This window comes from Azospirillum brasilense, from assembly GCF_001315015.1.
GTDB classification, from domain to species: Bacteria; Pseudomonadota; Alphaproteobacteria; order Azospirillales; family Azospirillaceae; genus Azospirillum; species Azospirillum brasilense.
Genome location: NZ_CP012914.1, coordinates 2,825,001 through 2,938,754, shown reverse-complemented (window position 1 = coordinate 2,938,754; position 113,754 = coordinate 2,825,001). Strand labels below are relative to the sequence as shown.

The following is a 113,754-nucleotide window of genomic DNA, read 5'->3' as shown; positions in this document are numbered from 1 at the left end:
GCAACCGCAGCTCATTGAACTGGATCTCTGGTTCCGTAACGACGCCGCCGCACGCCAGCGAGCGTGGGCGCAACTCCGACAGCGCTTGGACGCTGTTGAAGCCGAGGTTGTCGACGATGCCGAAATCCCGGAAATCCGTTATCAGGCGGCGCTGGTGCGGGTTGCACCAGCCGTTCTGGAGGAAATCCTGACTGGGCAGGGCAACATCATTGTTGCCAATGAGGTCATGGCCATCCGTCCGCAGTCGGTTTCTTCGCATCCAGCAACCGATGGCGACGGGCAGCCTGGCCCCGCTTCGGCAGCACCATCACCGGGTTCTCTCCGGCCTCCGATTGCCGCACTCATCGACGGCATGCCGTTGGAAAACCACAACCGTTTGGCCGGTCGCATCGACGTCTTTGACACCGGAGACCTGCCTCCGACGCCGGTGAACCGGCGCTACCACGGAACCAGCATGGCTTCGCTGATTCTCCATGGCGATCTGGAGGCCAACGAACCGCCACTTGATCGTCTTCTGCACATCGTGCCCGTGCTGACCTACGATCCGGCGGAAGGGCGTGAAGCGACGCCGAGCGATAAGCTGCCGCTCAAGCTCATTTACGAAGCTGTCACGCGGATGAAGGAAGGCATCGGCGATGCCGTGCCGACGGCTCCGGATGTATTCCTCATCAATCACTCGATCGGGGATGTTAACGAGCGCCCTTTGTCCTCCGCTAGCGCATGGGCCAGAGCGCTCGACTACCTCAGCTATAAGTACCGCGTGCTGTTCATTGTCAGCGCCGGGAACTGTGAAGCGAACCTTGAGATTGAGGGGTATACCTCCATTCAAGAGTTCCACACAGCCGATCCCATTGCTCGGGAACAGGCGATGATGCGGGCGCTCGATGCCAATAAGGCGACACGCGCCCTGCTGGCCCCTGCCGAGGCTGTGAACGCTCTCACAGTCGGCGCGCTTCACCGCGATTTGGCCGGCGCTTTGCCCGGCAACGTGGTTGACCCCTTTCCCACCCTGAGGATGTCCAGTCTTTTATCCCGCCTGGGCCTGGGGTTGCGCAACTCTGTAAAGCCTGACGTCATGAGCGACGGAGGCCGCGCCATCGCCCAGCCCACCGCCGGCGCACCGCTCTTGGTCCGCGCCTATACACCTCAGGCCGTTGGGCAGCGTGTTGCCGCTCCGCACCATGCTGGTGGGTTGACCCATACCATGCGCTCTTGTGGGACCAGCAATGCCGCAGCCCTCATTACCCGAACAGCTATCCGACTGTCCGATGCGCTCGACGACGCGGTTGAACTCACCGGCGCTCCGTCCATACCTGCCGGGAATCGTGCTGTTCTGGTGAAAGCTCTGCTCACCCACACGGCCGCCTGGGGGAACGCTGGCGATTACATGGAAACCCACTTCCCCCCTCAAGGGACCAAAGCCTGGCTGCGCCGCCGCGAGAACATCAGTCGCTTTTTGGGCTACGGCATTCCGGATGTCGACCGGTTGCTGGAGGGAGCCGCCAACCGCGCCACGCTGGTCGGCGAGGGCGAAATCCGCCCCGAGAAGTCGCACGAGTTCCGCTTCCCGTTGCCGCCGTCGCTCGCCAGCAAGATTGACCTGCGTCGGCTGATCATCACACTCGCGTGGTTCTCGCCGGTTAGGTCCAGCAACCAGAACTACCGAACTTTCGGGCTGGAGATCGCTCCCGGCAGCGGCGACAACGCGTTCGGTCTGGGGCTGAGGGCCGTCGGTTGCCAGCCTCCCGCAGCCCTCGCTGGCCGCGGCACGCTGATCCACCGTATTCTGGAAGGAGATGCTGCCGTTCCATTTCTGGAAAGCGATGCAATTGTCCTTCGGGTTCAATGCCGTAAACCCCCCTTCTCCGGCATGACCAAAGTGGTCGCCCCATACGGCTTGGCCGTCACGCTGGAGGTCGCCACCTCGATTGGTGCGGACATTTACGCCGAAGTGGCCCAGAAGGTCCGAATTCAACAGAGGCAATAGTTGGCATGCACGACCCGTTTATCGAACATCCGGTGCTCGGAGCGAAGAGCGAAGAGCAGATTGCGAACTACCTTCGCCTTATCGGTGCCGAGGACGAGATTCCGGTGCGCAGTCGCACCAGCGCCACCGGACAGGCATTCGGTTTCTTTGATTTTGGGAGCGCTGTCTGGCGTTGCACTAATCATCATTTTGGGTTTATCGAGCCTAAAAACGGCCCTGACAGGAACCGGCCGATCACTCCGGCCGGCACTGTCGAACCCGACCATAGCCTCAAAGGCTCCCGGATCAAGGTGACTTTGGATAAGCTGCGGGTGGCTAAATATCCTGGAAAAGGTGATCATTCAATATTGTTTGACTTCTTTGGTCGAAACCAATTGAATGGAACTACTGAAGATCTCCACTTTAACGCAACATACCGTGTCCCGGATGGTGACAGCGCCGGCATCAATGGCTATCCGATCTTTGTCGGTTTGACGGTCGCCGGGGATGGGGTAGCCTTCCGTTGCTCGACCGTGAATGTCGCATCGGCAATCGATAAGGGCTTGGCTGCAATCTTCGACAACGATGTTTTCAAGCAGGGTCTGAAGCTCACGACCGAGGTTCAGCCAGCTCTCGCTCCCTTTGTGTCAATGGCTCAGGGCGTCACGAAGTCCATTCTATCCCGAAGCGAGAATGTGCGGGTCCAGGAGTTTTCGTTGGGACTCGACTTCGCCCCGTCTGCGACATCCGCCAAGCTGAGGGAAGGAAGCTACGTTGTCGTGCAAGCGCCCGAAGAGGCTTGGTCTTGGAGCGACTGGAGCTACGACATCCAATCGAACCGGGTTTTTGGAGGCGCGGACATGTCTGCTCCACCCTACAACTACATTATCTTCAGTATTTCGCGGGCGGCCTAACAGTAGAGGCAGTCTCTGTTCCCCGGATCGTCAGAGCGAACTTGGTTCGCCCTTGGGGAACCCATTCAGCACGCCGTGTTGTTATGCGGGAGGCTCCTTGCTGCCGACCGTTCACTACTGGCAGGTTGGCTTACAAACGGACGCCTCGAAAAACGGTAGCGTTGCCGGCGTTCTGGTGATTCCCTTGGCTTGAGGGCGACGGAGGGCGGGACATGGCCGGGCAAGCTGGGCTGTTCGATCTTCAGGACCGCTACGCGGAGTTGAGCAAGAGCGGCGATCCGCTCGAGCGACTGTCGTCGGTGGTGGACTTCGAGGTTTTCCGTCTGACGCTGGACGCGGCCCTGGGCCGCAAGGACCGCTCCCGGGGCGGCCGGCCGCCACTGGACGCGGTGATGATGTTCCAGATCCTGGTGCTGCAGGCGCTGTACGGGCTGTCGGACGAGCAGGCCGAGTATCAGGTGCGTGACCGGCTGTCGTTCATGCGGTTCCTCGGGCTGGGGCTGGGCGACCGGGTTGCGGACCGCACGACGATCTGGCTGTTCCGCTAGGCGCTGGTGACGGCGGGAGCGATGGAGGGGCTGTTCGCCCGCTTCGACATGGCATTGAAGGAGCGCGGCTACTTCGCGCTGGGCGGCCAGATCATCGACGCCTCCATCGTGGAGGCGCCCCGGCAGCGGCTGACCCGGGAGGAAAAGCGCCAGATCCGTGACGGTGAAGACCCACCCTGGCCGCCGGCCAAGGCACGCCAGAAGGACAGGCAGGCGCGCTGGACGGTGAAGCGGGGACGAGTCAAGGCGAAGCCGGGGCCGCCGCTCGACGGGTCCGAGGCGCACACCGTGGAGGGCCTGCTGATCCCGGCGTTCGGCTACAAGTCGCACATCACCATTGACCGCCGGTTCCGTCTGATCCGGCGCTTCATCGTCACCGACGCGGCGCGGCACGACGGCGCGCAGTTGCCGGGTCTGCTCAACCCCGACGCTTTCGACAGCCGGGTGTGGGAGGACAGCGCCTACCGCTCGAAGGCCAATGAGGCGGCCATCGCGGCGGCGGGTCGCCGCAGCATGGTGCATTTCCGCAAGCCGAAGGGCCGGCCAATGCCGGAGCCCCACCAGCGTGCCAACCGTGCCCGCTCGGCGGTGCGCTCGGCCGTCGAGCATGTGTTCGCCGACCAGAAGGCGCGTATGGGGCTGTTCATCCGCACCATCGGCCTTGGGCGCGCAACGGTGAAGATCGGCATCGCCAACCTCGCCTACAATTTCCGACGTCTGATCTGGCTTGAGGGGCAAATTACGCCCGTATAGCGCGCGAAAGCGCCACATATTCCCGCATTTTTCGCCAAAAATCGCGCCTCGCCCCTCAAAAGGCAAGGATTTCACGCCTGAACGCCCTCAATCTCACCGTCAACCGAGGCTAAAGGGCGGTTTATCGAGGTGTTCAGGTGAAGATAGCCGTGGACCGTGCTGCGCGGCGGCAGGTCCTTGGGCAGGTGACGCCATTGGCAGCCCGTCTCCAGCACGTACAGCACGCCATTCAGCACCGCTCGAAGATCGACCCTGCGATGGCGGCCACCACGCCGCCCCGGGGGGATCAGCGGCGCGATGATCCGCCATTCCTCATCGCTCAGAGCGCTCGGGTAACGCAGCCCGCTGCGATCGTGGCGGTCTCGCTTCTCCGCTGTCCACATCTTCGCCTCCGTCTTGGAGGCTACCTTGAATCACAACCGATTCATCCGATTCAAGTTCTTCCCGGACAGGCTCTGAGAGCCGGTCCACCCCCTCAACTTCATTTATGGGGTAAAGGCATAATTAGTTCCCGAGCTGAGCACAGAAACGCCAATTATCTTGATTGTTTCCGACGTATATCCATCTGATATTGTCCAGTAATCTCCATTGCTTGTGAGAGATGCGGAATAGCCATACCCGCGAAATTCTATAAAGTCCTGACCATTTGAGCCTGATTTCGAGAAATCAGAGATGATATCGCCATTTGCCTCGCCCTGCACAAAGACGAATGTATCATTTCCTATGCCTCCGGCTAATGTGTCAGTACCCTCGCCACCGTTAAGGCGGTCATTGCCTCCACGCCCATAAAGTACATCGTTGCCGGTGCTTGCCAGGAAGGTGTTGGCCGTCTCGTCGCCGTAGAGCGTGTCGTTGCCGACGGAGCCGGTGAGGGCCTGGGCCAGCAGCTCGGCGTGGCTGAGGGCGGTGCCGTCGGCGAAGCGGAACTGCTCGATGCGGTGCATGGACGCGACGAGATCGTCGTCCAGGGTCAGGGTGTCGGTGCTGCCGGCGATGCCGATCACCAGATCGGCGCCGCTGTTGGCGAACGAGAAGGTCAGGTCCGCAGCCGTGATGCCGGTGCCGAACACCACCGTGTCGAGGTTGCCGTTGATGTTGTCGAAGTCCCGGATGGTGTCCTGGCCGGAGCCGCGGCCGAAATGGTAGGTGTCGTTGCCCGCCTTGCCGATCAGGGTGTCGTTGCCGGTGCTTGCCAGGAAGGTGTTGGCCGTCTCGTCGCCGTAGAGCGTGTCGTTGCCGACGGAGCCGGTGAGGGCCTGGGCCAGCAGCTCGGCGTGGCTGAGGGCGGTGCCGTCGGCGAAGCGGAACTGCTCGATGCGGTGCATGGACGCGACGAGATCGTCGTCCAGGGTCAGGGTGTCGGTGCTGCCGGCGATGCCGATCACCAGATCGGCGCCGCTGTTGGCGAACGAGAAGGTCAGGTCCGCAGCCGTGATGCCGGTGCCGAACACCACCGTGTCGAGGTTGCCGTTGATGTTGTCGAAGTCCCGGATGGTGTCCTGGCCGGAGCCGCGGCCGAAATGGTAGGTGTCGTTGCCCGCCTTGCCGATCAGGGTGTCGTTGCCGGTGCTCGCCAGGAAGGTGTTGGCCGTCTCGTCGCCGTAGAGCGTGTCGTTGCCGACGGAGCCGGTGAGGGCCTGGGCCAGCAGCTCGGCGTGGCTGAGGGCGGTGCCGTCGGCGAAGCGGAACTGCTCGATGCGGTGCATGGACGCGACGAGATCGTCGTCCAGGGTCAGGGTGTCGGTGCTGCCGGCGATGCCGATCACCAGATCGGCGCCGCTGTTGGCGAACGAGAAGGTCAGGTCCGCAGCCGTGATGCCGGTGCCGAACACCACCGTGTCGAGGTTGCCGTTGATGTTGTCGAAGTCCCGGATGGTGTTCTGGCCGGAGCCGCGGCCGAAATGGTAGGTGTCGTTGCCCGCCTTGCCGATCAGGGTGTCGTTGCCGGTGCTTGCCAGGAAGGTGTTGGCCGTCTCGTCGCCGTAGAGCGTGTCGTTGCCGACGGAGCCGGTGAGGGCCTGGGCCAGCAGCTCGGCGTGGCTGAGGGCGGTGCCGTCGGCGAAGCGGAACTGCTCGATGCGGTGCATGGACGCGACGAGATCGTCGTCCAGGGTCAGGGTGTCGGTGCTGCCGGCGATGCCGATCACCAGATCGGCGCCGCTGTTGGCGAACGAGAAGGTCAGGTCCGCAGCCGTGATGCCGGTGCCGAACACCACCGTGTCGAGGTTGCCGTTGATGTTGTCGAAGTCCCGGATGGTGTCCTGGCCGGAGCCGCGGCCGAAATGGTAGGTGTCGTTGCCCGCCTTGCCGATCAGGGTGTCGTTGCCTGGCGTTCCGTGGTGGGCGAGGTCCAGCAACTCGGCGTGGCTGAGGGCGGTGCCGTCGGCGAAGCGGAACTGCTCGATGCGGTGCATGGACGCGACGAGATCGTCGTCCAGGGTCAGGGTGTCGGTGCTGCCGGCGATGCCGATCACCAGATCGGCGCCGCTGTTGGCGAACGAGAAGGTCAGGTCCGCAGCCGTGATGCCGGTGCCGAACACCACCGTGTCGAGGTTGCCGTTGATGTTGTCGAAGTCCCGGATGGTGTCCTGGCCGGAGCCGCGGCCGAAATGGTAGGTGTCGTTGCCCGCCTTGCCGATCAGGGTGTCGTTGCCGGTGCTTGCCAGGAAGGTGTTGGCCGTCTCGTCGCCGTAGAGCGTGTCGTTGCCGACGGAGCCGGTGAGGGCCTGGGCCAGCAGCTCGGCGTGGCTGAGGGCGGTGCCGTCGGCGAAGCGGAACTGCTCGATGCGGTGCATGGACGCGACGAGATCGTCGTCCAGGGTCAGGGTGTCGGTGCTGCCGGCGATGCCGATCACCAGATCGGCGCCGCTGTTGGCGAACGAGAAGGTCAGGTCCGCAGCCGTGATGCCGGTGCCGAACACCACCGTGTCGAGGTTGCCGTTGATGTTGTCGAAGTCCCGGATGGTGTCCTGACCGGAGCCGCGGCCGAAATGGTAGGTGTCGTTGCCCGCCTTGCCGATCAGGGTGTCGTTGCCGGTGCTTGCCAGGAAGGTGTTGGCCGTCTCGTCGCCGTAGAGCGTGTCGTTGCCGACGGAGCCGGTGAGGGCCTGGGCCAGCAGCTCGGCGTGGCTGAGGGCGGTGCCGTCGGCGAAGCGGAACTGCTCGATGCGGTGCATGGACGCGACGAGATCGTCGTCCAGGGTCAGGGTGTCGGTGCTGCCGGCGATGCCGATCACCAGATCGGCGCCGCTGTTGGCGAACGAGAAGGTCAGGTCCGCAGCCGTGATGCCGGTGCCGAACACCACCGTGTCGAGGTTGCCGTTGATGTTGTCGAAGTCCCGGATGGTGTCCTGACCGGAGCCGCGGCCGAAATGGTAGGTGTCGTTGCCGAGGTCACCCGAAAGCAAGTCATCGCCTATTCCACCGATGATGACATCGTTTCCGCTGGCACCATTAATGGTGTCGTTGCCAGCCCCGCCATCGAGGGTATCGCTATGAGCAAAACCAATCATAATATCGTCGCCACTGGTCGTAGATACAAAGTGGGAGACAATTGCGCTGTAGTCCCACACTGTACCGTCGGTGAAGACAATCTCGCTGATCTGGGACCGGTTGGTGAAGTTGATGACTGTTAGTGAGGCGCCACTGTCGGCGATAGTCACGACCAGATCGTTGCCAGAGAGGGTCAAGGTGGTGTCAGCGGAGGTTGCGTCTGCCACATAGATGCGATCGGCTACACCGTCTGTATCGTCAGACACCAAATCCGCGCCGCCCGCGCGGGTGAGAACATAAGTATCGGTGTCCGAACCGCCGAGAAGTAGGTCATTGCCGGCGCCACCGTCCAGTATGTCTTTGCCCCCCTCGCCACTCAGCGTATCAGCTCCGTTGCCCCCAAAGAGCAGGTCGTTGCCGATGCCCCCTAGGAGCAGGTCATTGCCAGCAGCACCGTCAAGGGTATCATTTCCAATATAGCCGTACAGCGTGTCATTGCCGGCGGCACCGTTGAGTGAGTCGTTCAGCCATTGACCACTTAGCTGGTTGGCACCATCATCGCCGATGAGGTTTTGGCCATCGTCAAGTGCCATAATCGTACCGTCGGCAAAGCGGACTCGCTCTATACCGTTGATAGGCGAGGCGTAAAAGTTAATAATCCTTAGGGCGTCGCCATCAGTGCCGACGGTAATGAGAAGATCGACTCCATCGACCGAGAGCGTTACATCGGACGGCTTGATGCCTGCATTCATCAGGATCTCGTCGTCACCACCGCTCTCCATGATGGTGTCCTGACCGTAGCCGTGACCGAAGCGATAGGTATCATTGCCCTCTCCCCCGGCCAGCGTATCGTTGCCTGTCCAACCATCGATCAGGTCATTACCAAAGGTGCCCACAATGCCATCATTGCCTCGACTGGGCAGCGCCACTGCCAATAACGGCGCATAGGTAGAAATTATGTCACGAAACACAACGAAAGCCGGTGAGGCGTGCGTCCCATTCTGCTGACTAATCCGGACGAACTCTGCCAGCCCAATCGCCATCGCGGGGTTGTCTGCGCCTTGTATGCAGTCGTAGGCTAAGGCGATCAGCCCGTTGTCATAACCGCGCGCCTGCAGCAGTTCGTATTCTGCAGCGAAGTGGCTTTGAGCCATCAGGCTAGCGTAGACCTGTTCCCGAACAGCCGCGTAGGTCCGCTCCAGCTCCGCTCCAGCCTGCCACCGCGGGTTGGATGAGGTGCCCAACTGGAGGAAAGGCTTTCCAGATAACGCCTCGAGCGCTGACAGATGCCGTGCGTCCACGTATAGGCCGCGGCTATCCGGGATTACGCCGTCGCTTCCAGTCCAGCGCAGCATAATTTGTTCTATCAGCATGTTACGGCCCGAAACACTGGTTTCGGTGGTGAACTGCCACACCAAATCTGTCAGGCTGGAGTCCAGCGCCATTGCTTGGTGCAGGCTACGAACATTGCCCATTCCTTTCATGTCCGGCAGCGCTGCGATGGTGCTGCTGATTGGAACGGAGTGTGGCGGCATGGTGTTGCTCAGATCGGCTTTGAACCAGACGTCCGTTGCGGTGCCGGAACTTCCGTCGGAACGGGTGAAGGTGCCAACTTGGCGGTGTTCGTTGCCATAGCCATCGGTAAAAGCGGAATCAGCATAGCTGAGCGAGAGTGCCTGAATGCCGGAGTCGGCTAAGGTTGCCAACTCGCCCGTGTCGGCAACACCGTCTTGGTTCAGATCACGCCAAATTCGTAGTGTCTGCCAAGCCGCATCAGTGGCATCAATACGTCCGTCACCGTTGTCGTCCTGTTCCGCCAAAGCCAAAAACCCATTGCTGGCGTTAGTTCCGTTTGCCAGCAAAGTGTTGTTGCCGAATAGCTCTCGTCCGCTGTCGATCTGCCCGTTACCGTCGCGATCAAGAACCAGCAGGCCATCGTCCTGGCCCACCCAGGCGGAGCGTTCAGCAAAGCCGTTGGCGTCATGATCAAACTGCACGGCGAAGGTTGTTGTTTCTACCCCATCGCCGTCGAGATCAAGAATGATAGGTGAAGCCATCTGACCGGCCCCGTCCATACCTGGATGGGCAGGATTGTCAGACGGCCAATCCGATGGATCTCCAGGCCCGTCAGGAGTAGGCGGGGTTTCTGAGTCGTCCTCATCATCGGACTCCTCGGTGTTGATCTGTTCGTCAGATCCGGGGGACGGGTACAGAGTGTCATCCAACTGGGGGCGGGGAATATCCGTGCCATCCAGTGCACTATCAACCGCCGAATTACTGTTTGGTCCTGCTGGATTGTAAGGTGTATTGGAGCGTTCTATGTCGTCCATGTTCTGCTTGATGCGGTCCCAATCACCCGATAGGTCGTTGCCTTCTTTCAAAACCTCGCGCGGATGGGTGCCGTCCTGGTCGAAGTCGATAGTGCCTGGCGCGTATTCTCCGTATTCAGTTTCGATTCGCCCAAAGGGTACGTTATCACCTGAACCACTGCCTCCAGAACTGCCGCTGCTGTCGCTGCCCCCACCACTTCCCAAATCGCTATCCGTTCGGCTTGCCGGACCGCCGCGGGCGTAATATTGATCGCCAGAAGAATTAGTATAGACCAAATATTTATGGTAGAAGCCCGTATCAACGCCCAAAGTAGTGACTGGCTTGTACCGGACTTCTATTGTTTCCATTTTGGTCTCCTATTAGAGGATTGGGTTTAGTTGCAGCGGTCAAGGTCCTGTCGCCCCTCTATTCACTTCTATTTTTGAAACATATCTTTTGCCATCGCTGTACCATATGAGAATCTTCCACTCTATTGTCACAAATATAGATCTTATTCCACCAGCTGAATGGTTGTATGTGCAGTAGTAAAACCCTGGGTATTTCGCAAGCTCCTGGCATTTAGCTCCGGCATTCTCTAAATATTTCTTTGGATTATCCGCCAAAGACCCACTTGGAAACATCTTCTCAAGATGCTCTGATACAGCCTTCTTCGCCTCTTCGTTTGAAAGCCCACTATAATCTTCAAAACGGAACACTGGACTATTGCCCATGGCAGCACCTTCCCAAGCTTGAAGCGCAAGCATCAGCATGCCAGCAGATATGCCGGCAAAAATTGGCCTCACACAGCGCATCAATGTGCTGCCCATCTCGGGACAGTGGATCATAATTTTCTCCAATTTCTTTTCTTAGAACAGTCCTGGCAAGAAGCCGCCCACTGATGCTCCTGAAGTTGGATGAGGAAAGCCGCCGTCCCCTGGAGACCCTTATCGTGAGGCCATGAAACCTAATAAGCGCTGTCCAGGGTTGGTTTTCCTAGAGTTCGTTTCGCGTCGCAACACGCTAAAGGGACGCAAAAAGCTAAAAGTGAAATTAAAATATATACGCTTCATGCGCTTTTGCAATTTGAGCGAAAGTTATGAGCATCACCCATCACCTAAAGTCAGCGTGTCTTAGGTCTTATTGGTAACTGGTGCGAGACCTGAGACCGGAAAATTTCTCCAGGTAAAGTTAGCCCGGATAATTCACCAGGGCTGAAGCTGGGGCGGCGGGTGCGAGGATAAGCCGCTGAATTCGTGTATGATTCTGGTGCTGAAGCAGTCTCACCACGGATCAACGGAGTTCACGCCCGCCATGGCCGAGAGTACTGGGGTTTTGCCCGGCTTGTCACCGGTTGCCGGCAAGCCGGTTCACGCCGCCTTCGATGGCGACCGTCTCACCTCCGACGCCGGCGTTCTGCTGCTGGCCGCGATCGATCGGCGGCTTGGGATCTGCGAGCGCCTGGCGCGCTGCATAGAGGACCCGCGCGCTCCCGAGCGCATCCAGCACACGCTGGCGGAGATGATCCGTCATGGAGCGCAGCGAGATCTGGCAGCAGTACTACGTCGATCACAGCGAGTGACACCGGCATGCCGTGTCGGGCCATCGCGGAGAGACCGGACCTCGGAACCGATCAGCGGTTCTGCCGGACCGTCCATCGTCCGCTACCCTACACCGTCTCAAAGGCGCATTCGTCGGCCCAGAACGAGTCCAGGTTTTTACCATTCTGGTCCAGCTTATCAGTGACGAGGCCAAATTTTGGCTGGATTTCCAGGGCGCCCTGACGCCGCGCGGCGCTCAGGGGGTGGCCAATTGCCGTCAAACACGCCGATGATGTCGGAGGCGGCGGGCGTCGAAGGGGTGACCGGCACGGCGGTGTGCCTCGCCGAGGGCGGCGAGGCGCAGGCGGATTGCGGCGAGCGTCAGACGGTCGCGCAGTGCTCCAAGTTCATCTCGAGCACGTACGGGGCGCCGCCGAAGGGACCGACGCTCAGCCAGCCGCACCAGCGGGTGTAGCCGGCCCGGGCCTGACGTTAAGCGCGCGCCTTTGGGGGACCAATGCCGCGGCGCCGGGGAGGTCGTCGCCAGTGAGTGGCCCGATTACGCGAAAGCGAATTCCTTAGGTTGCTAAGGATGCGCCGCATGACTCGCTTTGGGAGACGATAATGTGGAATAAACAGCGCGGAGAGGGTAAACTATGAAGGACGTGCGTCGTCCTTATGAATACGAACGATGCCTGTTCAACTTTAGGGGCCGGGCAATGCCGAAAGGGTGTCTGGCTTTATCGCTTTGACGTTCCGAGGAGTCTTTTGCATGCTCGACAGCGTTTCCATGACCGAACCGAACAGCGGCGTTGCGACGGACGTGCGCGGCACGATCCTCCGGTCTGACACGTCCAACCCTGCGATCCAGCGTCTCCAGGCGCGCATCCGCGCGGGCAGTGACAACGGTGCGCTCATCACGAGCTACGACCGCATGCACCATCGCCACAGCCGCTCCTGATAGGGTTTGGGAGCAAGTCATGGAGGCGGCGCGCATATCGAGTTTTCTCGTGAAAATCGCATCCAGATGTAATCTGGATTGCGATTATTGCTACATGTACCACCACGCCGATCAAGCCTGGCGCGATATGCCCCGCTTCCTGTCGCCGTCGCATCAGACGGCCTTTGCCAATCGCTTGGTCGAATACCTTGGTGAGCGCGCCATCAATCGGGTCGCCGTGATTTTTCATGGAGGCGAGCCGCTGCTGGCGGGGGCCGAAGAACTCGCCGCCTTTGCACGGCTGCTGCGACAAACGGTCGGGGAGCGCGCGCAGATCGATGTCGGGCTCCAGACCAACGGTCTGTTGCTCACCGACGAGGCGTTGGATTTGCTGGAAGAGGAGACAATTTCGGTTTCGCTTAGCCTCGACGGTCCTCGTGACGTCAACGACCGTCACCGGCTAACCCGGCGGGGCGGATCGAGCTTTGACGGTGCCTACGCCGCGTTGGAACGTCTTTGCGCAAGACCAAGCCTCTTCGCTGGGGTCATTGCCGTCGTCGATCCGGAGGTCCCGCCCTCCAAAATCTTGGAATTTTTCGACCGTCATTCGCCACCGAAGCTCGACTTCCTATTGCCCGACGCCAACCATGTACGGCCTCCGCCTGGGCGCGACGCGGATGCCGACCTTTACCTGCGGTGGCTCGTCGAGGCGTTTGATCTGTGGTTCGATCGGTACGCCCACCTACCATTGCGCCTCTTTGAAGCGCTTCTCGACGCTGTAGCTGGGCTGCCCTCGGGGACCGACGCGTTTGGCTTTGGCGACGTCAGCCTCATCACCATTGAAACGGACGGTACGTACCACGATCTCGATGTGCTGAAGGTGACCGCCGAAGGCGCCACCAAGCTTGTCGGGTCGTTGGACGACACACCCATCGGGTTGGCCGCCGGCTCACCCCAGATGCAGCGGCATCGCCGGCTCCTGTGCCCCGATGGTCTGGCGCCGAAATGCCGCTCCTGTCCTGAGGTCGACGTGTGTGGTGGCGGGTCTGTGCCACACCGATACGCCGCCGATGGCTTTGCCCAGCCGACTGTCTACTGCCGTGAGATGCTGGGACTGATCCGCCACGTCCGCCGGCGCCTTGCCCAGACCGTTGTGCCGGCTGCCCCCCCGCTCGTGCGAACAGCCGGCACGGAGATTGATCTTGCCGCGTTTGAAAGAGCCGAGACGGGGCGGGCTGTCATGGAACACCTGTGGAACCTAGCCCGATCGGAGTGGACCGGTGGCCTCACCGAAGCGTTCACGTCAATGGGGGTGGAGGCAAGCGGGCTCAGCACGCATCGCTTGGCGGACCTCGCCTGCTGCCCAGGCACTGTGGCGTGGCAAGGAGCCGTGCGGAGGTTCGAGCGCTACGGTGCCGCCCAGGCGGTGGACGGCAGCCCCGTGCAACTGGACCCCGACTACGGCCGCTATCTTCTGGACCGGGGCGGTTCCGGCGAGGCGCTTCCCGGCTCTTTGCGGTTCGGGGCCAACGACCCTTGGCTGCGCCTGCCGTTTGGAGGCAGCGTCGAGTTTGAGGGTGCCGACGTCGTGGAGAGCGCCCGGGCCACGTTCTCGGAGGCGATGGCGATCGTCGAGGCTTGGCGACCGGCACTCGCCGCCGAAATGCGGGCCGTTTGTCCGGACGTGCAGGTGATCCGGGACCCCAGCGCGCATCCGGATAAGATTGTTTCGTTCAGTGACAACGCCGTGCCTGGGGCGCTCTTCGTGTCGGTGCGGACCAGCTCCGGGTTGATCTCCGCGCACGACTTGGCCGATTCCCTCGTCCATGAACACCGGCACCAGAAACTCTATCTGCTGGAACGGCTGCAGCCGATCGTCGAGCCGACCAAGCGGCTCATCGTGTCGCCCTGGCGCGAGGACCTCCGCCCACCGAGCGGGCTATTTCACGCCGTGTTCGTGTTCGTCGAGTTGCGCCGGTTGTGGATGCATGTGCGCGAGACGTCCACCGGTGATCTAGCGTCCCGCGCTGCGGGCACCATTTCCGAAACGGATCGGAGGCTTGGCGAAGGCATAGCAACGCTTCGCGACTGCCCGCTCACCGGTTTCGGTCGGACTCTGCTGGATATCCTTGAGGGCGAGGCCGCCCTGGCGGCGTGCTGACGTCATGGCGATCACGGTCGCCCGGCACATGCTCCCCGAAGACGCCGAACAACGGCGGCAAGCGCTTCGGTCGTATTTTGGCGACAAGGAGGCCGCCGCAGCCTTAGGCGCGCAAGGCTGGAACCTCACGCTCGACTGGTCCAGCGAGGCCGACTGGTATGTCGACCCACAGCTTGAGCATGGCCTGCGGTGGTGGGGGCGAGGGGCCGTGCCGGATATCCAGGCCATACCGCTGGAGCACCGGTGCGAGTCGGGCATTGCTCTATCACTCTTTGACACGTGGACGCTGCACGCCTGGAGTGACTGGCTCCAACGGCACGGGGGCTGCCGCGAGGCCTTGATCCTTCATGTGGACGATCACTTGGATTTGGGCAGCCCAAGGCTTGTCGTCGGCAGCGATGGTTGGACCGATGCCATCACGGGCGCACGCTTCGACCTGCGGGAGCCCAGCACCGTGACCGCGGCGATCGAAAGCGGTGCGGTTTCCATGGGCACCTTCTTAACCCCCATGGTTCACGCGGTGGAGCGGATCGAGATCAGGCACCTGCGCCCTCCCCACCGTGGGCGGGACACCGTGACCAGACGGCTGCTTCCAACGACCGAGGTGGACGCACTTCTGTCGCCCGGCGGTTTGCGCCCCGCGGTCGCGATGGCCTCCTTGGGCGCGATGGAGGCGGGGCAAGGAGAAAAAGTCTATCGGGCCACATGCGCGGTTGATGAATGGCTGCGCGACGCGCCGCAATGGCCGGTGCTTCTTCATATCGACATGGACTTCTTCTGCAACCGCTTCGACGGCGACAGCGACTGGACGGAGGCTCCGGACCGGCACGACACGCCGTTGTCCGGTGTTCTCGCGGGCATTGATGAGCTCTTCGCCACGCTGCATGCGTCCGACGTTGTGGACCGGCTGGAAGGCGTGGCGGTCGGCGTCTCACCAGGGTTCTTTCCGGCGGAGTTCTGGGAGACAGCGTGGAACCGAATTGTCGGCAATGTGGCTGCGCGGGGCTCATTCCATGGCCAGTAAAACCCAAGGGGCACCCCGCCGAACGGCGGCTGGCCGGAAGTCCCCTCATCCAAAGTCAAGCCCTCCGTCGCACGCACAAGATCCCGTGCCAGCGGACACGGTTGCGCTGGTTGCCGGAAAAGGGTCCAAAAGCAGTGGCGGTGGACCCGGCGGATCCTACTGGCACATCCACGTCGGCGAACAGCGCGCGGGCAAAATCTTCATCAACGTCATCGACGAGTCGCCCTTGGGGCAGCACGCTTCCATTCAGATCTTCCTGAATCAGCGCAGCCAAGGGCGCCGCATCGGGCGCGTTGCTTACCGCTTGGCGTGCGAAGCGTGTGGTTATGACACGGTCTACGCCCATATGCGCAAATCGAATGTGGCCTCACGGCGAGCCGCCGAAGAGGCCGGGTTCGTGGCTGATGAGACGCCCGGGCACACGCAACTGGTCATGGTCTGGCGGCGTGGATGAGAGTGGCGGCGGTACGCCCCTTGCCATGGGCACACCGGCGCGCGGCGCTGCCCCGCTGGTTGCCGCCGTCATTTGTCGTCGATTGGCGCTTGCTGGATACCAGGGTGAAGCGGGTCGCCCGAACCGTGCTTCGTAGCCCATTGGATGTGACCAAGTTCGTGGCTTGGGCGCGCCGCCAAGGGTTTTACGCCGTACCCGACAGCGGAGGCTTCTGTGTGATTTCCCGCACCGCGGCGTTGGCGCGCATGGCCGCCGACGTGGACCGCCAAACTACCCCTCATGCTGCCCATTTTGGCAGGATCCTAGGCTATCCTCCCTGTTGCTGCCGGGCCGCCGCTCAAGTCGGCGAAAGCCGGATCGATGAATGGGCTGCTCGGGCGTCCTCACGATCCCGGATCGGGGATTACGCACTCACAGACCCATCTGGTTACACGAGCGGTCGCGCCGCCATCAGCCACGTCCCATGCTCGCCAACGTGTAGGCCTTCGTTGCGGCTTGCAAAGCTCGTGACCCGGCGTTCCCGCGTCATAACCAATCATGACCGAACCTTTTTCCCTGTTCCCGAAACCTGATTCGGAACCGCTCCTCGCTCATCTAAGCTCGTTTCAAAGGAAAGCCGGCCGGTGCCACGAGCTTTTGACAACCCGAGATAGCGACACAGAGCTTCCAGCCAGCGGCCATCAGTCTCCCGCCAAACGTAGCTAAGCGCCTCCGCAAGATGGGTTCGCGCCACACAGGGTGCCGCGGCCATCATCGCCAGGGTGCCGGCGACGGACAGGATGGCCGCCTTCCATCTGGCATCCAGTTTCATCCGCCGCTCCGCCTTCCGAGCGGCCACCTGAAGGATTTCCACGGGGCGTTGCAGGCCGACGGCTACGCCGGGTTCAAAGGCCTGTACGAACCGGGCCCCGACGGGCGGGCCCGCATCACCGAGGTGGCCTGCATGGCCCATGGCCGTCGCAAGTTCCACGACGTGGCGGTCTCGGCCAAGGGCAAGGCGCCGATCGCGGCCGAGGCGCTGCGGCGGATCGGCGAGCTGTATGCGGTGGAAGCCAAGATCGCCGGCCAGGCTGCCGACGAGCGCCGACGCGTGCGTCAGGCCGAGGCCGCCCCGAAAATGGCCGTGTTGAAGGCATAGCTGGAGGACACGCTGGGGCGGGTCGACGGCAAGTCGGACACCGCCAAGGCAGTGCGCTACCTGCTCAACCGCTGGACGGCGCTGACCCGTTATCTGGAGGATGGCCGCCTGGAGATCGACAACAACGCCGTCGAACGGGCGCTGCGGGCTGTCGCCAATCACAAGATCAACCGCATCGACGAGCTGCTGCCCTGGAACTGGACCAAGGCCGCCGATGTCACCGGAAACGCCGACGCCGCGTAGCTCGGCGGACGTTTACGCTCGTCCAGGCGGCGGCGCATGGTGGAGCCCGAGACGCGCCCGTCCGGGGTCTTCAACTCCCGCCATTGGACACCCTACGAGGTTATCAAAAGAAAACGCACCGTACTGTCACACGGACGAGCTGTCGTGTGCTTGCACTTTTCGTGGAAACACACAATGGTATGTCGATGTTGTCCGGTGAATACTTATGTATGCGCACCGCGATCACCACGTCCTCGTTGGATTAATCCAAGAATACACATTTACTCATTTTCCCACTACTGATGATAAGCCAATGAATATTACAATGAACCACGCAGCATTTCTTGCGCTTCCAGAATTTCCTAGGCAATCCACGTGTTGGAGACGGCACAGCCATGCCTAACGACTCGTCCGACGGCCTCATTTTCGACGATCGCCCGCACAACAGCAGGCCAGGGCTGCACGCCCTCTTGATTGGCGTCAGCGGTTATCCTTATCTATCCGGTGGTCCACGGAACCGCGGTCCGGCGTACGGGCTCGGCCAACTGTCCGCGCCGGCGCGCACCGTGAAGGACATCGCCGGCTGGCTGATTGCGCGGAAGGACAAGCTGACCGCCCCGCTCAAGACATGCCGTCTTCTCGCCTCGCCATCCAGCCTGGAAAGACACGCCGACCAGCCGATTACCGGCGTGCCTCCCCTGGCCGAGGTGGCCCCTGCAACCCTCGACACCGTGCTGAGCGCGGCAGCTGCTTGGCGAACCGATGCGTCGGTTCACCCGCAGGATGTGACCCTGTTCTATTTCGCCGGCCACGGCATTCAGCGCAGCCGTGGCGACTCCGTGCTGTTGCTCGAAGATTTTCTCGGCGGCCGGACCCTGCTCGACCGCGCCATAAACGTGAACAACATCTACAATGGCATGGCCAATTTTCTGGCTTACCCGAACACCGCACGGACTCAATTCTTCTTTGTTGATGCGTGTCGCGCCGATATCCGGCAGTTGCGCGAGTTTGTCACTCCGGAAACCACCGCCGTGTTCGACGTCGAACTCGGCGGCGTGGATGATCGGGTGGCACCGATTTTCTTCGCCGCGGCCGCGGGCCATGAAACGTACGGCATCCGGGGAGAGCAAACTCTGTTCGGTCGGGATTTTCTGAACTGCCTGAACGGCAAAGCAGGCGACCGTGTGCTCATCGGCGATCAAAAGCAATGGGTGGTGAACATTGGCACGCTCGCCCGCTCGCTCAATTATTTAACCGAACACGACAACCAAAAACACGGCATCCCCTACCGCTCGTTCAATATCGACAAATACACGACGCTCAATACTGCTATTCACTATCTAGACCAGGCGCCGCTTGTTGAGTGTGAATTTTTTATCGAGCCGGACGTAGCGTCACGGATTGCGCGCATCCGCTGCCTGGATGCACGGCAAAAATCGGCCCACCGCTTCCGCTTTCCCGTTAAACCCAATCCCTACACCTTCGAAATTCCGGCGGGGGGCTACACCATCGAAGCAGGCGTGGCCAAAAGACGGCCGAAGGGCTTGCCCAGCTACAGCGAGCCCGACCCCGACATCATCACGGTAACACCGCCGACCTTTCACTACGCACTCCGGTATCGAGAACGGTCATGACCCACAACGCCACACAAGCCCCGGCTGGGTGGGAGCAGATACGGTCCTTGCCCATCGAAATCCGGGAGAATGACCTCACTCTTGTGCAACGATGCACGGTCGGAACAGTGGCCGACGCGGTCGCGCAGCTCGGCACAGGCGACTACCTGCTGACCGTGCTCCTCCCCTTTGGGACGCAGATCACCCAGAGGATCTCGGTAACCAACGGCGGTGGCATCGACTTTGCTGCCCTGTGTCGGCGCGTCGCCCTGCATCCGAGCGTTGCGGACCTGCTGAACAACATCATGGGCAATCGCCTCGTCAACCGGATGGCGGACTGGGCATCCTGGGCCTTTGGCGCTCCGTCCGCCACTGTGGCCACTGCGTCCAAGCCGCTAAACCTTGAACAGATGGGAGCCGTGGCAGGCGACGCGACCGCGAAGGTTCGGCTGTACAACGGCGTTGCCTTTGGCGGTCTGCATCGGGCGACAGCCGACACGATGGACGTGCAGTACGGCCAAGGCGCACTTCACGTTTTCGGCACGAACACTCCGCAAGCTGCCACCATCCAAATCCTTCAACCCAACCGCACGCCCATCAACGTCGTCGTTCCCCCGGGGGCAGTCGCCTCGGTGAGCCTGGACGACCGGCGCAGCGCAGCGGCAGCGCGGGTGACGCTCACGCTGGGGGTTGGCATTGTGGATGAAATGGTGCGCCTTCGCACGGACAGCCGTCTGCAGGACATCGTGACGGTGGTCGCCAGCCTCTCGCGTGACGACATCGACCGCTATATCGCCCAACACACCGGCGCCGCGGTGGCGACCACCTATGCCCTGCTGCGGACCGCCCCGGCGAGCCTCGTGGACGCAGCGATCGCCGCGCTCGACGCGCGGCCCGTGCGCTTTGCCGATGTGGCGCTCATTCGCGCCGAACGCGCCGCGCGGGACGGTCGTTACGCGGACGCGCTGCTCGGCTTTGTGGCGGCCGCGGACCGCGGGCTGCCGATGTTCAGCTACGGTATGAATTACCTCATCGATCGGCTGCGCTTTTACGCCATGACCGGGCACAGCACCGCCCAAGGGCGCGCGCTGAATCTTCCCGCGTCCGACCTCGCGACAGCCAGCAGCGCGCTTGAGCGCTACCAGCGCTTCGCCCTTTTTACCGACTTCGACGAGGCCGTCCTGACCTACACCGGCCTCGACCCAGAAGCCCCCGACAACGAGACGCTCGCGCCGTCAGACTTCTCGACAAGCGACGGCATGGCGTTAACCCCAGGAGAGGAGACACCCCATGGCACAGAGTGAGGCATCGTTCACCATCACACAAGAGCAACTTAAGGGCTTGGAAGATGCCATTCGCAATGCCCCCATCGAGGGAATGGGACCCAAGGAAAACTTTTGCACCGTGTGGCCCAGCGCCAAGGGAGGCCTCGAGGCGCTACGCATGATCCTAAGCTTTGTGCCCGGGGTCAGCGTCATCGCCGGACCGGCGATCAGCATCGTCATTGCCGCCGGAGACGCGGCCAAATCGGCGCTGTGCAAGTGACAACGTGAATCGGGTGACGGGGAGACAGGCCACGCGCCGGCTCCCCGTCACCCGTAACCCCACGCCACCGGCTGGGTGGCTGCGGAGACACGGCATCGTACGCGCGGCACCGACACGGACCTTAGGGAGCACGCCGATGGCCATCACCGATCTGATAGAAATACCGCCGATCATCAACGACCATCTTACAAACGCACGGCAGACCACGATGCTGGCGCTGTTGGGGAGCCCCCGGGGCTTCTACGATCAGGAATGCCGCGACGTCACCAACCCCAACTTGGCCTTGCTCATCATCTTTGAGAAGGTTGGGCCGCTCAAGGTTCGTGGCTTGGCCCCCGCCGTGGCGTCGTTGCGCGTCATCTTCGAGGCGATCGCCGCACGCGAGCCGGACGTCTATGCGGGTCTCGGGCACGCCGGCATGCTGTGCGTGCGCCATGTGCGCGGCTCCAGCACGTCGATCAGCAACCATTCCTGGGGCACCGCCATCGATCTGACCTTGAATGGTGTCCTCGACCGGCGTGGCGACGGCTTGGTCCAAGCGGGGCTCGCCCGCATCGCGCCGATTTTCAACGAGCATGGTTGGTATTGGGGGGCGGGGTTCCGAACCGAGGATGCCATGCACTTTGAATGCAGCGATGACCTGATTCGTCAGTGGCATGCTGACGGGCAACTGGGCACCGGGAGAGCGGCGCCGCTAGTGGTGCTGAGCCTTGGGGACCGTGGCCCCGAAGTCCGCCGCCTGCAAGCGCGGCTGAATCGCCTTGGTGAGAAGCTCGTCGAGGATGGGGAGTTTGGCCGTGCGACGCACGCCGCCGTGATGGCGTTCCAGGCAGCCGAGGGCCTCGCCGTCGATGGCGTTGTCGGTCTGCAAACCCTGGCCACGCTTGATCTGGCGTGATCCGCTGCCGTCGGCATGTGAGTGGGCTGCTTGTGTGGCTGCTGACCACGACCGGCAGCCACGCTGCCTCCAGCCGGTACACGCCGATTGGAACGGCGGACTGCCACACGGTGGCCGATCCGCTGGCCATGGCCTACGCCTCGCGCGATCTCGGCGTGAGGGAATGTCCGGCCGTACCCGGCGTTCGCCTCTTTTTGGTCTCGTCCGATGCCAATTCCTGGTTCGACATCCTGCACGACGGGCTCCACTGGTCCGCCGAGCAAGCCGTTGCCTATAACCAGCCGTTCGGCCATTTCCCCAACGTTGGCGGTGCGGATGCTGTGGAATGGCGCTTCGGGGCGGACGGAGCCGTGACCGCGCTGATCTTTCGCATCGTGGCACAGGTTCCCGATGAGCCCGATCGCCTGCGGTCACGCCTCGTCGCCGTGCGTCTTGGCGCGTCCGGCATTTGTTTGCTCGGAACGGCAACGTCCAACGATGCGGCCCGTGCGATGGCCGACACCTCGCGAGGCTGTGACGCCCAACCATGACCCCGTTGTGCCGCGCCCCTCCCTCACGTGGGAGTGCAGCACAGGCTTCGTTCCGGACCGCGCTCTTCCGGCTTCTTTTCGCGGCGATCAAGGCGGTCAACGACACGCCCACATCACGGGCCTCGATCGCACAGCGTTTCCAACGATCTAATGGCAGAGGGTTCCGTGGTCCAACGGTCAAACCGAGGGGCAGATTACCAAGCTGAAGTTAGTGAAGCGGCAGATGTATGGCCGCGGCAAGCTCGACATCCTTCAGGCCCGCGTCATCGGCACCGGATGAAGTCGCACCATCAAATCTGCGACAGAGCCCTTATTCCATGCCGATTCACATCGGTGACGGTGAAACGCCGGATCAGGCGGAACCGACGGTCGATGGTGATGTGCGACTTGTAGCCGAAGGCCGGGATCAGCAGCCCCTCCACGAGGCGCGCCTCGGACCCGTCGAGTGTCGGTCCCGGCTTCGCCTTGACCCGCCCTCGTTTCACTGTCCAGCGCGCCTGCGTATCCTTCTGGCGAGCCTTGGCCGGCGGCCAGGGTGGGTCTTCGCCGTCATGGATCTGGCGCTTCTCTTCCCGGCTCAGACGTTGCTTGGGCGCTTCCACGATGGAGGCGTCGATGATCTGGCCGCCCAGCGCGAAGTAGCCACGCTCCTTCAATGCCGTGTCGAAGCGGGCGAACAGCCCCTCCATCGCCCCCGCCGTCACCAGCGCCTCGCGGAACAGCCAGATCGTCGTGCGGTACCCGGTCGCCCAGCCCCAGCCCGAGGAACCTCATGAACGATAGCCGGTCGCGCACCTGATACTCCGCCTGCTCGTCCGATAGCCCGTACAGCGCCTGCAGCACCAGGATCTTGAACATCATCACCGCGTCCAGCGGCGGCCGGCCGCCCCGGGAGCGATCCTTGCGTCCCAGGGCTACGTCCAGCGTCAGGCGAAACACTTCGAAGTCCACCACCGACAACAGCCGTTCCAGTGGATCCCCGCTCTTGCTCAGTTCCGCGTAGCGGTCCTGAAGATCGAACAGCCCAGCTTGATCGGCCATGTCCCGTCCTCCGTCGTCCTCAAGTCAAGGGAATCACCAGAACGTCGGCAACGCTACGGTTTTTCGAGGCGTCCAACCGGCCGCCGGACCGGAGGGACACGGGAGGTGCGGAGCGTCGCGGTGCCGTGTGGGAAACTGTAGCCGTTGGGGGACGGGAGCATCGTGCCCGTCCGGGCGCCGCCGCGCTTGGCCTTTCCAGCGGGAGGAGGGCGCCACCTTTGACGCAAGCGCAGAAGCGGTGCCTTCCTAAGAATGGGCAGAGATGCGGGATGCACGCGCGATCCCTTCTATGAGCGTCAGGCTCAGTCACGCAAATATCAAATGAGGGAAAAAGAGCTCGACGCAAAGGCGTGGGCGTATGGGCCCCGCTTTTCCGTAGGTTTATCTAGTAATTCTCGTAATTATAACTGATCAAGCCAGCGCTATTATTCGAGCTATGATGGACAGCAAGGACGCAATAGTGTCTATAATCTTTACTGCATCCTCCAATTTTTCACGTTCCCGCTTTAAATTGCTGATAGCAGCAGAAAGGTCTTCGTCGTTTTCCTCGAGGCTCTCTGCTAGCTTGTCAAACGCCTTCTGGGCCATAGCATCAACCAGAAGGCTCAAATCTCTCCGCATTTTGACGAATCTCTGTCGCGCTTGGCTGCTCTGCACCTCCATGAATTCCTGAGTACGTCCAGAATATAGTCGGGCGACTTCTACTTGCAATTGCTTGAGGTATGACATGAATTGCTCCTCGGTCGGAGCAGGAAGTTGCTCTGTGAACGTGACATCGTCCAGAGTGTTTGGTTTTCTATTCTTTGCCATCACAGCCTCCCTACAAGCGGCTCAACTGCGTCTAGAACCATTGCTGTATCAGCCAGAGCCTGCTCGAGCAGTGCACGCGCATCCCCACCGGCAACCAGCGCCTCGTAGCTTCCCCGCAAGCTCTTAAGGGCGCGCCTAGCTGCTGCTGTGCTGGCAGCTTGGTCAGTTTCGAGCAACAGCGCGCGTCGGTTCTCCACCCATCGGTCGCCCTGCTGTGCAACTTCGCCTCGGCGAACTGGTACCGAGACCAGCCTGTCGAAGCGGCGTTCGAAGAGGCGCAGCTGTTCAGATTCAGCCTGCTTCTCCAGGTACGCCAGAGTCTTGTCTTCAATGGCCATCTCGCGCCGGATCAGCTCCTGATTGCGGTCGAGTTCATTGCGGAGTTCGGCCCTCTGTACGGCCTCGGTGACGGCACGGGCAATGGGGTCGAGAGCAGCTGTTTGGCCCGGAACCGCTCGGTCTAGTGCTGTTCCGACGGCTTTAAGGCTGTCGGCCACTCGCCCCGCTGCAGCGCCCGCTGCCTGGGGGGCATCGCTGGTCGCCAACTTGCCCAGCTGATTGAAATACTCTCCGAAAAGCTGAGCGTGTGTGATGAGGCGCGATATCACAATAACCCTAGCTATATCTGCGCATTGCCGGGCGGCAAAGTCCGTCGGGGTCGAGTTCGCTCCAGCTGCAGGCGCCTGTTGACGGCATGAATCAATGCCGAATTGAGTGGGCTCACCTCGTTGGGAGCGCCGGCCTTCCTGTCTGCTGTCCAAGTTAAGCAGTGCCATGTCGGCCAAGTACTCTTCGGAACGAGCGTCGATATAGGTGCGGCGATAGTCGCTGAGAGCCGCCTCCATAGCCTGTGCATACCCGGCTCCAACCTGACTGAGTTGGTTATATTGTTCCGTACCCGCACACCCAGATAGGACGAAAAGAGTTGCCGCTACGGCCCTAACACGATGTTGGAATTTACAACGAAAAGAGATTTTGGTCGAGTGCTTCTCCATCTTCAGAACTCCGAATGGTCGCACACCTCGACATCTTACACAATATAGATGCGATACAAAATAGCACAATACGATTACCACAATAATCAATTACCAAACAACAAAAGAAATATAAATACCATATCCCGCAGAATTAGTCTGCATACCATCGTGTGCATGATGTAAACTGGAAGGCGCATACATTATAATTGCAGATATTCTACGCGGGCACTCATAATAGCAAGTCCTGCGGATTACGAATCATGCAGCGATTCCCGGAGGACCGCTGTAAAGGCCGAATGAAGTTTCCTCAGAACGGTCGGTTGAAAAATCCCCAGATGGTTTGAAGGGCTATGGATTGGCTTCGGTGTCGGCGCTCCTCGCTTTTGGTGGCCGGCCTCGGCGCCGTGGAGCCAGCGGTGGGGCAGTGAGCGGCCTGCTGCGGTTGTTGTCCGGCATCAGTTCGGCGTGGCGGCGCAGGCGGTAGCTGGCGCCTTCGATCTGCACCACCACGGCATGGTGCAGCAGGCGGTCCAGCAGGGCGGAAGCGACGACAGTGCCGCCGAAGACATCGCCCCATTCGGAAAAGCCGCGGTTGGAGGTCAGGATCATGGCGCCGCGTTCATAGCGGGCGTTGACGAGCTGGAAGAACAGGTTGCCGCCGCCGGGGATCACCGGCAGGTAGCCGATCTCGTCGACGATCAGCAGCTGTGGCCGACATAGGAAGCGCAGACGCTCCCGCAAGGTCCCCTCGCGCTCGGCCTTGGCCAGCGAGCTCACGATGTCGGCCAGTGTGGCGAAGTAGACCGAGCGGCCGGCCTTGACGGCCTCCACCCCCAGAGCGAGGGCCAGGTGCGTCTTGCCGCAGCCGGGCGAGGCAGCGACATACTGCCCGATATCAGGGCCAGGACGTAACGATCCACTACCCTTTTCATCCCCGGTGCGGCGAACGTGTCGGCGTCGTCCGGCGTCACCGCTTGCGCGGTATCATCGTGCTGGTGGTCGAGCAGCCGGACGGCACGGTGACCCACGTGCCGGAATGGATGACCGCGCCGGCGGCCGGCAACGCCAGCCTTTGTGACGCCCCCCGGTTCCCGTTGGGGGTTCTCCAGGAGTTGCGCCTGACCACCGACGCCGCCCTGTCGTTGCTCCGCGAGCGACGCAACGGAGGGCGGCATGAGACACCCCAGAGCGACCGTGCAACCAGACCTGTTTACGCCGACGCAGCCGACGACCGTCCTCCCGCGGGAGGTGGCGCAACGGCTGCTGCCGCTTTTGGAACAGCTCCTGCTGGAGGTGCTGGCGAGCGAAACCCCGACGGCGGAGGCGAACGATGAGCAAGATCACGCCTGATCACCTCGCGCGCCATGCTTACGTCTACGTCCGCCAGTCCAGTCCGGAGCAGCTCCTGCACAACCATGAGAGCCGCCGCCTGTCAAACGACATCCCGAACTGCCCCCCTGGCGACACGAGGAACTGCCCCCCGGTTGCACCGCTCAGGCGGTGGTCGGTTGAGGCGCCGCAGCGGGCTTCTGCAGAAGCCCGCTGCGGCGCTTTTCGCGAAGCCGGTAGCTGTCGCCTCGGATGGTGACGACGTGGCTGTGGTGGAGCAACCGGTCGAGGATCGCGGTGGCCACGACCGGATCGCCGAAGACGCTGCCCCATTCCCCCACGGCCCGATTGGAGGTCACCAGCATCGCCCCCTTCTCGTAGCGCCGGCTGACGAGCTGGAAGAACAGGTGGGCGGCGTCCGGCTCGAAGGGCAGGTAGCCCAGCTCATCGACGATCAGCAGCTTGGGCTTGGTGTAGTGCAGCAGCTTTTCCTCCAGCCGGCCATCGGCATGGGCCTTGGCGAGCTGGGCCACCAGGGTCGTCGCCGGGCTGAACAGCACCGAGTAGCCGGCGACGATCGCCTCCCGCCCGATGGCCACCGCCAGATGCGTCTTGCCCACCCCCGGCGGGCCGAGAAACAGCACGGCCTCGCCGTTGGCGATGAAGCGTCCCGACGCGATCTCCCGGATCTGCGCCTTGTCGAGCGACGGCTGGGCGGCGAAGTCGAAGCCGGCCAGCTCGCGCACGAAGGGGAAGCGGGCCAGCCCGAAGCCCATGTCGATGCGGCGCTGGTCGCGCCGGGCGATCTCCCGCTCGCAGAACAGCGCCAGGGACTCGCGGATCGTCAGCTCCCGCCGCCCGGCCTCGTCGATCAGGCTGTCGAGCTGGTCGCGCAAGGCCGTCAGCTTCAGCCGGTTCAGCATGGCGATCAGATGGTCGTGCTCGCTCATCAGAAGCCTCCTCCGGCCACGGCCTCGTATTCGGCCAGCGGACGCAACAGCGCCGGCACAGCCGCCACCGCGCCGCCGCCCTCGGGGCGGGCGACGCGAACAGGCCGGCCGTCCGCTCCGGCGACGCCGGCCAGATGGGCGTCCTGCATCGAGCGCCCATGCCGCCCCTTCAGTTCGGCATGCACCGCCACCTCGCGGCCGGCATGGAGAACCCGCAGCGTGCCGGCCTCCACCATCACCCGGACCCGCTCGCCGATCAGCCGCCAGGGCACCGAGTAGGCGTTGCCGTCCACCTCCACCGCGCAGTCCGTGCCGACCCGGCGAACCAGGTCGCGCGCCGTGGTGAAGGGGGGAATGCCGGCCAGCGGCTTCAGCGCTTGGGCCTCCTCCCGCCGGAAGCGCTCGATCGGCGCTTCGCCGGTCGTGCCGTGACACCGCTGATCGGCGATGTCCCGTGTCCAGGCCTCCAGGTGCGCCTCCAGTTCCGCCCAGGTCGCGAAGGAGCGGCCGGCGATGGCGTTGCGCTTGACGTAGCCGACGCCGCGCTCGTCCTTGCCCTTGGTGCGCGCCCGGTACGGCGCGCAGGCCCGCACCCGGAAGCCCCAGTGCCGGGCAAAGGCGTGCAGGCGCGGGTGCAGCACCACCTCCCGGCTGGCCGGATCGTGATGCAGGACCAGCGCCCGCGCGTTGTCGAGCAGGACCTCCTCGGGCACACCGCCGAAGGCCCGGAAAGCGCTTTCCAGACCATCGAACCAGCTGTCCTGCTTCTCGTGCCCGTAGGCCCGAACATGCAGCCGGCGGGAAAAGCCCAGCGTCGCCACGAACAGGAACACCACCGTCGCCACCCCGCCGATCTCGACGCGCCGGACGCCGAAGTCGATCTGCATCTGCTCGCCCGGCCGCGTCTCGAAGCGCACCGTCGCCTGCGCCTGGGCGACCAGTTCCCGGCGCAGCGGTGCCACCGCCCGCTCCACTGTCCGCAGGCTGACTGCGATCCCCTTCTCCCGCGCCAACTCCTGCCGGATCACGTCGGCGTTCCCGGCATGCCGGTGGAAGCGCTCGGCCAGCCAGGCCCCATGATCATCCAGCCGCTTCGACCGCGACGGCGACGCGCACGGCCGCCAGCCGCCAAGACCCAGCCACCGCTTCACCGTGTGCTTCGAGCAGCCAAGTTCCGCCGCGATCCGCTTCGCTCCCCAGCCCAGCGCCTTCAGCTTCAGCATCGCCGACACGTCATCCGGCGCCTTCATCACGTCCCTCCGCGGTTCAATGCCCCGCGGAAAAGCCTCGTTCAAGCTCACCATCCCTCAAGTCCCCTTCTCTCAAGGGGGGCAATTCCTCATGGCGTCAGGGGGGCAGTTTGATGTGTCGCCTGACACCGCCGGCAATACGGGCTGGTCGACCGCGCCCGCCAGCTCGGCTGGTCCGAGGTGGTCGTCATCGACGACGACCTCGGCCGTTCCGGCGGCGGGATCGCCCGCCCCGGGTTCGAGCGGTTGCTGGGGGCGATCTGCGAAGGGCGGGTCGGCATCGTGCTGGCGATCGAGGCGTCGCGGCTCGCCCGCAACGGTCGGGACTGGCACACGCTGCTGGAGTTTTGCGGCTTGGTGGGGTGCTTGCTGGCCGATGAGGACGGGGTTTATGACGCGAAATTGCCCAACGACCGGCTTCTCCTGGGCATGAAGGGCACGATGAGCGAGATGGAACTGTCCATCCTGCGTCAACGCTCCCTGGAGGCCCTGCGCCAGAAGGCGCGCCGCGGCGAACTGTTCTTCACCGTGGCGGTCGGCTACATCAAGATCCGTCACGACCGCATCGCCATGGACCCGGACCTGCGGGTGCGTGAGGCGCTCGCCCTGGTGTTCCGCAAGTTCGCCGAGTTCCAGAGCATCCGGCAGGTTCACCTCTGGCTGCGTCAGGAACGGATCCGGCTGCCGGCCGTCGAGCGGACCGCCGAGGGACCGCGCGTCGTATGGAAGCTGCCGGTCTACAACACCCCCCATCACCTGCTGACCAACCCGATCTATGGCGGGGCCTACGCGTTCGGCCGCACCGGCAGCCGGGTCGGCGTGCAGGATGGGCGCAAACGGGTGGTTCGCGGCTTCCGCCGCGCGCAGGCGGAGTGGGAGGTGTTGATCCCCGAGCATCACGAGGGCTACATCTCGTGGGCGGAGTTCGGGAGGAACCAGGCCCTGATCGCCGACAACGCCAACAGCAAGGGGATGATGACCCGCGGCTCGGTGCGCCGCGGCGACGCGCTGCTGGCCGGGCTGCTGCGCTGCGGACACTGCGGGCGACGGCTGCACGTGGCCTACAGCGGCACGGACGGATACTGCGTGCGCTACGACTGTTGCGGCGCGCACCTCAATCACGGAACCGAGCGCTGCATCTCGTTCGGCGGGTTGCGGGTCGATGCCGCGGTGGCGGCGGAAGCCCTGCGGTTCCTGGCCCCGTTGGGGATCGAGGCGGCGCTGCGGGCGATCGACGCACGCGAGGCCGACGGTTCCGAGACGCGGCGGCAGGCGGAACTCGCCCTGGCTCAAGCGCGCTACGAGGCCGAGCTGGCGCGCCGCCAGTATGACGCGGTCGATCCCGACTATCGCCTCGTGGCAGCCGAACTGGAACGCCGGTGGAACGGCCGGCTGGTGGAAGTCCATCGCCTGGAGGAACGCTTGGCGGCGTTGCAGACCGGCCAGAGCGCAACTCCCACGGCCGAGGAGCGGACCCGCCTGATGGCGCTGGGGGCTGACATCGAGACGCTTTGGCATCACCCCGGCGCGACGGCGGAGACGCGCAAACGCATCTTACGGACCGTCATCGCGGAGATCGTGGCCAAGGTGGTCGATGACACGATCCAACTGGTGATCCATTGGCAGGGCGGCGATCACACCCGTCTGGCGGTGCCGAAGAACCGGAGCGGCAAGCACCGCTGGCGGACCGACGCCGACACCGGCGATCTCATTCGGGCTCTGGCCCGGCAGCAGACGGACGGCGGCATCGCCGCAATCCTGAACCGGGCCGGCAAGCGCACCGGCAAAGGCAACAGTTGGACCGAGGCGCGGGTGCGCAGCTTCCGCAATGCCCATGGTGTCGCGGTGTACCGGGAGGGCGAGATCGCCGAGCGGGGTGAGGTGACCCTGGAGCAGGCGGCCGACCGGCTGAAGGTCAGCAAAATGACCGTGCTGCGGCTGATCGCCGGCGGAACCATCCAGGCAAGCCAAGCGTGCAAAGGGGCGCCATGGGCAATTCCGGAAACCCAGCTGGCCGGGCTCGAACCGCTCCGCCTGTCGGCACGCCGTCCGGTAACAGACAATCCGGATCAGCAGGCCTTTGATTTTCAATGACGTAGCGAGGTGGGCATCATGACGCGGGAACGGGCTGGCCGAGGAAATGGACCACCTCGTGCCGGTCGACGAAGTCGAGCTGCGCCAAGGTCATGATTCGATCGCGATCGAGCGAGGGCTGGAAGGAGAAGTCGAAGCCGGTGAGCGTCTTGATGGAGAGAAGCCGGCCCATCTTCAGGGCCGCCTTGATGCGGCGTCCCTCGCGCAACGTCAGTTCCTCGCCCAGCAGGGCGTCGATGGCCTCCAAGGGCGGAGAGTTCGCCGCGTTCCAACCGGCGCAGGATGTGCTCCAGCGCTTCCAAGGGGCGCGGCATCTTCAGCCCAACCAGATATTGGCGAATGCGGTCGAGGGTGGCGGGGCCGGCTTCCAGCGACGTGGTGCTCATCACGGGCTCCCCGGCTGGTTGGCCAAGTGGCGGCCGATGGTGTCGTAGATGGCCAGCGAGCGAGGGGTGACGGTGCCGCCCTGCAGCGGTGGCGCCGGGGGCGTGGCGACCTCCCTGGGCGTCTGGCTGTTGGGCGGTGGAGGTTGGGTCCGATGGCCGGTGGCAATGCGCCGCTGGCCTCGTCCTTCCAGCGCCGGGTGAGATGCGACGGCTATGCCGTCCTCCAGGATGGTGACGGTGCCGGCGGTGACCTGCACCTCCACCGTCCGCCGGCGGGTGCAATCCGGCACGGAGTAAAGGTTGCCGCCGACCGACACCATGCCGTCGCGGGTGACACGGCGCTCCAGGGCCAGCACGCTGTTGAAGGGTCCGGCCGGCAGCGGCTTGAGGTGGGGACGCTCCTCGGCGAAATGCTCGGCGACGATGCGCTGGGTGGTGGCGTGCCGGCGGCGGTTGGCGAGCGGATCCAGCCACTGGGTGAACTGGATGTTCAGGTCCTCGGGATTGCGGAAGCTGCGGGCCAGGAAGAAGTCCTCGCGCACATAGCGGAAGGGCCGTTCGACTTTGCCCTTGGTCTTGGCGCGGTACGGCTTGCAGGCCTTCGGCAGGAAACCGTAGTGGCTGGCCAGGGAGAAGAGCTTGGGGTTGTAGGCAATGCCTTGGGTCGGCTGATCGGGGTCTTCGATCTCGCCCAACACGGCGGTTTTCATGCGGTCATAGAGGATCTGTTCCGGCACGCCGCCGAAGCTGTCGAAGGCGGCGATGTGGCAGCGGAGCACGGTTTGCAGGTCCTGGCGGGCCACGAAGCGGGCCCACATCATGCGGCTGTGGCCGAGCACCATGGAGAACAGCCAGACGATCCGTTCCACCTCGGGCTCGTCGGTGAAGGTCGTCTTGAAGAAGGCGAAATCGACCTGGGCCTGCTTGCCGGGCGGTGTCTCGAAGCGGCGCTCGAAGGACGGTGATGGGGTGGGACGCATGGCGCGAACCACGGCTTTCAGGATGGTGTAGCCGCCGGTGTAACCGCGCTCCTTGAGTTCCCGCAGCAGTCGCTGGGCGCTGAGATCGGGAAATGCCTGCAGGCGTTCGCGCAGATAGGGCTCGAAGGGTGTGAGCAGCGTCGGCCGAGTTGGCCGAGGGGTGTAAGCGGGCGCCTCCAATCCGCGGGCGATGTATTTGCGGATGGTCTTGCGATCCAGGCCGGTGCGGCGTGCGATCGCCGACACCGACAGGCCCTCGCGGGCGAGATCGAGAATCATGACGAGTTCCCCAAGTCTGACCACCTGCGCCCTCCCTCCGCCTCGGAGGGTGATCATGGGCGACGGGCGGCCGCAGGGCTCCGGGGCGTACGCCCCGGAGCCCTGCCGTTGCGTTAGCCTGGGGAATTTTCAGCCGCCCGTTCCGGGGAGTATCCAATCGGCACTGACAACCGCGCCGCGTGATTCACCGGAGAGGCCACGGCGACGAGGTCCACGATGGCTGTTCTGGTTCCGCTGCGCAGCGATTACGACGCCGCCGCCCTGCGTCGGCTTGCCCGTTCCTCTCACGATCCCGGCCAAGTTCGCCGGCTGCTCGCCCTGGCGACGATCTACGACGGAGAACCGCGCTCGACCGTGGCGGGGGGCGGCGGGGTCAGCTCGCAGACGGTGCGCGACTGGGTGCTGCGCTTCAACGATGCGGGACCGGTGTCAACATCAGCTGAAACGTGACCCAGTTGATGGTGTAGTCATCAACTGAACTTTGACCCACACGCAGGCGTGCCCCGCTGGGCAGGATGACCTCGAGGATCGCCGGGCTCGTGGCTGGCGCGGCCGGAAGCGGCAATGGCCCTGATGACTCCGCGACCGGCGGTTCGGTTACGGTCGGCTCCGGCGTGATGGTCACCGCGACGAAGCTGGACGGTTCGGCCATGGCGGTCCTGCTGGCCTGCATCAGCCCTCGCCAGCGATACAGCAGGCTTTCGTGCACGCCCAGCCGGCGGGCCACCTCCGTCACCACCACGCCGGGGCGGAACGCCTCCTCGACCATCCGTACCTTTTCCGCCGGCGTGCAGGTCCGCCGCCGCTCCGTTCCCGTCAAAACCTCGACCCGCTGATAAGCCATGACGTTTGCAACTCGTTTGCGTCCGCGCGATGACGCGCCGCGCAAACCTCAGACGCCGACCCCTAACTTGCCAAGGCGGCACTTACCGGAGGCGTACCCTCGACGCGCTGGATAGTCATGGGCACTGCCATAGGGATAGCCATAGGGACAGGCCGGATGATTCACCTTCCGTCCCCGTTCACAAGGCGGTCCTCGGCGAAGGGGTACCTTGCTCGCCCTCGCTCAGCCATTCCGGCCGGCCGGGCAACGGACGATCATAAAGCCCGGCCACGCCTTCGGCGTTGTAGCGCACCACGGCGTCGGGCAGGGCTTGGCGGTCCATGCCGGCCAACCGCGCCGCTTCCGCCCGGCTCACCCCGTCGAGCGCATGGGCGATGGCGAACATCCGGGCCGCCACCCGCCCTTTGCTCTCCCGCCGCGCCAGGGCACGCAAATCGCTGGCGCTCAGGTCTTCCCGGATCGACAACGCCGCTGGCATGCGCTCCTCCCCATTGCAATGGGGAATTGAATCACGGATTGCCGGCCTTGGGAATCCCCATCAGTGAGTCAGCGGTTCCGCTCGCCGGTATGATTTCAACGCTGACTAATCGCACGGTGTCCGAGCATATCGCTGACGCGACGACCTCGGCGGGCGGCGACTGAACGAGGGCTGTCCACTTGGCTCAACGCATCGAGAGTCGCCTTAATCAGGTTTTGGGGATTAGCGGATCCAATTGACTTAGCCACGATGTCGGTCACCCCAAGCGCCTTGAAAATGGCCCGCATCGGACCGCCCGATATAATTCCAGTACCGACCGGAGCTGAGCGAAGGATAACCTTACCTGCCCCGAAGTGGCCGTTGACGTCATGATACAGAGTGCGTCCGTCGCGTAGAGGCACCCGAATCATGCTGCGTTTAGCTTGATCAGTCGCTTTGTGGATTGCCTCGGGGATCTCACGCGCTTTGCCAGAACCGAAGCCAACGCGGCCCTTTCCATCGCCGACAACGACGAATGCAGCAAAGTTAAATCGACGGCCACCCTTCACCACTTTGGCGACGCGATTAACTCCGATAAGTTCTTCAATTAGCTCGCGCTCACCGGCGTCCGAACCACGGCGCGCCTCTTTTTCATGCGTGACTGTCTTCTGTTCGCGGCTAAATCTCCGAACAGTATTTCCTTCTTCCGGGAAGGCGGTCACCGGCTGAAGATGCTCATTTTTTTTTTGCTACCGACGTCGCTTGCGCGACCGGGTCCAGGGGGCTTCGTCCATGGAAGGTGGTGAAAGGAACTTCCCACACCATTGCGTCACAAAGGCGTCGCAGCCATTCAAACATCCCGTCAAGTTCCGGTGGGTACTGGTCCTCCGCCTCCAGATCATCACGAATGAAGGAGGAAAGGCCCATCACCTGCCGAACCGTCTCGCTGCAGATTGGCATCGACTCTTTGAGGTGAGTCAGTGCCTCCAACAGACGCTTTCCAAAACCGCTCAAGGAATTGGCGCGACTGAAATCAACGAGCCAGTGAAGCGCATATAGGTCTGGTGTGGTAAGAGGATCATCGGGTTTAAGAGCGGCTTTGAAGACTTCAATCATCTGAGCTGACATGCCCCCACGGATCGCGATATGAGCCAATGCAATCCGGTCGATCACCGACAAGGCTTCATTCCTACGCAAAGTCTCCGTGGCCGCTTTGACGAGGCGTTCGCCCACCAGGTCCGCGCTGTTGTTAAGGTCGGTCCGCAAGAACCCGAGGAACGCTTCTGCAAGTCTTTCCGTTGTTGTGGCTAGCGCCAGCCGATCTAGCCCCAGAATTTCTCGCGGGGCGGCGTACAAATCGCCTGCCAGAGGGAAATGTATCTCCAGGGCACGCTTGCTGGGTGGCAACCTCGCATAAAGCGATGGACAATCTTTTCCCTCACTGAACTCTAAGATCATCGCTCGCTCATTTTCGAGCAGAAGCGTATAACCGCGCCTTCTTGCTTTTCTTGGTGAAACCTGTTGGAATGTTGCGCGCTCCTCGACTTTCCAGAGGGCAACCTGAGGCAATCGCGGTCTCTCCGGCCATGTCTGCGAGGAACCGTGCGCCAATAACTCGGAAAAAAGACGAAAGCGGTCCCGTGCGTCCGGGGGTTCGGGGATTTCAATGCTGCCCGTCGCCACAGCACCATCGGGAGCTGCAACCTGCACATACGTCGGACCAGAGGGAAGTTCCTCCAACTCCCTTGGAAGGTCGGGAGATACGACGAAGTTTCCCACCTTCCCGTTCCAGGAGGAAAAGCGGCCGGCCAGAATGGGATTGCGCAGATCAGCAATAGCCATGATCAAAGCTCCCATACTCGCCCCGGACTTTCTTCGTCAGGAAAGCCGGAGGAATTGAAGGCTGGGCAGATACCTGGGGTCCCGACATTTTTAAAGTAGTGGGGCGGTGAGTGTACGTCCTGCACTGAGCCGAAGTAACACCATCCCCCCGGGATCACCTCACCTCGCCAGCTTCTCTCATACGCCTGCAGTGCCTGTGGAGCAGTATGACCCAACGAGCTTGCTCCGTTCGCAGAATGGGTGCAAGTTGATCTGCTCTTCCGCGTCTCCAATCCGCTCACGTAGGGTGTCTTTGAGACAGCGCCACCCCCGCGTTTACGAATGCAAACATCAAGCATCGCTCGTGGTTCCAGGGCGTGAAGAAATTCAACCGACGTACTTGGCATCCTTGACCGTATGCTCTGAAATCTCGGAACCCTTTTCCCCTTAAACAAGGACCGCCACCACGAGAAACGTGCTCTAACTGCGTCTTCCAGCTGCTGAACGTCGACCGAGGACGGGGCCAAAGCCCCACCTTTCGCGGCGTAATACTGAAATGCATCGATGAGTGCTTCGGTCATCAACGCTCCACCTCTGAACCCAAGCTCAGCATTTGGCTTCTGGAACGCCAGTGTCCGATCACCGGGCTCGCTCAGCCGGAAGGCATGGGTCGTATCAACGTATGTCTGAGCCGCTACGCGGAGACCGCAGAGTGGATCGAGCTTGATAACCTTCTTCTCGTCGCCACCGGTCAGTTCACGACACGCATCAATGAACAACATGCAGTTGCTCGGAATTTGCCCACGGCTCATGCTGCTGTAGAGCCGCCCCATGTCAATCACCCGCATGGCATCCGGTTCAGAATCCTCACAGAGGGTCTGAATGCCGACAACATTGGTGCCCGACTCGACATGCGTGATCCCATGACCGATCCAATGTAGGACGCCAAGTGCACCCTCAGTGGCGCAGTCGTTCAGCCACGTCCTGATGGCGGCAGTCACGTTCTCCGAGATGGCCGGAAGCGGCGTGCTCTCCTGAAACGCAAAATTTGGATCGGTCGCAGATACCAATAGCTGAACGGTCCCGAGCTGCCGCCCGATGAGACGGCCATGAGCGTCTGCGTCGATCCAATGCTGTGCCGCGCGGGCAGCACTCTGTTCAATATATTGAAGGGACTGAACTGCAGACGGGACGAATTTGCCCTCCGCGCGTCGGCCGTACACGCCCGCGCAAATGACAAGTACGTGAAGTGGTGGACAGGTTGTTTTCTTTTGAAAAACGTAAGCGGTCATGATGACGCGCGATCCAGTGGCGACGTTCGTGATGCAGTATCGCTTATCGCAAAGTTCCTAAGATAACGCAACCACTAGACGACGATCCCTGGACCAACGGTGGCTGAATGCTTATATACCTTAGCCGCACCCTCCCCCCGGTTCGAGGAGTGGCGTGGGCCCAGGGAATCGCTAACGCGCATTGCGATGCGCGACTAACATCAGCATGGCTACGAATAGCAGCATTTGCAGACGTTGCGCGTAATCCACAAGTTCGGGAGTTTGTTTAGAGCAGAGCTCAGATGATTTAGCTTTTTTGAGAACGCCGCATCGTAGGAGTGCGCCCTCTAGAGCGGATTGCCGGGTATTTGAATCGGGGATTCCCATAGGCGGGCCGGTGTGATTCAAGGTTCAGAGCGCTTGAAGGAGACCGGTCTGGATGGCGAAAGCACTGTCGGTCGATCTTCGTCGGCGCGTGGTGGAGGCGGTTGCGGCTGGAGCCTCTTGCCGGGCGGCAGCTGCGCGCTTCGAGGTCGGGGTTTCCTCGGCGATCCGCTGGGTTGCCCGCGCACGAACGCACGGCGATCTGACCCCGGACAAGCGTGGTGGCAATGTCCGCTCGCATCGGATCGACGAGCATCGGGACCTCATCCTTGGCTGGATCGAGGAGAAGCCCGATCTGACCTTGGCGGAGGTAGCCGAGCGCCTGGACGAGACGGTGGAGTATCGGCCACTGCCCAGCATCGTGTGCCGGTTCTTCCAACGTCACGGCGTGACGCGGAAAAAAAGACAGCGCACGCTGCCGAACAAGATCGAGCGGATATAGCCGACAGCGGCCAAGCCTGGTTCGACGCCCAGACGGACCTGGACCCGGAGCGGCTGGTGTTCATCGATGAATGCGGCACCTCCACCAATATGGCGCGGATGTACGGCCGTGCGCCGCGAGGAGAACGCTGCCGCGCTGCGGTTCCCCATGGGCACTGGAAGACGACGACTTTCGTCGGCGCTCTCCGGTTGTCGGTACGCCTCCAGTGAGGACCGCCTTGGCAAAGTAGGGTCCGGCGTTTGAGGTTTGCGCGGCGCGTCATCGCGCGGACGCAAACGAGTTGCAAACGTCATGGCTTATCAGCGGGTCGAGGTTCTGACGGGAACGGAGCGGCGGCGGAATTACACGCCGGCGGAAAAGGTACGGATGGTCGAGGAGGCGTTCCGCCCCGGCGTGGTGGTGACGGAAGCGGCCCGCCGGCTGGGCGTGCACGAAAGCCTGCTGTATTGCTGGCGGGGGCTGATGAAGGCCACGGGGACCGCCATGGCCGAACCGTCCAGCTTCGTCGCGGTGACCATCACGCGGGACTGTCAGGAATTCCGTGTACGGGCCGGTTGTGATCAGGTGAGCGAGAACCGGTCCTCGAACAGGATGGCGAGCTGGGCTTTCGCCATGCCCCACTCGCGTGGTGGCATCTTCCAGTCTTTGGTGACTTGGTTCAAGACCAGGAACAGCAGCTTCAGCGCGCTGTCGTCGGTCGGGAAGTGGCCGCGGGTGCGCACCGCCCGGCGCAGCTTCGCGTTCAGCGCCTCAATGGCATTCGTGGTGTAGACGATCCGGCGGACGTCGTCAGGGAACGCGAAGAAGGGGATCACCGCCACCCAGTTGCGCCGCCAAGCCAGGGCGATCGCCGGATACTTGGTGCCCCAGGGGCCGGCAGCAAACGCCTCCAGGGCTCGTTCCCCAGCGGCCGCGTCGGTGGCCCGGTAAACCTCCTTCAGCGCCGCCGCGACCGCCCGGCGGTCCTTCCAGGACACGAACTCCAGCGACCCGCGAATGAGGTGGACGATGCAGGTTTGCACCTGGGCCTGCGGAAACACCGCGGTGATCGCCTCGGGAAAGCCCTTCAGGCCATCGACGATGGCGATCAGCACGTCCTCCACCCCGCGGTTCTTCAGCTCGCTCATGACGCGCAGCCAGAACTTGGCGCCCTCGGTCTGCTCGATCCACAGCCCCAGCACCTCCTTGGTGCCGTCGGGCCGCACGCCGAGCGCGACATGGACCGCCTTGTTGCGCACCGTGCCCTCGTCGCGCACCTTGACCCGCAGCGCGTCGAAGAAGACCAGCGGGTAAAGCGGCTCCAGCGGGCGCTCCTGCCAGGCCGCTACCTCCTCCAGCACGGCGTCGGTGACGGCGCTGACCAGGTCGGGCGAGACCTCGATGCCGTACAACTCGCGCAGATGTCCCTGGATCTCCCGCACGCTCATGCCGCGGGCGTACATGGAGATGATCTTCTCGTCGAAGCCCGGGAAGCGGCGCTGGTACTTGGCGATGAGCTGCGGGTCGAAGGTGCCGAGCCGGTCGCGCGGCACCTCCAGGGCGATCTTGCCGGTGTCAGTGAGCACCGTCTTGCGCCCATAGCCGTTGCGGCTGTTGGACCGCCCGTCCGGCTCACCGCTCTCCAGGTGATGGTCGATCTCGGCGTTCAGCGCCCGCTCGGCGAGCGCCTTCTTCAGCTCATCGAGCAGGCCATCCTTGGCGAAGGCACTCTTCGGATCGGCGCCGGCGAGCAATTGGTCAAGCAGCGCATCCGGAATGCTGGGGTGTTTGCGTCGTGCCATGCGGGGCCTCCTTCGGTCCCGAAGTTATGGCCCGTACACGAAATTTCAGACAGTCCCCATCACGCCGGAGCCGACCGTAACGGAGCCGCCGGTCGCGGAGCCCCCTGGACCATTGCCTCCTCCGGTGCCGCAGGCCACGAGCCCGGCGATCCTTGAGGTCCTCCTGCCCAGCGGGGCACGCCTGCGTCTGGAAGGGCCGGTCGGCCCGGCCCTGGCGGCGGCCGTCATTGGTGCCCTGGCATGATCCCGGTGCCGAGCGGGGTGCGGGTGTGGCTGGCCACCGGGCACACCGACATGCGCAAGGGCTGGGCGAGTTTGGCGTTGCTGGTGCAGGAACGCCTTGCCCAAGACCCGCACAGCGGCCATCTCTTCCTCTTCCGCGGGCGCCGCGGCGACAAGATCAAGATTCTCTACTACGACACCAACGGCCTGTGCCTGTTCGCCAAGCGCCTTCAGCGCGGCCGGTTCGTCTGGCCGGTGTCGCGCGAGGGCGTGGTGACGCTAACCCCGGCGGAGCTGGCGATGCTCGTGGAAGGGCTGGACTGGCGCGCGGCGGAACGGACCTGGAAACCCGACTTGGCCGGCTGAGCCGCAGCGGGCCGGGCGCGACACGGTGACTCAGCCGCCCTCGGGCCGGTCGTCGGGATCCCGGTGTCCTGGTAAAATCGCGCCATGGTTTCCGATCCCGCCCAGCTTCTGGCCGACAACGCGGCGTTGCGTCAGCTCGTTGCCGAGCAGGCGGCCCGGCTGCATGCCCAGGAGGCGGCGTTGCGCGCCAAGGATGCGGCGCTCGGCGCGGCGCTGGAGGGCATCAAGAGCAAGGCGCTGGAGATCGAGAAGCTGAAGCTTCAGCTCGCCCGGCTGCGCCGCATGCACTTCGGCCAGTCCTCGGAAAAGCTGGGCCGAACCATCGCTCAGTTGGAACTGGCGCTGGAGGACTTGGAAGCCGCCGAAGGCGAGCAGGCCGCCATCGTCACGCAGCCCGACGCGCCGCCGGTGGACGCCGACACCAAGCGCCGGCCCAGGCGCATGCTGCCGCCCGAGCATCTGCCGCGCGAGGAACGGGTGCACGAGCCCGCCGGCGGGACCTGCACCTGCGCGCAGTGCGGCGGCGCGCTGCGCCGGCTGGGCGAGGACCGCGCCCGGCAGTTGGAATACGTGCCGGCGCACTTCAAGGTGGTCGAGCACGTCCGCCCGAAGTTCTCGTGCCGGCGCTGCGAGGCGATCACCCAGGTACCGGCGTCGCTGCCGATCGAGCGTGGCCTGTTCGGGCCGGGGCTGCTGGCCCACCTGCTGGTGAGCAAATTCGACGATCATCTGCCGCTGTACCGTCAGGCGGAGATCTTCACCCGCCTGGGCCTGGAGTTGAGCCGCTCCACCCTGGCCGATCAGGTCGGCCACGCGGCTCGGCTGCTGCGCCCGCTGATCCAGGCGATCGAAACCAGCGTCATCGGTTCCGCCAAGCTGCACGCCGACGACACGCCGGTCCCGGTGCTGAGCCCGGGGGCCGGGCGGACCAAGACCGGCTACCTGTGGGTCTACCTGCGCGATGATCGCCCCTGGAACGGCCCGTCACCTCCGGCGGCGCTGTACCGCTACAGCCCCGGGCGCGGCGGCGAGCATCCGTGCGGCCACCTGAAGGATTTCCAAGGGGCGCTGCAAGCCGACGGCTATGCCGGGTTCAACGGCCTGTACGAACCGGGGCCCGACGGGCGGGCCCGGATCATCGAAATTGGCTGCATGGCCCATGGCCGTCGCAAGTTCCACGACGTGGCGGTTTCGGCCAAGGGCAAGGCGCCGATCGCGGCGGAGGCTTTGCGGCGGATCGGCGAGCTGTATGCGGTGGAGGCCAGGATCGCCGGCCAGGACGCCGATGAGCGCCGGCGCGTGCGTCAGGCCGAGGCCGCCCCGAAAATGGCCGCGTTGAAGGCCTGGCTGGAGGAGACGCTGGGCCGGCTTGACGGCAAGTCGGACACCGCCAAGGCGGTGCGCTACATGCTCAACCGCTGGACGGCGCTGACCCGTTACCTGGACGATGGCCGACTGGAGATCGACAACAACGCCGCCGAACGGGCGTTGCGCGCTGTCGTGCTGGGGCGGAAGAACTGGCTGTTCGCCGGAGCCGACGTCGGGGGCGAACGGGCCGCGGCGATGTACACGCTCATCGAAACGGCCAAGCTCAACGGGCTCGACCCCGAGGCGTACCTGCGCGATGTGATCGCCCGCATCGCCGATCACAAGATCAGCCGCATCGACGAACTGCTGCCCTGGAACTGGATCAAGGCCGACGGCGTCACCGGAAACGCCGACGCCGCGTAGCTCGGCGGACGCTTACGGAAATCAACGGGCGCCCCAGGAAGTGCCTCGGAGGGAAATCACCCGAGGAGGTCTACGACGAGATGCTCGCCGAGCAAGCCGCCGCCGAGATCGCCAGCCAATCCGCCGGTGTTGCGCTTGTTCATTGAGACCGCCCTCTAAGGTCCGCGTTGCCAAGGGCACGACGGTCAGCCTGCCTCCAGCCGCGCGACGAGGTCAACAATCATCCGCACAACGTACTTGGCGGAAAGCTTGCACCCCAGTGGCAAGAAGTATTTGCTCTGACCGAAACAGACCTTATCATTTTTCGCGGCTATAGAATGCTTGCTGGAAATCAGATCTCCCCAACTCATAAACCTTCGGTTCGTCGGAGCATCAGGGTTGACCCAATATATTCCGTTATCGCAAATCGCCATACCTTCTTCGCATCCACCAAAGAACGTCGTGTCAATCAAGCCGAGAACCTTGACATAGCGATCAATGTGAAAGCATTTCCTTGCCACTCTCTCCTTTTCGGCAGGAATTTTGGCACCAACGTAAAAATCACCGTCCTGATATTCCAAAAGGCATTTGGTGATGAGCTGCCGGTACCGCTGCGATTGCGAGGCATGATCCCGATCCCGGTATGGCAGCACGTCGACTTGATTGTTGTGTCGCAGAGTCGGCTGGACCGCCTCCTCCCCATCGGCCGCGGGCGCGCCCTGCTCCGCCGTCACCCGCGCCTTGGGGCTGGCCTTGCCAGCAGTTTCCCCGGCCAGGGCCAGCCGTCGCGCCAGACTCCAACAGCCCAGCAGTTCCACCGCGAGGTGTTGCAGGGGGATCGACGACGAGGTGTTGACTCCATGCTCCGCCACAAAATCGTGCAGGATCATCTTCATGGCGTCGGCATGGCTAACCTCCAGCCGTTTTTGCAGGGCCCGGATGACGCGCGAGCTGACGGTGTAGTTGTTCTTCACCTGGTAGAGCGCGCCAAAGGCCGGAGCCGCAATGGCGTCGAGCACGAAGCCGCTGTCGATGCGCTGCTCGCGGTCGATCTCGGTCAGCGCGGCGAAAGTATCGAAGCCATGCCCCTCAATTTCGTCGATCAGCCCATTGACGAGATCGTTCAGCGTCCACGCCTGCTTGGGGTTCAGTCCGACGTCGCGAAGCGCCTTCTGAAGGTACTTCAGCTCGTCCGCGTTCCAGGACTCACCTTTCAGCGTGTGGAAATCACCGACCACCCGAAGCAGCCGCAAGCAGGGGGCGTATTTTTCGTCGTACTCCCGGGTTTCGATGGTCAGCAGCCAGCGGTGGATGTTGCTGGCGACCTCGATCTGGTCCACCCGGCTCTCCAGCGCGACAAAACGGTCGTAGACCCGTTCGGCCAGTCGGGTGATCTCGCTGCGCGTCTCGTTTTGCTGGACGGACAGGGTCAGCAGATTGTTCTTCACCGTGATGACCGAATGGGCCATCAGCAGGTCGCGCTCCTGCAGCAGGTTGATGTAGCGCCAAGCGTGCTTCTGCATCTCGATGAGGTCATGCGCGTTGGCCCGCTCCACCTCTCCGCTCTTGCCGGACAGCGTGGACCAACAGCGGCGGAAGAACCCTTGGGAGGCGTAGTCGCTCAACCGATCCTCCACGCAAGCCAGCAGCCGGGAGGCATCGAGCGCCATTTGCTCGCAGTGGGTCTGCCGTTCCCGCGCCCAGGCCAGCTTGGGCTCCAGAACCTCGTCGATGCGCTGCAGCTCGGTGGCGGCAAAGTCGAACATGTCGTCTTCCTCAGATGCGGTCGATGGCCGCGGCCATCGCGGCGCCCTTGCCGGCTCCGTCGGCCAGGGACGACCGGATCGCGGTGTCGAGTTCTGCGTCCACGGTCAGGAACGCGGTGAAATGGACCTGCCCGTGGAAAATTCCCTGCGAGACCTCTTCCAGAAGCAGCGCCGACTCGCGCAAATCCCTGGTGTTGCTCACCAACTCCCGGTAGGGAGCCTCGATCCCGACCTCCATGGCGAAGCTCATCGCTGCGCCGGCGACGAGCGCCCCGGCGAGAGCGCCGACGACCGGTGCCAACGCGACCGACGTGCCAAGCGCCGGCATCGCCGCCATCCCCAGCGTGCTCCCCATCACGCCGGCCGACGTGGTGAGCAGCCCTTTGCCCTGTCGTTCCTCGAACTCGGCCGCGGTGATGTCGCCCTTGGCGAGAAGGACAAGGTCCTTGGCCGCGTCGACCGCGCAAACGACGCCGGCCGATATGGCGTTGCTGCGCAGCATGGTCCCCAGGCTCTGCCGGGCGAGCGTGGTGACGACGGTCTGACTGCTCAGGCGGGTGATGATGCTGTGCGTTCCGGTAACCAAGCCCGCCTTGATCGCGCTGTCGGCCGCGGCGGCGCCCGTCTCCGCGACGATCTTGATGGTGGCCTCCTGCGGCGAAAGCTTGCCCTTGCGGACTTGGTCCAGGTAGCGGACGGTGTTGACCGTGCCGGCGACCACCGCCGCCATCGCCGCCGCCCCCGCCGCAGCGCGGCCCATCTGCTGGATGGTCGAGTCGGTCTTGTACGCTGAGCGGATCGCGTCGAGCTTGGACGTGTCGTTGTCGCCAAGCGCGTTCGCTTCGGCTTTCGTCAGGTCCTTGGACGAAACCCCGTCGTGTTCCAGCCGGCCCGACGTCTTGTCCGCGGTCTGGCGGTAGGCTTCCGCCTTCGCCCGATGCCCGCGGGTTACGAGTTGGTCGGCGTCGGCCGGGCTGGCCGCTGCGGCCTTGCCCTCGTGCTTGGCCGCCTGTTCACGTGCATGCTTCGCGACCGCCTCCACCTGATCGGCCGGCGACAGCGCGACATCGGCTCCCTCGTACTTCGGTTTCAAGGTGGCGGTGTCGAGGGCGGCGTGCTTGTTCGCCGTGGTGGCGGCATCCCCCATGTATTTGGACTGCACCCGGACTTCGATCTGGCCGTCGCGCGCGATGACGATGTCGGAAACCCGATCGTTGTTCCCGATCAGATGGTTGTCCATGCCGGTTTCGGCGCGGAGCGCCTTTCCCTTCAGGATGCTATCCATGTTGAAGGTCGTCGCGTGGTATTCCTCCGCGACGAAGCCGCCGCGATGCGCCGCCGTCGTCTGGTGACTTAGGAACTGCTCGATGTTCGCGTTGGAGCGGCCGATCTCCTCGATCAGCGCGGCCATCTGTTCTTTCGCCTGGTGTGGAAAGACGGGGTTAAGCGGGGCCGCATTGCGGATCGCCCGCTCATACTTCTCTTCTATGGACGCGTCTCTCGGCATTGCGCTCTCCCGCTCGGAGCCTAGGCCACTGCCCTTCACTTTGTATTAGCTCAATCGGGAATCATAGCGTCACAGGGTTGTACCGTCTACACAGACGCCATCGGAAATAATCACGGCCCAACCGGCCAGGGCGTCCCGATCGAGCAACGGCGCCGGGCCAAACGGTCTGCGGCCTTCGTTCCAGAAGGGTGTCGCGCCACGCAAGGACGGCGCCGATGGGTCGCTGCGATTCGCCGGCCACGCCGATCATCATCTTGCGCCCGGCCTCGGTGCGCTTGGCGGCACTGATCTCGCCTTCGGGACAGCCCTCGCCCGAGCCCAGCGCCCGCGGGTGCCGAGCGACGGGGAAAGCCGCCCTGCCGAGGCTTGCGCCGGTCCATCGATCGCGGAAACAAGCCGCGGCGCCCCAGAATGGTTCGCGCTTCCGGGGTAGAAAGCTAGTGAGCGGCCCTTTCTCTTCCGTGTCCGCCGTGTCGGGCCACATCGCCGCCCCGGGGGCGCCGCGCCCCGGCTCCGGCCGGCGCGGCGATTGCGTGCGCTAAGGGCGGTTAGCGCACGCAATCGCCCTGGACGGGCCCCGCGGCCTGGGCGCATCCTGCTCGCCCCGACCGCCGCCGTCCCCGTACCCCGCCCCCCCGCCGCCGCTCCGCCCGCGCCCGCCACCCCGGCCGGCCTCCCGGCCGCCCCGCCGGTCCCCCTCGCCGCCGACGGCCTGCCCGACGCCGCGGCGCTCGGCGCCAAGGCGCGCGCCTACGCCGCCCGCGCCCCGGCCACGCTGCGCGCCTACCGCGCCGCCTGGGCCGCCTACACGCGCTGGTGCGGCTGGCTCGGTGTCGACCCGCTCGGCGGCGACCCGTACGTGATCGGTATGTACCTGGCGCACTGCGCCGACCGCCTGAAGCTCGCCTCGATCCGCCTGCAGCTCGCCGCCCTCGCCGAGGCGCACCGCCGCGCCGGCCGCCCGTTCGACCGCCGCCACCCCGACATCGCGCGCGTGCTCGACGGCATCGCCGGCACGCTGGGCAGCGCTCCGCGCCAGGTCGCCCCGGTGCACGGCGACGCCCTGCGCGCCATGCTCGCCGCGCTGCCGGCCGGCGCCGTCGGCGTGCGCGACCGCGCCCTGCTGCTCGTCGGCTTCGGCGCCGCGCTGCGCCGCTCCGAGCTGGTCGGCCTCGACCTTGAGGATGTCCAGATCAGCGCCGAGGGCGTGCGGGTGCGGCTGCGCCGCTCGAAGACCGACCCGACCGGCGCGGGGGCGGTGGTGGCGATCCGCCGCGGCCGCAGCGCCGAGACCTGCGCCGCGGCGGCGCTGGAGGCGTGGCTGCGCCTGCGCGGCGGCGCGCCGGGGCCGCTGTTCCAGGCGGTGGTCAAGGGCGGCCGGGTGCGCCCGCAGCGCCTGTCGGCGATGGCCGTGGTGCGCGCGGTGAAGGGCGCCGCCGCCCGCGCCGGCCTCGACCCGGCCACGGTGTCCGGCCACTCGCTGCGCGCCGGCCTGGCCACCGCCGCCGCGCAGGCCGGCGCCCCGCTGCTCGCCATCATGGCGCAGACCCGGCACCGCTCGGTCCAGGTCGCCCGCGGCTACGTGCGCGACGCCGAGCTGTGGCGCGACAACGTCACCGACCAGTTGCTATGAATGACGCACCGAGCAAAGACGCAGCTGAACAGCTGAGCAAGTGAGGTCGGCCGCTCCGTCACCGCGCCGAACACAGGGAGTTTTCCATGTTCAAGCGAGTTTTCCCATATCGCCGGCGAGAATTCTCATTTTACCTTCTTGGCCGGGGAAGCCCAATTTAAATAGGTAGAGGCTGCCGGCCAACCAACCCGAGTCGCTGACCGACTAGGTGCGTCCGCGGATGGAAGAAGACCTGGACCGTCCAGGCTCCATCGCTTTGTTCGACCGGCAGGACCATTCCTCCGTCCCCACCTGCTTTCACGGGGGCAATGCGTGGGTGGCGGTCAAGGACGGCCATAGGCCACCGCGATAGCGGCGCGAAGCGTCCTTGAGGGCCTTCCACCCATTGCCAAACTTGGCGCGGTCGGTTTTGGTGCTGTTACACCGCAGTCTTTGTAGCCAGTGCACGGTATACGCGGATGAGCCGCGTAACGGTATCCATACTTTGGTTGAAACGAGTAGCGCCGTTCGGATATAGTGGAGATGCTCCTCCACCTTTGGCGGTGTCCCATGGCTAATAATATATCTGAATATGTCGCTCAGGTAGTGGATCTCCCGGAACAGGATGTGTTCCGCATGATTGGAGATGTATCGCAACGCTCGGTGAATGCGACCGGAGTGGCGGGAGAATTGTCGATTGAACCTCCGCCTCAGAGCATGGGAATCGACGATGAATTGGAGGAGCTTGGAAAGCGCATCTGCAATCGCTGGAATCGGGAGCTGTTTGCGTTGGTATGTGGCAGTCGGGAAGAGGATCAAAAAGATCGAGCTCTCATCCTGAGCCAATTTGGTATTGATCGAGATGTGGCGGTGGCGGCAATTGCTACCCTACTTGTCTCGTCTTTTGGCGTGATACCGGCGGTGGCGACTCTGGTGGCGACCATGTTCTTGAAGCGGCTTGCTAACCCAACTAAAGAGGAAGTGTGCAAGTTTTGGAGCGAGCGGCTGCCAAAAGAGTGATCGTGAGCCAACCCTCCGGCGCGGAACGGCGGAATTGGTCGCTGCAGAAGAGATCGGATTGGACCGGTTCGCTTTGATTGTATCAGTCAAGTTTCCATTCGTGTTTCCGTCTGGAAAAGCAATCTTTTGGCGAAAGGGGTGCGCGACCGCAAGGTCGCGCATTTGATGTTAAGCGCCCGAAGCGCGTGACATAGTGCATCCCTCCTTTCAGAGTCCCGGCAACCGCATCATCTCATCTCTATGATAATCAACGAGGTTTTTCGGCCGCCGCGCCTTTATCTCGTTCACGCCCGTTCGTACGGCATCCGTGTCCAGGGCGGCGATTGGGATGTGCCAAGGGGCTGAGGGGACAAGCTGCGTTGCCGGCAGGACCCCACGCTGGATGAGGCGGAGCACGGATGGGATGGAGAGACCGAGCCGCTTCGCTGCCTTGTCGGCCGTCATCGTCTCGGGCCGGGGCACGGTCGGGTCGAAGTCGGGAATGGACAATCGCTCCCGCAACAGCCGAACCGCCATTGCCGTCCAGGTCTCTCCGGTTTCGGTCCGGCACTTTATGCGGTTCAGCGTCATCGAGATTTCGCGGTCCGGCCAATGGCCGCCAAGTTTTTTTACCACCTCCACCGCTCCTGGATTGCCGCCCTCCTGCCGACGGCCGGTTCTGGCCCGTGGCACGCGCAGTTCGGTATGCCTCCCCCCAACCCAATGGATCAGAATGATGGCCTCGTGCGCCGCGTCGTCGAGGTCGATCACCACCTCCTCCACGAGCAGCCGGGTCAGACGCTGCCGGGTTCGTGCATCCGCTGTCGGTGCATTCCAGGCGGCCGACAGATCATGAGCCAGTTCCAGAAGAGCCGTCCTGTCCACCCTTGGGCGCGCCGCGGCGCGCGCCTCAGTCTCAGCGATCCGGCGTTCGATCTGCGCTACCCGTTCCAGAGCCGTGTTCCACCGCGCTTCCAGCTCTCTAACAACATGGCGCTTTTCCGGCTCCACGAGGTCATACCGGCGAGCGGCCAGCGAGGCGTCGTAGCGGGCCGCCTCCAGTTCGCGCTCCAATGCCGCTCGCTCTTCCATTCCCACCGCAGCCGCTTGGTCGGCGGCAAGCAGGGCCGCCTCCACCGCACGGGGAGAGACGGCTTCCAGCATTTGGGCCACGACCGCCCGATCAACGCGGACACCGCCGATGCCGACACACAGACCGACACCGACATGGGCGTCGTCGCCCCGGCACTGGTAGCGGTGCGCATGTCCAGACTGCATGCCGTAGAACACCCTCATCTTGCGGCCGCAGCGCCCGCACCGAACCAGCCCCGTCAACAGAGCCCGGCCACCCCGGCCAGCCTTGCGGGCGGCACGCTTCTGCATGTGGGCGTTTTCCTCCAGCATGCGCTGATGGTCCTCGAACTCGGCCCAGGTGATGTAGCCCTCGTGGTTGTCGCGCAGCAGGGTATTCCACTCGGTGCGCTCCCGCTTATGCCCGCTCGTCTTGCGGGCCCGTCCCTCGACGACCCGCGTCCGGTTGCCCCGCCGGCCGAACACATAGGCGCCGGCATAGATCGGGTTCTGCAGGACCTGGATCACCGTGTGGTAGGCCGGCGGCTGCCAGAGGATCTTGCAGGCGGTGAGATTGCGCCGCACGACAGGGAGCGACAGTTCGGTGGCGCACGCCCAGAGAAACACTTGGCGGGCGCTGCCCAGTTCGCGGAACTTGCTGAACAGCATGCGGATGGCGCCGGCAACGCGCTCGTCAGGATCGATTTCGATCCGTCCGGCCTCGCTCCAGCAGTAGCCGGGCGGCAGCGTGAACCGCAGTTCGCCTCTGCGGGCTTTGCCATCCCGGGCTTCGATGCCGCGTTGGCGCAGCAGGCTGAATTCGTACTCCGACATCGTTCCCTTCAGGCCGAGCAGAAGGCGGTCGTTCAGCAGCCTTGGATCATAGACACCGTCGGGATCGACGACCAGCGCCCCGGCCAGGGCGCAGAGGTCAATGAGGTGGTGCCAATCCCGGCCATTGCGGGCCAGCCGCGAAGCCTCGATGCAAATAGACCGCACCGACGGTGCCGGCGCAGACCGCCGCCACCAGCTTCTGGAATCCGGGGCGGGATTCGAAGCCGGACCCGGAGCGGCCAAGGTCCTCGTCGATGATCATGACATCGACAAACCCCGCCGTGCGGGCGGCGTCGGCCAAGGCATACTGCCGCTGGCGGCTTTCCGTATGATTGATCAGCTGGCCGGGTGTGGACTGGCGGACATAGATCGCGGCACCGCGGCCAAGGTGATCAGCGGTGATCTTGGGGCTCATGGCCGCCCTCCTTTTTCTCCGTGCCCAGCCGGGCTCCGACGGCTTCCAGGAGGAGGTCCGCCAGGACCTGCACGACCTCGTCCGGAACCACGAGACCCGGGAGCGGAACCGTAAGGGCAAGCGAGAGCTGGGATGTCGGCCGCGGTCGTTTGGTCATCGGCAACCTCCTCCGTGGGTGAGTTGTCCGATGCTGCGCGATCGCTGGCCGAGCGCCGTAAATCCGAGAGAACTGCCGCCAATGCGCCAAAGGCAATGATTGTGGCCTGCGGCGGCCCCAAGGCCGCCATATCAAGGCAGTACGCCGCATCGCACATCCAGGCCGGCAATTCCCGCGCCGTTCCGGGGCGCTCTTCGAGCCACAAGACAGGGTGGCCCCCACGTACTGTCCGGTTCACGACCCGCAGCGTCTTCCCGTACAGCGGGTGCCACGGGTACTCAACCCGCGCCGACTCGAAACTGTATGCTGAATAACGCTCAGTCCGCTCGGCGGCCCCGGAACAGGAAGAGATGGCCGGAGTAGGGATCCTTCTTGAGAACCTCCTGGACCAACAGGGCGAGGCCGTCGAAGCCCTTGCGCATGTCGGTGGCGCCCATCGCCAGGTAGATCCGCACGCCGGCGGGGACCGGGATCATCGACGCTCCAGAACGGCGAGGACCCGACGCAGGGCGCCCGCATCGACATGGCGATCGACGCGCAGGCAATGGCCACTGGGCAGCACGATCTCGATGATGCCGGTTCCGGCGGGCGGAAGGGGCGCCATCTTGTCGTTCGGGATGGACGGCGGGGCGTCGGCGATCCGCACGGGCACGAAGTTCACCGCTGGTTCGGGCGACGGGCTCGCCTGCCCCTCCTCGATCTGCCGGCGCCAGCGGTACAGCAGGCTGACGTTGAGGCCGTGCCGGCGGGCCACCTCGGAGGCCACCACGCCGGGCCGGAACGCTTCCGCCACCAAGCCCGCCTTGTCCGCGGCGCTATAAACGCGGCGCTTCTCCGATCCCGTGATCACCTCAACGCGCTGGTAAGTCATAAGTATAGCCATGAGGCTGGACATAGGACCAAGCCGCGGCCATCCGCCGCTCCGCCTCCGATAACAAGTCGTCCGCCTTGGGACCGACGGCGGTGGGACGCGGGTTGGCCCGCGCGGCCGTCACCCGCGCGGCGATCACCGCGCTCGGCTCCGTCGGGGGAAGCGGCACAACAGGTCGATGTTGGGCATACAAAAGAGACCACCATCTCGGCGGCCTCGGGTCGGAGCGACCACGTTCGCGCCGGGTACGCCGGTCGCGAACGCCGCCACCAAATGCCGGGCGATGGCGTCGTCCTGCGGCGTCTCGCCGGGCAATGCGATCCGGTGCCCGCCGGTCGCCGCCACCTCCAGAGCCCGCTTCGCTGATTTGGCGCCGGGCACGTGCTGCACATCGAGCGTGCCGCGGCGCCCGTTCAGCCAGGCCGGACAGGACGCGGCGCTTGGCCTCGGCGAGGTCCGCCTGACTTGGGGCCATCCCAGCATTCCCTTTCACAGCCCGACCAGACCGGCCCTCGGACCTTGCAACCGACCGGCGGTGTTGCCGGACCGTCCGTGCCCGCTGTCCAACGCCTTCTCCGCAGCGCCTGGCACAGCACCGAACGAACCAAGCCTTTGCCGCTCCGGTCCAGCTTATCGGCGACGAGTCCATTTGGGGCTGGATGTCACAGAACCTTCCAGAGATCTCGGTCCGGGTGGTGACCCTCACGGCGCCGAGGGCCGCAGCGGACGCCGGTGGTGCGGCAGCGGCGGGATCGGCAGGACGGCGTAGTGGTCGCGGAAGCGCGGCTGGAAGGGGGTGAGCCGGTGGCTCCGGATGCGCCGACCGATTCTTGGGCTGGGCGAGCCGCGGAGAAGAACGGGGCGGCGTTGCACCCGCGCCAAGTCCAGCACGCGCCGGAGGCGGCGGCGCAGTTGGCGGCCGGGCAGCATGACGACGAACCGATTCGCCGGAATGGCGGGGGCGGTCGCCGGCGCGGCGGTGCGCGTCCCGATCAGCCGCAGGTACTCCGGCAGGGACAAGCCATGCCGCCGGGCGTGCGGAAGCCAGCGGTCGCGCTCGGCGGGCGAGGGCTTGACCGTTGCCAAACGGTGGATGACCGGGCGTGTGGGCGTTCGGCTCATTCGCGCTCTCCCCTCCAAACCGTGATCCAACCGCGGCGCCTCCCGAAGAGCGCCGTCCCGCTGCCGGGGGCTGCGGCCTTGGTCGCAGTGCCTCACTCGACCGCCCGAACGCTCGCGAGCAGGCTTTCGGGGGCACCGAGATCCGAAAGTTTGCCGACCCACGCCATCTGAGCTTCTCGCCACTCGCGTTCGTTGGTATCGCCCGTTCGCGCGATCAGGCGCCAATTGTATTTGACCCCGGCCCGCTGCAACAGTTGCCCAACCTCATACCCGTCCCAGGCCGACCGGCCGCTGCCCTTCAGCCACGCCAACGTCTGGTCCCAGGCTGCCTGAAACTGTTCCGCCACCATCATGCCGCTCCGAGCCTCCTGTACGGGCAAGCGGGATCGCCCGGCGAGCGATGCACGCGGGAGCCGCTGCCCCGACCTTCATTTTCGGGTTTTGAACATAAGCCGAAAATTGACCCTATGGTCAAGCGCCGTGCCCGAAAGGACAGTTCGGGTTATGGCGCAAGACCTGAAGCAACTTCTCGGCGTGCGGCTGCGCGCCCGCCGCCTGGCCCTCAACCTGACCCAGGAGCAGGTCGCCGAGGCCATCGCCCGCACCGTCGAGACCGTGTCGAACCTTGAGCGCGGCAGGGCCTTCCCCGGCCTGGACACGTTGGAGCAGCTGGGCCGCGTGCTCGACCTGCCGCTCGGCAGCTTGTTCGAGGAGGTGGGCGCGGCGACGGTGTCGTCCCGGCGCGCGGAGCTGCGCGCCCGTTTGCTCGCCCTCGCCGACCGGCTCGCCGACGCTGACCTGGAGATTGCGGTGCGGCAAGTGGAGGCGTTGGCACAGGGGCGGCTGCGGCGGCCGTGAGGCTCCGCCATGACACCCCGTTGACGCTTCGCCGTGGCCCGGACCTCGACGAGGACCACGTCGGGCCTCACAACGCACCGAAGCTCTGCCATTGACCGGAGGAGCTTTTACCTCAGGACACCGACGATCGGGTCCCTGCTGCTCTACACCGTGCCCAAGGGCACCGACTGGTCGTGAACGAGTCCAAGGTTTAGCCGAACTGGTCCGGATTTTCGCTGACGAGTCCAGTTTTTGGCTGGATTTCACAGATGTGCAGGTCGATGCGGTCGAACAGCGGCCCGCTGATCTTCGACTGGTAGTCGGCGGCGCATTTCGGCGCGCGGGCGCAGGCCAGCGACGGGTCGTCGAGATGCCCGCAGCGGCAGGGGTTCATCGCGGCGATCAACTGCACCCGCGCCGGGTAGGTCACATGGTGGTTCACCCGGCTGACGACGGCCTTGCCGGTCTCCAGCGGCTGGCGCAGCGCCTCCAGCGTGCCGCGCGGGAACTCAGGCAATTCGTCGAGAAACAGAACGCCCTTGTGGGCCAGCGAAATTTCCCCCGGCTTGGCGCGCGATCCGCCACCGACCAGGGCGGGTAGGCTGGCCGACTGGTGCGGCGACCGGTAGGGGCGCTGGCGCAGCAGTTTGCCACCCTCCAGCAGCCCGGCGACGCTGTGGATCATCGACACCTCCAGCGCCTCAGCCGGATCGAGCGGCGGCAGAAGCCCCGGCAGCCGCGCCGCCAGCATCGACTTGCCGGAGCCGGGCGGCCCGATCATCAGCAGATTGTGCGATCCGGCGGCGGCAACCTCCAGCGCGCGCTTGGCCGTCTCGTTGCCCTTCACGTCGCGCAGGTCGAGCGGCGCTGCGGCGCTCTCCTGGATGCGCGGGCGGGGGCGGGTCAGCACCTGCTGGCCGCGGAAATGGTTGATGAGCGCCAGCAGCGTCGCGGGTGCCAGAACGTCCAGCCCCTCGCCCGCCCAGGCGGCCTCGCCGCCGCAGGCCTCCGGGCAGATCAGCCCACGGTCGTGGGCCAGCGCGTTGATCGCCGCCGGCAGCACCCCGGCCACCGGGGTCAGCGCCCCGTCCAGCGCCAGCTCGCCCAGCGCGCAATAGCGGCTCATCTCCAGGTCGGGCAGAACGCCCATGACGGTCAGCAGGGCGAGCGCGATGGGCAGGTCGAAATGGCTGCCCTCCTTCAGCACGTCCGCCGGAGCGAGGTTGACGGTGATCCGCTTGGCCGGCAGGGCGAGGCCGAGCGCGTGCAGCGCCGCCCGCACCCGCTCCCGGCTTTCCGCCACCGCCTTGTCGGGCAGGCCGACCACGGTGAAGGCGACGATGCCGCCGGACATCTGCACCTGAACGTCGATGTCCAGAACCTCGATGCCCTGGAACGCAACGGTGTTGATCCGCGCAACCATGCCAGACGACACCCCCGTCAAATAACACGCGATTGTATGGTCATAAGCGGTTATTTGCCAGGAAAACGCGTTACGTGAGCGGGGTGGAACAGGAAACTGCATAGAATCTATTCGGCTTTCTCGTCCGTCCTGTCCGATGCGATGTCCCACAGCCAACTCGGAACATGGATTTTCAGGACACGCCGGATATCTGCCATCGGCTTCACAACGGTGCGGATCGACCCGCCCGAAGGCATGGCCGATCCGCACGAGTAGCTCCCCACTTATTGATAAAAGCGAGGCGGGCAGATCGGGCGTGCGTTCTTGAAGCGTCGCCCGTGAACAATGTGGTTTACCGTCCCAACATTAAGCCCGACTTGGATAGCAGCTTCTGTCTGAGTCGTCCGCTCGACTTCAATTAGCCACAAGACATAACAGGCCTTCATGAAGTTGGCGGAACGCGGGCTATGCAGGTTCATTCTTTGTGCTCCTCGAAATCAGGTGAGAAGCACTTGACCCTTGAAAAAGGCAAGCGAGTGCGTTAGCGTAATACCGCTTTTTGCAGAAAGCACGCGCCGCGTCAGGATCAAGTGCCGCGGTTATTTCCCAAGTGGCTCTCCCCGGTCTTCGGTGGTGGTACACCATGATCGGGGAGTGTCCACGTAGCTGCTCCGCTAGCTACGCTTCGTGCGCTGGACGGATTTATGGCGTGATGGCCTCCGTAGTTGAGTAGGGGATTTGGCCGTAGCGCAAAGGCGCATGGCGAAGCGATCTAAGTCGCTGTTGATGTTGCATGTACTCACAAAAACCCTTCCGGCTTCGCATGTCAAGAGTGTCTCGCGACCATCGCGCGCTACTCTCTGTATGGGCGCCGGCGCCGGCCTACAATATGTGCTAACATTCTCGCCCCGCTGGCGGTCTGCCCTGGTTTCAGACCAGTCAAGAAAATCCTTATAAAATCAATAACTTATCATATCTATAAATGATTGCGCCAAGAATGGCAGGCACAGATATGGTACTACGTTTTTAAAAATCGCACGCCATCTTGCTTGATGCCATAGCTTCTCTAAACGCAAAAAATATCCGCTTGCTCAGCCGATATCAAAACGCGGTCTAGACCAATTTCCGCCGTTTGCCTTACTGGGGATGGGATATGCCGCGACTCGGGTCTGATGACTTAATCGCCATGCGAATGCGGAGCCTTGCCCTCTACGGGGGAAATCGCTCCATGCTTGAAAAGCAATTCCATAAAAGCGCGCGGCGGGATGTGGCGCAGTAACCACCTCCACCCAGAGTGTTGACTCTTGTCCTCAGCTGAATGAACATTCCTTCGGCAGTGACCGCCTCTTTTTCCCCCTGGAAGCCATGCGCGTTGAAAGCCGGACGCGCGGTCGCGTTTCAGGGCGCCGTGTCCCAAACACGGCTTTGGCTAAAGGAGGACTGAGATGGCTACATCGAGCCGGCCTAAGGTCGTGCGCGTTCGCGCCTATCAGCGCCGTAGGCTCGGACGCCAGGAGAGCGTTTGCTCTCACTGGCGTTCGCTGCCGAGGCAGTTGGAGTTCAGCTTTTAGGAAGCAAGGTCTTTAACTGAGCGGTCACTGCCGCTCTTCCGCTCAGTGTGAGTCATGTGCGACTCGGCGTCAACGCGCTTCCGGCTGCGACATAAAGAATTCTTTATACGTACCGTGAACGGCGTTCGCAGAGACACGAGATAAATGTTCGCTTACCAACAAAAAACTTTGTGACTTTGCTGCCTAATACCGGAGCGCAACCGTGTTGACCCGCGCAACCATTCCAGACGCCATGCCGTGGGAGATGCACGCGACTGCATGGTCGTCCGATGGAAAATGCCAGCGCCCCGGGCGGCGCAGGGCCGTCCTGCGGCCGAGCGGCCTTGGGCGGCGGACGGTGCTGCCCTACACTTCCTCCCAGAGCACACAACACACAGCAAGGGTCAGAGACCGTGCAGCTTCTTCTCAGCACCTGGGCCGAGGCCGAGGCCTACCTGAAGACCTCCAAGGGCATCATCTTGCCCATCGGCTCCACCGAGCAGCATGGGCCGAACGGCCTGATCGGCACCGACGCCATCTGCGCCGAGGTCGTGGCCCGCGGCGTCGGCGACGCCACCGGGGCCATGGTCGGGCCGACCATCCCGGTGGGCATGGCCGTGCATCACATGGATTTCGCCGGTTCCATGACGCTGAAGCCCTCCACCCTGATCGCCCTGCTGCGCGACTATGTGATGTCGCTGGCCGAGCATGGGTTCGAGCGATTCTTCTTCATCAACGGCCATGGCGGCAACGTCGCGTCGGTCCGCGCCGCTTTCTACGAGATCTACGCGGAGAACCGCGCCCTGCGCGGTCGGCAGGCGCCGGAGCTGCGCTGCACCCTGGTCAACTGGTGGGAGAACCAGGAGATCGGGCGCTTGTCGCGGGAACTGTTCGGCGGCAAGGAGGGCTCCCACGCCACGCCCAGCGAGGTGTCGCTGACCCAGTACGCCTATCCCGAGTCGATCAAGACGGCGGCGATGGACCCGGAGACCGCGTCGCCCGGCGGCTTCTACGACGCCCGTGACTTCCGCCGCCGCCACCCGGACGGGCGCATCGGCTCCGCCCCCGGCCTTGCCTCGCCGGAGCACGGCAAGCGGCTGTTCGACACGGCGGTGGAGGCGATTTCCCGCCAGTACGGCTCCTTCCTGGCGGAGGCGTGAGCGGAAAAGCCTGCCTGCGGTCTTGAACTCGGGCGGGGCTTCACCGCATCATCCCGCGCCGAGACAACGATTGGGGGAAACAGCCGTCATGCCGAACCGCCAGAGGCGCGCCGCGCTCGCCGTCACCATGGGAGCGGTCCTCGGGCTGGCCGGCGCGCTGGCCGCCGGTCCGGTCCTCGCGCAGGCGGCCCCCCGCACGGATCTGGTGGTCGGGATGCGGCTGGAGCCGCCGCACCTCGACCCCACCGCGGGGGCGGCCGCGGCCATCGACGAGGTGACCTACGCCAACCTGTTCGAGCCGCTGACGCGCATCGACGCCGAAGGCAAGGTGGTGCCGGGCTTCGCCGAAAAATGGGAGGTGTCGGCGGACGGGCTGACCTACACCTTCCACCTGCGCAAGGGGGCGAAGTTCCACGACGGCAGCGACGCCGATTCGGCGGACGTGAAGTTCTCGCTCGACCGCGCGCGAGGCGCCGAGTCGGTCAACGCGCAGAAGGGCTATTTCGCCGCCATCGCCGGTGTCGAGGCGCCCGACGCGCGGACCGTGGTGGTCACCCTGTCTCGGCCGGACGGGCTGTTCCTCTTCCACATGGCGTCGGGGGACGCCGCCATCGTCGCGCCGGAATCGGCGGGCGCCAACAAGCAGACCCCGGTCGGCACCGGCCCCTTCAAGTTCGAGCGCTGGGTGGCCGGCGACCGGGTGGTGCTGGTGCGCAACCCCGACTATGACGGGCCGAAGCCGGCGCTGGAGCGCGTGACCTTCCGCTTCATCAACGACCCGGCGGCCCAGGTCGCCGCGCTGAAGGCCGGCGACATCGACAGTTTCCCGCAGTTCGACACTTACGAGGCGCTGCCCCAGTTCCGCGACGACGGGGCCTTCACCGTCATGGTCGGCACGACGGAGGGGGAGACGATCCTCGGCACCAACAACGCCCGCAAGCCCTTTGACGATGTGCGGGTGCGCCGGGCCATGGCCCACGCCATCGACCGCAAGACGCTGATCGACGGCGTGCTGTTCGGCAACGGGGCGGCCATCGGCAGCCACTTCCCGCCGCACCGCGCCGGCTACGTCGACCTGACCGGCCTCTACCCCTATGACCCGGACAAGGCCAAGGCGCTGCTCGCCGAGGCCGGGCTTCCGGACGGGTTCGCGACGACGCTGCGCCTGCCGCCGCCGATCTACGCCCGCCGCTCCGGCGAGCTGATCGCCGCCATGCTGGCCGAGGTCGGCATCCGCGTGACGGTCGAGCCGATGGAATGGGCGCCCTGGCTGGAGAAGGTGTTCAAGGGCAAGGATTACGACCTGACCCTGATCGCCCACACGGAGCCGCTGGACATCGACATCTACGGGCGCCCCGACTACTACTTCAACTACCAAAGCGAGCGCTTCAACGCCGTGGGGGCGGAGCTGGACCGCACCCAGGACCCTGCCAAGCGCAACGCCCTCTACGGTGAGCAGCAGCGTATTCTGGCCGAGGACGCGGTGAACGGCTTCCTCTTCATGCTGCCATCGGCCACCGTGCAGAAGTCGGCGGTGCAGGGCATGTGGGTCAACCGCCCGATCCAGGCCAACGACGTGACGGGCGTCCGGTGGAAGTGATCCGGCGCGGCCGGACCGGACCCAGCGGGGGCTGACCCGCGTGCTCGCCTTCCTGGTGCGCCGTCTGCTGACCCTGGCGCTGACGGCGTGGCTGGCCACGCTGGTGGTCTTCGCCGTGCTGGAGGCGATCCCGGGCGACCCCGCCCTGGTCATGCTGGGCACCAGCGCGCAGCCGGAGGCGGTGGCCGCCCTGCGCGCCCAGATGGGGCTTGACCGGCCCTGGCCCGTCCGCTACGCCGGCTGGGTCGGCGGCATGCTGCATGGGGATTTCGGGACCAGCCTGACCTACGCGCGCCCGGTCGCCGGGCTGGTCGCGGACCGGCTGGCCATCACCCTGCCGCTGGCCGGGCTGGCGCTGCTCCTCTCGGCGGGCATCGCCATCCCGCTCGGCCTGTTCGCCGCCGGGCGGCAGGGGCGGGCGGGGGACTGGGCGGTCATGGCCTTCGGGCAGATGGGCATCGCGGTGCCCGGCTTCTGGTTCGCCATCCTGTTGATCCTGCTGTTCTCCGTGCGGCTGGGCTGGTTCTCCGCCGGCGGCTTTCCGGGGTGGGAGGCCGGGGCGGCGCCGGCGCTGAAGGCGCTGCTGCTGCCCGCCGTGGCGCTGGCCCTGCCGGAGGCGGCGATCCTGGCGCGCATCACCCGCACCGCGGCGCTCGACACGCTGCGCGAGGAGTATGTGCGCACCGCGGTCGCCAAGGGCCTGCCGCGCCGCGTGGTCCTGCGGCGCCACGTGCTGCCCAACGCGCTGATCCCCGTCGCCACCATCCTCGGCCTGCAATTCTCTTTCCTCGTCGCCGGGGCGGTGGTGGTGGAGAACGTCTTCACCCTGCCGGGGCTGGGCCGGCTGCTCTATCAGGCCATCGGCCAGCACGACCTGATCGTGGTGCAGAGCGTCGTCGTGCTGCTGGCGGTCACGGTGGTGGCGGTCAACGCGCTGGTCGACATCGCCTGCGCCGCCATCGACCCGCGCCCGCGGGTGACGGCATGAGGCGGCTCGTCCAACGGGTGCGCCGGCTTCCGGTCAGCCTGCTGCTAGGCGGGCTGCTCACCGCGCTGGTGGTCGGGGCGGCGCTGCTGTCGCTGGTCTGGACGCCCTTCCCGGCGGAGCAGGTGCGGGTGGTCGCCCGGCTGCGCCCGCCGGGGCCGGTCCACTGGCTGGGCACCGACCATTTCGGACGCGACGTGCTGTCGATGATCCTGGTCGGCGCTCGCAACTCGCTGGCCGTCGGGGCGGCGGCGGTGGCGCTGGGCGCTGTGCTGGGCGTGCCGCTGGGGCTGGCCGCCTCGGCCTGGGGGCGCTGGGGGGACGAGGCGGTGGCGCGGCTCGGCGACCTGCTGTTCGCCTTTCCCGCGGTGCTGACGGCGATCCTGCTGACGGCGGCGCTGGGGGCGGGGGCGGTGAACGTCGTGCTGGCGCTCGGCCTGTTCAACGCCGCGGTCTTCGCGCGGGTGGCGCGCGGGGCGGCACTGGCCGTCTGGCGGCGGGACTTCGTGCGGGCGGCGCTGGCGTTGGGGCGCGGGCCGCTGTCGGTGACGCTGGTGCATGTGCTGCCCAACATCGCCGGGGTGGTGATCGTCCAGGGGACGGTGCTGTTCGCCGTGGCGGTGCTGAACGAGGCGGCGCTGAGCTATCTGGGGCTGGGCATCCAGCCGCCCTCGCCCTCCTGGGGCAAGATGCTGGGCGACGCGCAGACCTTCCTGTTCACCTCCCCCCTCCAGGCGATCTTTCCGGGGGCGGCCATCGCGCTGACGGTGCTGGGGCTGAACCTGTTGGGCGACGGCCTGCGCGACGCGTTGGACCCGCGCCACCGCTCGGCGGGGCTGCTGTAGACTTGACACAAGACGGTTTGGCTTGTGTCAACTGTCAAGCGGGTGAGAGTTGTCCCCTCTCCCCTCCGGGGAGAGGGTTAGGGTGAGGGGGTTGCGCTTGTGCCGGACATACCGCCACGCGCAACCCCCTCACCCGGCCCTTCGGGCCACCCTCTCCCCAGAGTGGAGAGGGCATTTATCACGCGCCGCGGTGCTGCTTGGCGATCGGCTGGGAGAATTGCAGCTCGATGTCCCACGGGAAGTGGATCCAGGTGTCCTGGCTCACCTCGGTGATGAAGGTGTCGACCAGCGGGCGGCCCAGCGGCTTGGCGTAGACGGTGGCGAAATGCGCCTTGGGCAGCATCTTGCGCACGACCACCGCGGTCTTCCCGGTGTCCACCAGATCGTCGATGATCAGCCAGCCTTCGCCGTCTCCGGCGTTGGCGCCCTCCACGCCCTTCAGCACCATCGCCTCGCGCTGGTTCTGGTGGTCGTAGCTGGAGACGCAGACGGTGTCGATCATGCGCAGCTCCAACTCGCGCGCGATGATCGCCGCCGGGACGAGGCCGCCACGGGTGATGGCGATGATGCCCTTCCACGGGCCTTTGTCGATCAGGCGCCAGGCCAACGCCTTGGCGTTGCGGTGAAGCTCCTCCCACGACACCGGGAAGTGCTTGTTGAACGGAACGGCTTCTGGCACGGCTATGGACTCCGAAAGAAACGTGCGCCGCTTATACCGCAAGCCCCATCGCCGGGCAATCGACCGCGTGAAACGGCGAAAAAAGGTCTTGCAGCCCGGAATCCTTTTGAGTAAGTTGCGCGCCTCGACGACGGACGGTTACCGCCGCCGCCGGGAAGACAAATAGGAATGCGCCCGTAGCTCAGCTGGATAGAGCACCAGACTACGAATCTGGGGGTCAGGAGTTCGAATCTCTTCGGGCGCGCCATTCCTTCCGGTCTGCACAAGAAAGCCGCCCTTGGGCGGCTTTTCTGCGTTCTGGTACTTGCCACACGGGCATCCACCTCAGCGGCTTTTCTTTTTCCGTGTCGTGCGCTTCGCCTTGGGCGGTTTGGTCATGGCGTTGAACAAGGCGGTCTGGTTGCGCCGGGCGGCGGCGTTGAACACGCCGCTCCAGAAGCCGATCGCCTGATTGGCCGATCGGTTGGCCATGGACAGCCAGAGGCTTTGTGGTGTCCCCTTCATGCTTCCCCCTTTTAAAAAGCCCTGCCGATGAGTCTCGGCCAAGGGTCAACAGCGCGGCGCGGTCATGCTCCCGCGACGATCGCGCGGCGATGGCGGACCCGCGTCCATGACATGGTCAGGCCGACCCGCTCGGCGCAGCCATAGTGCCAGGGGCGGTTCTCGCTATCGCCGGCCCAATGCGGTTCCCCGGCCCGCAAAGGTTTCCCGCAATGGCAACAGGTGGGTGGAGCGGGAAGACGTGCGGCGTCCCGTTTCGTCAGCTGGGTCATAGGGCATCTCATCCAGAGCGTCTTATTCCAGAGGCGTCTCAGGCACGGCGTTTCGGGAAGGCACGGCGTCGAGAGCGTGTTTTTTTGGGCGTGTCATCTTGCGGTGCGAAGAATGACGGCCCGGCCGTTCCAGGGAAACGTCGCAAAGGTGAAATGCCCATGGGGTGCCCCCGACCACAGGGGTATGCCCATGGTCAGGCCATCGGCCGCGAGATCGTTGGCATTAAACGCTTTTTGCCCTTATCGAGAATCGCTGCTGCGGGACGGTGCGCCCACTCTTGATCACACCCCGATTCACAGCCGGTTAACCATCGGCGCCTAGCGTCCGCCCCCTTCGCCGCGGCTTTTTGTTGCGGCGCAGCATTTTTCGAAGGGTGAAGGCGTTATCCATGGTTTTCCTGTTGCACTACCTGCCGTCCCTGTCGCTGGTCGCGGTGAGCGGGCTTGCCGGTCTGGCGTTGGGCGTCCTGTCCACGCTGCTTCAGGACCGGCGGACGATCCTGACCGCGCAGGCCGGGGCCGGCGCGCTGTTCGTCCTCCACTTCTTCGCTCTGGGTGCCCGTACGGGCATGCTGATGTGCGCGCTCGGCCTCGTGCAGATGGCCGCCGCCTATCCGGAACGGCGGACCCGCTGGCTGCGCGCGCTGTTCGTCCTGACCGTGCCCGCGGCGCTGGCCGTCGCGGCGGCGACGTGGCAGGGGCCGATGTCCGCCCTGTCGGCGGCGGGCTTCATCCTGGGGACCATCGGGCGCTGGCAGAGCGCGGTCGGCCGGATGCGGCTGTTCTTCCTGTCCTCGACGGTGGTTGGGGCCGGCCACAACGCGCTGGCCGGTTCGGCCTTCGGGCTGGCGTCGGACGCGATGACCTTGTCCGGCCATCTGCTCAGCCTGTGGCGCGCCCGCCCGGCGGTTCGCCGGCGGTCGGCGCTTGCTCTGCATTGACGAACGGAAACCGCGCCGGGGACGGTGCCCCGGCGCGGTCTTGGCGGCGCGGTCTTGGCGATGAGTCGGGATCAGCGCTTCGCTTCGGCGGTGCCGGCGGTTTCCCGGCGCTCCAGATAGGTCTTGGTGAGCTGCGGCAGGCGCTGTTCAAGCCACGCGGCCATTTCCAGCTCCTCGTCCAGGCTCGGCTGCAGCATGCGTGCGATCTCCGGCTCCCCGGCCTGTTCCGCGGCCGAAATCAGGGCGCGGTAGTTGGCGATCTCGAAATGCTCGAAGGAATAGTCGAAGATCGACGCCTTCACGATCTCGTCGGACGCCACCACGCCGGACAGCGATTGGGCGTTGCCGATCAGCATGGCGACGCCGGTCTTGATGGCCGAGGTGTCGGTGCCCAGACGCTGCAGGCACTGCTTCAGCCGGTCGGCCTGCCGGTTCGACACCTCGATGTGCTCCTGCACCTTGGCGAGGACGTCCGGGTAGTTCTTGATGCGCTCCGCCTGCCGCTCCAGCATCTCGACGGCCTGGCTTTCCATGGCATGGGCGTCGCGGAGCCAGTCGATCAGGGTTTCCTTGGTGGTGTTGGCCACAGGTCCTCTCCCTCGTTGCGTTATCGGACAGTCCATTGGGGATTGAGCGACAACAGGCGGAGCAGCGGTTCGTCACCATCGGACGATGCGGCCCGACCGACCGGAGCACCCTTCGGATGCATCAAGGAACCTTCACCGGGGCGGGAGGTTTTTCAAAGCGGATGGGCAGACTGCCAGGGGAGGGAGCGGCCATGTCGGCAAATGAACCGGCCATGATGGGAAAAGACCAGATCGTCGATACCCTCAACGATCTGATCCGCATCGTCGAGGACAGCCACGAAGCCTATCGTCAGGCCGCGGAAGCCTTGGAGGACGAGGATCTGAAAGCCCTGTTCAACGATCTGGCCGCCCAGCGCGGCGCCATCGTGCGGGAGGTGCAGCGCCTCGTCGCCGAACAGGGCGGGGCGCCGGACATGGGTGGCACCGTGATGGGCGGCGCGCACCGCTTCTTTTTGGAATTGAAGACCAACGTGCTGGGCCACGACCGCGAGGCGATCCTCGCCGAGGTGCAGCGCGGCGAGGGCGAATGCGTCCGCGCCTATGAGGAGGCTCTGGCCAAGGAACTGCCTCTGCCGATCACCGCGGTGGCGGTCCAGCATCTCGACCGCATCCGCGCCGACCACGACCGCATGACGCTGCTGCGCGGCGCCCCGGCCTGATCGGGCGCTCCGAAGAGAGGGGGACTACTCCGCGGCGGCGGCCTGCCGGTTCTCCAGATCGGCCAGCAGGGCGCGTTTCTGGTCGGCGTCCATGTGCTTCCAGCCGCGGATTTCCTCCAGCGTGCGCAGGCAGCCGATGCAATAGGCGCGGTCGGCGGTCAGCTTGCACACGCTGATGCAGGGGGACGGGACGGTGTCGGGGGCGGCGGTATCGGGAGTTCCGTCGGTCATTCCGGGAGCCAAAAAGGAAACGGGACGGCGCTGGGCCGTCCCGTCCTTACCATCCGGTAGCGTCCGGTCTCAATCCCAAAGGCCCTTTGCCCGATCGTTTCAGTCGGAGATGTTGGGCGGGTCGGGATCGTCCGACCAGTCGTCCTTCGGGGCCGGGTAGCGCTCCAGCCACTTGCGGACCAGGGCGACGTGGCCGGCCTCCTCCTCCGCGAACTCGCGGGCGAGGCGGGCGACCTCCGGGTCCTTCGTCTCGGCGGCGACCGAGGCGTAGTAGTTGTTGCCCTGATGCTCGCTCAGCAGCGCCATCTTCAGCGCGTGGTGCGGCTTCATCAGGTAATGGGCGTTCTCGAAGGCCGCGGCCTCCGGGGACTCGGTGGTGGCGTCCCACTGGAACTCCCAGGGGGCGACCTTGGGCAGCGCGCCGAACTCCCGGGCGATCTGCTTCACCTCTTCGGCGTGCTTGGCCGAGTAGGTGGACAGATCGCGGAACAGCTTGGCGACCTCCACATTGTTGTGGGCTTCCATGCTGTCGGCCAGTTCGGTGTAGCGCTCCGCCGCCTCGATCTCCAGCGCCAGCGCGTGGGCCAGGAACAGACCGACGTTGGCGGCCCCGTTCAGGACTTTCGTCTTCATACCGCGAACCCCTCTTCGATCTGGGCGATGCTGTGGGTGGCCGCCGATCCCGGCTGGAACGGACGGCGGTTGCCGGCGAGGAAGATGCCGAGGCCGAACCCGTCGTCCTCAAGGACGGCGCGCATCGCTTCGTTCGGGTCGTCCGTCGGCTCGCGGCCGTAGGGATGGACCGTGCTCTTCCAGCCGCGCTGCTCGGGGCGGAAGGTGACGCAGGGGGACAGGATGTGGATGACCGAGAAGCCGGGGTGCTTCACGCCTTCCACGATCAGGCGGGCGACCTCGTTCGGGTTGTTGGAGAAGCCGCGGGCGACGAAGTTCGCGCCGCAGGCCAGCGCCAGGGCGACCGGCTGGATCGGGTTGACGCCCGGCCCTTCCGGGGTCAGCTTCGACTCGCACCAGTCGGCCTCGGTGGTCGGCGAGGCCTGGCCCTTGGTCATGCCGTAGACCTGGTTGTCCATGACGATGTAGGTCATGTCGACGTTGCGGCGGCAGGCGTGCAGGAAATGGTTGCCGCCGATCGAGAAGCCGTCGCCGTCGCCGCCGAAGATCAGCACGTTCAGCTCCGGCCGGGCCAGCTTGACGCCGGAGGCCACGGCCAGCGAGCGGCCATGCACCGTGTGGTAGCCGTAGACGCTGGTGTAGGCGGGGATGCGCGACGAGCAGCCGATGCCCGACACCACGACGGTGTCGTGACGCTCCAGCCCCATGGTCGCCATGGCGCGGGTGATGCCGGCCAGCACGGAATAGTCGCCGCAGCCGGGGCACCAGATGGGCTTCACGTCGGACTTGTAGTCGCCGGGCAGCGGGCCCACGACATCGTCGGTCAGATGGGTATCCATGGATTTCGTGCTCCGGCCGGTCAGATCAGGGAAAGAAGCGTCTCGTGAACCTCACGGGCGCGGATCGGCAGCGGGCCGGGGCGGCTGAACACCGACACCGCGCCCGGCAGGTCGTAATGCCCGCGCAGGTACTTGTGGAACTGGGCGCCGTGCGTCTGCTCGACGACCAGGACCTTGGAGACGCCGTCCAGCGCCGCGGCCAGCTTGGCCGGCTGGACCGGGGAGATCAGGCGGATGGCGACCAGCCGGGCCTTCGTGCCGGCAGCCTCCAGCCGGCGCACCGCCTCGCGCGACGGGCCGGTGGCGGAGCCCCAGGTGACGACGGCGATCTCGCCCTCGCCCTCGATGTCGGCCCAGGCGTCGCCGTAGTCGTGGGAGGTCAGCTTGCGCAGCCGCTTGTCGAGCTGCTTCTGGTGATCGGACGCCTGTGAGGAGGGCAGGGCGTTTTCCGCATGCTCCAAACCGTCGGCGGTGTGCTCGCCACCCGGCATGCCGGGGATGGCGGCGGGGGAGACGCCCGATTCGGTGTCGGCGTAACGCTTGTACTTCGCCTCGCCGCCGAGATCGGTCGCCAGCAGGCGGTTGGCCTTGTGAGGGGCGTCGGCCGGCTTGTCGATGATGGCGCGGGACTGGCCCATCGCCTGATCGGACAGCACGATGGCCGGGGTCTGCAGGGCCTCGGCCAGATGCACCGCCCACTGGGTGGTGAACAGGCAGTCGCCGATGGAGGTCGGACCGACCACCAGATGCGGGGCGTCGCCGTGCAGGCCGTAGACGGCGATGTTCAGGTCGGACTGTTCGGACTTGGTCGGGATGCCGGTGGAGGGGCCGCCGCGCTGCACGTCGACGATCACCACCGGGGTTTCGGAGGCCACGCCCAGGCCGATGCATTCGGTCATCAGCGACAGGCCGGGGCCGGCGGTCGCGGTGATCGAGGGCACGCCGCTGAAGGAGGCGCCCAGGCACATGGCGATGGAGGCCAGCTCATCCTCCGCCTGGACCAGCTTGCCGCCGGTCTTGGCGAGGTTGGGGGCCAGCCATTCCAGGATCTCGGTCGCCGGCGTGATCGGGTAGGCGGCGCAGAACTTCACCCCGCCCTTCAAGGCACCCAAACCGGCGGCCTCGTTGCCGGAGATGTTCCAGCGGGTGGCGCCCTCCTTGTTGGGGGCGGCCAGCTCCAGGCCGAGGTTCCAGCCGGCGGCCTCCTTGGACCCGGCGTCGATGCCGGCGTTGGACGCCTGGATGGCGGCGTCGCCCTTCTTGCCCAGCGCCTTCTGGATCACCGCGTCGATGCCGGCGCGCGGCAGGCCGACGATCGCCGCGACGGCGCCCAGCCCCACCATATTGACGCGCCCGCCGGGGATGCGCCCGGCCAGATCCTTGATCGGCAGCTCGACCTGTTTGGCGCCGCTGGCGGCCAGCACCGCGGGCACCTCGCCCTGGCTGGGGTCGGTGATGATGACGCTCTTCTCCGACAGCGGAAGCTCGGCCGCGAAGCGCTCCACATTCTGCCAGTCGAAGGCGATGATGATGTCGAAACGGTCCCCCGGACCGTGAACGGGTGTCGGCGACAGGCGAACGAGGGCGGCGGCTTCACCGCCACGGATCTGCGGGCCGGTCGTCCGCGACATCAATCCGTACCATCCCACGTTGGCGGCGGCATCCAGCAGCATCTGTCCGGCGGTCATCGCGCCGGCGCCACCGCTGCCCACCAGGGCAATCGTGACCGAGTCCACTGTCATTGGTTAATCCCTTGCGTCCGAATGTGAGTCGCCCGACGCCCGTACGGCTACGTCAGCATTGCGGAACAGGGGAATGATCTGGCGCAAATCGGACGAAAGACGTCACGATTTTGCGAAGTCACGTCATGGAATGGTCCGACCAATTCTTGTTTGGCAAACGCCCATCCCTTGGCACCGACTGTTGCCGGGATTGTTTCTGGACCGGAATGGCAAGTGCCGTCGCACGCTACTCGCTGTAGCGTTCTTCCCGCCAGGGGCCGGCGTCATTGTGATAACCGCGGACCTCCCAATAGCCGCGGCGATCCTCCGCCAGGACCTCGATTCGCTTCACCCACTTGGCGCTTTTCCAGAAATAGAGCTTCGGCACGACGACTCGGACGGGGCCGCCATGGTCGCGGCTGATCGGCTGGCCTTCCCAGCCGGTGGCGAGCAGCGCGTCCTCCGCCGCGAAGGCGTCCAACGGCAGGTTGGTGGTGTAGCCGTCCGAGGAGTGGCAGAGGACGAAGCGCGCCTCCGGCCGCGGCCGGACGATCGACAGCAGGTGTCGCGTGGATACGCCCTCCCACCGGTTGTCGTAGCGCGACCATGTGGTGACGCAGTGGATGTCGGAGACGACGCGCTCCCGCGGCTGGGCCTGCAGGTCCGCCCAACTCCAGGTGACGGGGGTGTCGACCAGCCCGTCCACCGCCAGGGTCCAGTTCGCCTCGCTCACCCGCGGCATGATGCCGAGATCGAGCACCGGCCATGTCTCCACCAGGCGCTGGCCCGGCGGCAGGCGGTCGCGCGCCGGGTCGGCGGTCTCCCCGGTCAGGCCCCGGCCTTCCCGGGCCCATTGCTGTTTGGTGGCGATCAGCTTGTCGCGGATCCGGCCGTCCTGTGGCACGTCCTGCGGGCCATCTTGAGGAAACTCGTCGGCCATTGCGGTCCTCCGAAGGGGTGGATCGGCAGCGATGTCTCTGGTGAGCGGTACGGATTTATGCATGGATGGGGGCCGGTGTCAGCGCCGATCCCGCGGTTTCTTGCGGTGCGAAAGGCTGATCCGCTACCCTTCCGTCCCATTTTCCAAGGTTTGGCCGGAAATAGACGGTTCGGACGGTTGCCCTGCCCCTGTTCACGCCCTGTCTTGCTCTGGTAGCATGTCCGCTATGCGTTACCTGCCATGTTGCCGCCCATGACCACCGCCCTGCCCGTCGCCCCGCAAACCGATGCGGCGCCCTCCGGGCTGGGACGGGCCCGGCTGGAGAAGGACGAGCTGGACATGGCCCTGGAAGAAGCCGCGGGATTGCAATGGTTGGACGCGCTCGCCACGCCGCTGTGGCTGCTCCGTCCCGATGGGTTGACCGTATGGCTGAACGGCGCCGCCCGCGCGCTGATCGGCCTGGAGTGCGACGCGCCCGCCGCCGCCGTCCGGGTCAGCCTGTCCAACCGGTTCCCCACCCCGTTGGAGCAGGCCGCCGCGGGGCGGACAGTGGACGTGCGGGCAACCATCCACGCCCCCCTGATCCTGCCGCTGGAGGTGGATCTCCGGCTGGTTCCGGCGCCGGGCCCAAGCGGGCTGATCCTGGCCGAAGCCCCCGCCGACAGCGGCGCCCGGCAGGAGATGATGCGGCTGAACGAGCAGCTCATCGCGCTGTCCTACGCCTATCCCGACATCCGCTTCGAACTGCTGCGCGACGGCACCATCCTCGACTTCGCCGCCGCCAGTCCCGGCGACCTGAACGTTCCCGCCGAGCGCTTCCTGGCGCACCGCGTGCAGGAGGTGCTGCCCGATCCCGCCGCCGGGATGCTGGCCACGGCGCTCGGCCGGCTGAACGAGGGCCAGACGGTGATCGGTCTGGACTTCTCCCTGCCGCCGCCTTCCGGATCGGCGGGGGGCACCAAATTCTTCGAGGCGCGGCTGGTCGCGTTGCCCGACAGCGACCGCGTGATGTGCAGCATCCGCAACGTCACGGAGCGGGTGGAGGCGGAAAGCGCGGCCCGGCGCGCCCACCATCTGCTGTCCGACGCCATCGAATGCATCACCGAAGGCTTCGTGCTGTACGACGCCCAAGACCGGTTGGTGCTGTGCAACGGGCGCTACCGGGAGTTGTTTTCCGCCAACACCGACCTCATCACGCCGGGGGCCCGGTTCGAGGAGGTACTGCGCGGCGGGGTGGAGCGGGGCGTCTATCAGGTGCCGGACGGTGACTTGGACGGCTGGATCGAGCGGCGCCTCGAGCAGCACCGCAGAGCCGGCGCTCCCATGGAGGTGCAGCTTCACGACGGGCGCTGGATACGCATCGAGGAGTGGCGGACCCACGAGGGCGGGACCGTCGGCATCCGCGCCGACATCACCGACCTGAAGACTCGCGAAGCGGAGCTGAGCGTCACCCGCGATGAGGCCGAACGGGCCAACCAGCGCAAGTCCGACTATGTCCACCATTTGAGCCACGAGCTGCGCACGCCGTTGAACGCCGTGCTCGGCTTCGCCCAGATCATCCATGACGAGATGATGGGGCCGAACAATCCGCGCTACCGCGAGTATGCCGGGCAGATCGCGGCGGCCGGCGTCTACATGCTGGACCTCATCAACAACCTGCTCGACCTCGCACGGATCGAGGCGGGGCGGATGGACCTGCATGAGGAAGCCTGCAATCTTTCCCTGCTGGTCGATCTGACCTTCGGCATGATGCAGCCGCGGGCGTGCGAGGCGGCGGTCGCGCTGTGCATGGAGATTCCCAACGATCTGCCGAGCCTGCACGCCGACGCCTCGCAGATCCGCCAGATGCTGACCAACCTGATCGGCAACGCCATCAAGTTCGCCCCCGCCAAGGATGGGCGCGTGCTGGTGCGCGGGGAGTTGACGGAGGAGGGCGGCATCGCCTTGACCGTCACCGACAACGGCATCGGCATGCGGCCCGAACAAATCCCGGTGGCGCTGGACGCTTTTGGGCAGGTGCATGGCCGCAATCAGGCGGCGGAGCGCGGCTCCGGCCTGGGGCTGCCGCTGACCCGCGCGCTGATCGCCCTGCACGGCGGAAGCTTCCACATCGACAGCCGGGTCGGGGTGGGGACGACCGTGCGCCTGACCTTCCCGCCCTGCCGGGTCGGCGGCAGGATGCAGCGGCCCTGAAGACTGGAAACGATACGCTCCGAAACGCGTGCCCTGAAATGCGCAACGGCCGCGCGCGCTGGATGCGCGGCGGCCGTGGACTCACAAGACGAAACCCGCAGGAAAGACGGGTGGCCCGTCGAGGCGCGCTGACTGGCCTTAAGCTGGCTTGGCCTTAAGCGGCCTTGCGGACGGCGGCAGCCTCGGAGAAGACCTTGACGACCTGCTCGACGAAGGCGGCCAGCTCGTCATGGCCCAGCGCCGTGATGGTCACGTTGTCCACCACCAGGGCCTCGTCGCTGATCTTTCCGCCGGCGGCTTCCAGCTCGGCGCGGACGGCCTCGGGGGCAGCGAGCGTGCGGCCCTTCAGCTTGCCCGGGATGGCCAGGAGCTGGATGCCCTGGTCGATCGCGGCGATCGGCTTGCCGGCGTCCAGAAAGTGGCCGACGATGCGGCGGGTGTGGGCGCTCTGCTGGAGCTTGGCGACGCTGCGCTCGCCACCCGGCAGCAGCAGCATGTCGTAATCGGCCCCCAGAACTTCGCCGACCTGCTTGTCCACCGGGAAGTAATGGCCCCAGGACTTGCCGTGCCAGCCGTTCACCAAGCCCTGCTCGGGAGAAATCGTACGAAGAGTAGCGCCGGTCTTGAGGAGAGCCCGTTGCGGCTCCGTCATCTCCAGTTCCTCAAAGCCGTTGGCGACGAGAATGGCAATGCTCTTTCCTGCGAGGGGTTGATCCATACTGTCTTGTCCTTTCATCGTTCAACCAGAATGCGCGAGCCACCGCCGAGGTATGCGCCGTCGGGGAAAAGAAACGGCGCACGCCGCGCAAGACCTTGCGCGGCGATGGAACCCGCAGCCGGCCCTCGTCAGGTGAGGTCCGGCGGGGGGGCAATTACGCCCCTGATCGGTTTGTGGTGAGCATGGAACACAAGTGGCGGCAACGAGGTCCCAAGTCAATGGCTTATTCCGCACTGCAACGCAGCTTCCCCACCGCGGGGCAGGGCAACCGGCGCGGCAATTTTGCGGTCGCGCTCAAGACTTAATCACGATTTCCCGATTATGATGGTTGGGATGGCGCAGGTCAGCCATGCCGTCATGGCGCGGCTGTGACAACGGATGGTCGTGAAGAAAGTGGGGGCGCAAAAAGAAGCGGCCGGAGGCGGACCTCCGGCCGTTTGAAGTCAATAGCGTCAGCCGTTCGAAGAGATCCGGCTCGCACACCGGATCGGGAACCACCGGTCACCGGAGCGGCGGGCCGAAGCCAACCGTCCGAAGATCGGCGCAAACCGGTCATACGGCCCGAGCCGGGGAGGCTGCCGCGATGGGCGGCCGTATGACCCTTTCACACTTTGCGGGGCAAAGTGCTGTCTCGTTCGAGGCGGGCGCGTCCGGCGGATGGAACCGGGCGCGCCCGCCTGCTGGATCAATGGAACTGATCGGCCTCGGTGGAGTCCTTGTAGGCGGTGGTGGAGGACTGGCCACCCGAGATCGCCGTGGCGACCGCGTCGAAGTAGCCGGTGCCGACCTCGCGCTGGTGCTTGGTCGCGGTGTAGCCCTCGGCCTCCGCCGCGAACTCCGCCTCCTGCAGCTCCGAGTAGGCGGCCATGCCGCGCGCCGCGTAGCCCTTGGCCAGCTTGAAGGCCGAGTAGTTCAGGCTGTGGAAGCCGGCCAGCGTCACGAACTGGAACTTGTAGCCCATGGCGCCGATCTCGCGCTGGAACTTGGCGATGTCCGCCTCGTCCAGGTTGGCCTTCCAGTTGAAGCTCGGCGAGCAGTTGTAGGCCAGCAGCTTGTTCGGGAACTCCTTGCGGATCGCCTCGGCGAAGCGCTTGGCCTCCTCCAGGTTCGGACGGGAGGTCTCCCACCACAGCAGGTCGGAGTAGGGGGCGTAGGACAGACCGCGGGCGATGCAGTGGTCGACACCCGTGCCCTTCTTCAGGCGGAAGAAGCCCTCGGAGGTGCGGCCGGCGTCGAAGTCGATGAAGGGATGGTCGCGCTCGTCAACGTCGGAGGTGATGAGCTGCGCGGACTCCGCGTCGGTGCGGCAGAGCACGATGGTCGAGGTGCCCATGGTGTCGGCGGCCAGACGGGCGGCGTTCAGCGTGCGGATGTGCTGCTGCGTCGGGATCAGCACCTTGCCGCCGAGATGGCCGCACTTCTTCTCCGACGCGAGCTGGTCCTCGAAGTGGACGCCCGAGGCGCCGGCCTTGATCATCGCCTTCATCAGCTCGAAGACGTTCAGCGGGCCGCCGAAGCCGGCCTCGGCGTCGGCGATGATCGGCGCGAACCAGTAGGTGTCGCCCTTGCCCTCGGCGGTCTGGATCTCGTCGGCGCGCTTGAAGGTGTTGTTGATGCGCTCGACCACCGCCGGCACCGAGTTGGCCGGGTACAGGCTCTGGTCCGGGTACATCTGGCCGGCCAGGTTGGCGTCGCCGGCGACCTGCCAGCCCGACAGGTAGATGGCCTTCAGGCCGGCCTTCACCGCCTGCATCGCCTGGTTGCCGGTGAGCGCGCCCAGCGTATTGATGTACGGCTCGGTGTTCAGCAGCTCCCACAGGCGCTGCGCGCCCATCTCGGCCAGCGTGTACTCGATCTTGACCGAGCCGCTGAGGCGCTTCACGTCGTCCTGGGTGTAATCGCGCTTGATGCCTTCGAAGCGCGCGGCGCGGAGAGCGGCCTTGGTCTTTTCATCGAGCGACATGGTCGTTTTCCTTCTTTTCGTCACCGTTGCGCTGCTTTTGAGCGCTGCCCTGACGAAACAACTAAAACGACCTTCGCTGCCTTGCAACATGCCCTTGTTTGTAAAAGGGTCTGTTTGTAAACTGCCGTCAGAAAAGTTCTGTAAATCAGTAAATATTGTAAATCTGCTCAGCTGGAGTTCGGGCGGTCATGGACAAGAAGGCGATGCTGGGTCCGAAGGTGCGTCGGCTGCGCCGCGACCACGGGCTGACCCAGGCCCAGATGGCCGAGCAGTTGGGCATCTCCCCCAGCTACCTGAACCTGATCGAGCACAACCAGCGCCCCGTCACCGTGCCGCTGCTGCTGAAGCTGGGCCAGAATTTCGGGGTGGACCTGCAGAGCTTCGCCGAGGACGAGGAAAGCCGCCTCGTCGCCGGCCTGCGCGAAGTCTTCGCCGACCCGCTGTTCGACGGCTCCGACATCAAGAACCAGGATTTCCGCGAACTGGCGGCGGTCGCCCCGACGCTGGGGCAGGCGGTGGTTGCGCTTTACCGCGCCTTCCGCACCAGCCGCGACGATCTGCAGACCTTGTCGGAGCGGGTGGCCGACCGCGAGAAGTTCCATCTGGTCCAGACCTCCTCCTTCCCGCAGGACGAAGTGCGTGACCTCTTCCAGGCCCATTCCAACCACTTCGCCGAGCTTGAGGCGGCGGCGGAGGAGCTGTGGCAGGAGGGCCGGCTGGAGAAGGGCGACCTCTACCGCGGCCTGACCGACTATCTGCTGAACAACCACAGCGTCCGCGTCCGGCTGCTGCCGTCCGACATCATGGGCTATGCGGTGCGCCGGTTCGACCGGCATGGGCGGCGCATCCTGCTGTCGGAGATGCTGGCGCCGTCCGGGCGCAACTTCCAGCTTGCCTGCCAGATCGCCCTGCTGCGCCACCGCGACCTGCTGAACCACATCGTCGACTCGTCCGGCCTGACGGGCGACGAGGCGCGGCGGCTGGCCCGCATCGGTCTCGCCAACTATTTCGCGGCGGCGGTGCTGATGCCCTACGCCCGCTTCTCGGAGGCGGCCAATCAAGTTCGATACGACATCGAAATATTACGGCGCCGGTTCGATGCCTCGTTCGAGCAGGTCTGCCAACGGCTGACCACGCTGCAGCGGCCGGGGGCGAAGGGCGTCCCCTTCTTCCTGATGCGGGTGGACAGCGCCGGCAACGTGTCCAAGCGCTTCTCCGGCGCCGGTTTCCATCTGGCGCGCTTCGGGGGCGGCTGCGCCCGCTGGATCGTCTACGAGGCCTTCCGCACGCCGGGAAAGATCCACAGCCAGCTGGCCCAGATGCCCGACGGCACCACCTACTTCTCCATCGCCCGCACGGTGGTGAAGGCTGGCGGCGGCTTCCGCAGCCCGCCGCAGCAGTTCGCCATCGCGCTGGGCTGCGATCTCCAGCACGCGGCGCAGATCACCTATGCGGACGGTGTGGATCTGGAAAACACCGAGGCGGCGACTCCCATTGGTGTGAATTGCCGGCTCTGCCCGCGGCTGGACTGCTCGCAGCGCGCCTTCCCGCCGCTGAACCATCGCCTGATTGTCGATGAGAATCTGCGCGGTTTGTCGCCTTACCTCTTCGCCCCGCCGGCGGGAGAGTAAGGCCGTTTATTTCGCAAAGCGGCCTTGTGGTAACCGAAAAGCCACAACAAAATTGTTGGTATAAATTAGTGGTCTGTTGACGAATTTGTTGTTAAAGAGATGTGCTGCAATGCGGCACGGCTTGGCTTCTGAAACGACACCGGCCACGGCATGCCGGTCACCGAAACGGACCTGCGGATTCCATGAGCAATCTGATTCATGAGCGCGTCCTGCGCGTTCACCACTGGACGGACACGCTGTTCAGCTTCACCACCACGCGCGATCCCTCGTTCCGTTTCGATCCCGGACAGTTCACCATGATCGGCCTGGAGGTGAACGGCCGGCCGCTGCTGCGCGCGTACAGCCTGGTCAGCGCCAGCTACGAGGAGACGCTGGAGTTCTTCTCGATCAAGGTGCAGGAGGGCCCGCTGACCTCGCGCCTCCAGCATCTGAAGGAAGGCGACACGCTGCTGGTCAACCGCAAGGCGACGGGCACGCTGGTCACCGACAACCTGCTGCCGGGCCGCAACCTGTACCTGCTCAGCACCGGCACCGGCCTCGCCCCGTTCCTCAGCATCATCAAGGACCCGGAGATGTACGCCCGGTTCGACAAGGTGATCCTGACCCACACGACGCGTACAGTGGGCGAGCTGGCGTACGCCGACATCATCAACACCGTCCTGCCGGAGAACGAGTTCTTCGGGGAGGACGTGGCGCAGAAGCTGATCTATTACCCGACGGTGACGCGCGAGTCCTTCCGCAACCAGGGCCGCATCACCGACCTGATCCGCAACGGCAAGCTGTTCTCGGACATCGGGCTGGCCCCCTTCGACCGCGAGGTTGACCGCGTGATGATCTGCGGCAGCCCGGCCATGCTGGACGAGACCAGCGGCATCATGAACGAGCTTGGCTTCTCCATGGGCCACAACGGCGAACCCGGTCATTACGTGATCGAAAAGGCTTTTGTGGAACGCTGAGCGGATTTGCCGGAATAAAGCGGGCCGCGGTTCGTTGATGGGACGTGACGATGGCACGTCATCAACTCCAGCCGGCCCGCCTGGGCCGGGTTGGTCCTTGACGGGCGCGCCTCCCTCGCGGGGGCGCGCCCGTTTTCCTTCCGGAACTGACCCGGTTCGCCAGACCGTTTTGCCGATCCCGCATTTGGTGTAGACATCCCATCCATGCGCTTCATCACGATCCTCGCCGTGCTGCTCGTGGCCGGCCTCGCGAATTTTGCCGTCTGGTCGCTGCCGAACCAGCCGGTGCCGCTCGACCCGCCGCCCGGTGGCAAGCTGAAAAGCGTGTCCTTCGCGCCCTTCCGCGACGGGCAGAGCCCGCTGACACAGAAATTCCCCAGCACCGAGCAGATCGACGAGGATCTGGCCGCCCTCGCCCCGCAGGTGGCGGGGGTGCGCACCTACACCTCGCTGGAGGGGCTGGAGGTGGTGCCGGAGCTGGCGCGCCGCCACGGCATGCAGGTCACCATGGGGGCGTGGCTGTCGTCGCGGCTGGACAAGAACGAGAAGGAGGTCGCCTCCCTCATCGACCTCGCCAACCGCTACCCGGACGTCATCACCCGCGTGATCGTCGGCAACGAGGTGCTGCTGCGCCGTGAGCTGACGCCGGAGCAGGTGGCCGGCTACATCGACCGCGTGAAGGCGGTGGTGAAGCAACCGGTGTCCTACGCCGACGTCTGGGAATGGTGGCTGAAGTACCCGCAGATCGCGGATCACGTCGATTACCTGACCATCCACCTGCTGCCCTATTGGGAGGATGTGCCGACCGACGTGGCCGGCGCCATGGAGCGCATCCGCGGCAGCTACCGCACGATCGCCCAGCGCTTCCCCGGCAAGCCGATTCTGGTCGGCGAGACCGGCTGGCCGACGGAGGGCCGGTCGCGCGGCGCCGCGGTCACCGGGCTGGTCAACAAGGCCAAGTTCGTCAACGGCTTCGTCCGCCTCGCCGAGCAGGAGGGCTTCGACTACAACGTGATCGAGGCCTTCGATCAGGGCTGGAAGGCCAAGCTGGAGGGCACGGTGGGCGGCCACTGGGGCCTCTACACCGCCGACCGTCAGGCAAAGTTCGCGCTGGCCGGGCCGGTGGTGGAGAACCGCCAATGGCGGCTGCTGTTCGGCGTCTCCTCCGGCCTCGCGCTGGCGCTCGTCATCGGCCTGACCCTGCGCGGCCGTCCGCTGACCGCCGGGGCCTTCGCCGCCCTGGCCTTCCTGGCGCAGGCGCTGTCCACACTGTACGTCCACGCCGTCTGGGGCGCCCTGCACGGCAAGCACTACCCGCAGGACGTGGCGCTGTCGGTCGTGATGCTGGCGGCGACGGCCGTGCTGTCGGTGGCCGTTCTGCTGGCTGCCCGGCGGGCGCTGGGCAGCGGCGGTCTGGCGCTGGAGCCGCTGGCCCCGCTGCGCGGCCGCCCGGCGCTGTCGCGGCTGGAAACGGTGGGCAAGGCCGCCGCCGTCGTCCTCGCCCTTTTGGGGATCGTTTGGAGCTTCCTGATCGTGTTCGACGGGCGCTACCGCGACTTCCCCAACTGGTATTTCGCCCTGCCGGCGCTCGGCCTGCTGGCGCTCGGCGCCATGCGCGCCACGCGGCGTCCGGAGGGCACGGGGGCGCTGGCCGCCTGGGGCATCGGCGGGCTGTTCCGCCCCGCCGTCCCGGCGGCCGATTCCCCGGCGAAGGGCCTGTGCGGCGCCGTCCGCCGCCTGCCGCTGGAGTCGGCGCTGGCCGCCCTGCTGCTGCTCGGCGCGCTGCTGACCGTGCTGGCGGAAGGCGTGGTGCCGATGGAGTCGCTGATCTACGGGCAGCTTCCCTTCATGGAGGCCCTGCACGAGGTGGTGTGGACCAGCCCGAACTGGGAAGCGCTGTCCTGGGCCGGGCTTCAGCTTCTGCTGGCGGTGCCCTACGCCGCCGCCGTCCTAGCGGTGCGCCGTGGCGAAACCGCCCGCGCCGGCCATCAATGGGTCCGCATCGCCGGTCAGTGACCGGTTTCCCCTCTCCCGTTTGGCGTGGGAGAGGGGCCCCGCCCCGCCTCAGGCCGCCTTTTCGCTTTTCCGGCCTTTCTGGTGCTCCGCCGTCCAGCGCTTGGGGTCGTGCAGGAAGGCGTGGATTTCGCCCTGCGCCGGCCCGTCCAGGTAATGGCCGCGGTTCGCCACCTCCAGCACATCCCACCAGGTCGCCAGCGCGTGCATCGTGATGCCCAGCGGGGCCAGATGCTCCTGGATCTCGTCGAAGATCCCGTACTGGAACAGCACGAACAGGTCCCGCACGTCGCAGCCCGCCTCCTTCAGCGGCTGGGCGAAGCGGGCCTTGCGGTGGCCGTCGGCGGCGATCTGCTCGACCAGAAGCACGCGCCAGCCCGGCTCCACCCGCCCTTCGATGCGGTGCTTGTAACCCTGCAGGCCCTCCGGCGCCTCCTTGCGCACGAAGACGAGGGGAAGCTCCAGCCGGTCGGCGATCAGCGCGGCCCAGGGCACGCCGGCCCCCTCGGCGGCGGCGATGGCGTCCAGTTCGCCGTCGCCGATCTCCTGCCCGATCATCCGCAGCCCGAAGTCGAGCACCTCGTCGCGCACCGCGGGGTAGGAGAGCAGCCGCCGTCCCTCCAGATGGACCGGGCTGACCAGCCCCGAACCGTGGTTGCACAAATGCTCCGGGTCGTACCGGACGCAGCCGGTCTCGATCAGATGGCGGGCCACGCTGGCGGCCCCTTCGCGCAATTCGATGTCCCAAGCGTCCGGTATCATGGCCTGCCCCCGTTGTTCTCGCGTTGTTTTTCAGCCTCGGTTTTTCAGCCTCGGTTTTTTCGCCTCACGCCTTTCTCCCGATGATCCCCCGTTCGGGGCGGGCCGCAACCCCTCCACACGCACCGGGGTGGGCGCTTTGGTGGTAGCCGGAACGGGGGAAGACAACGCGCCGCAGCCTCCCTCCGCCTGTGGTCATGGATGTAAAAGCGCCAGCGCGGTTGACACGAACCGCAACAAACGTTGAAAAAGAGAATCGAATTGTAGCCATGCAGCTTGGCAGAGCGGGGCGGGGAGTGGCGATGTCGGACATCCAAGGCCGGAGCCAGGACGAGGACGACGACCTGCTGTTCGCCGACGAGGACGCTCCAGACCCGTCGTCCGCGACGTCCGGCCCCATCGCCGCCCCTTGGAAGCTGCTGATCGTCGACGACGATCCGGAGGTGCACGCGATCACCCGCGTCGTGCTGAACGACGTGACCTTCGACGGGCGCCGCCTGCAGTTCCTGTCCGCCCATTCGGGGGGCGAGGCGCGGGCGATCCTGAACGATCATCCCGACATCGCCGCCGTCCTGCTGGACGTGGTGATGGAAACCGAGGACGCCGGCCTGCGGCTGGTCCATCACATCCGCGAGGGGCTGGGCAACCGGCGGGTCCGCATCATCCTGCGCACCGGCCAGCCCGGACAGGCGCCGGAACGGCAGGTGATCGTCAGCTACGACATCAACGACTACAAGGCCAAGAGCGAGCTGACCGCCCAGAAGCTGTTCACCACGACGGTGGCCGCCCTGCGCTCCTACCAGCACATCGACGCGATCGAGCGCAACCGGCAGGGGTTGGAGGCGATCGTCGATGCCGCCGGCACCCTGTTCGAGCAGCGCTGCATGGACCGCTTCGCCGTCGGCGTGGTGGAACGGGTCGCCGCGCTGCTGCCGCGGGCGGCCGGAGCCTTCCTGTGCGCGGTGCCGGACGGCCGGTTCCGGGAGGCGGTGGTGCTGTGCGGAACCGGCGTCTTCGCCGAGGCGACCGGCCGGCCGGTCGGTGCCGTGCTGCCCGACGCGGCCTGCGCCGACATCGCTGCCGCCCTGGCCCGGGGCCGCAGCCTGCATCGCGACGACCACAGCGTCGCGCTGTTCCAGACCCAGAGCCCCGGCCCCGGCGCGCTGTTCATCGCCGGGCACGGCGGCCTGCCGGAGGTCGAGCGGCGGCTGGTGGAGATCTTCTGCTCCCGGATGTCGGTCGGGTTCGACAATGTATCCTTGTACGAACAGCTCCGCCTCGCGCAGATCGCCACGGTGCACGCCCTGGGCAAGCTGGCCGAATACAAGGACGAGGTCACCGGGGAGCATGTCCGGCGCATCGGCCGTTGGGCCACCGCCATCGCAAGGGAGCTCCAGGCGCAGGGCAGCGTCGGCGGTGATGCCGACGACCGCTTCTGCGAGCTGATCGGGCTGGCCAGCATGCTGCACGACGTCGGCAAGGTCGCTATCCCCGACCAGATCCTGCGCAAGCCCGGCAAGCTGGATCCCGAGGAAATCATCCAGATGCGCGAGCACGCCGCCATCGGCGGGCGCATCCTGCGCGACGCCTCCGGCCCGGTCGGCGGGCGCAGCTACCTGTCGATGGGGGCGGAGATCGCCGAGAGCCACCACGAGAAGTTCGATGGCACCGGCTATCCTCACGGGCTGGTGGGCGACACCATCCCGCTGTCGGGCCGAATCGTGGCGGTCGCCGACGTCTACGACGCCCTGCTGCACCGCCGCCCTTACAAGGACGCGTGGGAACTGGCGGCGGTGGTCGATCTGATCCGCGCCGAGTCGGGCCGGCATTTCGACCCGCGCGTCGTCGACGCCTTCGTCGCGGTCCTGGAGCGCGGCGGGCCGGAGGCGTAGGGCCCCCGGCCGCACGGCTCCCGATTACGAGCCCTGGCCTTTTAAGACCCTTGGCTGAGCGCCTCGGCCAGCGCGCGGTCGGGGTGGTTCCCGCCGACGATGAGCTGCATGGAGCCGGTCGGCACCTCCACCCCCAGCTCGTCGAAGCGCTTCTTCATGCGGCGGTTGAACTCGCGCGACACGCCCCACTGCCGGGTCGGGCGGGTCTTGAAGCGCGCGGTGATCAGCTGGGTCGAGTCGGGCTGGAACTTGTCCAGACCCATCACCTCCAGCGGCCCCATGATGTCGGGCGCGAACTGGGTGTCGGACTGCAGGCTGGCGCCGATGTCCTTCAGCAGCTCGATCACGCGGTCGGGGTCCTCGCGGTAGGCCACCCGCACCTCGAACAGGGCGTAGGAGAAGTCCTTCGACATGTTCTTGACGGTGCTGACCGAGTTGAAGGGCACCGTGTGGATGGCGCCCGACCCGTCGCGCAGCCGGATCGAGCGGATGGAGATGGCCTCCACCGAGCCGGAATGGCCGCCGCCCACATCCACCACGTCGCCGATGGAGATGCTGTCCTCGAACAGGATGAACAGGCCGGTGATGATGTCCTTGACCAGCGTCTGCGACCCGAAACCGACGGCCAGACCGACCACACCGGCGCCGGCCAGCAGCGGCGCGATGTTGACGCCCAGCTCCGACAGGGTGATCAGCGAGACCATGGTCACCAGGAGAATCAGGAAGGCGTTGCGCAGCAGCGGCAGCAGGGTGCGCACGCGCGCGCTGCGCTCGATCCGCGTGCCGTTGCGGTCGGTGGAGGCGAGGAAGCGCTCGATCATCGCGCTGACCACCTCCCAGGCGATGACGGAGCCGACCAGAAGGAGGCCGATGGTCACCGTGCTGCGCAGGATGCGCTGGCCGAGCCGGGTGTCCGTCCAGGCCAGCGTGTCGAAGCCCCAGCCGTAGAGGATCATCATCGCGGCACCAACCCAGATCACCGTCTTCACCGCCCGGTGCAGGAAGGGCAGGTAGAGGGAGGCGCGGTCCTTCAGCGGCGGCAGGGCGCCCTGGCTTTCCGGGACCATGCGCAGGCCGCGGCGCAGGCCGCGGTTGATGCCGTTGACCAGCAGCCGGGCGATCACGGCGACCAGGATGGTGATGCCGGTGGCGCGGGCCAGATACTCGAACCCGCCATAGACGTTCAGCACCCAGACGCCGAAGGTCACCACGACGTAGATGATCGCCAGGACGTGCCAGACGTCGGCGAAGCGGCGGCGGGCGGAGCGCAGGACGGCGCCCTGGCCCTCCGACTCGCGCTCCGCGGTGGCCGCCGGGTCGCCGTCACCGGACAGCGGGTTGCCGTGCATCCAGTCGGCGACGATGCGGCGGTTCTGCAGGATCAGCGCGATCAGCATCCCGGCGATCGCCAGCCCCAGCAGCTTCAGCAGCGCGCCGTAGGCGCCGAGCGGCAGGCCCAGCACATAGGCGCCCTCCGCCAGGAAATAGCCGTAGACGCCGACCGCGGCCAGCCGGCGGACCCAGCGGTAGAGGCGCTGGGCGTTGGCGTCGCCCACCCGCACCATGCGCAGGGACGGCGCAAAGGGTGAGATCAGGATGCGGGCCGCGACCAGCAGGATCTGCAGGATGACGGTGGCGTTGATGACGGCCAGCGCGACCAGCCGGACGCGCGGTCCCGGCTCGCTGACCGACAGGATGGCGTAGCCGACGACGATGAAGGCGGCGATGGGCGCCAGCTCCAGCAGCGCGCGGCCGAGCAGCAGCGGAAACTGCACAAGGATCGTGGTCCCCCGCCGGGCGGCGAGCGCGTTGCGCGGGCGGGCGAGCAGCCAGCCGACGAAGCGCTGGATCGCCAGACCGGCGGTCAGGATCATCGTCAGCTGGATGGCGATCTGCACCCAGCGGTCGCGGGCCGATTGGTCGACCATCTGCCGGTTCGCCCACTCGATGGCGCCGGGCAGCTCCTTGAACACGTTGCCGACCTGGACGAGCTGGCGGCTCAGCACGTCCATGCGCTCGGCCAGGAAGGACAGGGCGCTGGCCCCGATGGTCTCGGGCAGGGTGCTGGCCGCCGGAGCCTCCTCGGCCTTGGCCTGCTCCAGCCCCTTCTGCGCGGCGACCAGCGCCTTCAGCTGCTCGACCAGCCGGGCGCGGGCCGCCGGGTCCTCCAGCGTCGTGATCATCGCCTGCATCTGCTCGGGCGTCGGATCGGGCGAGGCGGCGGGTTCCGCAGGGGCCGCGGCGGCGGGGGCCGGCGTGGCGGCGCCCGGAACGGGGCCGGCGGCCAGTGACGGCGCGGCGAAGCCGGCGAGAAGCAGCAGAAGGACGGCGAGTGCGCCCATGCAGGGGACCGTCCACCGGGTGCGTGCGCGAAGCATCCCTGTCCTTTTCCGTGATTTCAGCAATGCGGGCGTGAAGGCCGGGGACGTTATCCCGTGCCCGCCTCCTTGCCAACCCGCGCAGTTTCAGACCTTTTTGGGACGGAATTGCGGCCGCGCCCAAGGCACCGGTGGGCTCCGGAAACGGATTTAGGGCGCTTTCCCGCCAACCTGGGTGCCGTCTTGGACCTCGTCCTGCGCGACATGGCAGGCGACTCGGTGGCCCGGCGCCACGGGGTCGAGCGTCGGGGGAAGCTGGGCGCAGCCATCATGGGCGAGCGGGCAGCGCAGCCGCAAAACGCAGCCGGTTGGCGGGCGCAGGGGCGAGGGCGGATCGCCGTGCAGCGCCGGGCGGACCAAGCCGGCCGCCGCGATCAGCGCGCGGCTGTAGGGGTGGCGCGCCCCGGTGGCCAGAACCGCGCTGTCCGCCGACTCGACGATCCGGCCGAGCAGGAGCACCAGCGCCCGCCGCGCGATCCGCAAGCCCTCCGCCGCGTCCTGGGTGGCGTAGAGCAGGGCCAGCCGGCGGCGGCGGCGGATCGCCTGCAGCAGGGTCAGGAAGTCCGCCCGCTCCGTCCCATCGAGCGCCGCCGCGGGCTCGTCGCAGACCAGCAGGCGCGGCTCCGGCAGCAGGGCGCGGGCCAGCCCGGCGCGCGCCGCCTCCGCCGGACGGAGCGTGCCGGGGTGGAGGTCGAGGACCGCCGCGGGCAGCCCGACCTCCTCCAGCGCCTCGGCCAGCCGGGCGGTACGGTCGGCTGAAGACCGGGCGGGCCGCAGCGACTCCAGCGTCTCGGCGAACTGTGCGCCGATGGTCATCAGCGGGTCGAAGGCGGCCAGCGGATCGGGGAAGAGGATTTGCAGGTCCCGCCGCGCCCGGCGCATCGCCTCCGGCGGGGCGGCGGCGAGGTCGGTCCCCAGCCAGGACACCTGACCGCCGACCGGCGGCACCAGCCGCAGGATGGCGCGGGCCAGCACCGACTTGCCGCTGCCCGTCTCGCCGAGCAGGGCCAGCGTCTCGCCCTCGGCCAGCGCGATGGACAGGCCGTCCACGACGGTCAGCCAGCGCTCCTCGCCGCGCCAGCCCCGCCCCAGAGGAAAGGCGACGCGCAGGTCGCGCACCGACAGGATGGGCGGGCCGGAGGGCACCGACTCCACCGGGGGCGGGGCTGGCGCGGGCTCCTCCGGCGTTTCCAGGCGCCCTTGGGCCAGGATCAGCCGGCGGTCGGCCAGACCGGAGTGGACCGGGTCGGCGTGGATTGGATCGGGTTGCGGGCGTCCGGTCAGCAGCAGCGCCGTTCCGGCTTCCCGCGTCCAGGCGGCGAGGTCGCTCAGCAGGCGGACGCGCTGGGTGGGGTCGAGCGCGGCGGCGGGGGCGTCGGCGAGCAGCAGCGCCGGCTGCGCCGCCATGGCCAGCGCCAGCGCGGCCCGCCAACGCATCGCCTCGCCCAGCTCTTGCGGGTGGAGCGCCAGCCGGCGCGTGGCGGCGGGCACTTGGAAGCGCTCCAGCGCCTCGGCGGCGCGGCGCAGGGCGGCGCGCTCGTCCATCCCGGATTGGTGGGCCAACAGCTCGGTGAACTGGGCGCCGAGCGTGCGAAGCGGGTCCAGGGCGCCGTCCTGGGTGACCAGGATGCGCCGTCCCCGGATCTGGATGTCGCCCAGCACCGTGATGCCCTTGGGCGCGAGGCCGGCCAGCGCGCGCAGCAGCAGCGTCTTGCCCGTCCCGGCGCCGCCTGACAGGGTCAGCACCTCGCCGGGCTCGACGGCGAAGCTCAGCCGGTCGAGCAGGATGTCGCGGCTGGTCAGCAGGGACAGACCCTCCACCCGCAGCGGCGCGCCGCCCTCCGCTCTGTTCACCGCCGTCCTCCCGAGACCGTGGAGAAGGCCAGCCGCATCCCGTCGCCCACCCCGTGCAGCGCCCACAGGGTCAGCGCCAGCAGAAGCGCCGGCCCGGCCAGCGCCACGGTATCGCCCGCCCGCGCCGCCGCGCCGACGGCGGTTCCCCAGCCGCTCACCCCCTCCGGCAGGCCGAGGCCGAGCAGGCTCGCGAGGCTTTCCGCCATCAAGGCGCGGGGAAGGGCGGTCCAGGCCGCGGCGGCGAGCGGCAGGACGGCGTTGGGCAGGATGTGGCGGCGCAGCCGGCGCCCGTTGGCAATCCCGGCGGCCTGGGCGGCGCTCAGGAACTCCCGCCGCAGCAGGGCGCGCAATTCGTCCCGCGCGATGACGGCCACCGCCGGGGCGGCGATCAGGGCGGTCACCACCGCCATCGGCGCCAGCCCGCGCGTTGGACCCAGCAACCCGCCGGCCAGCGGCAGGGCCAGCGCCAGCGGCAGGCCGGTCAGGGCAGCGGCGGGCGCCATCATCGCCCGCTCCGCCCGCTCGCCCAGAGCAACCGCTATGACGGCCCAGAGCAGGCCGAGGGCGGCCCCGCCCAACCCGGCGAGCAGCGCGAAGGTCAGGCTCTGGTGCCCGGCGGCCAGCGCCGCCCCCACCGGGCCGCCCCCGGCGACGAGGCCGGCGGCAACCGCCAGCATCAGCGCGGCCAGAAGGGTCAGCCCCGCGACGGCGGGCCGGTGCGCGGTCAGCCGTTGCCCGGCCTTCTGCCAGGGGCCGTCGCGCCAATGAGAGTCGGTGCCGGCGGGTCCGTGCATCAGGCCATCCGGGCCCGCGGGTCGAGCCAGCCATGCAGCGCGCCGCCCAAGGCGTTCAGCAATAGGGCGAGGCCGCACAGCCCGGCGAGCGCGGCGACGGCCATGCCGGTGTCCCCGGCGCGCGCCGCCTCGACGAACAGCCGCCCGGCGCCGTTCCCACCGAGCAGGCTTTCCACCGCCACGGCCGCGGTCACCGTCCCGGCCACGGCGCTGCGCAGGCCGCCCATCGCCGCCGACAGCCCCAGCGGCAGGGTGAGCCGCCACAGCAGGGCGGAGCCGTCGACCCCGCGCCCGCGCGCCGCCAGCAGAATCGTGTCCTCCGCCCCGGCCCGCGCCCGGCCGGCAAGCGTCGCGGCCTGGGCGGCGGCGGGCAGGGCGAGGGCGGCGAGGCCCAGCAGGACGGGCGCCTTCGCCAGCGTGGCGGCGAAGGCCGCGGCCAGCAGGAAGCCCGGCATGGCCGGACCCACCCCGCCCAAAACGGCGCCCACCCCGCCCAGGACACCGAGCAGGGCGCCGAAGCCGGTCCCCAGCGCCAGCGCCGGCAGGACCAGCGCCAGCGTCGTCGGCAGCGCGGCCAGAACGGCGCCCAATGCCTGCGTCCAGCCGGGTCCCGCCAACGCCGCCACCACGGCGGCGGCGAGCGCGAGGCCCAGCAGGGCCGGCACCACGGCCAGCACCCGGCGCAGGACGAGGCTCAGCATCGGCCCCGCCGGGAGCGGGCGGCCGTGACGGGCAGAGTCGTTCGGGGGACGGACAAGCGGATCACAACAGGCGGATCATGCGACAATGGCGGACACGAATGGAGTCCTCCTGACGGTACCCAGGTCCCGGCCGGTCGGGCAATGGAATTTCGCCTCTCGGCGGGGGGCGGGGAGGGTTGGGCGGCTGCGGTGTTGTTCGGGCATTCGCCTTCCTGGCCGGTCGCAGCCCGTCCCGGACGCACCATATGTGAACCCCCGATGCCGATCCCCGCAGGAACCCCGGTCCAGCCGCGTCCCATGCCCGACCAGCCGTCCTTCCCAATGCCGCCTGAACCAGCGCTCACCGGGGCGTTCTCCTGCGCGGCCGCCGACCCGCTGCTGGTGCCGGGCCGCACCTGCTGGCGGGTGGAGCGGGCGGAGCGAGTCGGGGTCATCGTCGATGCCGAGGACTACTTCGCGCTCGCCAAGGCGGCGATGCGGCAGGCGCGGCGCAGCATCTACCTGACCGCCTGGGACTTCGACGCCCGCATCCGGCTGACCCCGCAGACGCGCCACCCGCGCCGCCCCGACAAGCTGGGCAACCTTCTGAACTGGCTGGCCGCGACCCGCCCGGACCTGACCATCCATGTGCTGAAGTGGGACTTTGCGGAGCTGTTCGATCTGGCCCGCTGGTCGCAGCCGCTGTTCCTGCGCGGCTGGCTCAGCCATCCACGGCTCCAGTACCGGCTGGACGGCGACCATCCCGCCGGGGCCTGCCACCATCAGAAGATGCTGGTGATCGACGACCGGCTGGCCTTCTGCGGCGGGCTGGACATCACCGCCAACCGCTGGGACACCCGCGCCCACCGCGCCGACGAACCGCTGCGCCGCCAGCCGGACGGCACCCCCTACGAGCCCTTCCACGACGTGATGATGGCGGTGGACGGCGACGCCGCCCGTGCGCTGGGCGACCTGTTCCGCGAGCGCTGGCGCCGCGCCACCGGCTGCGTGCTGTCGCCGCCCGCCATGGACGTGCTTGGCGGTGGCGGCGGCCCTTCCGACGGCAAGCGCCCCCGGCGGCTGCGGCTGAAGGCGCGCCGGGCCGGGCCGGACAGCCCCGACCCCTGGCCGCAACAGCTCGTCCCGCTGCTCAAGGGCATGCCCGTCGGCATCGCGCGCACCGAACCCGGCTACAACGGGCGCGCCGAAGTGCGGGAGGTCGAGGCGCTCTACACCGCCGCCATCGCTTCGGCCGAGCGCTTCATCTACATGGAAAGCCAGTATTTCGCCTCGGTCGCCGTGGCCGAGGCGCTGAAGGCGCGGCTGGCCGAGCCGGACGGGCCGGAGGTGGTCGTCGTCAACTCCGCCCGCACGTCGAGCTGGCTGGAGAACACCGTGATGCTCGGCGCCCGCGCCCGGCTGGTGAAGGAACTGCGCGAGGCCGACCGGCACGGGCGCTTCCGCTTCTACATCGCCAGGACGGAGAGCGCCAAAACCGGCAGCGTCGGCATCACCATCCACGCCAAGGTGATGGTGGTGGACGACCGGCTTCTGCGCATCGGCTCGGCCAACCTGAACAACCGGTCGATGGGGCTGGACACCGAATGCGATCTGGCCCTGGAGGCGCCGCATGGGCGTGTGGAGGGGCGCGAGGCCCGGCTGGCCATCGCCGGGGTGCGCGACGACCTGATCGCCGAGCATCTCGGGGTGGCGCCGGAAAGCGTGACGGCGGAGCTGCGCCGTTCCGGCTCGCTCATTCGCACGGTGGAGGCGCTGCGCCGGCCCGGCGGGCGGACGTTGGACTTGCTGGAGGACGCCGATCCCGGCCTGCTGGCCGCCGCCGTCGCCGACTCCAAGCTTTTCGACCCGGAACGCCCGGTCGGCGCTGCGGACATCGTGTGGCGCGTCCTGCCGTCGCGTATCCCGCGGCGCCATCACTGGCTGGCGTTGGGTATCATCTTGGCGGTGGTCGGCGGGGTGTGGGGGCTGTGGAACCACACCCCGTTGCGCGACTGGGCGACCCTGGACGCCGTCCTGGGGGCGTTCGAACGCCTGCGCGAGTCGGCCTTCGGGCCGCTGTGGCTGATCCTGCTCTATGTCGCCGGTGGCTTCGTGCTGTTTCCGGTGCTGCTGCTGATCGCGGCGACGGCCATCGCGCTGGGGCCGTGGATGGGCTTCCCGACCGCGCTGGCCGGGGTGCTGGCCTCCGCCGCGGCGCTGTTCTGGGTGGGGCGGCTCACCGGCCGGCGCCCCATCGAGCGCTACGGCGGCGCGGTGGTGCGGCGGGCCAGCGACGCGCTGGGCGAGCGCGGCGTGCTGGCCATGGCGGCGCTGCGGGTGGTGCCGGTGGCGCCCTTCACCGTGGTGAACCTCGTCGCCGGGGCTTCCCGCATCCGGTTTGCCGACTATCTGTTCGGGACGATCCTGGGAATGGCGCCGGGAATTCTTGTCTTCAACCTGCTCGGGCACCAGCTTGAGCGTGTGTTGACGGAACCGACGCCCACCGACATGGTTCTTCTGGGTCTGGCGGCGGTGACCGCGCTGGGGCTGGGCTGGGCCGGCAATCGGCTGGTGCGGGCCCTGGCGGCGAGACGGCCGGCTACTGGAGAAGCAGTCAAGGGAGACCAACAGCGGTGATCCGATTCAGCCGAGAGCGTGTGCAGCGGATCGCCTCCGCGCTGCGCGCCGCCCGCGTCCGCCGGCCGAAGCGCCGCGTCGACAGCCGCAGCGGCCCGGTGCCGGACGGCATGGCGCCGCTGCGCGTGGCGACCTGGAACATCCACAGCTGCGTCGGGCTGGACGCGCGCTTTGCGCCGGACCGCATCGCCGAGGTCATCAAGGAGCTGGACGTCGATCTGGTCGGGCTCCAGGAGGTCGGCTGGCACCACCGCGGCGAATCCGGGCTGGACCAGTTCGCCTTCCTGGAACGGGCCACCGGCCTGAAGGCCCACGCCGGCCCGACCAAGCACAACGCCCACGCCCATTACGGCAACGCCATCCTGACCCGGCTGCCGGTCCTGAAATGCGAGCCCATCGACCTCAGCGTCGGGCGGCGGGAGCCGCGCGGCGGCATCGACGTGATCGTCGAGGTGGAGGGGCGCCCGGTGCGCATCATCGTCGCCCATCTCGGACTCGATCCGTGGGAGAGGGCGCGGCAGGTCGGCGCCATCGTCGACCGGCTGGAGGAACAGCCGGCCCTGCCGACCCTGTTCATGGGCGACCTCAACGAATGGGCGCCGAACTCCCCCCGGCTGCGCAAGCTGGCCGAGGCGTTCCCCGACTGGGCCAGCCCGCGCAGCTTCCACGCGCGCATGCCCACGCTGCGGCTCGACCGCATCTATGTGAACAACGGGCTGACCATCCCGTCCTATGAGGTGGTGCGCACGGTGCTGACGCGTCGCGCGTCCGATCATCTTCCGGTGCGCGCCACCGTGGCGGTGCCATAACCGATACTCCCGCTCGGGTATGCCGGGCCCTTGATTGCTGCAAGGCGCGTGCGCGGTTCCGCGGACGCGCCTTTTTCTTTGGGCTTGATCCTCCTGCCTTGCCTCCTTTGCAGTGCAGCGTTGCATGGTCTGTTTCGTGTGGCTGACTGTTTCTGTTGTAAGTTTTTTGCCCGAGAAGGGGTGTCGGCTATTGACCTTTTGGATAGGGGCTGGCCAATCTATTGATTGGTCATACTACCAATAGCGGCCGCCGAATGACGGCCGATCCATGACAGCACCCAGCCGATCGGGCGTGGGAACAACCGCCGAAGCGAGGACCTGTTGCTCTACCATCTCTACGATCTGCAGCACGCCGCCCTGCGCCCGATGCGCCTCCTGGCCGAAGCGACCCAGCACACCTTTCAGAACCCGTTCAGCCCGGTGTCCTACACCCGCGTCGGTCGCGCCATGGCCGCCGGCGCGGAACTGCTGGAGCGCACCACCCGCCGCTTCCCCAAGCCGGAATTCGGCCTGAAGACGACGGTGGTGGATGGCGAGACGGTGGCGATTACTGAGCGCATCGCCCTTCGCAAGCCCTTCTGCAACCTGCTGCACTTCGCCAAGCCGGAGGGCACCCCGGCGCAGCCGCGCGTCCTGCTGGTCGCCCCGATGTCCGGCCACCACGCGACCTTGCTGCGCGGCACGGTGGCGGCGCTGCTGGCCGACCACGATGTCTTCGTCACCGACTGGATCGACGCCCGGCTGGTGCCGCTGGCATGCGGGCGGTTCGACCTGGACGACTACATCGACACGGTGACGGAGCTGATCCGCTTCCTCGGGCCGCAGACCCATGTCATCGCGGTGTGCCAGCCGGCGGTTCCCGTCCTGGCCGCGGTGTCGCTGATGGCGGCGGGGGACGAGGCGGTGCAGCCGCGCTCCATGACGCTGATGGGCGGCCCCATCGACCCGATGGCCAACCCGACCGTGCCGGTGAAGCTGGCGGCGACCCACCCGCTCTCCTGGTTCGAGCGCAACGTCATCACCACCGTCCCGGCCTATTATCCGGGCGGCTTCCGTCAGGTCTATCCGGGCTTCATCCAGCTCTCCGGCTTCATGTCGATGAACCTGGACCGCCACATCGGGGAGCATGTCGGCCTGTTCCGCCACCTCGTCCGCGGCGATGGTGACTCCGCGGTGCAGCACCGCCGCTTCTACGACGAGTATCTGTCGGTCATGGACCTGTCGGCGGAGTTCTACCTGCAGACCATCGAGACGGTGTTCCAGAAGCATTCGCTCGCCAACGGCACCATGGAGTCGCGCGGGCGCAAGGTGGAGCCGGCAGCGATCCGCCGGACTGCCGTGATGACGGTGGAGGGCGAACTGGACGACATCTCCGCCCCCGGCCAGACCGAGTCGGCGCACCGCCTCTGCGCCTCGCTGCCCGACGACATGCGCGCCCGCCATTTCCAGAAGGGCGTCGGCCACTACGGCATCTTCAACGGCCGGCGCTGGCGCGAAAGCATCATGCCGGCGGTGCGGGAGTTCATCCGCAAGCACGATTGAGGCCGGTAGCGTTCCCTCTCCCGTCCAGGGAGAGGGAATCGGACGGCGTCAGCGCTTTGGAACGCCCACCGGGCGCAGTTCGTGGAGCAGCCAGACCAGCCCGGACACCAGCAGAATGGCACCCGCCTGATGGGCGGCGCCCAGCGGAATCCACACGAAGCTCAGCAGCGTGGCGATGCCCAGCCCGATCTGCACCAGCACCATCGCCGCGGTCAGCAGCGCCACCCGCCCGGCGCGGCCGGGCAGGCGGGCCACCCACACCCGCAGGGCCAGCCCCAGAACCACCAGCCCGGTCAGCAGCGCCAGCGCCCGGTGGGTGAGCTGGATGGCCGCGGTGTTCTCAAAGACATTGATCCACCAGGGCGTCAGGTTGGCGACCTCTGGCGGGATGACGTGGCCGGCCATCAGCGGGAAGGTGTTGTAGGCCAGCCCGGCGTCCGTCCCGGCGACGAAGGCGCCCCAGACGATGGTGACGCCGGTCAGCCCCAAGGCCCAGCGCGCGTGCTTGCGCAGCCGGCCGGACCCGGTCGCCCAGCCGGCCAGCGGCAGCGGGTCGAGAATACCCAGCGCGGTGCGCAGCAGCAGCCCGTAGATCACGATCGCCGTGCCGAGATGCAGCGCCAGCCGGTAGTGGCTGACGTCGGGCCGGTCGACCAGCCCGCTCTTGACCATGTACCAGCCGATCACCCCCTGGAGCCCGCCGAGCAGGAACAGCCCGGCCAGCTTCGGCCACAGGTCGGCAGGGATGCGCCCGTTGACCCAGAAGCGCAGGAAGGGGATCAGGAAGACGAAGCCGATCAGCTGGCCCCAGAAGCGGTGGAACCACTCCCACCAGAAGATCTGTTTGAAGGCCGCCAGATCCATCGTCGCGTTGTAGATGCGGAACTCCGGCGTGGTCTGGTAGAGGCCGAAGACGCGGTTCCATTCCGCCTCCGACAAAGGCGGCAGGATGCCGATCAGCGGCTTCCACTCGACCATCGACAGGCCGGATTCGGTCAGGCGCGTGATGGCGCCGATCACCGCCATGGCGAAGACCATCGCGCAGCAGACGAGAAGCCAATAGGCGATGGGGCGGGTGGAGGCGGGGTCGCGGACGTCTTTCCCGGCGAGGGCGGGGGCGGTGATGTCGGTCACGGACGGGCGGCTCCGGAAGATGCGGACAAGGTCCGGGGGGATAGGGACCACCGGCTCATGTGGGGTGCGGCAGCGGCTGCGTCAAACGGACACGGGTTACTCCGTAGCCGGCGGCACGGGTTTCGGGTGAAGGCGACGGGTTGCGGGTGTTACAAATATCAGTCTTACCAACGGCTTCGGATGCGGGGCGGCGATGGCGGACCTCACCCTCGGCTTCGGCCTGTCGTTCCACGAGCTTTACGGGCAGGACGGGCTGGCCCGGCTCGACCGCGCCTTCCTCGCCCGGCTGTCCGACACGGACGTGGCGCTCGCCAACCGGCTGCTCTCCGCCCGCGCCCAGCCCGACCGGCTGGAGGCGAAGGCGGAAAGCGACCTGCTGATCGCGCTCGCCCCGCACGCCGAGGATTTCATTGGCGATCTGTTCGGCATCCGCCCCGCGCTCGACGAGCTGCGCGGCCGCCATACGGAGCTGGCGCCGCTCTACACCGCCAAGCGCCTGTTCGTTCAGCGCCGCGCCGCCAAGGCGGTGAAGCCGGAGGCGGTCGCCGCGCTCGACGGGGCGGAGCTGGCGGCAAGGCTGGAGGATTGGCTGGGCGGCCCGCTGACCGAAGCCGCCTTCGCCCGGCAGGTGCTGGCCTGGATGGAGGACGAGACCGGCCACGCCGACCAGTTGGACAGCGCCGCCCAATACGCCGCCTGGGCGGTCTTCAGCGAGGCCGGGCGCGCCCGGCACGGCGGCGGCGTGCTGTTCCAGGTGCCGCACCGCACCGACCCGCAGCGTCTCGTCCCGGTGGAGACGGTGGAGCTGCACGGTGTCACCATGATGCGCCTGCCCGATGACTCCTGCCGCGAGCGCCAGGGCTTCCACCTGACCGACCCGGGCACCGATCTGGCCGGCGCGCTGGACGAGGCCAACTACTGCATCTGGTGCCACAACCAGGGCAAGGACAGCTGCTCCAAGGGGCTGCGCGACCGCAAGACCGGCGAGTTCCAGAAGAGCGCCTTCGGCGTCGCGCTGGCCGGCTGCCCCTTGGAAGAGAAGATTTCCGAGATGCACGCGCTGAAGGCCGAGGGCGTGCCCATCGGGGCGCTGGCCGTGGTGGTGGTCGACAACCCGATGTGCGCGGCCACCGGCCACCGCATCTGCAACGACTGCATGAAGGCCTGCATTTATCAGAAACAGGAGCCGGTGGACATCCCGCAGGCGGAGACCCGCACGCTGAAGGACGTGCTGGAACTGCCCTGGGGCTTCGAGATCTACAGCCTGCTGACCCGCTGGAACCCGCTGGACCTGCGCCGCCCGCTGATGCGGCCGGACAGCGGCTCCAAGGTGCTGGTGGCCGGGCTGGGGCCGGCGGGCTTCACGCTGGCGCACCATCTGATGAACGACGGTCACACGGTGGTCGGCATCGACGGGCTGAAGATCGAGCCGCTGCCCGCCGACCTCTCGGGCGTCCTGCCCAGCGGCACGCGGGTGCCCTTCCGGCCGATCCGCGACGTGCGGGACCTCTACGACCGGCTGGACGAGCGGGTGATGGCCGGATTCGGCGGGGTGGCGGAGTACGGCATCACCGTGCGCTGGAACAAGAATTTCCTGAAGGTGATCCGGCTGTTGCTGGAACGCCGGGCGCGCATGACGATCATCGGCGGGGTGCGCTTCGGCGGCACGCTGACCATCGACGGGGCGCTGGAGCTGGGCTTCGACCACATCGCCCTGTGCATGGGGGCGGGCAAGCCGACCGTCGTGCCGATGGCGAACGGGCTGGCCCGTGGGGTGCGGCAGGCCTCGGACTTCCTGATGGGGCTGCAACTGACCGGGGCGGCCAAGCCGGACAGCATCGCCAACCTCCAGGTCCGGCTGCCCATCGTGGTGATCGGCGGCGGGCTGACCGCGATCGACACGGCGACGGAGGCGCTGGCCTACTACCCCGTCCAGGTCGAGAAGTTCCTGTCCCGCTACGAGGTCCTGGCGGCCGATCGGGGGGAAGCGGCGGTGCGCGCCCGCTGGACGCCCGACGAGGCCGAACTGGCCGACGAGTTCCTGGCCCACGCCCGCGCCATCCGGGCGGAGCGCCTGGAGGCGGGAGAGCAGGGGCGCGAGCCGCGCGTCGCGGCGCTTCTGCAATCCTGGGGCGGCTCGACCATCGCCTACCGCCGCCGCCTGATCGACAGCCCCAGCTACACCCTGAACCACGAGGAGGTGGCGCACGGTCTGGCCGAGGGCATCCGCTTCCTGGAATGCGCCGCCCCGCGCGGGGTGGAGATCGACGAATCGGGCGCCGCGCGGGCGATCCACCTCGCCATCAGCCCGGTCGGGCCGGACGGGGTGGTGGCGCCCGCCGCCGTGGACGCGCGGCTCCCCGCCCGCACCATCCTGGTCGCCGCCGGCACCCAGCCGAACACCGTCCTGGCCCGCGAGGAGCCGGAGTGGGTGGAGCTGGACGGGCGTTGCTTCCGCGCCATCGACGAGGACGGCAATCCGGTGACGCCGGAGCGGACGAGCAAGCCGGCCCAGGCGCATGTGCTGATGGCGCGGGCGCCGGACGGGCGGTTCCTCAGCTTCTTCGGCGACCTGCACCCGTCCTTCGCCGGCAATGTGGTGAAGGCGATGGGCGGGGCGAAGCGCGGCTATCCGGTGGTCAGCCGCGCCCTGGCTCGCCGGGCGCCCAGCTCCGTGATGCCGGAGGCTCTGGTGCGGCGCCTGAACGTCGAACTGCGGCCCCTGGTGCACAGCGTCACCCGCCTGACCCCGACCATCGTGGAGGTGGTGGTGAAGGCTCCCGCCGCCGCACGCCGTTTCGAACCCGGACAGTTCTACCGGCTGCAGAACTTCGAAACGCTGGCGCAACGGATCGGCCGGACCACGCTGGCCATGGAAGGGCTGGCCCTGACCGGCGCCTGGGTGGACAAGGAGGCCGGGCTGCTCTCCCTGATCGTCCTGGAGATGGGCGGCTCGTCCGACCTCTGCGCCCTGCTGAAGCCCGGCGACCCGGTGGTGGTGATGGGGCCGACCGGCGCTCCGACCGAGATCCCGGAGGGCGAGACGGTGGCGCTGGTCGGCGGCGGGCTGGGCAACGCCGTGCTCTTCTCCATCGGGCAGGCCTGCCGGGCGCGCGGCAACCGGGTCGTCTATTTCGCCGGCTACAAGCGGATGGAGGACCGTTACAAGACCGAACAGATCGAGGCCGCCGCCGACCGCGTCGTCTGGTGCTGCGACGAGGCGCCGGGCTTCACGCCGACGCGGCCCGGTGATCTGAGTTTCGTCGGGAACATCGTGGAGGCCATGCGCGCCTACGCGGCGGGCGAGCTGGGGCCGGCGGATATTCCGCTGGAGACGGTGGACCGCATCGTCGCCATCGGCTCCGACCGCATGATGGCGGCGGTGGGGGCGGCCCGGCACGGCCTGCTGAAGCACCACCTGAAGCCCGGCCACGCCGCCATCGGCTCCATCAACTCCCCCATGCAATGCATGATGAAGGAGATCTGCGCCCAGTGCCTGCAACGGCACATCGACCCGGTGACCGGCGCGGAGACGGTGGTCTTCTCCTGCTTCAACCAGGACCAGAGCCTGGACCGCGTGGATTTCGCCAACCTGAACCAGCGGCTGCGCCAGAACGCCGTCCAGGAAAAGCTGACCGCCCAATGGATCGACCGCGGCCTGCGGCTGACCGGCCAGCGGAAAGGGTGAAGGGGAGATGCTTTCCCTCTCCCCTCTGGGGAGAGGGTTAGGGTGAGGGGGATGCGCTTTTGCCGGACGAACGGCCACGTACAACCCCCTCACCGGCCCTCCGGGCCACCCTCTCCCCAGGGGGGAGAGGGTTATTAAGAGCGTTCACGCGCCCGTGGCGGTGCTGACCGCCGCCTGGGGCAGCGGCGTGGTGGAGCTTTCGAACAGGTCGGCCTCGGCGGCGCGGCGCTTGACCAGACCCGGAAGCTGCGTCTTGACGCCGTTGACCGTGGCGTAGACCCAGCGGCCGAACTGGCCGGCGGCGCCCTCATAGTCGCCCTGGTTCAGCAGGCGCAGCAGAGTCGAGCACTGCAGGCTGCCGGCCCCCAGGTTGAACACGAAGGAAGCCAGCGCGCCGCGTTGGTCGGGGTTCAGCGCGACGGTGACCAGCTTGTCCACCTGGGCGGCGGCGGTGGTCAGGTCCGACTGCAGGAAATTGTCGGCCTGGGCGGAGGTGATGCTCTGCCCCAGTTCGACCCCGGCGGTGTGGCCGTAGCCGATGGTCGGCACCCCCGCCGGGCACAGGTAGGCGTTGAGGTAAAGCCCCTCGAAATGCTTCACGAGGTTGACCGCTTCTTGGCAGACCGGCGTCGTCATGTTCGTCATTCCCCAGCTTGTCGTGGACGTGCATCGGCACGGACGGTTCGTGCTGAGGAAAGGGTATCGAAAGAGTTATACTCTTAATAATGGTTTATTTTTTCACATTTTCCCGCGTTTCTGGGGTGTGGGGCGTCAGGTCCAGCGGAATTCCGCGGCCACCGCGCGGGCCTCGCCCGGTGTGATCAGGCGGTGGGTCGCCAGCTTCACCGAATGCAGCTTGCCGTCCAGGTTGGCCTGCCAGAAATCCAGGAACCGGCGCAGCACCGGGTAGCCGGGCGCGAGGTCCAATTCCTGCCAGAGATAGCTCTGCAGCAGGTGCGGGTGGTCCGGCATGTGGTACAGAATCTCCGCCGTGGTCAGGCGGTAATCGCGAAGCTGAAGCCCCAGACTGCCCATGCTCTGCCTCCGTGATGGTGGAACCGGTGGCGTCCTTCCGCTGCGTCCTGATGATTCTTTTGTGAAAGTGTGCCGTTCGCGGCTGCGGCGGGCAACAAAAATTTTTCTGCTATTTCAATGCATTAGCAGCAAGGAGGGGCGACTGCTGCCAGGAATCGCACCGATTGCCGCAACGACCCTCTTGAATCAAAACCGCAGCTCGATTAGCTGTCTGGCACTCGCCGGGGGAGAGTGCTAACAGCCCCGAGCCCGGCGCCAATCCTTTCAATAAGCCTTGATCCTGGAGGCATCCCCATGAAGTTCCGTCCGCTGCACGACCGCGTCGTCGTCAAGCGTCTGGAGTCCGACACCAAGACCAAGGGCGGGATCATCATCCCCGACACCGCGAAGGAAAAGCCCCAGGAGGGCCAGGTCGTCGCGGTGGGTCCGGGCGCCCGTGACGAGAGCGGCAAGGTCGTTGCGCTCGACGTGAAGGCCGGCGACCGCATCCTGTTCGGCAAGTGGTCGGGCACCGAGGTGAAGATCGAGGGCGAGGATTTCCTCATCATGAAGGAATCCGACATCATGGGCGTCGTCGAGGCCTGAGCCTCCGCCCGCGCTGAGCGATCCAACCCCCCGAATTTCAAGGAAGTGAGCAATGGCTGCCAAGGAAGTTAAGTTCTCCGCCGCCGCGCGTGAGAAGATGCTGCGCGGTGTGGACATCCTCGCCGACGCCGTGAAGGTGACGCTGGGTCCGAAGGGCCGCAACGTCGTGATCGAGAAGTCCTTCGGCGCTCCGCGCATCACCAAGGACGGCGTCTCGGTCGCCAAGGAAATCGAGCTGTCGGACAAGTTCGAGAACATGGGCGCCCAGATGGTGCGTGAGGTCGCGTCGAAGACGAACGACCTGGCCGGCGACGGCACCACCACGGCGACCGTTCTGGCCCAGGCCATCGTCCGCGAGGGCGTGAAGTCGGTGGCCGCCGGCATGAACCCGATGGACCTGAAGCGCGGCATCGACCTCGCCGTCGAGACCGTCGTGAACGACATCCGTGGCCGCGCCAAGAAGGTCACGACCAACGACGAGATCGCCCAGGTCGGCACCATCTCCGCCAACGGCGAAGGCGAGATCGGCAAGATGATCGCCCAGGCCATGGAGAAGGTCGGCAACGAGGGCGTCATCACGGTGGAAGAGGCCAAGAGCCTCGAGACCGAGCTGGACGTCGTCGAGGGCATGCAGTTCGACCGCGGCTACCTGTCGCCGTACTTCATCACCAACGCCGACAAGATGATCGCGGACCTCGAGAGCCCGTTCATCCTGCTCCACGAGAAGAAGCTGTCGGGTCTGCAGGCCCTGCTGCCGGTCCTCGAGGCCGTCGTGCAGTCCTCGCGTCCGCTGCTGATCATCGCCGAGGACGTCGAGGGCGAGGCCCTGGCGACCCTGGTCGTGAACAAGCTGCGTGGCGGCCTGAAGGTTGCCGCCGTCAAGGCCCCGGGCTTCGGTGACCGCCGCAAGGCGATGCTGGAGGACATGGCCATCCTGACCGGCGGCCAGGTCATCTCCGAGGATCTCGGCATCAAGCTCGAGAACGTCACCATCGACATGCTGGGCACCGCCAAGAAGGTCGTGATCTCCAAGGAGAACACCACCATCGTCGACGGCGCCGGCTCGGCCGAGGACATCCAGGCCCGCATCGGCCAGATCAAGGCGCAGATCGAGGAGACCACCTCGGACTACGACCGCGAGAAGCTGCAGGAGCGTCTGGCGAAGCTGGCTGGCGGCGTTGCCGTCATCCGCGTCGGCGGCGCCACCGAGGTCGAGGTGAAGGAGCGCAAGGATCGCGTTGACGACGCCATGCACGCCACCCGCGCCGCGGTGGAAGAGGGTGTCGTCGCCGGCGGTGGCACCGCCCTGCTGTACGCCACCAAGGCCCTCGACGCCCTGAAGCCGATCAACGACGAGCAGCGCGTCGGCATCGAGATCATCCGCCGCGCCCTGCAGGCCCCGGTCCGTCAGATCGCCTACAACGCGGGCACCGACGGTTCGATCGTGGTCGGCAAGCTGCTGGACCAGAACGACGCCAACTTCGGCTACGACGCCCAGAAGGGTGAGTTCACCGATCTGGTCGCCGCCGGCATCATCGACCCGGTGAAGGTGGTTCGCACCGCCCTGCAGGACGCGGCCTCGATCGCCGGCCTGCTGATCACCACCGAGGCGATGATCGCCGAGAAGCCGGAGAAGAAGGCTGCTCCGGCCGGCATGCCGGGTGGCATGGACGACATGGGCGGCATGGGCTTCTAATAGCTCACGTCATCCACGACGTTTGCGGAAAGGGCGGTCCCTCGGGGCCGCCCTTTTCCGTTTGGGCATCTCCCTGACGGACAGGGTGCCGCCGGCCGGCGTTTTGGATTGGAACGGTTCCAAACTGGGGACGTTGACCTCCCAACCGGACGCCCCAGAGGTGCGCCGGCACGGCTTGCTGTTCAGGGAGAAAGCGATGGCTGACCAATCGAAGACTCTGACCAACCGTCAGGGCCACCCGATCACCAACAACCAATCCCAGCGCACCGTGGGAGCGCGCGGCCCGGCGACGCTGGAGAACTACCAGTTCCTGGAGAAGATCTCCCACTTCGACCGCGAGCGCATTCCGGAGCGCGTGGTTCACGCCCGCGGCTTCGTCTGCTACGGGGAATTCGAGGCGACGGGCAAGATCGGCGACGAGCCGGCGTCCAAATACACCCGTGCCAAGCTGTTCGGGCAGGCCGGCAAGAAGACCCCGCTGGCCATCCGCTTCTCCACCGTCATCGGCGGGCGCGATTCGTCGGAGGTGGCCCGCGACCCGCGCGGCTTCGCGGTGAAGTTCTACACCGAGGACGGCAACTGGGATCTCGTCGGCAACAACCTGCCGGTCTTCTTCATCCGCGACGCCATCAAGTTCCCCGACGTCATCCACTCGCTGAAGCCCGATCCGGTGACCTTCCGCCAGGAGCCGAACCGCATCTTCGACTTCATGAGCCAGACGCCCGAATCCATGCACATGCTGACGCATCTGTTCAGCCCGCGCGGGATTCCGGCCAACTACCGGCACATGGAAGGCTTCGGCGTGAACACCTACAAGATGGTGAACGCCAACGGCGACACGGTGTTGGTCAAGTACCACTTCCACCCGCGCTGCGGCGTCGCCTCCCTGACGGCGGAAGAGGCGGCGAAGGTGCAGGGGCAGGATCTCGGCTCCGCCTCCAAGGACCTCTATGAGGCCATCGACCGGGGCGACCACCCGCAGTGGGATCTGTATGTCCAGGTCATGGAGGATCACGATCATCCCGAGCTTGAGTGGGACCCGCTGGACGACACCAAGGTCTGGCCGGAGTCGGACTTCCCGCTGCGCCACGTCGGCGTGATGACGCTGAACCGCAACGTCGAGGACTTCTTCAACGAGAACGAACAGATCGCCATGGGCACCGGCGTCCTGGTCGACGGGCTGGACTTCTCCGACGACAAGATGCTGGTCGGGCGGACCTTCTCCTACTCCGACACGCAGCGCTACCGGGTCGGCCCCAACTATCAGCAGTTGCCGATCAACCAAGCCAAGAACGCGGCGGTCGCCACCAACCTGTCGGGTGGGCAAATGTCCTACCAGCGCGATCTGGCCCCGGGGCAGAACCCACACGTCAATTTCGAGCCGTCCATCCACAACGGCCTGACCGAGGCCCAGCGGGAGGAGCCGAACAACCCGCCGGAGATCCACGGCCGCCTGACCCGCAGCGTGATCGAGCGCCGCAACGACTACGTCCAGCCGCGCGCCCGCTACTGCACCATGATGGACTGGGAGCGCGACGATCTGGTCCTGAACATGGGCACCCTGCTCGGCCAGTGCGAACGCGACGTCCAGGAGCGGATGCTCTGGCACTTCTTCCTGATCCATGACGACTACGGCAGCCGGGTGGCCGGCATGCTGGGCATGACCGCCGCCGACGTCGCCGGCTTGGCCTCCCTGCCCAAGCAGGTGCTGACCGACGAGGACCAGAAGCGGCTGAAGGCGCTGGGCAGGAACGGCGACACCATCGACCCGAAGGCCTGGGGCCAGTGGACCGGCTCCGTGAAGGTCCACCGCGCCACGGCGGACGAGGTGGTGAAGGGCATGCCGTCCGGCGCGCAAGGCGGCATGGCCAGCCAAGCCGCTGCCGATTAGGCACAACCTAAGATCATCAATCGGTTGACGTCCCGATGGGGCGGCGGGTTGTCCCGCCGCCCCTTTTTCATGCCCGCACCGATGACTGTTTTGAGTAGTCACAATTCGTGTACGGACATGCGGCAAGTTGCCGCGCGACACGCCTGTCACTGGTATCACCAGAGCGGGGCGTGCCACTGTCATTTTGCATCAAGGCATTAGCCAAAATATTAGAACTTCGATAAGGGAGAAGTGCGATGTCCATGCGTGCTGCCGTGTCGTTCGCGGCCATGCTGGCGGCCTCCGTCGCCACCTTCGGCGTGCCGGCGTTCGCCGCCGACGAACCGATTTCGCCGATCGAGCCGGCGAAGGTCACCAATCCCGGATTGGTTGAACTTGGCAAGAAGCTGTACTTCGATCCCCGGCTGTCCAAGTCCGGCTTCATCTCCTGCAACTCGTGCCACAACCTGTCCATGGGCGGCACCGACAACCTGAAGACCTCCGTCGGCCACAACTGGCAGCAGGGCCCGATCAACTCGCCGACCGTTCTGAACTCCAGCCTGAACGTGGCGCAGTTCTGGGACGGCCGCGCCCTGACGTTGCAGGAGCAGGCCGGCGGCCCGATCGCCAACCCCGGCGAGATGGGCTCCACCCACGCCCTGGCGGTCGAGGTGCTGCGCTCCATCCCCGAATACCAGAAGGAATTCGCCGAGGTCTTCGGTGAAACCACGATCACCATCGAGGAAGTGACCAAGGCCATCGCCGCCTTCGAGGAGACGCTGGTCACGCCGAACTCCCGCTTCGATCAGTGGCTGAAGGGCGACAAGAAGGCCCTCACCACCGTCGAGCTGGAAGGCTACGAGCTGTTCAAGGACTCGGGCTGCACCGCCTGCCACAACGGTTCGGCCGTCGGCGGCAACACCTTCCAGAAGATGGGCGTCGTCGAGCCCTACAAGACCAACAACCCCGCCGAGGGCCGCATCGCGGTGACCAAGGAGGAGGCCGACCGCTTCAACTTCAAGGTTCCGACGCTGCGCAACGTCGCGCTGACCTACCCCTACTTCCACGACGGCGAGGCCGCGACGCTGTCCGACGCCGTGGACGTCATGGGCCGCATCCAGTTGGGCAAGAAGTTCTCGCCCGACGAGAACGCCAAGATCGTCGCCTTCCTGAAGACGCTGACCGGTGACCAGCCGAGCTTCGCTCTGCCGATCCTGCCGCCGTCCACGGACAAGACGCCGAAGCCGCATCCCTTCGACTGACGGGTTGGGGGGTATTCCCTCTCCCCTCCGGGGAGAGGGTTAGGGTGAGGGGGGTGCGCTTGTGCCGGACGTGCCGGAAACGCGCAACCCCCTCACCGCCCGCTTCGCGGGCACCCTCTCCCCGGAGGGGAGAGGGTTGAGGATTGCCAGAGTGTCCAGGGTATCGACATGCGGTGGGGATGGAAGACGGCGGGCGGCTTCGGGGCGCTCGCGCTGGCCGGTCTGGTGGGCGTCGTCGTGGGGGTGGTCGGCTGGGGCGGCTTCAACACCGCGATGGAAGCGACCAACAGCCTGGAGTTCTGCATCTCCTGCCACGAGATGCGCGACAACGTGTATGTCGAGTACAAGTCCTCGCCGCACTACCAGAACGCCTCGGGCGTAAGGGCGACCTGCGCCGACTGCCACGTCCCGCGCGACTGGACGCACAAGGTGATCCGCAAGGTGCAGGCCTCCGGCGAGCTGTACCACTGGCTCATCGGCTCCATCGACACCAAGGAGAAGTTCGAGGCCAAGCGCCACACGCTGGCGCGCCGCGAATGGGACCGCATGCGCGCCACCGACAGCCAGGAATGCCGCAACTGCCATTCCTTCGGCGCCATGGACTTCCACAAGCAGACGCCGAAGGCGGCCAGCGCCATGGAAGGGGCGGAGAAGGCCGGCAAGACCTGCATCGACTGCCATAAGGGCATCGCCCACAGCTTCCCCGACGTCACCGCCGGCCATCGCCAACTCTTCGCCGGCCTGTCGGATCAGGCGAAGGCGCTGGCCCTCAAGCCCGGCGACACCGCCTACGCCCTGACCAGCCTCGCTTTGTACGGCGCGCCGCCGACCCCTGGGAGCGCCGGGGACGGCGAGATCGCCGCGGCGACCCCGGTCAAGGTCCTGGCGGCGGAGGGCGACGCCCTGAAGGTGGAGATCACCGGCTGGCAGCGCGGCAGCTCCACCCAGACGCTCTACGCCCAGCCGGGCAAGCGCATCACCACGGTCAAGCTGAACGCGGCGGTGGCGGGCCAGACGGCTGCGCTGCGCACCGTCACCGATCCCGAGACCGAACAGGAATGGACGGAGGTCCGCCTGACCGCCTGGACCGGGGCCGGCGGTTATGTGGCGACGCTCGGCGCGCTGTGGGACTACGGGGCGCGGGTCTACGACGCCAACTGCTCGCTCTGCCACACGCTGCACCCGCCGGCCGACTTCGACGCGAACGCCTGGATCGGAAAGATGAACGCCATGAAGCGGCTGACCCGGCTGAACGAGGAGGAGGGCCGCCTGCTGCTGACCTATCTGCAGAGCCATGCAAAGGACGGCGCGCGATGATCGCTGCGGCGAGAACCCGAAGCTGCTAAGAGGGGTTTTCTACCACGGGCCGGCAATGAACGCGCCGCGCCCGACGGCAGACGACCACTTGAGAAAGAGGACCCCCGCGATGTCGACTCTGCACAAACAAGCTATGGAAGCGGTGCTTCAGGCCGCCTCTCACGACATCGTCGGCACGCTCCAGGAGCGTGGCGTCACCGACAAGCACAGCGAGGAGGGCGACCTCGCCGTTCTCGACGTCGCGATCCTGCACGCCTACCGCATCTTCATGCGGATCTGCGAGGAAAACGGGCTGGAGGTGGACGCGGGCTATTTCGCCGACATGGCCAACGACCTTGCCGACGAGGTGGCCCAGGAGGACGACGCGGACTGATCCGGTCCCGCGCCGCCGATTCCCGCTTCTTGAGTGCCCCGGTCCCGTCCGACGCTGCCTTTTCCTTTGGCGAAGGCGGTGCGGACGGGACCGGTCGACATCCTTCACCCCTCGGGGGACCCGATGACCGACGCCCCTGACACTGTTTCTTCTCCCGATGCCTTTTCTCCCGATGTTGCGATCATCGGCGCCGGCCCGGCCGGGCTGATGGCGGCGGAGGTCATCGCCGCGGCGGGCCGCTCGGTCGCCGTCTATGAACGGATGCCCACCCCGGCGCGCAAGCTGCTGCTGGCCGGGCGCGGCGGGCTGAACCTGACCCATTCCGAAGCGCTGGACGCCTTCACCGCCCGCTACGGCACGCAAGCCCCCCTGTTCGCCGAGCTGCTGGCCGGCTTCTCCCCGGCGGACCTGTGCGATTGGGCGGCGGGGCTCGGGATCGAGACCTTCGTCGGCTCCAGCGGGCGCGTCTTTCCGGTGCAGATGAAGGCCTCCACCCTGGTCCGCGCGTGGCTGCGCCGGCTGGAGGGGCTGGGCGTCACCCTGCACACCCGCCACCGCTGGCTCGGTTGGGACGCGTCCGGCGCGCTGCGCGTCCAGCGCGGCGACGGCAGCGAGACCACCGTCGCCCCGCGCGCCACCCTGCTGGCGCTGGGCGGGGCGAGCTGGCCGCGCACCGGCTCCGACGGCGTCTGGACGGAGCTTCTCGCCGCGCGCGGGGTGGACATCGCGCCGTTGCGCCCGTCCAACATGGGCTTCGAGGTGCCCTGGTCCGATCACCTGCGCGAACGCTTCGCCGGCCAGCCGGTCAAGAGCGTCGGCCTCGCCTTCGGCGACCGCCGGCTGAAGGGCGAGTTCGTCATCACCGAGACCGGCATCGAGGGCGGCGCCGTCTACGCGCTGAGCGCCCCTTTGCGCGACGCCATCGAGCGCGAGGGTTGGGCCGCCCTAACCATCGACCTGATGCCGGACCTGCCGGAGTCGGCGATCGCCAAACGGCTGCGCCGCCGCGGCGCGGAGTCGCTGTCCACCTTCCTGAAGAAGTCTCTGTCGCTGACCGGCCCGCGCGCCGCCCTGCTGCGCGAATTCACTCCGGCGTCGGAGCTGTCCGACCCGGCGGCGCTGGCCCGCCAGATCAAGGGCCTGTCGATGGTGCTGACCGGGGTGCGGCCCATCGAGCGCGCCATCTCCACCGCCGGCGGCGTCCGGCTGGGGGAGCTGGACGATTCTCTGATGCTGACCCGCTTGCCGGGGACCTTCGTCGCCGGGGAGATGCTGGATTGGGAGGCGCCGACCGGCGGCTACCTCCTCCAGGGCTGCTTCGCCATGGGCGCGCGGGTGGGGAAGGGCGTGCTGGGGTATCTGGGGGGCTGAGTCGTTGCCGAAGTTGCCCCCTCCCTAACCCTCCCCCGCTTCGCAGGGGAGGGGACTGAATCTCCCTCCCCTGCGACAGCGGGGGAGGGCCGGGGTGGGGGCAATGCGCTCCCCCGTCACCGCACCGGATTGCCGTAGTCGTACTGCACCTGCGGCGCGCTGCCCTTGCCGGTCAGGCTTTCGATCAGCGAGCCGATGCCGCCTGCCACGCCGCCCGACGACCCGCGCGCGGGTGCCGCCGCCGGGGTGGCGCGGGCGGGCTCCGCGATGCCGGACGCGACATAGGCGGGGGCGCCCTCCATCCCCGGCAGGGGGCGGGGCGGGCGTCCGGCGTGGGCGTCCAGCATGAAGCCCTGCCACAGCTTGGCCGGCAGCGAGCCGCCGGTGACCCGCTTCATCTCGGCGTTGTTGTCGTTGCCCAGCCACACCCCGGCCACGAGGTCGGCGGTGAAGCCGACGAACCAGGCGTCGCGGTAATCCTGGGTGGTGCCCGACTTGGCCGCCGCCGGGCGGTCGAGCTTCGCCGACTTGCCGGTGCCGTACTCGATGACGCCGGTCATCATGCGGGTGAGCTGCACCGCGTGCGCCGGGTCGACCACCGGGGCGGAGCCGCCGGCCTGCCGCCGGTACAGGAGGTTGCCGTCGCGGTCCCTGATCTCGGTGATGGCGTAGGGCCAGACCGGGGCGCCGCGGTTGGCGATGCCGGCGTAGCCGCGGGTCAGCTCCAGCAGGTTGACCTCGCTGGTGCCGAGCGCCAGCGACAGGTCCTTGCCCAGCGGCGAGTTGATGCCCAGACCCGCCGCCACCCGGCGCACCCGCTCCACCCCGATGCGGTCGATGATGCGCACGGTCGCGGTGTTGGACGAATGGGCCAGCGCGTTGGCCATGGTGATGGTGCCGCGGAACTTGCCGTCGTAGTTGCCGGGGCTCCAGGTGCCGATGCGGACCGGGGCGTCCTCGACCGGGCTGTCGGGCGACCAGCCGGCCTCCAGCGCCGCCAGATAGACGAAGGGCTTGAAGGCAGAACCGGGCTGGCGCATCGCCTGGGTGGCGCGGTTGAACTCGCTGTTGTCGTAGTCCCGCCCGCCGACCAGGGCGCGCACCGCGCCGTCGGTGGTCATGGCGACCAGGGCGCCCTGGCGGGCGTTGGCGGCGGCACCGGGGCCGGACAGGATCTCCTCCAGCCGCTGCTCCGCCGCGCGCTGCAGCTTGAGGTCCAGCGTCGTGCGGACCACCACGTCGCCGTGGCCGGAGCCGACGAAGGCCGAGACCAGCTCCGTCACCCAATCGGCGAAATAGCGGCCGTCGCCGCCCGGCTTGCGCTTGGTCGACGGCGGGGCGTTGCGCGCTGCCTCCAGCTCCGGCGCGGTGATGAAGCCGGCGTCCACCATGGCGCCCATCACGACGCGCGACCGCTCCGCCGCCTCGTCCGGGTTGGAGGATGGGGCGTAGCGCGAGGGCGCCTTCAGCAGGCCGGCGATGATCGCCGATTCCCGCAGGTCGAGCTGGGTCGCCGGCTTGCCGAAATAGGTGCGCGCCGCCGCGTCCACGCCGAAGGTGCCCGCCCCCAGATAGACGCGGTTCAGATAGGCGGTGAGGATCTGGTCCTTGGTGAAGCGGTGCTCCAGCCACAGCGCCAGCATGGCTTCCTGGATCTTGCGCTTCAGCGACTTCTCGGGCGTCAGAAAGAGGTTCTTGGCGAGCTGCTGGGTGATGGTGGAGCCGCCCTGCGCCGAGCGCCCGGACCGCCAGTTGACGTAGAGCGCGCGGCCCAGACCGATGGGATCGACGCCGAAATGCGAATAGAAGCGCCGGTCCTCGATGGCCAGCACGGCGTTGATGAGATGCGGCGGCAGGTCGCGCACGCCCAGCGTCGTGCCGTGCAGGTCGCCGAAGCGCGCAAACTCTGCTCCGTCAGCCGCCAGCACGGTGACCGAGGCGCGCCGTTCGAACTGCGCCACCTTGGAGATGTCCGGCAGGTCCAGCGCGAACCAGGCCAGCACCGCCCCCAGCGCGATGCCGCACCACACCCCGGCGACCATCCCGGCATAGACCAGCGTGCCGAGGATCGTCCGCCGCCCGCCGCCGCCTCTGGCCGGTTTCGGAGCGGCTTTCCGTGGCGGGGGAGCGGGCTTGCGCGGCTTCTCGGCCTTGGGTTTCTCGGGCTTGGCGGGCTTTTCCGGCTTGGGCGCGCGTTTGGGCAGGCGCGGGCGCAACGCCGGTTCCTCGCCCCGCGTCTGGATGGGGCGCGGCCCCGCAAAGAGTTCGCCCGGTCGATCGTTGCTCACGGCGCGGTCGCGGCCCCCAAGAAATCCATGCCCGATGTAATCTGTGATGGAAAGCTATACGCCGCCGCCCCGTTGCGACGAAAGAGCGCCCTCGAAAGAGATAAGATTTGTCTTAGCACCGTTGCAGATGGATGACGGGGGTGGAAGAAAAGCCGCCGCGGACTGTTGTTTGCCATGAATAAGCGTTGACGCAGCGGAGAGCCTGTTCATGTCGAAGCCCCTGACCGTTTCCATTCCCCACAAGCTCGGCCGGGACGAGGCGAAGCGACGCGTGGCGGAGGGGGTGGGGCAGGCCCGCTCCCACCTCGCCGCGGTCGCCAGCAGCATGGACGACCATTGGACCGACGACCGCGTGGATTTCCGCGTGGTGGCGATGGCCCAGACCGTCACCGGCTTCATCGACGTGCAGGACGACAACGTCACCGTGGAGGTGCAGCTTCCCTGGGCGCTCGGCCTGCTGGCCAACAAGGTCAAGGACCGGCTGCAGAGCAAGGGCACGCTGCTGCTGGAGAAGAAATAGCCGCTCCCTACGCGGGCTTGCCGATCAGCCCGTGCTTCTTCAGCAGCCCGCGAAGCTGGTGGTAGCCGAGCCCCAGCGCCTCGGCGGTCTGGCGCTGGTTGAAGCGGTGGCGCTCCAGCGCCGTTTCCAGCAAGCCGGACTCGAAGCGCCGCACCTGCTCCTGGAAGTCTCTGGCGGCAACGGGCGGCGGCGCCTCCGCGACCGGTGACGGGGCGGACACCGCCGGCGCGGCCGGCCGCCAGGCGGAGGCGAAGGGGTCGAGCAGGATTTCCTCCACCAGCCCCTCCGGGTCGGACGCGGCGACGGAGCGCTCCACCGCGTTGCGCAGCTCGCGCACGTTGCCCGGCCAGCCATGGTCCAGAAGCTGCTCCAGCGCCCGCGGGGCGAAGCCGGGGAACAGCGCCCGCTCCAACTCCCGCACCATGCCCAGCGCGAAATGCTCGGCGAGCACGGGGATGTCCTCGCGCCGGGCGCGCAGCGGCGGCAGGGTCACCACGTCGAAGGCCAGCCGGTCCAGCAGGTCGGCGCGGAACCGCCCGGTCTCGGCGAGCGTCGGCAGGTCGGCGTTGGTCGCCCCGATCACCCGCACATCGACGGTCTGGGTCCGCCCGCCGACCCGCTCGATCTCGCCATACTCCACGGCGCGCAGCAGCTTTTCCTGAACGGCGGCGCTGGCCGTGGCGATCTCGTCCAGGAACAACGTGCCGCCGTCGGCCTGCTCCACCCGCCCGATCTGCCGCCGGATCGCCCCGGTGAAGGCCCCGGCCTCGTGCCCGAACAGCTCGGAATCGAGAAGGCTCTCGGTCAGCGCGGCGCAGTTCACCTTCACGAAAGGGCGGTCCCAGCGGCGGGACAGATAGTGCAGACGGGCGGCTATCAACTCCTTGCCGGTTCCACGCTCCCCGATGACCAGCAGGGGACGCTCCAGCGGCGCCACGCGGGAGACGTGGGTGAGGACCGCGTGGAAGGCCGGGGATTCCCCGAGCAGAGAGGGCGGATTGGGCTGCATGGTCAAAAGGACGAAGAGTTGGCGAATTTCTTCATACTATCGCGGAAAGGGCGACGACCCAAGCCCGGCCGCCGTCCGCCCGCTTCAGAAAATCCAAGGCTTTGCGGGAATTTCCGGCTTTGGCACGGCCATTGCGAAGAAGGGGACCAAACAAGGAGACCCGCATGAGCCACTACAGCGACTACCACCGCCGCTACACCCGCGAGGCCCGTCCGCTGGCCGCGCGCATCCGGACCTACCTGACCAGCCGCCCCACCGAGAGCTGGGCGTTCTTCGCCGCCGGCCTGCTGATCGCCACGATCCTCGGCTGACGTAACCAACGCCCGACCCAAAGCGACCAAGAACGGACACATCCCCATGAGCATCTTTTCGCGCCTGACCGACATCGTGCAGTCCAACCTCAACTCCCTGCTCGACCGCGCGGAGGACCCGGAGAAGCTGATCCGTCTGATCATCCAGGAGATGGAGGACACGCTGGTCGAGGTGCGCTCCTCCACGGTGAAGATCATCGCCGAGCGCAAGGAGATCGAGCGCCGCATCGCCGACCTGCACCGCGAGCGCGACTCCTGGGACCGCAAGGCCGAGACCGCGCTGACCCACGACCGCGAGGACCTCGCCAAGCAGGCGCTGCTGGCCAAGTCGCGCGCCGCCGAGGAGGCCGACGTCCTGACCGCCCAGCTCGCCCAGGTCGAGGAGGCCCTGTCCAAGTCCAACGAGGACATCGGCCGCCTCCAGGCCAAGCTGACCGACGCCAAGAACCGCGAGAAGGCACTGGTCGCCCGCACCAAGACGGCGGCCAACCGCGTGCGTGTCCGCTCCACCCTGCACGACGAGCGGATCAACGACGCCTTCTCCCGCTTCGAGCAGGTGGAGCGCAACCTCGACGAGCTGGAGGGCCGCGTGGAGGCCTACGACGTGGGCCGCACCAAGACGCTGACCGAGGAGATCGCGGAGCTGGAGGCCGACAAGAAGGTCCAGGACGAGCTGGCCGCGCTGAAGGCCCGCGTCGCCGCGCGCCGGGGAAGCTGATCCCACACCGGCGTCGACACCGACGCGGGCGCTGAGTCCCCTCTCCCGCCGCTTCGCGGGGGAGGGGTTTCCCTGAACAACAAGAAAGGCCGTCCCCCGATGAGCGGTTTCAGCTTCGTCCTCGCGGCGCTCTTCATGACCGTGGTGGCACCGCTTTGGATCATCTTCCACTACATCACCAAATGGCGTGGGCAGCGCGGTCTGTCGGCCCAGGACGAGCAGCTTCTGGCCGAGCTGTGGGACATCTCGAACCGCCTGGAAGGCCGCATCCACGCGCTGGAACGGGTGCTCGACGCGGAGTCGCCCAATTGGCGCGACAAGCTGTGAGCCGGCCGCATTCCGCACTCATTCCGACCTGACGGGAGCCCGACGATGGACCGTTCTTCGCCCTACGACTCGCCCAACCCGCACCGGCTCTACCGCGATCCGCAGCGTGGCGTGGTGGGGGGCGTGTGCGCCGGCATCGCCGATTATTTCGGGTTCCGGCCCGGATTGGTGCGGCTGGCCCTGGTGCTGGGCTTGTTCTTCTTCATGCCGCCGGTGATTCTCGCCTACGTGCTCGCGGTGCTGATCCTGCCGGTCAAGCCGCCGGCGGTCTACCGCAACCCGGAGGAGGAGGCCTTCTGGCGCGGCGTGTCGATCAAGCCCGACCGCACCCTGGCCGGCTTGACGCAACGCTTCCGTGATTTTGAAAAGCGCGTGGGAAACCTGGAAGCGCACGTGGCTTCCAAAGAGTACGAACTCAACCGCGCGATCCGGAATCTGGACCGCTGACGGCAGCCCCGGAGCGTCTCCGGGGCCGAGCCGCCGCCTGACCGCAGCGCCGTGAACCGCACCGAATGGCGCGGCGCCGGGTGGTCAGCGCCGACGGCGGTTCCGGCTGCGCACGCGCACCGGCTTCATGGCCGGGCGGGCGGCAGCGAGGCCGGCGAGGGCCGCAGCCATCGCTCCAACGAGCACGACCAGATCGAGATCCATCATGACTCCTCCGCTTGACCCGAGCAGAATGACGCAACTGTGAAGGACATGGTAGCGAAAAGAGGTGACAGCAACCGTCCGTCCGGCAGATGACCACCGCCGGGGCTCCCCCAAACGGGGAAGCCTATCCGTCCGTGTCGTCAATCGAGGTAAGGCTTCACCGAAAGAACGGAGAAGCCCTTGTGCTCGGGATAGCGGGCGTTGGTCTTCTCCCGCGCCTTCGTCTCGTCCAGTCCCCAGACCAGAAAGCGACGGCCCCTCTTCCAGCGCTCCAGGGCCGTCTTCTCCAGGCCGCCGGTGACGCGCGTGCCATAGCCGGCGTGAGCCACCGTCACCACCCATCCGGCATCCGCCGGGGTCCGCCGGTCATCGAGGACATAGACCCGCCGGTCTGCCGCGCCCGCCGCCGCCAGACGCTGCTCCAGATCCTCGCAGGCCAGGTCGATGGGTGCCTTGCGACGCCGCGCCGTGCGCAGCTCCCGCGCTTGGTCCAGCGTGGCGCGGGCGAGGCGTTTGAGGCGCTCCACCTGGGCCTGCCGGCGGGCTGCGGCGCTGGCGATGCGCTCCTCCGCCGTCCGGAGCTGCCGCCGTGCCGACAGGAGCGAGACCGCCAGCGTCGCCACGCCGACCAGCGCGGAGAAGAGATATGGGAGCGATGGGTGACCCACGGCGTCCTCAGCTTGCTTTTGCCAGGGGAAGAGCGTCGTCCGAGCCGGAACCGCCGTGGCCGGCTCCCGCCCCGCCGGCCGTGATCGGAGAGCCTTGCGGCGCCTCCTGAATCCTCAGCACCACATAGCCGAAGGCGGGCGGATAGCGCCGTTCGATCTCGGTGCGGGCCACCGGCATGGTACGCGCCCACACTTCGACCGTCTGCGGTTTCGCCCAGCCGGAGTCGATGAAGGCGTGGTGCGCCTGCTGGTTGGCGCCGCTGCCGATGTATTTGTTCGCGACCTGCGCGATGTAGCAGGGGGTGCCGGCGACCTCCTCGCCGATCAGCCGCAGTAAGTCGTCGCCGCGGTGCTGAAGGTCGCGCAGGCGCCGCTCCAGCGCCTGACGGCGGCGCAGAGCCTCGCTGACCTCTTCTTCGGCTTTGCGCAGGTCGGCGACGCGCTGCGTCCTGCGCGCTTCGAACCCGGCTTCCAGCTTGGCGCGGCGGGCGATGATGTCGCGCAGGTTGCCGGTGCCGAGCCGCCGCTCGATCGCGCGCTCGCCCAGCAGAACCGCCGCCTTGCCGATGCCGAACCCCAACCCGGCCAAGGCAAGCGCCAGGAACAGCGCCTGACCATAATCGTTCCACATGGCTGAGACCCTGAGCCCCCGGAGAAGTACCGCAGCGGGATCGGCTTGGAGTCCGCTCACCGCTTTCGCCGTCTCATGGTGTCGAGAACGGATGAGCGGTAATCCACGCCTCCAGATCCTGCAACGCCGAAGTGCAGGGCGGCTGAAGTTTGCAAACTTTGTTCAAGGTCGGGGAATTTTCTGTACGAGGGCTGGTTGCGGCCGACATGAGAACCGCAAGCAGACGGTTCCTTTGTTGCGAACCGCGCTCGGCTTCGCACCCGGTATCGCGGCGGCGGATCAGGAAGCGGCCGGCGTCTTCGGCTCGTCGGCCACGCACACGCGGTCCCGTCCGGCCAGCTTGGCCTCGTAGAGCGCGGCGTCTGCGCGGCGCAGGGTCAGTTCGATGGAGGCCTCCGCCGTGTTCCACTCGGCCACGCCCAGGCTGGCGGTGATGGGGATGGCCCGGCCGTCGGTCACCACCGGGCTTCCGGCGATGGCGGCGCGCACCCGCTCGGCCACGATGCGCGCCCCGGCGAGGTCGGTCTCGGGCAGCAGGGCGACGAACTCCTCCCCGCCGAAGCGGGCGAGTTGGTCGGAGGTGCGCAGGGCCTCGCGGGCGCGGACCACCACCGTGCGCAGCGCCTCGTCTCCGGCGGCGTGGCCGTGGCCGTCGTTGACCGCCTTGAAATTGTCGAGGTCGAGCAGGATGACGCTCAGCCGCCGCCCGTGCCGATGCGCCCGTCCCAGCTCCGCCGCGGCGAGGTCCAGGAAATGCCGGCGGTTCCACACGGCGGTCAGCGGATCGACGGTGGCCAGCCGCTCCAACTTGGCGTTCGCCGCCTCCAGCGCGCGGGTGCGTTCGGCGACGCGGGCCTCCAGCGTCTCGTTGGCCTCGCGCAGCCGCTCATACAGGCTGACATTGGCGAAGCTGAGGGCGATCTTGGAGGCAAACACCTCGACCAGCCCGCGGTCCACCTCGTCCAGAGGCCGGTCGGTGTGAATCCACGCCGCCACCTCGTGCCCGTCCGGCACGCGGATGAACAGGGTCGTCTCGTTGGCGCCGTAATGGCTGCGGCGGCTGCGGAAGGCATCGGTGATGCGATCGGCGAGGGCCGGCGGGATCACCGCTCCGGTCGGCGACGCGGTCTGCCCAGCCGCCTCGGCGTAGCAGCCAGCCCCGGCCAGCACGTAGAAGGCGCCGTCGGGCAGCGGCCGGCCGGTGGCGCCGCGCTGGGCGCACAGGATGGCGTCGGGCTTCACCCGCAGGAAGGCGGACAGCTGGGTCAGCACCCCGGCCGCGAACTGCTGCATGCAGCGCAGCTC

Annotated in this window: 94 protein-coding genes, 1 tRNA gene and 10 pseudogenes (2 of these 105 running past the window's edge); 53 read left to right on the top strand and 52 right to left on the bottom strand. The window is 66.4% G+C overall.

What is annotated here, in order from left to right; genetic code table 11:
- The 3 genes and pseudogenes from AMK58_RS13580 to AMK58_RS13570 all read left to right on the top strand — a co-directional run.
- A protein-coding gene (locus AMK58_RS13580) for a S8 family peptidase (protein WP_079285622.1) crosses the window boundary here: on the top strand, positions 1-1,987 show its 3' portion. It extends 638 nt beyond the left edge of the window; only the last 1,987 of its 2,625 coding nucleotides appear in the window; the start codon falls outside the window, past its left edge; it ends in the stop codon at positions 1,985-1,987.
- A 5-nt stretch (positions 1,988-1,992) separates the two neighbouring features.
- Positions 1,993-2,880 (top strand): hypothetical protein, encoded by an 888-nt coding sequence (locus tag AMK58_RS30465; RefSeq protein ID WP_035683834.1) that lies wholly within the window; start codon positions 1,993-1,995, stop codon positions 2,878-2,880.
- A gap of 212 nt (positions 2,881-3,092) precedes the next feature.
- Positions 3,093-4,181 (top strand): annotated as a pseudogene (locus tag AMK58_RS13570) (IS5 family transposase).
- Between the two features lie 134 nt (positions 4,182-4,315).
- On the opposite strand, the pseudogene AMK58_RS13565 reads toward AMK58_RS13570, so the two are convergent.
- The 3 genes and pseudogenes from AMK58_RS13565 to AMK58_RS30460 all read right to left on the bottom strand — a co-directional run.
- Positions 4,316-4,564, bottom strand: a pseudogene (locus tag AMK58_RS13565) (transposase); the annotation flags it as partial.
- A 102-nt stretch (positions 4,565-4,666) separates the two neighbouring features.
- A complete protein-coding gene (locus AMK58_RS29535; protein WP_082413734.1) occupies positions 4,667-10,351 on the bottom strand; it encodes a calcium-binding protein in 5,685 nt (1,894 codons plus the stop codon).
- 39 nt (positions 10,352-10,390) lie between these two features.
- Positions 10,391-10,828 (bottom strand): hypothetical protein, encoded by a 438-nt coding sequence (locus tag AMK58_RS30460; RefSeq protein WP_137165147.1) that lies wholly within the window; start codon positions 10,826-10,828, stop codon positions 10,391-10,393.
- Positions 10,829-11,294: 466 nt separating this feature from the next.
- Here AMK58_RS30460 and AMK58_RS31385 point away from each other — a divergent pair.
- The 6 genes and pseudogenes from AMK58_RS31385 to AMK58_RS13530 form a co-directional block, all read left to right on the top strand.
- Positions 11,295-11,510, top strand: a pseudogene (locus AMK58_RS31385) (transposase); the annotation flags it as partial.
- 282 nt (positions 11,511-11,792) lie between these two features.
- Positions 11,793-11,996 carry a hypothetical protein gene (locus tag AMK58_RS13550; RefSeq protein WP_137165146.1) on the top strand — a complete coding sequence of 68 codons (204 nt, stop codon included), beginning with the start codon at positions 11,793-11,795 and terminating at the stop codon, positions 11,994-11,996.
- 297 nt (positions 11,997-12,293) lie between these two features.
- A complete protein-coding gene (gene yhhA / locus AMK58_RS13545; RefSeq protein WP_035683815.1) occupies positions 12,294-12,482 on the top strand; it encodes a YhhA family cyclophane-containing RiPP in 189 nt (62 codons plus the stop codon).
- A 19-nt stretch (positions 12,483-12,501) separates the two neighbouring features.
- Positions 12,502-14,622, top strand: coding sequence for a cyclophane-forming radical SAM/SPASM peptide maturase YhhB (yhhB, locus tag AMK58_RS13540; protein ID WP_051141062.1), 2,121 nt, complete (start codon positions 12,502-12,504; stop codon positions 14,620-14,622).
- A gap of 4 nt (positions 14,623-14,626) precedes the next feature.
- On the top strand, positions 14,627-15,646 hold the full coding sequence (locus AMK58_RS13535) for a hypothetical protein (protein ID WP_035683870.1): 1,020 nt from the start codon (positions 14,627-14,629) through the stop codon (positions 15,644-15,646).
- 85 nt (positions 15,647-15,731) lie between these two features.
- Entirely contained in the window at positions 15,732-16,100 is a 369-nt protein-coding gene (locus AMK58_RS13530; protein WP_104675502.1) for a GNAT family N-acetyltransferase, read from the top strand.
- Between the two features lie 535 nt (positions 16,101-16,635).
- Here AMK58_RS13530 and AMK58_RS30890 read toward each other — a convergent pair.
- On the bottom strand, positions 16,636-16,911 hold the full coding sequence (locus AMK58_RS30890; protein ID WP_167555882.1) for a hypothetical protein: 276 nt from the start codon (positions 16,909-16,911) through the stop codon (positions 16,636-16,638).
- 15 nt (positions 16,912-16,926) lie between these two features.
- On the opposite strand from AMK58_RS30890, the pseudogene AMK58_RS30455 reads away from it, so the two are divergent.
- The 6 genes and pseudogenes from AMK58_RS30455 to AMK58_RS13495 all read left to right on the top strand — a co-directional run.
- Positions 16,927-17,481, top strand: a pseudogene (locus AMK58_RS30455) (IS66 family transposase); the annotation flags it as partial.
- 374 nt (positions 17,482-17,855) lie between these two features.
- Positions 17,856-19,094 carry a caspase family protein gene (locus AMK58_RS13515; protein ID WP_035683824.1) on the top strand — a complete coding sequence of 413 codons (1,239 nt, stop codon included), beginning with the start codon at positions 17,856-17,858 and terminating at the stop codon, positions 19,092-19,094.
- Between the two features lie 47 nt (positions 19,095-19,141).
- Positions 19,142-20,377 carry a hypothetical protein gene (locus tag AMK58_RS13510; protein WP_146206575.1) on the top strand — a complete coding sequence of 412 codons (1,236 nt, stop codon included), beginning with the start codon at positions 19,142-19,144 and terminating at the stop codon, positions 20,375-20,377.
- Positions 20,364-20,618 (top strand): hypothetical protein, encoded by a 255-nt coding sequence (locus tag AMK58_RS13505; RefSeq protein ID WP_035683827.1) that lies wholly within the window; start codon positions 20,364-20,366, stop codon positions 20,616-20,618. The genes AMK58_RS13510 and AMK58_RS13505 overlap by 14 nt, the downstream gene beginning before the upstream one ends.
- 136 nt (positions 20,619-20,754) lie before the next feature.
- Positions 20,755-21,516, top strand: a complete 762-nt coding sequence (locus AMK58_RS13500) for a peptidoglycan-binding protein (protein WP_051141064.1) — start codon at positions 20,755-20,757, stop codon at positions 21,514-21,516.
- A gap of 110 nt (positions 21,517-21,626) precedes the next feature.
- Positions 21,627-22,046: a hypothetical protein gene (locus tag AMK58_RS13495; RefSeq protein WP_143265685.1), complete on the top strand. Its 420-nt coding sequence runs from the start codon at positions 21,627-21,629 to the stop codon at positions 22,044-22,046.
- A gap of 290 nt (positions 22,047-22,336) precedes the next feature.
- Here the strand turns inward: AMK58_RS13495 and AMK58_RS31955 are convergent, their stop codons facing one another.
- The 5 genes and pseudogenes from AMK58_RS31955 to istB (AMK58_RS13475) all read right to left on the bottom strand — a co-directional run.
- Positions 22,337-22,750, bottom strand: coding sequence for a hypothetical protein (locus AMK58_RS31955; protein ID WP_404801061.1), 414 nt, complete (start codon positions 22,748-22,750; stop codon positions 22,337-22,339).
- A gap of 37 nt (positions 22,751-22,787) precedes the next feature.
- Positions 22,788-23,087 (bottom strand): annotated as a pseudogene (locus AMK58_RS31950) (transposase); the annotation flags it as partial.
- A gap of 411 nt (positions 23,088-23,498) precedes the next feature.
- Positions 23,499-23,897 carry a hypothetical protein gene (locus tag AMK58_RS13485; RefSeq protein ID WP_079292163.1) on the bottom strand — a complete coding sequence of 133 codons (399 nt, stop codon included), beginning with the start codon at positions 23,895-23,897 and terminating at the stop codon, positions 23,499-23,501.
- Positions 23,897-24,892: a hypothetical protein gene (locus AMK58_RS30450; RefSeq protein ID WP_137165143.1), complete on the bottom strand. Its 996-nt coding sequence runs from the start codon at positions 24,890-24,892 to the stop codon at positions 23,897-23,899. Before AMK58_RS30450 ends, AMK58_RS13485 begins: the two co-directional genes overlap by 1 nt.
- Before the next feature lie 330 nt (positions 24,893-25,222).
- A pseudogene (istB, locus tag AMK58_RS13475) lies at positions 25,223-25,744 on the bottom strand (IS21-like element ISAzs30 family helper ATPase IstB); the annotation flags it as partial.
- A gap of 303 nt (positions 25,745-26,047) precedes the next feature.
- On the opposite strand from istB (AMK58_RS13475), the gene AMK58_RS30445 reads away from it, so the two are divergent.
- The gene (locus AMK58_RS30445; protein WP_155903813.1) at positions 26,048-26,224 is read left to right on the top strand and encodes a hypothetical protein; all 177 of its coding nucleotides are present in this window, start codon (positions 26,048-26,050) and stop codon (positions 26,222-26,224) included.
- 143 nt (positions 26,225-26,367) lie between these two features.
- Here the strand turns inward: AMK58_RS30445 and istB (AMK58_RS13470) are convergent, their stop codons facing one another.
- Together istB (AMK58_RS13470) and istA (AMK58_RS13465) are read right to left on the bottom strand one after the other, a co-directional pair.
- Positions 26,368-27,153, bottom strand: coding sequence for an IS21-like element helper ATPase IstB (gene istB, locus AMK58_RS13470; RefSeq protein ID WP_035683955.1), 786 nt, complete (start codon positions 27,151-27,153; stop codon positions 26,368-26,370).
- Complete coding sequence (istA, locus tag AMK58_RS13465) at positions 27,153-28,457, bottom strand: IS21 family transposase (protein ID WP_035683957.1); 1,305 nt, start codon at positions 28,455-28,457, stop codon at positions 27,153-27,155. Before istA (AMK58_RS13465) ends, istB (AMK58_RS13470) begins: the two co-directional genes overlap by 1 nt.
- Positions 28,458-28,547: 90 nt before the next feature.
- On the opposite strand from istA (AMK58_RS13465), the gene AMK58_RS13460 reads away from it, so the two are divergent.
- On the top strand, positions 28,548-30,497 hold the full coding sequence (locus AMK58_RS13460; RefSeq protein WP_079285688.1) for a recombinase family protein: 1,950 nt from the start codon (positions 28,548-28,550) through the stop codon (positions 30,495-30,497).
- Positions 30,498-30,528: 31 nt separating this feature from the next.
- Here AMK58_RS13460 and istB (AMK58_RS29515) read toward each other — a convergent pair.
- Positions 30,529-30,883 (bottom strand): annotated as a pseudogene (istB, locus tag AMK58_RS29515) (IS21-like element ISAzs30 family helper ATPase IstB); the annotation flags it as partial.
- Positions 30,883-32,166: an IS21 family transposase gene (istA, locus tag AMK58_RS13450; RefSeq protein WP_059398991.1), complete on the bottom strand. Its 1,284-nt coding sequence runs from the start codon at positions 32,164-32,166 to the stop codon at positions 30,883-30,885. The pseudogene istB (AMK58_RS29515) and the gene istA (AMK58_RS13450), both read right to left, overlap by 1 nt.
- A gap of 192 nt (positions 32,167-32,358) precedes the next feature.
- Here istA (AMK58_RS13450) and AMK58_RS30440 point away from each other — a divergent pair.
- Positions 32,359-32,568 (top strand): annotated as a pseudogene (locus tag AMK58_RS30440) (IS630 family transposase); the annotation flags it as partial.
- Here AMK58_RS30440 and tnpA (AMK58_RS13445) read toward each other — a convergent pair.
- From tnpA (AMK58_RS13445) to AMK58_RS30435, 5 genes and pseudogenes are all read right to left on the bottom strand, one after another.
- The gene (tnpA, locus tag AMK58_RS13445; RefSeq protein WP_059398990.1) at positions 32,552-32,986 is read right to left on the bottom strand and encodes an IS66-like element accessory protein TnpA; all 435 of its coding nucleotides are present in this window, start codon (positions 32,984-32,986) and stop codon (positions 32,552-32,554) included. The pseudogene AMK58_RS30440 and the gene tnpA (AMK58_RS13445) sit on opposite strands and share 17 nt — an antisense overlap.
- A gap of 217 nt (positions 32,987-33,203) precedes the next feature.
- Positions 33,204-33,464 (bottom strand): annotated as a pseudogene (locus AMK58_RS13440) (helix-turn-helix domain-containing protein); the annotation flags it as partial.
- Positions 33,465-33,559: 95 nt separating this feature from the next.
- Positions 33,560-34,051: a 30S ribosomal protein S5 gene (gene rpsE / locus AMK58_RS29510; protein WP_196813272.1), complete on the bottom strand. Its 492-nt coding sequence runs from the start codon at positions 34,049-34,051 to the stop codon at positions 33,560-33,562.
- Positions 34,052-34,178: 127 nt separating this feature from the next.
- Complete coding sequence (locus AMK58_RS13435; protein ID WP_137165142.1) at positions 34,179-35,285, bottom strand: hypothetical protein; 1,107 nt, start codon at positions 35,283-35,285, stop codon at positions 34,179-34,181.
- 2 nt (positions 35,286-35,287) lie between these two features.
- Positions 35,288-36,556, bottom strand: coding sequence for a caspase family protein (locus AMK58_RS30435; RefSeq protein ID WP_137165141.1), 1,269 nt, complete (start codon positions 36,554-36,556; stop codon positions 35,288-35,290).
- Between the two features lie 418 nt (positions 36,557-36,974).
- Between AMK58_RS30435 and AMK58_RS13430 the strand changes: the two genes are divergently transcribed.
- On the top strand, positions 36,975-37,361 hold the full coding sequence (locus AMK58_RS13430; protein ID WP_035683386.1) for a helix-turn-helix domain-containing protein: 387 nt from the start codon (positions 36,975-36,977) through the stop codon (positions 37,359-37,361).
- Between the two features lie 291 nt (positions 37,362-37,652).
- A pseudogene (locus AMK58_RS31945) lies at positions 37,653-37,790 on the top strand (transposase); the annotation flags it as partial.
- 131 nt (positions 37,791-37,921) lie between these two features.
- Here the strand turns inward: AMK58_RS31945 and AMK58_RS13425 are convergent.
- Positions 37,922-39,142, bottom strand: a complete 1,221-nt coding sequence (locus tag AMK58_RS13425) for an IS256 family transposase (RefSeq protein WP_059398593.1) — start codon at positions 39,140-39,142, stop codon at positions 37,922-37,924.
- Positions 39,143-39,382: 240 nt separating this feature from the next.
- Between AMK58_RS13425 and tnpB (AMK58_RS13420) the strand changes: the two genes are divergently transcribed.
- Positions 39,383-39,730 carry an IS66 family insertion sequence element accessory protein TnpB gene (gene tnpB, locus AMK58_RS13420; protein WP_059398988.1) on the top strand — a complete coding sequence of 116 codons (348 nt, stop codon included), beginning with the start codon at positions 39,383-39,385 and terminating at the stop codon, positions 39,728-39,730.
- An 84-nt stretch (positions 39,731-39,814) separates the two neighbouring features.
- Entirely contained in the window at positions 39,815-41,461 is a 1,647-nt protein-coding gene (tnpC, locus tag AMK58_RS13415) for an IS66 family transposase (protein ID WP_059398987.1), read from the top strand.
- 185 nt (positions 41,462-41,646) lie between these two features.
- Here tnpC and AMK58_RS13410 read toward each other — a convergent pair whose 3' ends face one another.
- Both AMK58_RS13410 and AMK58_RS13405 read right to left on the bottom strand, forming a co-directional pair.
- Positions 41,647-43,206, bottom strand: coding sequence for a hypothetical protein (locus AMK58_RS13410; RefSeq protein ID WP_035683817.1), 1,560 nt, complete (start codon positions 43,204-43,206; stop codon positions 41,647-41,649).
- 10 nt (positions 43,207-43,216) lie between these two features.
- Complete coding sequence (locus tag AMK58_RS13405; protein ID WP_137165140.1) at positions 43,217-44,752, bottom strand: magnetosome protein MamC family protein; 1,536 nt, start codon at positions 44,750-44,752, stop codon at positions 43,217-43,219.
- Positions 44,753-45,242: 490 nt separating this feature from the next.
- On the opposite strand from AMK58_RS13405, the gene AMK58_RS13400 reads away from it, so the two are divergent.
- Together AMK58_RS13400 and AMK58_RS30425 are read left to right on the top strand one after the other, a co-directional pair.
- Complete coding sequence (locus tag AMK58_RS13400; protein WP_059398986.1) at positions 45,243-46,346, top strand: site-specific integrase; 1,104 nt, start codon at positions 45,243-45,245, stop codon at positions 46,344-46,346.
- A 549-nt stretch (positions 46,347-46,895) separates the two neighbouring features.
- The gene (locus tag AMK58_RS30425; protein WP_137165139.1) at positions 46,896-47,345 is read left to right on the top strand and encodes a hypothetical protein; all 450 of its coding nucleotides are present in this window, start codon (positions 46,896-46,898) and stop codon (positions 47,343-47,345) included.
- 207 nt (positions 47,346-47,552) lie between these two features.
- On the opposite strand, the gene AMK58_RS31680 is transcribed toward AMK58_RS30425, so the two are convergent.
- The 6 genes from AMK58_RS31680 to AMK58_RS13370 form a co-directional block, all read right to left on the bottom strand.
- Positions 47,553-49,394, bottom strand: a complete 1,842-nt coding sequence (locus AMK58_RS31680; protein WP_246203298.1) for a recombinase family protein — start codon at positions 49,392-49,394, stop codon at positions 47,553-47,555.
- Entirely contained in the window at positions 49,327-49,644 is a 318-nt protein-coding gene (locus tag AMK58_RS31675) for a recombinase family protein (protein WP_246203299.1), read from the bottom strand. The genes AMK58_RS31680 and AMK58_RS31675 overlap by 68 nt, the downstream gene beginning before the upstream one ends.
- A gap of 474 nt (positions 49,645-50,118) precedes the next feature.
- Positions 50,119-50,277 carry an IS66 family insertion sequence element accessory protein TnpB gene (gene tnpB / locus AMK58_RS13385; protein ID WP_035670722.1) on the bottom strand — a complete coding sequence of 53 codons (159 nt, stop codon included), beginning with the start codon at positions 50,275-50,277 and terminating at the stop codon, positions 50,119-50,121.
- Entirely contained in the window at positions 50,274-50,672 is a 399-nt protein-coding gene (gene tnpA, locus AMK58_RS13380; protein WP_035670709.1) for an IS66-like element accessory protein TnpA, read from the bottom strand. The genes tnpB (AMK58_RS13385) and tnpA (AMK58_RS13380) overlap by 4 nt, the downstream gene beginning before the upstream one ends.
- Positions 50,673-51,374: 702 nt before the next feature.
- Positions 51,375-51,794, bottom strand: coding sequence for a hypothetical protein (locus AMK58_RS13375; RefSeq protein WP_035670711.1), 420 nt, complete (start codon positions 51,792-51,794; stop codon positions 51,375-51,377).
- A gap of 92 nt (positions 51,795-51,886) precedes the next feature.
- The gene (locus AMK58_RS13370; protein ID WP_035670713.1) at positions 51,887-52,147 is read right to left on the bottom strand and encodes a hypothetical protein; all 261 of its coding nucleotides are present in this window, start codon (positions 52,145-52,147) and stop codon (positions 51,887-51,889) included.
- A 151-nt stretch (positions 52,148-52,298) separates the two neighbouring features.
- On the opposite strand from AMK58_RS13370, the gene AMK58_RS13365 reads away from it, so the two are divergent.
- Positions 52,299-52,652, top strand: a complete 354-nt coding sequence (locus tag AMK58_RS13365) for a helix-turn-helix domain-containing protein (RefSeq protein WP_035670716.1) — start codon at positions 52,299-52,301, stop codon at positions 52,650-52,652.
- A 190-nt stretch (positions 52,653-52,842) separates the two neighbouring features.
- On the opposite strand, the gene AMK58_RS13360 is transcribed toward AMK58_RS13365, so the two are convergent.
- Positions 52,843-54,054 carry a YifB family Mg chelatase-like AAA ATPase gene (locus tag AMK58_RS13360; protein WP_276509467.1) on the bottom strand — a complete coding sequence of 404 codons (1,212 nt, stop codon included), beginning with the start codon at positions 54,052-54,054 and terminating at the stop codon, positions 52,843-52,845.
- A gap of 1,942 nt (positions 54,055-55,996) precedes the next feature.
- On the opposite strand from AMK58_RS13360, the gene AMK58_RS13355 reads away from it, so the two are divergent.
- From AMK58_RS13355 to AMK58_RS13340, 4 genes are all read left to right on the top strand, one after another.
- A complete protein-coding gene (locus AMK58_RS13355) occupies positions 55,997-56,743 on the top strand; it encodes a creatininase family protein (protein ID WP_035670718.1) in 747 nt (248 codons plus the stop codon).
- Positions 56,744-56,831: 88 nt separating this feature from the next.
- On the top strand, positions 56,832-58,343 hold the full coding sequence (locus AMK58_RS13350; protein WP_059398985.1) for an ABC transporter substrate-binding protein: 1,512 nt from the start codon (positions 56,832-56,834) through the stop codon (positions 58,341-58,343).
- Positions 58,344-58,383: 40 nt separating this feature from the next.
- A complete protein-coding gene (locus tag AMK58_RS13345) occupies positions 58,384-59,331 on the top strand; it encodes an ABC transporter permease (RefSeq protein ID WP_035670720.1) in 948 nt (315 codons plus the stop codon).
- On the top strand, positions 59,328-60,173 hold the full coding sequence (locus AMK58_RS13340; RefSeq protein WP_059398984.1) for an ABC transporter permease: 846 nt from the start codon (positions 59,328-59,330) through the stop codon (positions 60,171-60,173). The genes AMK58_RS13345 and AMK58_RS13340 overlap by 4 nt, the downstream gene beginning before the upstream one ends.
- 178 nt (positions 60,174-60,351) lie before the next feature.
- On the opposite strand, the gene gpt is transcribed toward AMK58_RS13340, so the two are convergent.
- Positions 60,352-60,852, bottom strand: a complete 501-nt coding sequence (gpt, locus tag AMK58_RS13335) for a xanthine phosphoribosyltransferase (RefSeq protein ID WP_035670736.1) — start codon at positions 60,850-60,852, stop codon at positions 60,352-60,354.
- Between the two features lie 170 nt (positions 60,853-61,022).
- On the opposite strand from gpt, the gene AMK58_RS13330 reads away from it, so the two are divergent.
- A tRNA-Arg gene (locus AMK58_RS13330) sits at positions 61,023-61,099 on the top strand.
- 77 nt (positions 61,100-61,176) lie between these two features.
- Here AMK58_RS13330 and AMK58_RS30415 read toward each other — a convergent pair.
- On the bottom strand, positions 61,177-61,356 hold the full coding sequence (locus tag AMK58_RS30415; protein WP_147394652.1) for a hypothetical protein: 180 nt from the start codon (positions 61,354-61,356) through the stop codon (positions 61,177-61,179).
- Between the two features lie 658 nt (positions 61,357-62,014).
- On the opposite strand from AMK58_RS30415, the gene AMK58_RS13325 reads away from it, so the two are divergent.
- Positions 62,015-62,566, top strand: a complete 552-nt coding sequence (locus AMK58_RS13325; protein WP_051140047.1) for a YgjV family protein — start codon at positions 62,015-62,017, stop codon at positions 62,564-62,566.
- Between the two features lie 71 nt (positions 62,567-62,637).
- Here AMK58_RS13325 and AMK58_RS13320 read toward each other — a convergent pair whose 3' ends face one another.
- A complete protein-coding gene (locus AMK58_RS13320) occupies positions 62,638-63,153 on the bottom strand; it encodes a YciE/YciF ferroxidase family protein (protein WP_014239055.1) in 516 nt (171 codons plus the stop codon).
- Positions 63,154-63,344: 191 nt separating this feature from the next.
- Here AMK58_RS13320 and AMK58_RS13315 point away from each other — a divergent pair, with 191 nt between their 5' ends.
- On the top strand, positions 63,345-63,812 hold the full coding sequence (locus tag AMK58_RS13315) for a PA2169 family four-helix-bundle protein (RefSeq protein WP_035670738.1): 468 nt from the start codon (positions 63,345-63,347) through the stop codon (positions 63,810-63,812).
- Between the two features lie 24 nt (positions 63,813-63,836).
- Here the strand turns inward: AMK58_RS13315 and AMK58_RS13310 are convergent, their stop codons facing one another.
- The 5 genes from AMK58_RS13310 to AMK58_RS13290 form a co-directional block, all read right to left on the bottom strand.
- On the bottom strand, positions 63,837-64,043 hold the full coding sequence (locus tag AMK58_RS13310) for a DUF1289 domain-containing protein (protein ID WP_035670740.1): 207 nt from the start codon (positions 64,041-64,043) through the stop codon (positions 63,837-63,839).
- Between the two features lie 99 nt (positions 64,044-64,142).
- Entirely contained in the window at positions 64,143-64,676 is a 534-nt protein-coding gene (locus AMK58_RS13305) for a ferritin-like domain-containing protein (protein WP_014239058.1), read from the bottom strand.
- Entirely contained in the window at positions 64,673-65,515 is an 843-nt protein-coding gene (locus AMK58_RS13300; RefSeq protein ID WP_051140049.1) for a 2-oxoacid:ferredoxin oxidoreductase subunit beta, read from the bottom strand. The genes AMK58_RS13305 and AMK58_RS13300 overlap by 4 nt, the downstream gene beginning before the upstream one ends.
- Before the next feature lie 20 nt (positions 65,516-65,535).
- Positions 65,536-67,257, bottom strand: coding sequence for a 2-oxoacid:acceptor oxidoreductase subunit alpha (locus AMK58_RS13295; RefSeq protein ID WP_051140050.1), 1,722 nt, complete (start codon positions 67,255-67,257; stop codon positions 65,536-65,538).
- A gap of 226 nt (positions 67,258-67,483) precedes the next feature.
- Positions 67,484-68,176 carry a sulfite oxidase-like oxidoreductase gene (locus tag AMK58_RS13290; RefSeq protein ID WP_051140051.1) on the bottom strand — a complete coding sequence of 231 codons (693 nt, stop codon included), beginning with the start codon at positions 68,174-68,176 and terminating at the stop codon, positions 67,484-67,486.
- Positions 68,177-68,428: 252 nt separating this feature from the next.
- Between AMK58_RS13290 and AMK58_RS13285 the strand changes: the two genes are divergently transcribed.
- Positions 68,429-70,369, top strand: a complete 1,941-nt coding sequence (locus tag AMK58_RS13285) for a PAS domain-containing sensor histidine kinase (protein ID WP_079292124.1) — start codon at positions 68,429-68,431, stop codon at positions 70,367-70,369.
- Between the two features lie 154 nt (positions 70,370-70,523).
- Here the strand turns inward: AMK58_RS13285 and AMK58_RS13280 are convergent, their stop codons facing one another.
- Positions 70,524-71,087, bottom strand: coding sequence for a DJ-1/PfpI family protein (locus AMK58_RS13280; RefSeq protein WP_035670743.1), 564 nt, complete (start codon positions 71,085-71,087; stop codon positions 70,524-70,526).
- A 685-nt stretch (positions 71,088-71,772) separates the two neighbouring features.
- A complete protein-coding gene (aceA, locus tag AMK58_RS13275) occupies positions 71,773-73,050 on the bottom strand; it encodes an isocitrate lyase (protein ID WP_014239066.1) in 1,278 nt (425 codons plus the stop codon).
- Positions 73,051-73,238: 188 nt separating this feature from the next.
- Here aceA and AMK58_RS13270 point away from each other — a divergent pair, with 188 nt between their 5' ends.
- The 3 genes from AMK58_RS13270 to AMK58_RS13260 all read left to right on the top strand — a co-directional run bounded on the left by AMK58_RS13270 (position 73,239) and on the right by AMK58_RS13260 (position 77,653).
- Complete coding sequence (locus AMK58_RS13270; RefSeq protein WP_035670746.1) at positions 73,239-74,681, top strand: helix-turn-helix domain-containing protein; 1,443 nt, start codon at positions 73,239-73,241, stop codon at positions 74,679-74,681.
- A gap of 182 nt (positions 74,682-74,863) precedes the next feature.
- On the top strand, positions 74,864-75,637 hold the full coding sequence (locus AMK58_RS13265; RefSeq protein ID WP_035670748.1) for a ferredoxin--NADP reductase: 774 nt from the start codon (positions 74,864-74,866) through the stop codon (positions 75,635-75,637).
- A 204-nt stretch (positions 75,638-75,841) separates the two neighbouring features.
- On the top strand, positions 75,842-77,653 hold the full coding sequence (locus AMK58_RS13260) for a glycoside hydrolase family 17 protein (RefSeq protein ID WP_059398983.1): 1,812 nt from the start codon (positions 75,842-75,844) through the stop codon (positions 77,651-77,653).
- Positions 77,654-77,701: 48 nt separating this feature from the next.
- Here the strand turns inward: AMK58_RS13260 and AMK58_RS13255 are convergent, their stop codons facing one another.
- On the bottom strand, positions 77,702-78,412 hold the full coding sequence (locus tag AMK58_RS13255) for an orotate phosphoribosyltransferase (RefSeq protein WP_035670769.1): 711 nt from the start codon (positions 78,410-78,412) through the stop codon (positions 77,702-77,704).
- A gap of 299 nt (positions 78,413-78,711) precedes the next feature.
- Between AMK58_RS13255 and AMK58_RS13250 the strand changes: the two genes are divergently transcribed.
- On the top strand, positions 78,712-80,301 hold the full coding sequence (locus AMK58_RS13250; protein WP_035670772.1) for a DUF3369 domain-containing protein: 1,590 nt from the start codon (positions 78,712-78,714) through the stop codon (positions 80,299-80,301).
- A gap of 41 nt (positions 80,302-80,342) precedes the next feature.
- On the opposite strand, the gene AMK58_RS13245 is transcribed toward AMK58_RS13250, so the two are convergent.
- The 4 genes from AMK58_RS13245 to AMK58_RS13230 all read right to left on the bottom strand — a co-directional run bounded on the left by AMK58_RS13245 (position 80,343) and on the right by AMK58_RS13230 (position 86,028).
- Complete coding sequence (locus AMK58_RS13245) at positions 80,343-82,643, bottom strand: mechanosensitive ion channel domain-containing protein (RefSeq protein ID WP_236778136.1); 2,301 nt, start codon at positions 82,641-82,643, stop codon at positions 80,343-80,345.
- 186 nt (positions 82,644-82,829) lie between these two features.
- Positions 82,830-84,533 (bottom strand): oligopeptide/dipeptide ABC transporter ATP-binding protein, encoded by a 1,704-nt coding sequence (locus AMK58_RS31780; protein ID WP_059398981.1) that lies wholly within the window; start codon positions 84,531-84,533, stop codon positions 82,830-82,832.
- Positions 84,530-85,327, bottom strand: coding sequence for an ABC transporter permease subunit (locus AMK58_RS31130; RefSeq protein WP_079285703.1), 798 nt, complete (start codon positions 85,325-85,327; stop codon positions 84,530-84,532). Before AMK58_RS31130 ends, AMK58_RS31780 begins: the two co-directional genes overlap by 4 nt.
- Complete coding sequence (locus tag AMK58_RS13230; RefSeq protein ID WP_059398980.1) at positions 85,327-86,028, bottom strand: ABC transporter permease subunit; 702 nt, start codon at positions 86,026-86,028, stop codon at positions 85,327-85,329. Before AMK58_RS13230 ends, AMK58_RS31130 begins: the two co-directional genes overlap by 1 nt.
- 258 nt (positions 86,029-86,286) lie before the next feature.
- Between AMK58_RS13230 and AMK58_RS13225 the strand changes: the two genes are divergently transcribed.
- The 3 genes from AMK58_RS13225 (at position 86,287) to AMK58_RS13215 (ending at position 90,995) form a co-directional block, all read left to right on the top strand.
- Complete coding sequence (locus tag AMK58_RS13225) at positions 86,287-88,644, top strand: VTT domain-containing protein (RefSeq protein ID WP_059398979.1); 2,358 nt, start codon at positions 86,287-86,289, stop codon at positions 88,642-88,644.
- Positions 88,641-89,453 carry an endonuclease/exonuclease/phosphatase family protein gene (locus tag AMK58_RS13220; RefSeq protein ID WP_059398978.1) on the top strand — a complete coding sequence of 271 codons (813 nt, stop codon included), beginning with the start codon at positions 88,641-88,643 and terminating at the stop codon, positions 89,451-89,453. The genes AMK58_RS13225 and AMK58_RS13220 overlap by 4 nt, the downstream gene beginning before the upstream one ends.
- A gap of 321 nt (positions 89,454-89,774) precedes the next feature.
- On the top strand, positions 89,775-90,995 hold the full coding sequence (locus tag AMK58_RS13215) for a polyhydroxyalkanoate depolymerase (protein WP_035670785.1): 1,221 nt from the start codon (positions 89,775-89,777) through the stop codon (positions 90,993-90,995).
- A gap of 48 nt (positions 90,996-91,043) precedes the next feature.
- On the opposite strand, the gene AMK58_RS13210 is transcribed toward AMK58_RS13215, so the two are convergent.
- Positions 91,044-92,129, bottom strand: a complete 1,086-nt coding sequence (locus tag AMK58_RS13210) for a COX15/CtaA family protein (RefSeq protein ID WP_035670788.1) — start codon at positions 92,127-92,129, stop codon at positions 91,044-91,046.
- Positions 92,130-92,322: 193 nt separating this feature from the next.
- Here AMK58_RS13210 and AMK58_RS13205 point away from each other — a divergent pair, with 193 nt between their 5' ends.
- Positions 92,323-95,817, top strand: coding sequence for a hypothetical protein (locus tag AMK58_RS13205; protein ID WP_059398977.1), 3,495 nt, complete (start codon positions 92,323-92,325; stop codon positions 95,815-95,817).
- Between the two features lie 144 nt (positions 95,818-95,961).
- Here AMK58_RS13205 and AMK58_RS13200 read toward each other — a convergent pair whose 3' ends face one another.
- The gene (locus tag AMK58_RS13200) at positions 95,962-96,453 is read right to left on the bottom strand and encodes a lysozyme (RefSeq protein ID WP_035670824.1); all 492 of its coding nucleotides are present in this window, start codon (positions 96,451-96,453) and stop codon (positions 95,962-95,964) included.
- Positions 96,454-96,588: 135 nt separating this feature from the next.
- Positions 96,589-96,852 (bottom strand): usg protein, encoded by a 264-nt coding sequence (locus tag AMK58_RS13195; protein WP_035670808.1) that lies wholly within the window; start codon positions 96,850-96,852, stop codon positions 96,589-96,591.
- Positions 96,853-97,146: 294 nt separating this feature from the next.
- On the opposite strand from AMK58_RS13195, the gene groES reads away from it, so the two are divergent.
- The 7 genes from groES (at position 97,147) to AMK58_RS13160 (ending at position 105,326) form a co-directional block, all read left to right on the top strand.
- Positions 97,147-97,437, top strand: coding sequence for a co-chaperone GroES (gene groES / locus AMK58_RS13190; protein ID WP_014239088.1), 291 nt, complete (start codon positions 97,147-97,149; stop codon positions 97,435-97,437).
- A 52-nt stretch (positions 97,438-97,489) separates the two neighbouring features.
- The gene (groL, locus tag AMK58_RS13185; RefSeq protein WP_035670811.1) at positions 97,490-99,133 is read left to right on the top strand and encodes a chaperonin GroEL; all 1,644 of its coding nucleotides are present in this window, start codon (positions 97,490-97,492) and stop codon (positions 99,131-99,133) included.
- Positions 99,134-99,329: 196 nt separating this feature from the next.
- Positions 99,330-101,024, top strand: a complete 1,695-nt coding sequence (locus AMK58_RS13180; protein ID WP_035670814.1) for a catalase — start codon at positions 99,330-99,332, stop codon at positions 101,022-101,024.
- Between the two features lie 236 nt (positions 101,025-101,260).
- A complete protein-coding gene (locus AMK58_RS13175; protein ID WP_035670817.1) occupies positions 101,261-102,265 on the top strand; it encodes a cytochrome-c peroxidase in 1,005 nt (334 codons plus the stop codon).
- A gap of 168 nt (positions 102,266-102,433) precedes the next feature.
- Positions 102,434-103,582 (top strand): NapC/NirT family cytochrome c, encoded by a 1,149-nt coding sequence (locus AMK58_RS13170; protein WP_059398976.1) that lies wholly within the window; start codon positions 102,434-102,436, stop codon positions 103,580-103,582.
- A 109-nt stretch (positions 103,583-103,691) separates the two neighbouring features.
- On the top strand, positions 103,692-103,955 hold the full coding sequence (locus AMK58_RS13165; RefSeq protein WP_035670820.1) for a hypothetical protein: 264 nt from the start codon (positions 103,692-103,694) through the stop codon (positions 103,953-103,955).
- A 123-nt stretch (positions 103,956-104,078) separates the two neighbouring features.
- Complete coding sequence (locus AMK58_RS13160) at positions 104,079-105,326, top strand: BaiN/RdsA family NAD(P)/FAD-dependent oxidoreductase (protein WP_035670822.1); 1,248 nt, start codon at positions 104,079-104,081, stop codon at positions 105,324-105,326.
- Between the two features lie 116 nt (positions 105,327-105,442).
- On the opposite strand, the gene AMK58_RS13155 is transcribed toward AMK58_RS13160, so the two are convergent.
- Positions 105,443-107,614, bottom strand: coding sequence for a transglycosylase domain-containing protein (locus AMK58_RS13155; protein ID WP_059398975.1), 2,172 nt, complete (start codon positions 107,612-107,614; stop codon positions 105,443-105,445).
- A 208-nt stretch (positions 107,615-107,822) separates the two neighbouring features.
- On the opposite strand from AMK58_RS13155, the gene AMK58_RS13150 reads away from it, so the two are divergent.
- Entirely contained in the window at positions 107,823-108,134 is a 312-nt protein-coding gene (locus AMK58_RS13150) for a polyhydroxyalkanoic acid system family protein (protein ID WP_035670832.1), read from the top strand.
- Positions 108,135-108,141: 7 nt separating this feature from the next.
- Here the strand turns inward: AMK58_RS13150 and pspF are convergent, their stop codons facing one another.
- Positions 108,142-109,143: a phage shock protein operon transcriptional activator gene (pspF, locus tag AMK58_RS13145; RefSeq protein ID WP_035670834.1), complete on the bottom strand. Its 1,002-nt coding sequence runs from the start codon at positions 109,141-109,143 to the stop codon at positions 108,142-108,144.
- Positions 109,144-109,307: 164 nt separating this feature from the next.
- On the opposite strand from pspF, the gene AMK58_RS30880 reads away from it, so the two are divergent.
- The 4 genes from AMK58_RS30880 (at position 109,308) to pspC (ending at position 110,946) form a co-directional block, all read left to right on the top strand.
- On the top strand, positions 109,308-109,454 hold the full coding sequence (locus AMK58_RS30880) for a hypothetical protein (RefSeq protein ID WP_014239099.1): 147 nt from the start codon (positions 109,308-109,310) through the stop codon (positions 109,452-109,454).
- A 46-nt stretch (positions 109,455-109,500) separates the two neighbouring features.
- On the top strand, positions 109,501-110,172 hold the full coding sequence (gene pspA / locus AMK58_RS13140; RefSeq protein WP_035670837.1) for a phage shock protein PspA: 672 nt from the start codon (positions 109,501-109,503) through the stop codon (positions 110,170-110,172).
- 99 nt (positions 110,173-110,271) lie between these two features.
- On the top strand, positions 110,272-110,499 hold the full coding sequence (gene pspB, locus AMK58_RS13135; RefSeq protein WP_014239101.1) for an envelope stress response membrane protein PspB: 228 nt from the start codon (positions 110,272-110,274) through the stop codon (positions 110,497-110,499).
- Between the two features lie 45 nt (positions 110,500-110,544).
- Positions 110,545-110,946: an envelope stress response membrane protein PspC gene (gene pspC, locus AMK58_RS13130; protein WP_035670839.1), complete on the top strand. Its 402-nt coding sequence runs from the start codon at positions 110,545-110,547 to the stop codon at positions 110,944-110,946.
- An 84-nt stretch (positions 110,947-111,030) separates the two neighbouring features.
- Here pspC and AMK58_RS31705 read toward each other — a convergent pair whose 3' ends face one another.
- The 4 genes from AMK58_RS31705 to AMK58_RS13115 form a co-directional block, all read right to left on the bottom strand.
- Positions 111,031-111,153: a hypothetical protein gene (locus AMK58_RS31705; protein WP_014239103.1), complete on the bottom strand. Its 123-nt coding sequence runs from the start codon at positions 111,151-111,153 to the stop codon at positions 111,031-111,033.
- A gap of 137 nt (positions 111,154-111,290) precedes the next feature.
- Positions 111,291-111,818 carry a hypothetical protein gene (locus AMK58_RS13125; protein WP_059398974.1) on the bottom strand — a complete coding sequence of 176 codons (528 nt, stop codon included), beginning with the start codon at positions 111,816-111,818 and terminating at the stop codon, positions 111,291-111,293.
- 7 nt (positions 111,819-111,825) lie between these two features.
- Positions 111,826-112,449, bottom strand: a complete 624-nt coding sequence (locus AMK58_RS13120; RefSeq protein ID WP_175424471.1) for a hypothetical protein — start codon at positions 112,447-112,449, stop codon at positions 111,826-111,828.
- A gap of 279 nt (positions 112,450-112,728) precedes the next feature.
- Positions 112,729-113,754 carry the 3' portion of a diguanylate cyclase gene (locus AMK58_RS13115; RefSeq protein ID WP_035670844.1) on the bottom strand. 528 nt of this gene lie beyond the right edge of the window, so 1,026 of the gene's 1,554 nt are visible here — the last part of the coding sequence; its start codon lies beyond the right edge, outside the window; it ends in the stop codon at positions 112,729-112,731.

Excerpts from the sequence above, each read along its gene's own strand:
- AMK58_RS30465 (WP_035683834.1), top strand. The coding sequence starts at position 1,993 with ATGCACGACCCGTTTATCGAACATCCGGTGCTCGGAGCGAAGAGCGAA.
- AMK58_RS29535 (WP_082413734.1), bottom strand. The coding sequence starts at position 10,351 with ATGGAAACAATAGAAGTCCGGTACAAGCCAGTCACTACTTTGGGCGTT.
- AMK58_RS30460 (WP_137165147.1), bottom strand. The coding sequence starts at position 10,828 with ATGATCCACTGTCCCGAGATGGGCAGCACATTGATGCGCTGTGTGAGG.
- yhhA (WP_035683815.1), top strand. The coding sequence starts at position 12,294 with ATGCTCGACAGCGTTTCCATGACCGAACCGAACAGCGGCGTTGCGACG.
- yhhB (WP_051141062.1), top strand. The coding sequence starts at position 12,502 with ATGGAGGCGGCGCGCATATCGAGTTTTCTCGTGAAAATCGCATCCAGA.
- AMK58_RS13535 (WP_035683870.1), top strand. The coding sequence starts at position 14,627 with ATGGCGATCACGGTCGCCCGGCACATGCTCCCCGAAGACGCCGAACAA.
- AMK58_RS30890 (WP_167555882.1), bottom strand. The coding sequence starts at position 16,911 with ATGAAACTGGATGCCAGATGGAAGGCGGCCATCCTGTCCGTCGCCGGC.
- AMK58_RS13515 (WP_035683824.1), top strand. The coding sequence starts at position 17,856 with ATGCCTAACGACTCGTCCGACGGCCTCATTTTCGACGATCGCCCGCAC.
- AMK58_RS13505 (WP_035683827.1), top strand. The coding sequence starts at position 20,364 with ATGGCACAGAGTGAGGCATCGTTCACCATCACACAAGAGCAACTTAAG.
- AMK58_RS13500 (WP_051141064.1), top strand. The coding sequence starts at position 20,755 with ATGGCCATCACCGATCTGATAGAAATACCGCCGATCATCAACGACCAT.
- AMK58_RS13485 (WP_079292163.1), bottom strand. The coding sequence starts at position 23,897 with ATGGCAAAGAATAGAAAACCAAACACTCTGGACGATGTCACGTTCACA.
- AMK58_RS30450 (WP_137165143.1), bottom strand. The coding sequence starts at position 24,892 with ATGGAGAAGCACTCGACCAAAATCTCTTTTCGTTGTAAATTCCAACAT.
- AMK58_RS30445 (WP_155903813.1), top strand. The coding sequence starts at position 26,048 with ATGAGACACCCCAGAGCGACCGTGCAACCAGACCTGTTTACGCCGACG.
- istB (WP_035683955.1), bottom strand. The coding sequence starts at position 27,153 with ATGAGCGAGCACGACCATCTGATCGCCATGCTGAACCGGCTGAAGCTG.
- istA (WP_035683957.1), bottom strand. The coding sequence starts at position 28,457 with ATGGTGAGCTTGAACGAGGCTTTTCCGCGGGGCATTGAACCGCGGAGG.
- tnpA (WP_059398990.1), bottom strand. The coding sequence starts at position 32,986 with ATGGCTTATCAGCGGGTCGAGGTTTTGACGGGAACGGAGCGGCGGCGG.
- AMK58_RS13435 (WP_137165142.1), bottom strand. The coding sequence starts at position 35,285 with ATGGCTATTGCTGATCTGCGCAATCCCATTCTGGCCGGCCGCTTTTCC.
- AMK58_RS30435 (WP_137165141.1), bottom strand. The coding sequence starts at position 36,556 with ATGACCGCTTACGTTTTTCAAAAGAAAACAACCTGTCCACCACTTCAC.
- AMK58_RS13430 (WP_035683386.1), top strand. The coding sequence starts at position 36,975 with ATGGCGAAAGCACTGTCGGTCGATCTTCGTCGGCGCGTGGTGGAGGCG.
- AMK58_RS13425 (WP_059398593.1), bottom strand. The coding sequence starts at position 39,142 with ATGGCACGACGCAAACACCCCAGCATTCCGGATGCGCTGCTTGACCAA.
- tnpB (WP_059398988.1), top strand. The coding sequence starts at position 39,383 with ATGATCCCGGTGCCGAGCGGGGTGCGGGTGTGGCTGGCCACCGGGCAC.
- tnpC (WP_059398987.1), top strand. The coding sequence starts at position 39,815 with ATGGTTTCCGATCCCGCCCAGCTTCTGGCCGACAACGCGGCGTTGCGT.
- AMK58_RS13410 (WP_035683817.1), bottom strand. The coding sequence starts at position 43,206 with ATGTTCGACTTTGCCGCCACCGAGCTGCAGCGCATCGACGAGGTTCTG.
- AMK58_RS30425 (WP_137165139.1), top strand. The coding sequence starts at position 46,896 with ATGGCTAATAATATATCTGAATATGTCGCTCAGGTAGTGGATCTCCCG.
- AMK58_RS31675 (WP_246203299.1), bottom strand. The coding sequence starts at position 49,644 with ATGAGCCCCAAGATCACCGCTGATCACCTTGGCCGCGGTGCCGCGATC.
- tnpB (WP_035670722.1), bottom strand. The coding sequence starts at position 50,277 with ATGATCCCGGTCCCCGCCGGCGTGCGGATCTACCTGGCGATGGGCGCC.
- tnpA (WP_035670709.1), bottom strand. The coding sequence starts at position 50,672 with ATGACTTACCAGCGCGTTGAGGTGATCACGGGATCGGAGAAGCGCCGC.
- AMK58_RS13375 (WP_035670711.1), bottom strand. The coding sequence starts at position 51,794 with ATGAGCCGAACGCCCACACGCCCGGTCATCCACCGTTTGGCAACGGTC.
- AMK58_RS13370 (WP_035670713.1), bottom strand. The coding sequence starts at position 52,147 with ATGATGGTGGCGGAACAGTTTCAGGCAGCCTGGGACCAGACGTTGGCG.
- AMK58_RS13365 (WP_035670716.1), top strand. The coding sequence starts at position 52,299 with ATGGCGCAAGACCTGAAGCAACTTCTCGGCGTGCGGCTGCGCGCCCGC.
- AMK58_RS13360 (WP_276509467.1), bottom strand. The coding sequence starts at position 54,054 with ATGGTTGCGCGGATCAACACCGTTGCGTTCCAGGGCATCGAGGTTCTG.
- AMK58_RS13350 (WP_059398985.1), top strand. The coding sequence starts at position 56,832 with ATGCCGAACCGCCAGAGGCGCGCCGCGCTCGCCGTCACCATGGGAGCG.
- AMK58_RS13340 (WP_059398984.1), top strand. The coding sequence starts at position 59,328 with ATGAGGCGGCTCGTCCAACGGGTGCGCCGGCTTCCGGTCAGCCTGCTG.
- AMK58_RS30415 (WP_147394652.1), bottom strand. The coding sequence starts at position 61,356 with ATGAAGGGGACACCACAAAGCCTCTGGCTGTCCATGGCCAACCGATCG.
- AMK58_RS13325 (WP_051140047.1), top strand. The coding sequence starts at position 62,015 with ATGGTTTTCCTGTTGCACTACCTGCCGTCCCTGTCGCTGGTCGCGGTG.
- AMK58_RS13315 (WP_035670738.1), top strand. The coding sequence starts at position 63,345 with ATGTCGGCAAATGAACCGGCCATGATGGGAAAAGACCAGATCGTCGAT.
- AMK58_RS13310 (WP_035670740.1), bottom strand. The coding sequence starts at position 64,043 with ATGACCGACGGAACTCCCGATACCGCCGCCCCCGACACCGTCCCGTCC.
- AMK58_RS13305 (WP_014239058.1), bottom strand. The coding sequence starts at position 64,676 with ATGAAGACGAAAGTCCTGAACGGGGCCGCCAACGTCGGTCTGTTCCTG.
- AMK58_RS13300 (WP_051140049.1), bottom strand. The coding sequence starts at position 65,515 with ATGGATACCCATCTGACCGACGATGTCGTGGGCCCGCTGCCCGGCGAC.
- AMK58_RS13295 (WP_051140050.1), bottom strand. The coding sequence starts at position 67,257 with ATGACAGTGGACTCGGTCACGATTGCCCTGGTGGGCAGCGGTGGCGCC.
- AMK58_RS13290 (WP_051140051.1), bottom strand. The coding sequence starts at position 68,176 with ATGGCCGACGAGTTTCCTCAAGATGGCCCGCAGGACGTGCCACAGGAC.
- AMK58_RS13285 (WP_079292124.1), top strand. The coding sequence starts at position 68,429 with ATGACCACCGCCCTGCCCGTCGCCCCGCAAACCGATGCGGCGCCCTCC.
- AMK58_RS13280 (WP_035670743.1), bottom strand. The coding sequence starts at position 71,087 with ATGGATCAACCCCTCGCAGGAAAGAGCATTGCCATTCTCGTCGCCAAC.
- aceA (WP_014239066.1), bottom strand. The coding sequence starts at position 73,050 with ATGTCGCTCGATGAAAAGACCAAGGCCGCTCTCCGCGCCGCGCGCTTC.
- AMK58_RS13270 (WP_035670746.1), top strand. The coding sequence starts at position 73,239 with ATGGACAAGAAGGCGATGCTGGGTCCGAAGGTGCGTCGGCTGCGCCGC.
- AMK58_RS13265 (WP_035670748.1), top strand. The coding sequence starts at position 74,864 with ATGAGCAATCTGATTCATGAGCGCGTCCTGCGCGTTCACCACTGGACG.
- AMK58_RS13260 (WP_059398983.1), top strand. The coding sequence starts at position 75,842 with ATGCGCTTCATCACGATCCTCGCCGTGCTGCTCGTGGCCGGCCTCGCG.
- AMK58_RS13255 (WP_035670769.1), bottom strand. The coding sequence starts at position 78,412 with ATGATACCGGACGCTTGGGACATCGAATTGCGCGAAGGGGCCGCCAGC.
- AMK58_RS13250 (WP_035670772.1), top strand. The coding sequence starts at position 78,712 with ATGTCGGACATCCAAGGCCGGAGCCAGGACGAGGACGACGACCTGCTG.
- AMK58_RS13245 (WP_236778136.1), bottom strand. The coding sequence starts at position 82,643 with ATGGGCGCACTCGCCGTCCTTCTGCTGCTTCTCGCCGGCTTCGCCGCG.
- AMK58_RS31130 (WP_079285703.1), bottom strand. The coding sequence starts at position 85,327 with ATGCACGGACCCGCCGGCACCGACTCTCATTGGCGCGACGGCCCCTGG.
- AMK58_RS13230 (WP_059398980.1), bottom strand. The coding sequence starts at position 86,028 with ATGCTGAGCCTCGTCCTGCGCCGGGTGCTGGCCGTGGTGCCGGCCCTG.
- AMK58_RS13225 (WP_059398979.1), top strand. The coding sequence starts at position 86,287 with ATGCCGATCCCCGCAGGAACCCCGGTCCAGCCGCGTCCCATGCCCGAC.
- AMK58_RS13205 (WP_059398977.1), top strand. The coding sequence starts at position 92,323 with ATGGCGGACCTCACCCTCGGCTTCGGCCTGTCGTTCCACGAGCTTTAC.
- AMK58_RS13200 (WP_035670824.1), bottom strand. The coding sequence starts at position 96,453 with ATGACGACGCCGGTCTGCCAAGAAGCGGTCAACCTCGTGAAGCATTTC.
- AMK58_RS13195 (WP_035670808.1), bottom strand. The coding sequence starts at position 96,852 with ATGGGCAGTCTGGGGCTTCAGCTTCGCGATTACCGCCTGACCACGGCG.
- groES (WP_014239088.1), top strand. The coding sequence starts at position 97,147 with ATGAAGTTCCGTCCGCTGCACGACCGCGTCGTCGTCAAGCGTCTGGAG.
- groL (WP_035670811.1), top strand. The coding sequence starts at position 97,490 with ATGGCTGCCAAGGAAGTTAAGTTCTCCGCCGCCGCGCGTGAGAAGATG.
- AMK58_RS13180 (WP_035670814.1), top strand. The coding sequence starts at position 99,330 with ATGGCTGACCAATCGAAGACTCTGACCAACCGTCAGGGCCACCCGATC.
- AMK58_RS13175 (WP_035670817.1), top strand. The coding sequence starts at position 101,261 with ATGTCCATGCGTGCTGCCGTGTCGTTCGCGGCCATGCTGGCGGCCTCC.
- AMK58_RS13170 (WP_059398976.1), top strand. The coding sequence starts at position 102,434 with ATGCGGTGGGGATGGAAGACGGCGGGCGGCTTCGGGGCGCTCGCGCTG.
- AMK58_RS13165 (WP_035670820.1), top strand. The coding sequence starts at position 103,692 with ATGTCGACTCTGCACAAACAAGCTATGGAAGCGGTGCTTCAGGCCGCC.
- AMK58_RS13160 (WP_035670822.1), top strand. The coding sequence starts at position 104,079 with ATGACCGACGCCCCTGACACTGTTTCTTCTCCCGATGCCTTTTCTCCC.
- AMK58_RS13150 (WP_035670832.1), top strand. The coding sequence starts at position 107,823 with ATGTCGAAGCCCCTGACCGTTTCCATTCCCCACAAGCTCGGCCGGGAC.
- pspF (WP_035670834.1), bottom strand. The coding sequence starts at position 109,143 with ATGCAGCCCAATCCGCCCTCTCTGCTCGGGGAATCCCCGGCCTTCCAC.
- AMK58_RS30880 (WP_014239099.1), top strand. The coding sequence starts at position 109,308 with ATGAGCCACTACAGCGACTACCACCGCCGCTACACCCGCGAGGCCCGT.
- pspA (WP_035670837.1), top strand. The coding sequence starts at position 109,501 with ATGAGCATCTTTTCGCGCCTGACCGACATCGTGCAGTCCAACCTCAAC.
- pspB (WP_014239101.1), top strand. The coding sequence starts at position 110,272 with ATGAGCGGTTTCAGCTTCGTCCTCGCGGCGCTCTTCATGACCGTGGTG.
- pspC (WP_035670839.1), top strand. The coding sequence starts at position 110,545 with ATGGACCGTTCTTCGCCCTACGACTCGCCCAACCCGCACCGGCTCTAC.
- AMK58_RS31705 (WP_014239103.1), bottom strand. The coding sequence starts at position 111,153 with ATGATGGATCTCGATCTGGTCGTGCTCGTTGGAGCGATGGCTGCGGCC.
- AMK58_RS13120 (WP_175424471.1), bottom strand. The coding sequence starts at position 112,449 with ATGTGGAACGATTATGGTCAGGCGCTGTTCCTGGCGCTTGCCTTGGCC.